This window comes from Fructobacillus apis (assembly GCF_023893635.1).
In the GTDB taxonomy this organism is placed as follows: Bacteria; Bacillota; Bacilli; order Lactobacillales; family Lactobacillaceae; genus Fructobacillus; species Fructobacillus apis.
Genome location: NZ_JAMWYK010000003.1, coordinates 57,672 through 143,492, shown reverse-complemented (window position 1 = coordinate 143,492; position 85,821 = coordinate 57,672). Strand labels below are relative to the sequence as shown.

General features: G+C 49.3%; 86 protein-coding genes and 1 other annotated feature (1 of these 87 cut by a window edge). Of the genes, 78 read left to right on the top strand and 8 right to left on the bottom strand.

What is annotated here, in order from left to right:
- Positions 1-205 precede the first annotated feature (205 nt).
- The 26 genes from NFX39_RS04190 to trxB all read left to right on the top strand — a co-directional run bounded on the left by NFX39_RS04190 (position 206) and on the right by trxB (position 22,733).
- Positions 206-904, top strand: coding sequence for an adaptor protein MecA (locus NFX39_RS04190; protein ID WP_252443309.1), 699 nt, complete (start codon positions 206-208; stop codon positions 902-904).
- Between the two features lie 62 nt (positions 905-966).
- Entirely contained in the window at positions 967-1,368 is a 402-nt protein-coding gene (locus NFX39_RS04185) for a rhodanese-like domain-containing protein (protein ID WP_252443307.1), read from the top strand.
- A gap of 323 nt (positions 1,369-1,691) precedes the next feature.
- Positions 1,692-2,594, top strand: a complete 903-nt coding sequence (gene miaA, locus NFX39_RS04180) for a tRNA (adenosine(37)-N6)-dimethylallyltransferase MiaA (protein ID WP_252443305.1) — start codon at positions 1,692-1,694, stop codon at positions 2,592-2,594.
- A gap of 12 nt (positions 2,595-2,606) precedes the next feature.
- Positions 2,607-2,780: a hypothetical protein gene (locus NFX39_RS04175; RefSeq protein WP_252443303.1), complete on the top strand. Its 174-nt coding sequence runs from the start codon at positions 2,607-2,609 to the stop codon at positions 2,778-2,780.
- Positions 2,781-2,879: 99 nt separating this feature from the next.
- Positions 2,880-3,887: a rod shape-determining protein gene (locus tag NFX39_RS04170; protein WP_252443301.1), complete on the top strand. Its 1,008-nt coding sequence runs from the start codon at positions 2,880-2,882 to the stop codon at positions 3,885-3,887.
- A gap of 68 nt (positions 3,888-3,955) precedes the next feature.
- Complete coding sequence (gene mreC, locus NFX39_RS04165) at positions 3,956-4,810, top strand: rod shape-determining protein MreC (RefSeq protein WP_252443299.1); 855 nt, start codon at positions 3,956-3,958, stop codon at positions 4,808-4,810.
- Positions 4,811-5,338, top strand: coding sequence for a rod shape-determining protein MreD (locus tag NFX39_RS04160; protein WP_252443297.1), 528 nt, complete (start codon positions 4,811-4,813; stop codon positions 5,336-5,338).
- A gap of 40 nt (positions 5,339-5,378) precedes the next feature.
- Positions 5,379-5,604 (top strand) — a binding site (T-box leader).
- Positions 5,605-5,653: 49 nt separating this feature from the next.
- Positions 5,654-6,295 (top strand): amino acid ABC transporter permease, encoded by a 642-nt coding sequence (locus NFX39_RS04155; protein ID WP_252443295.1) that lies wholly within the window; start codon positions 5,654-5,656, stop codon positions 6,293-6,295.
- Between the two features lie 3 nt (positions 6,296-6,298).
- Positions 6,299-6,940, top strand: coding sequence for an amino acid ABC transporter ATP-binding protein (locus NFX39_RS04150; RefSeq protein WP_252443293.1), 642 nt, complete (start codon positions 6,299-6,301; stop codon positions 6,938-6,940).
- On the top strand, positions 6,937-7,797 hold the full coding sequence (locus NFX39_RS04145; protein ID WP_252443291.1) for an amino acid ABC transporter substrate-binding protein: 861 nt from the start codon (positions 6,937-6,939) through the stop codon (positions 7,795-7,797). Before NFX39_RS04150 ends, NFX39_RS04145 begins: the two co-directional genes overlap by 4 nt.
- Before the next feature lie 64 nt (positions 7,798-7,861).
- Positions 7,862-9,124 carry a M16 family metallopeptidase gene (locus tag NFX39_RS04140; RefSeq protein ID WP_252443289.1) on the top strand — a complete coding sequence of 421 codons (1,263 nt, stop codon included), beginning with the start codon at positions 7,862-7,864 and terminating at the stop codon, positions 9,122-9,124.
- Entirely contained in the window at positions 9,114-10,376 is a 1,263-nt protein-coding gene (yfmH, locus tag NFX39_RS04135) for an EF-P 5-aminopentanol modification-associated protein YfmH (protein WP_252443287.1), read from the top strand. The genes NFX39_RS04140 and yfmH overlap by 11 nt, the downstream gene beginning before the upstream one ends.
- A gap of 4 nt (positions 10,377-10,380) precedes the next feature.
- A complete protein-coding gene (locus NFX39_RS04130; protein ID WP_252443285.1) occupies positions 10,381-11,232 on the top strand; it encodes a helix-turn-helix domain-containing protein in 852 nt (283 codons plus the stop codon).
- A gap of 10 nt (positions 11,233-11,242) precedes the next feature.
- Positions 11,243-11,818 carry a CDP-diacylglycerol--glycerol-3-phosphate 3-phosphatidyltransferase gene (gene pgsA / locus NFX39_RS04125; RefSeq protein ID WP_252443283.1) on the top strand — a complete coding sequence of 192 codons (576 nt, stop codon included), beginning with the start codon at positions 11,243-11,245 and terminating at the stop codon, positions 11,816-11,818.
- A gap of 125 nt (positions 11,819-11,943) precedes the next feature.
- Positions 11,944-13,059, top strand: a complete 1,116-nt coding sequence (gene recA / locus NFX39_RS04120; RefSeq protein ID WP_252443281.1) for a recombinase RecA — start codon at positions 11,944-11,946, stop codon at positions 13,057-13,059.
- Between the two features lie 182 nt (positions 13,060-13,241).
- Positions 13,242-14,132 (top strand): phosphate ABC transporter substrate-binding protein PstS family protein, encoded by an 891-nt coding sequence (locus NFX39_RS04115; RefSeq protein WP_252443279.1) that lies wholly within the window; start codon positions 13,242-13,244, stop codon positions 14,130-14,132.
- A gap of 7 nt (positions 14,133-14,139) precedes the next feature.
- Positions 14,140-15,063 carry a phosphate ABC transporter permease subunit PstC gene (gene pstC / locus NFX39_RS04110; protein ID WP_252443277.1) on the top strand — a complete coding sequence of 308 codons (924 nt, stop codon included), beginning with the start codon at positions 14,140-14,142 and terminating at the stop codon, positions 15,061-15,063.
- Positions 15,063-15,950, top strand: a complete 888-nt coding sequence (gene pstA / locus NFX39_RS04105) for a phosphate ABC transporter permease PstA (RefSeq protein WP_252443275.1) — start codon at positions 15,063-15,065, stop codon at positions 15,948-15,950. The genes pstC and pstA overlap by 1 nt, the downstream gene beginning before the upstream one ends.
- A 7-nt stretch (positions 15,951-15,957) precedes the next feature.
- Positions 15,958-16,800 (top strand): phosphate ABC transporter ATP-binding protein PstB, encoded by an 843-nt coding sequence (gene pstB, locus NFX39_RS04100; RefSeq protein ID WP_252443273.1) that lies wholly within the window; start codon positions 15,958-15,960, stop codon positions 16,798-16,800.
- Positions 16,797-17,561 carry a phosphate ABC transporter ATP-binding protein PstB gene (gene pstB, locus NFX39_RS04095; RefSeq protein WP_252443271.1) on the top strand — a complete coding sequence of 255 codons (765 nt, stop codon included), beginning with the start codon at positions 16,797-16,799 and terminating at the stop codon, positions 17,559-17,561. The genes pstB (NFX39_RS04100) and pstB (NFX39_RS04095) overlap by 4 nt, the downstream gene beginning before the upstream one ends.
- A gap of 69 nt (positions 17,562-17,630) precedes the next feature.
- A complete protein-coding gene (phoU, locus tag NFX39_RS04090) occupies positions 17,631-18,305 on the top strand; it encodes a phosphate signaling complex protein PhoU (RefSeq protein ID WP_252443269.1) in 675 nt (224 codons plus the stop codon).
- 106 nt (positions 18,306-18,411) lie between these two features.
- Entirely contained in the window at positions 18,412-18,768 is a 357-nt protein-coding gene (locus NFX39_RS04085; protein WP_252443267.1) for a phage holin family protein, read from the top strand.
- A 1-nt stretch (position 18,769) separates the two neighbouring features.
- A complete protein-coding gene (gene hprK / locus NFX39_RS04080) occupies positions 18,770-19,735 on the top strand; it encodes an HPr(Ser) kinase/phosphatase (RefSeq protein WP_252443265.1) in 966 nt (321 codons plus the stop codon).
- On the top strand, positions 19,728-20,738 hold the full coding sequence (locus NFX39_RS04075) for an NAD(P)H-dependent glycerol-3-phosphate dehydrogenase (protein ID WP_252443264.1): 1,011 nt from the start codon (positions 19,728-19,730) through the stop codon (positions 20,736-20,738). The genes hprK and NFX39_RS04075 overlap by 8 nt, the downstream gene beginning before the upstream one ends.
- Before the next feature lie 69 nt (positions 20,739-20,807).
- Positions 20,808-21,683: a UTP--glucose-1-phosphate uridylyltransferase GalU gene (galU, locus tag NFX39_RS04070; RefSeq protein ID WP_252443262.1), complete on the top strand. Its 876-nt coding sequence runs from the start codon at positions 20,808-20,810 to the stop codon at positions 21,681-21,683.
- A gap of 108 nt (positions 21,684-21,791) precedes the next feature.
- Positions 21,792-22,733 carry a thioredoxin-disulfide reductase gene (trxB, locus tag NFX39_RS04065; protein ID WP_252443260.1) on the top strand — a complete coding sequence of 314 codons (942 nt, stop codon included), beginning with the start codon at positions 21,792-21,794 and terminating at the stop codon, positions 22,731-22,733.
- 85 nt (positions 22,734-22,818) lie between these two features.
- Here the strand turns inward: trxB and NFX39_RS04060 are convergent, their stop codons facing one another.
- From NFX39_RS04060 to NFX39_RS04050, 3 genes are read right to left on the bottom strand one after another with little or no spacing between them, the layout of a single operon-like run.
- On the bottom strand, positions 22,819-23,205 hold the full coding sequence (locus tag NFX39_RS04060; protein WP_252443259.1) for a VOC family protein: 387 nt from the start codon (positions 23,203-23,205) through the stop codon (positions 22,819-22,821).
- Positions 23,206-23,240: 35 nt separating this feature from the next.
- Positions 23,241-23,954 (bottom strand): DUF6198 family protein, encoded by a 714-nt coding sequence (locus NFX39_RS04055; protein WP_252443257.1) that lies wholly within the window; start codon positions 23,952-23,954, stop codon positions 23,241-23,243.
- A 5-nt stretch (positions 23,955-23,959) separates the two neighbouring features.
- Entirely contained in the window at positions 23,960-24,976 is a 1,017-nt protein-coding gene (locus NFX39_RS04050; protein WP_252443255.1) for a zinc-dependent alcohol dehydrogenase family protein, read from the bottom strand.
- A 445-nt stretch (positions 24,977-25,421) separates the two neighbouring features.
- Between NFX39_RS04050 and NFX39_RS04045 the strand changes: the two genes are divergently transcribed.
- The 6 genes from NFX39_RS04045 to NFX39_RS04020 all read left to right on the top strand — a co-directional run bounded on the left by NFX39_RS04045 (position 25,422) and on the right by NFX39_RS04020 (position 32,004).
- Positions 25,422-26,096 (top strand): DedA family protein, encoded by a 675-nt coding sequence (locus NFX39_RS04045; RefSeq protein WP_252443253.1) that lies wholly within the window; start codon positions 25,422-25,424, stop codon positions 26,094-26,096.
- Position 26,097: 1 nt separating this feature from the next.
- Complete coding sequence (locus tag NFX39_RS04040) at positions 26,098-27,801, top strand: phospho-sugar mutase (RefSeq protein WP_252443251.1); 1,704 nt, start codon at positions 26,098-26,100, stop codon at positions 27,799-27,801.
- 171 nt (positions 27,802-27,972) lie between these two features.
- A complete protein-coding gene (gene rplS, locus NFX39_RS04035) occupies positions 27,973-28,332 on the top strand; it encodes a 50S ribosomal protein L19 (protein ID WP_252443249.1) in 360 nt (119 codons plus the stop codon).
- Positions 28,333-28,418: 86 nt separating this feature from the next.
- Positions 28,419-29,510, top strand: a complete 1,092-nt coding sequence (gene dinB, locus NFX39_RS04030) for a DNA polymerase IV (RefSeq protein WP_252443247.1) — start codon at positions 28,419-28,421, stop codon at positions 29,508-29,510.
- 68 nt (positions 29,511-29,578) lie between these two features.
- Positions 29,579-30,544, top strand: coding sequence for a DHH family phosphoesterase (locus NFX39_RS04025; protein ID WP_252443245.1), 966 nt, complete (start codon positions 29,579-29,581; stop codon positions 30,542-30,544).
- Positions 30,545-30,636: 92 nt separating this feature from the next.
- A complete protein-coding gene (locus tag NFX39_RS04020) occupies positions 30,637-32,004 on the top strand; it encodes a DEAD/DEAH box helicase (protein ID WP_252443243.1) in 1,368 nt (455 codons plus the stop codon).
- A gap of 122 nt (positions 32,005-32,126) precedes the next feature.
- Here the strand turns inward: NFX39_RS04020 and NFX39_RS04015 are convergent, their stop codons facing one another.
- Positions 32,127-32,999: a YslB family protein gene (locus NFX39_RS04015; protein WP_252443241.1), complete on the bottom strand. Its 873-nt coding sequence runs from the start codon at positions 32,997-32,999 to the stop codon at positions 32,127-32,129.
- A 96-nt stretch (positions 33,000-33,095) separates the two neighbouring features.
- On the opposite strand from NFX39_RS04015, the gene murI reads away from it, so the two are divergent.
- The 7 genes from murI (at position 33,096) to NFX39_RS03980 (ending at position 38,617) form a co-directional block, all read left to right on the top strand.
- Positions 33,096-33,926, top strand: coding sequence for a glutamate racemase (gene murI / locus NFX39_RS04010; RefSeq protein WP_252443239.1), 831 nt, complete (start codon positions 33,096-33,098; stop codon positions 33,924-33,926).
- A gap of 30 nt (positions 33,927-33,956) precedes the next feature.
- Positions 33,957-34,559, top strand: coding sequence for an XTP/dITP diphosphatase (locus NFX39_RS04005; protein ID WP_252443237.1), 603 nt, complete (start codon positions 33,957-33,959; stop codon positions 34,557-34,559).
- A gap of 100 nt (positions 34,560-34,659) precedes the next feature.
- On the top strand, positions 34,660-35,715 hold the full coding sequence (ruvB, locus tag NFX39_RS04000) for a Holliday junction branch migration DNA helicase RuvB (protein WP_252443235.1): 1,056 nt from the start codon (positions 34,660-34,662) through the stop codon (positions 35,713-35,715).
- Positions 35,716-35,932: 217 nt separating this feature from the next.
- Entirely contained in the window at positions 35,933-36,991 is a 1,059-nt protein-coding gene (queA, locus tag NFX39_RS03995) for a tRNA preQ1(34) S-adenosylmethionine ribosyltransferase-isomerase QueA (protein WP_252443233.1), read from the top strand.
- Positions 36,992-37,086: 95 nt separating this feature from the next.
- A complete protein-coding gene (tsaE, locus tag NFX39_RS03990; protein WP_252443231.1) occupies positions 37,087-37,545 on the top strand; it encodes a tRNA (adenosine(37)-N6)-threonylcarbamoyltransferase complex ATPase subunit type 1 TsaE in 459 nt (152 codons plus the stop codon).
- A complete protein-coding gene (locus tag NFX39_RS03985) occupies positions 37,542-38,087 on the top strand; it encodes a GNAT family N-acetyltransferase (RefSeq protein ID WP_252443229.1) in 546 nt (181 codons plus the stop codon). The genes tsaE and NFX39_RS03985 overlap by 4 nt, the downstream gene beginning before the upstream one ends.
- Positions 38,084-38,617, top strand: coding sequence for a 3'-5' exonuclease (locus tag NFX39_RS03980; RefSeq protein WP_252443227.1), 534 nt, complete (start codon positions 38,084-38,086; stop codon positions 38,615-38,617). Before NFX39_RS03985 ends, NFX39_RS03980 begins: the two co-directional genes overlap by 4 nt.
- Before the next feature lie 84 nt (positions 38,618-38,701).
- On the opposite strand, the gene NFX39_RS03975 is transcribed toward NFX39_RS03980, so the two are convergent.
- Both NFX39_RS03975 and NFX39_RS03970 read right to left on the bottom strand, forming a co-directional pair.
- Positions 38,702-39,520, bottom strand: a complete 819-nt coding sequence (locus tag NFX39_RS03975; RefSeq protein ID WP_252443225.1) for an exodeoxyribonuclease III — start codon at positions 39,518-39,520, stop codon at positions 38,702-38,704.
- 34 nt (positions 39,521-39,554) lie between these two features.
- Positions 39,555-40,391 (bottom strand): NAD(P)H-hydrate dehydratase, encoded by an 837-nt coding sequence (locus NFX39_RS03970; RefSeq protein ID WP_252443223.1) that lies wholly within the window; start codon positions 40,389-40,391, stop codon positions 39,555-39,557.
- A 191-nt stretch (positions 40,392-40,582) separates the two neighbouring features.
- Here NFX39_RS03970 and pepV point away from each other — a divergent pair, with 191 nt between their 5' ends.
- The gene (gene pepV, locus NFX39_RS03965) at positions 40,583-41,998 is read left to right on the top strand and encodes a dipeptidase PepV (RefSeq protein WP_252443221.1); all 1,416 of its coding nucleotides are present in this window, start codon (positions 40,583-40,585) and stop codon (positions 41,996-41,998) included.
- A 67-nt stretch (positions 41,999-42,065) separates the two neighbouring features.
- On the opposite strand, the gene NFX39_RS03960 is transcribed toward pepV, so the two are convergent.
- Positions 42,066-42,488 (bottom strand): GtrA family protein, encoded by a 423-nt coding sequence (locus NFX39_RS03960; RefSeq protein ID WP_252443219.1) that lies wholly within the window; start codon positions 42,486-42,488, stop codon positions 42,066-42,068.
- Between the two features lie 179 nt (positions 42,489-42,667).
- Between NFX39_RS03960 and tig the strand changes: the two genes are divergently transcribed.
- From tig to NFX39_RS03850, 22 genes are all read left to right on the top strand, one after another.
- A complete protein-coding gene (gene tig, locus NFX39_RS03955) occupies positions 42,668-43,960 on the top strand; it encodes a trigger factor (RefSeq protein ID WP_252443217.1) in 1,293 nt (430 codons plus the stop codon).
- Between the two features lie 120 nt (positions 43,961-44,080).
- A complete protein-coding gene (gene clpX, locus NFX39_RS03950; RefSeq protein ID WP_252443215.1) occupies positions 44,081-45,331 on the top strand; it encodes an ATP-dependent Clp protease ATP-binding subunit ClpX in 1,251 nt (416 codons plus the stop codon).
- A gap of 2 nt (positions 45,332-45,333) precedes the next feature.
- Positions 45,334-45,927, top strand: a complete 594-nt coding sequence (gene yihA, locus NFX39_RS03945; RefSeq protein WP_252443213.1) for a ribosome biogenesis GTP-binding protein YihA/YsxC — start codon at positions 45,334-45,336, stop codon at positions 45,925-45,927.
- 83 nt (positions 45,928-46,010) lie between these two features.
- Entirely contained in the window at positions 46,011-46,538 is a 528-nt protein-coding gene (gene msrA / locus NFX39_RS03940; RefSeq protein ID WP_252443211.1) for a peptide-methionine (S)-S-oxide reductase MsrA, read from the top strand.
- The gene (gene msrB / locus NFX39_RS03935; protein ID WP_252443209.1) at positions 46,535-46,972 is read left to right on the top strand and encodes a peptide-methionine (R)-S-oxide reductase MsrB; all 438 of its coding nucleotides are present in this window, start codon (positions 46,535-46,537) and stop codon (positions 46,970-46,972) included. The genes msrA and msrB overlap by 4 nt, the downstream gene beginning before the upstream one ends.
- Positions 46,973-47,289: 317 nt before the next feature.
- The gene (locus tag NFX39_RS03930; RefSeq protein WP_252443207.1) at positions 47,290-47,772 is read left to right on the top strand and encodes a hypothetical protein; all 483 of its coding nucleotides are present in this window, start codon (positions 47,290-47,292) and stop codon (positions 47,770-47,772) included.
- A complete protein-coding gene (locus tag NFX39_RS03925) occupies positions 47,765-48,472 on the top strand; it encodes a DUF4097 family beta strand repeat-containing protein (protein WP_252443205.1) in 708 nt (235 codons plus the stop codon). The genes NFX39_RS03930 and NFX39_RS03925 overlap by 8 nt, the downstream gene beginning before the upstream one ends.
- 177 nt (positions 48,473-48,649) lie before the next feature.
- Positions 48,650-49,765, top strand: a complete 1,116-nt coding sequence (locus NFX39_RS03920) for an AAA family ATPase (protein ID WP_252443203.1) — start codon at positions 48,650-48,652, stop codon at positions 49,763-49,765.
- A 57-nt stretch (positions 49,766-49,822) separates the two neighbouring features.
- A complete protein-coding gene (priA, locus tag NFX39_RS03915) occupies positions 49,823-52,246 on the top strand; it encodes a primosomal protein N' (protein ID WP_252443201.1) in 2,424 nt (807 codons plus the stop codon).
- 215 nt (positions 52,247-52,461) lie between these two features.
- A complete protein-coding gene (fmt, locus tag NFX39_RS03910) occupies positions 52,462-53,433 on the top strand; it encodes a methionyl-tRNA formyltransferase (RefSeq protein WP_252443199.1) in 972 nt (323 codons plus the stop codon).
- On the top strand, positions 53,426-54,772 hold the full coding sequence (gene rsmB, locus NFX39_RS03905) for a 16S rRNA (cytosine(967)-C(5))-methyltransferase RsmB (RefSeq protein WP_252443197.1): 1,347 nt from the start codon (positions 53,426-53,428) through the stop codon (positions 54,770-54,772). The genes fmt and rsmB overlap by 8 nt, the downstream gene beginning before the upstream one ends.
- A gap of 5 nt (positions 54,773-54,777) precedes the next feature.
- Positions 54,778-55,674: a PP2C family protein-serine/threonine phosphatase gene (locus NFX39_RS03900; RefSeq protein WP_252443195.1), complete on the top strand. Its 897-nt coding sequence runs from the start codon at positions 54,778-54,780 to the stop codon at positions 55,672-55,674.
- A complete protein-coding gene (gene pknB, locus NFX39_RS03895) occupies positions 55,674-57,470 on the top strand; it encodes a Stk1 family PASTA domain-containing Ser/Thr kinase (RefSeq protein WP_252443193.1) in 1,797 nt (598 codons plus the stop codon). The genes NFX39_RS03900 and pknB overlap by 1 nt, the downstream gene beginning before the upstream one ends.
- Positions 57,471-57,825: 355 nt before the next feature.
- The gene (locus tag NFX39_RS03890; RefSeq protein ID WP_252443191.1) at positions 57,826-62,853 is read left to right on the top strand and encodes a glycoside hydrolase family 70 protein; all 5,028 of its coding nucleotides are present in this window, start codon (positions 57,826-57,828) and stop codon (positions 62,851-62,853) included.
- A 207-nt stretch (positions 62,854-63,060) separates the two neighbouring features.
- A complete protein-coding gene (locus NFX39_RS03885) occupies positions 63,061-64,071 on the top strand; it encodes a mucin-binding protein (protein WP_252443189.1) in 1,011 nt (336 codons plus the stop codon).
- A 735-nt stretch (positions 64,072-64,806) separates the two neighbouring features.
- Entirely contained in the window at positions 64,807-65,724 is a 918-nt protein-coding gene (gene rsgA, locus NFX39_RS03880) for a ribosome small subunit-dependent GTPase A (protein ID WP_252443187.1), read from the top strand.
- A 36-nt stretch (positions 65,725-65,760) separates the two neighbouring features.
- Positions 65,761-66,417, top strand: a complete 657-nt coding sequence (gene rpe, locus NFX39_RS03875; RefSeq protein WP_252443185.1) for a ribulose-phosphate 3-epimerase — start codon at positions 65,761-65,763, stop codon at positions 66,415-66,417.
- Between the two features lie 50 nt (positions 66,418-66,467).
- Positions 66,468-67,112, top strand: a complete 645-nt coding sequence (locus tag NFX39_RS03870; protein ID WP_252443183.1) for a thiamine diphosphokinase — start codon at positions 66,468-66,470, stop codon at positions 67,110-67,112.
- A gap of 9 nt (positions 67,113-67,121) precedes the next feature.
- On the top strand, positions 67,122-67,439 hold the full coding sequence (trxA, locus tag NFX39_RS03865; RefSeq protein ID WP_252443181.1) for a thioredoxin: 318 nt from the start codon (positions 67,122-67,124) through the stop codon (positions 67,437-67,439).
- A 91-nt stretch (positions 67,440-67,530) separates the two neighbouring features.
- Positions 67,531-67,731, top strand: a complete 201-nt coding sequence (gene rpmB, locus NFX39_RS03860) for a 50S ribosomal protein L28 (RefSeq protein ID WP_213808711.1) — start codon at positions 67,531-67,533, stop codon at positions 67,729-67,731.
- Positions 67,732-67,877: 146 nt separating this feature from the next.
- Complete coding sequence (locus NFX39_RS03855; protein WP_252443179.1) at positions 67,878-68,237, top strand: Asp23/Gls24 family envelope stress response protein; 360 nt, start codon at positions 67,878-67,880, stop codon at positions 68,235-68,237.
- A gap of 2 nt (positions 68,238-68,239) precedes the next feature.
- Positions 68,240-69,943, top strand: a complete 1,704-nt coding sequence (locus tag NFX39_RS03850; RefSeq protein WP_252443177.1) for a DAK2 domain-containing protein — start codon at positions 68,240-68,242, stop codon at positions 69,941-69,943.
- 105 nt (positions 69,944-70,048) lie between these two features.
- On the opposite strand, the gene NFX39_RS03845 is transcribed toward NFX39_RS03850, so the two are convergent.
- Positions 70,049-70,282, bottom strand: coding sequence for a DUF4044 domain-containing protein (locus NFX39_RS03845; protein ID WP_252443175.1), 234 nt, complete (start codon positions 70,280-70,282; stop codon positions 70,049-70,051).
- Between the two features lie 98 nt (positions 70,283-70,380).
- On the opposite strand from NFX39_RS03845, the gene NFX39_RS03840 reads away from it, so the two are divergent.
- The 16 genes from NFX39_RS03840 to ileS form a co-directional block, all read left to right on the top strand.
- A complete protein-coding gene (locus NFX39_RS03840; protein ID WP_252443173.1) occupies positions 70,381-70,725 on the top strand; it encodes a hypothetical protein in 345 nt (114 codons plus the stop codon).
- Between the two features lie 166 nt (positions 70,726-70,891).
- Complete coding sequence (gene mraZ / locus NFX39_RS03835; RefSeq protein WP_252443171.1) at positions 70,892-71,323, top strand: division/cell wall cluster transcriptional repressor MraZ; 432 nt, start codon at positions 70,892-70,894, stop codon at positions 71,321-71,323.
- 51 nt (positions 71,324-71,374) lie between these two features.
- Positions 71,375-72,322, top strand: a complete 948-nt coding sequence (gene rsmH / locus NFX39_RS03830) for a 16S rRNA (cytosine(1402)-N(4))-methyltransferase RsmH (RefSeq protein ID WP_252443169.1) — start codon at positions 71,375-71,377, stop codon at positions 72,320-72,322.
- A gap of 79 nt (positions 72,323-72,401) precedes the next feature.
- Positions 72,402-72,770 (top strand): cell division protein FtsL, encoded by a 369-nt coding sequence (locus NFX39_RS03825; protein WP_252443167.1) that lies wholly within the window; start codon positions 72,402-72,404, stop codon positions 72,768-72,770.
- Between the two features lies 1 nt (position 72,771).
- On the top strand, positions 72,772-74,913 hold the full coding sequence (locus NFX39_RS03820; protein WP_252443165.1) for a penicillin-binding protein: 2,142 nt from the start codon (positions 72,772-72,774) through the stop codon (positions 74,911-74,913).
- Between the two features lie 3 nt (positions 74,914-74,916).
- Positions 74,917-75,870 carry a phospho-N-acetylmuramoyl-pentapeptide-transferase gene (mraY, locus tag NFX39_RS03815; protein ID WP_252443163.1) on the top strand — a complete coding sequence of 318 codons (954 nt, stop codon included), beginning with the start codon at positions 74,917-74,919 and terminating at the stop codon, positions 75,868-75,870.
- A gap of 174 nt (positions 75,871-76,044) precedes the next feature.
- Positions 76,045-77,406, top strand: coding sequence for a UDP-N-acetylmuramoyl-L-alanine--D-glutamate ligase (murD, locus tag NFX39_RS03810; RefSeq protein ID WP_252443161.1), 1,362 nt, complete (start codon positions 76,045-76,047; stop codon positions 77,404-77,406).
- A gap of 3 nt (positions 77,407-77,409) precedes the next feature.
- Positions 77,410-78,507, top strand: coding sequence for an undecaprenyldiphospho-muramoylpentapeptide beta-N-acetylglucosaminyltransferase (gene murG / locus NFX39_RS03805; RefSeq protein WP_252443159.1), 1,098 nt, complete (start codon positions 77,410-77,412; stop codon positions 78,505-78,507).
- 10 nt (positions 78,508-78,517) lie between these two features.
- The gene (locus tag NFX39_RS03800; protein ID WP_252443157.1) at positions 78,518-79,222 is read left to right on the top strand and encodes a cell division protein FtsQ/DivIB; all 705 of its coding nucleotides are present in this window, start codon (positions 78,518-78,520) and stop codon (positions 79,220-79,222) included.
- Positions 79,223-79,332: 110 nt separating this feature from the next.
- A complete protein-coding gene (ftsA, locus tag NFX39_RS03795; protein WP_252443155.1) occupies positions 79,333-80,679 on the top strand; it encodes a cell division protein FtsA in 1,347 nt (448 codons plus the stop codon).
- A 21-nt stretch (positions 80,680-80,700) separates the two neighbouring features.
- A complete protein-coding gene (gene ftsZ / locus NFX39_RS03790) occupies positions 80,701-81,978 on the top strand; it encodes a cell division protein FtsZ (RefSeq protein ID WP_252443153.1) in 1,278 nt (425 codons plus the stop codon).
- Positions 81,979-81,992: 14 nt separating this feature from the next.
- Positions 81,993-82,433: a cell division protein SepF gene (locus NFX39_RS03785; protein WP_252443151.1), complete on the top strand. Its 441-nt coding sequence runs from the start codon at positions 81,993-81,995 to the stop codon at positions 82,431-82,433.
- A 14-nt stretch (positions 82,434-82,447) separates the two neighbouring features.
- Positions 82,448-82,690 (top strand): YggT family protein, encoded by a 243-nt coding sequence (locus tag NFX39_RS03780; RefSeq protein WP_252443149.1) that lies wholly within the window; start codon positions 82,448-82,450, stop codon positions 82,688-82,690.
- 3 nt (positions 82,691-82,693) lie between these two features.
- Positions 82,694-83,488, top strand: coding sequence for a YlmH family RNA-binding protein (locus tag NFX39_RS03775; RefSeq protein WP_252443147.1), 795 nt, complete (start codon positions 82,694-82,696; stop codon positions 83,486-83,488).
- A gap of 30 nt (positions 83,489-83,518) precedes the next feature.
- Positions 83,519-84,229, top strand: coding sequence for a DivIVA domain-containing protein (locus tag NFX39_RS03770; protein WP_252443145.1), 711 nt, complete (start codon positions 83,519-83,521; stop codon positions 84,227-84,229).
- A gap of 259 nt (positions 84,230-84,488) precedes the next feature.
- Positions 84,489-85,821: the 5' end (the start) of an isoleucine--tRNA ligase gene (ileS, locus tag NFX39_RS03765; protein ID WP_252443143.1), read on the top strand. 1,466 nt of this gene lie beyond the right edge of the window; the window shows 1,333 of its 2,799 coding nt (coding positions 1-1,333); its start codon is at positions 84,489-84,491; its stop codon lies beyond the right edge, outside the window.

The following is an 85,821-nucleotide window of genomic DNA, read 5'->3' as shown; positions in this document are numbered from 1 at the left end:
CGAACACAGAAGTTAAGCTCTTTAGCGCCAAAAGTAGTTGCCGGAACGCTGGCTGCGAGGATAGGACGACGCGATGCTAAAGCCTTTAAAACAACGGTTGTACCAATGGTACGCTGTTGTTTTTTTTATTATTAACGTTTAAAATATAGTCAATAACAAGTTTTTAAATGTCTGAGAACCTGTCGGTGAAATTGAGGTGATTCATATGGAAATGGAACGAATTAACGATAACACCATCCGGGTAATGGTCGAAAATGAGGATCTTAAGGATCGCGGAACGTCTGTCCGTGACCTTCTTTCAGACCGGAATAAAATTGAATCTTTCTTCTACAATATCCTGTCAGAATTAGACACTGACGACGATTTTGTAGACAATGACAAGGTTTCCTTCCAGGTTTTGCCAAATCAAAACGGGTTGGAATTATTCATCTCACGATTAGATGAAGAAGGGGCATTGGGTGATTTGCTCGCCTCCCTTTCCGAACGTGACGAAGAACAACCCCAGCCGGATAATGGTATTCCAGCAATGGACGACTTGTCACTGGAACAAAAGACTGCCTTGCAGGGTTCCGATGGCGTCGAAGTTGAACATGACAAGCCGGTTAACGGCCGCATCGATACCATCGTCTTGGATAGCTTTGACGATCTGCTCGCCTTGGTCGCTCTGTTGGAAGACTTCAGCGGTCACTCAGCTGCCTACCGTTACAACGGTGCCTACTACTTGACCCTGGATTCACGCTACCTCGACATGACGGCGGCGGATCGCAACGCTTTGTATGCTACGCTCATCGAATACGGTCGCTTTGCTAAGCAGACGGTGACCTTCCTAGGAGAACACGGCGACGTACTCTTCGAAGAAGGGGCCGTTCAGTCATTGAACAAAATCTTTTCCGCAGCCGAATAAGTCATGAAGGAATGAAGTAATTCCGGTATAATGGCTGTATCATCTTTAATTGGAGTTACTTTATGCAAATCTTTAGCTTTATTTCCTTAATCTTATTCTTTATCTTGGTCTTCTACGTTGGGTCTGCTGCGAGCGCTAACTTACTTGCTCGTCGTCGCGGAACGGTCTTGAAGGCGGAAGCTTTCATCGACAAGCACAATGAAGAAAACGGTCAATTGATTGACGTTCGTGAAAAGGAACCCTTCAAGCGTTCACACTTAAAGGGTGCTCGCAACATGCCTGCCTTGACTTTTAGCCAAGGAAAGTCTGGATTGCGTAAGGACATGCCAATCTTTGTTTACGGTGACACGCTTTCTGCAGCGGCTGGTGTTGCCAAGCGTCTTCGCAAAGAAGGGGCACAAAAGAACATGCTTTTCTTGATGGCCGGTGGTTTCCGTGCTTTCCAAGCAAAGCAAAAGCGTTAATTTGGCGCAAAAAAAAGAATCGCCAGAAGCGATTCTTTTTATTTGACTTCAATTATTAGAAACGTGATTGGTGAGCCGCCTTTGAGCGACGAACAGCAGTCTTAGAAACCTCTTCGTATTCCGCGTCTGCCTTTTCTTGAGGGGCCACAACCGCCTTCTTATAACCGAAATGCGGATACCGCGGCCGTGATTACTGATCCGACGATTCCTGCTGCTAAACCTGCTTTAAATCCTTTAGCCATCATCTTCTCCTTTTGTTAATTTACGTCTATTATCGTTGATTTTCGCCGGTTTGTAAACGGCAATCAGCAGAAAAGAGTATTATGCCGAAAATTCCAATCGTTGTCATCGCTGGTCCAACCGCCTCTGGTAAGTCGGACTTGGCCATGGCACTCGCCGAACAATTCAACGGGGAACTCGTCTCCGCCGATTCGCTCCAGGTCTATAAAAACCTGGACATTGGGACCGCAAAGGCAACTGCTGAAGAAAGAAAGCGGGTGCCACAGCATCTCTTGGATTTGGTTGACGAAGATGCCAGTTTCACGGTGGCAGACTTTATAAAAGAAGCCGATAAGGCCATTCTGGACATTTCGTCGCGTGGTAAGCTACCAATCGTCGTTGGTGGAACCGGCTTTTACGTGAAGGCCCTCCTCGGCCAGCAAGCCCTTGAATACGGAGAGTCAAACGAGGAAGAGGTCAAGAAGGACAGTGCCCTGCCGTTGGCCGACCTCGTGGCAAAGCTGAAGGGGTTAGCAAACGAGGACTTTGTTTCTTCCGTTGACTTAAACAACAAGACCCGCGTGGTACGGGCCATTCAAAAGGCGAAGATGACCCCTCAAAAGTCGGCGGCGAGCCGCCCCGACTACGATCCTTTGGTGTTGGCGCTCGATTGGCCAAGAGAGGTCTTGTACGACCGAATTAACCGCCGCGTCGACATCATGATGGATGCCGGACTCGAAAACGAGGCCCGCGTTTTGTTTGAACTTGGTGGATCAAACGTGCAGGCCGGGCGGGGCATCGGCTATAAGGAGTTCTACCCATACTTTGAGTCGGACGTGACTTTGAAAGAAGTCGTCGAAGCCATCCAGCAGGACTCAAGACGGTATGCCAAAAGACAATTAACGTATTGGCGTCATCAAATTGTTGGTTTACAATGGATTGACGGGCAAGATGCAAAAGCAATCGCCGAAGAAAAAGTGCGTGCTTTTTTGAACGCGCGTGACTGATGGGAGATTAAAATGGATTATTCACAAGCATTACTCGATTTGCGTGATGGAAAAATTGACGAAATCGACGTGACACCTGAAACCTTTACAGACTTTCAAAAAGCCTGGTCCGAGTTTCCTTATCAGAACACGGTTACGGGCATCGCGCACCGTGCTGGACGAGTGACTTACGTTCGTTCAAAATAGGGTGTTGCTAGCATATATTTGTGCTACAATATTAGCAAGTAAACTAAAATATTAAAATATGGTCAGTCATGGACTGACCCCTAATTGAGAGGCAAGACTGTGGCATTATCATTTGGACAACATAACGTTGGTATCGACTTGGGTACGTCAAACACGTACGTATACGTTGAAGGTAAGGGAATCGTATTGCGCGAACCTTCAGTGGTCGCAAAGAACACGGAATCTGGTGAAATCATCGCCGTTGGATCAGAAGCACGCGAAATGCTTGGCCGTACGCCAGCATCAATCTCTGCTATCCGTCCAATGCGTGACGGTGTGATCGCCGATTACGACACGACCGTTGCCATGATTTCATACTACTTGAAGAAGGCTTTGGGTGGTCGCGTTGGAAAGCCATTCGTAACGCTTGGTGTTCCTGCTAAGATTACGGCCGTTGAACGTCGTGCCGTTATCGACGCTGCCCGCGTTGCTGGTGCACGTGACGCCTACGTATTGGAAGAACCATTCGCCGCAGCCATCGGTGCAGGTTTGCCAGTTATGGAACCAACCGGTTCAACGGTTGTGGACTTTGGTGGTGGAACGACTGACGTTGCCACGATTTCCCTTGGTGGAATCGTGTCATCACGTTCAACGCGCTTTGCCGGCGACAAGTTAAACGAAGCCATCATCTCTTACGTTCGAAACAACAACAACTTGGCCATTGGTGAAACGACGGCGGAACGTTTGAAGATTGAAGTTGGAACGGTTTCTTTGCAAGATGCAAAGGGCATGCCAGCTTCAACGGCTCGTGGTCGTGACTTGTTGACTGGCTTGCCAAAGACCATCGAAGTGCCAGCCATCGACGTGGCACAAGCCATCCAAGACCCTGTGAACGAAATCGTGAACGCCATTCGCGAAACGTTGGAATCAACGCAACCTGAAATTGCGGCCGACGTTATCGACCACGGAATGGTCTTGACTGGTGGTGGCGCGCAACTCCGTGGTTTGCCAGAAATGATTGAAACGGTAACGAAGGTTTCTGTCATCGTTGCTGAAGAACCAATGGACGCCGTTGTAAAGGGTGTCGGAGAATCATTGAAGTCATTGGACATCTTGCGCCGTAACTAAACTTTGTCTGATAAAGCGTAGCGCTTGCGCTACGCTTTTCTTTGTCAAAGAGCAAAAGGAAGTATTGTATGCGTAAAATCTTTTCATCCAGGACCTTGGTCTTGTTAATGGTTGGTATCTTGGTCGTCGTTGGTTTGATTGCCGGATCCAACTGGTGGGCTAAGAAAACAAACAATCCACCATTCTTCCAACGAGTGGTGAATGATTTATCCGGTGGAATGTCAAAGGTCATCTCCGTGCCATCGAACGCCGTTGGTCATCGTGCCAACTCTTTGGCCAACTTGTTGAACACCTTCTCTGAAAACAAAGCATTGAAGGCAAAGCTCGACGGTTACGCCCAAAACAAGGTGCGCTTGCAAACGGTTCAAGAAGAAAACGAAGCCTTGAAAAAGCAACTGAAGCTGAAGAAGACGTTGACGGACTACGAAACCATTCCAGCCGTCACGATTTCTCGCTCACCAACGACGTGGAACTCACAGCTTGTCATCGACAAGGGGGCGCGTTCTGGTTTGAAGAAGGGGATGCCCGTCATGGGTGAATCCGGTGTTATTGGAATCATTTCCGAGGTGAACACGGTGAACGCGAAGGTTGCCTTGATTTCGGATACGAGTGAAGATTCCAACCGCTTTGCCATTACGGTTCGGTCTGGTTCCGGCGACGTTCATGGAATCGTCACGGACTACGACGCTGACAAGAAGATGTTGGTCATGGGATCCGTACCAAACTCCGCAAACTTGAACAAGGATGACACCGTTGTCACTTCTGGTTTGGGTGGTAAGATTCCATCCGGCTTGTTAGTTGGTAAGATTGCAGACGTGACGTCTGATTCATACGGTCTTTCAAAGAAGATTTACATTCAACCAAGCTCAGACTTGTCCAAGATTGCAACCGTCTTGGTCGCAAAGAGCAGTTTGGAGTCTTAAATGTCTAGTTGGCAATTTTTTCGATTAAACATCATTTTCCCACTCATCATGGTTTTGTTGTTCTTGTTGGACGGCAACCTGACCGCATCTCTTGGAAACTTCCTGATGCGCGGATCCCTTCACGCCGTGCCAATGTTGACACTGATCTGGTTCTTTTACGCCATTCAATTCGGCGTGATGGACAAGATGCCATTTTACGCGTACGTGGTAACCATTGGTGTCTTGTACGACATTTTTTACACGGGAATTCTTGGAACCTACACGGTGGCTTTCTTAGCTGGGACGTTCGTGATGGAACGCCTCCAACCATACTTTGACAGCCGAATGATGTCGGGCCTCTTGCTCTTTTTGATTGGGATGCTCGTCTACCTGGCAGCAACCTACTTCGCTGGAAAAATCATTGGTGTGGCCCATGTTTCCCACCTGGCTTTTTTCATCTTCTTGTTATTGCCAACTTCGGTCTTTAACTTGATTTTGGCAGCCCTCTTCTATTATCCGAGCTGGTCCTTGCTGCAACGCTTGGGATAAGCTTGCACTTTTTGGGATTGCCCGTTATAATTAAGCATGATTTAAATCGTTGACTAGGCAAGTAGCAAGCGGGTTCTTTTCAGGAAGCTCACGGTTATTGGAAGTGAGTAAGAACCGCTGGTGAACCACCCCTAGGAGTGCGTTGGTGAACCTTTAGTAGCCATCGTCGGTTGTGCCCGTTACGCACGAACGTTATGAACGTTATGAGGCCTATTTAGTGATAGATGGGCAACTAAGAGGTGGGACCGCGTCTTTTCGCCCTCTAAGCAATCTTGCTTGGGGGGCTTTTTCTATGGAATTTATTTTGGAGTAATTATGGCAAATCTAATGAGCTTTCTACCCGGCATCCTCGCCGGATTAAAGATGACTTTGGGCGTCTTTTTCATTACGATAATCGGATCAATCCCATTGGGAATTTTGGCTTCCCTTGGAATGAAGTCACCATACTTCACCATCCGTTGGTTGGTGAACGGCTACATCTGGATCATGCGTGGAACGCCACTCTTGCTCCAGTTGATTTTCATCTACTATGGTTTAGCAACCATTGGTTTGCCATTCTCACGTTTTGAAGCAGCCGCCTTTGCTTTCATCATCAACTACGCCGCCTACCTCGCGGAAATCTTCCGTGGTGGTTTGCAAGCTGTGCCAAAGGGACAGTTCGATGCCGCCAAGGTGCTTGGCTTGTCAAAGACTCAGACCTTCTTCAAGGTTGTGTTGCCACAGGTAATCAAGATTGTCGTGCCTTCCTTTGGTAACGAAGTCGTGAACCTGGTCAAGGATACGTCTTTGATTTACGTGATTGGATTGGGCGACATCTTGCGCGCCGGTTCCATTGCGGCCAGCCGTGACGTGACCTTGATTCCCTACCTGTTGGTGGGTGTCATCTACCTGTTGATGACGGCCATTGTGACGCTGATCTTGCGCTCATCTGAAAAGCGCTTGAACGTTTGGAGGTAACAGATGATTAAAATTGAAAACTTATCCAAAAGTTACGGCGAAAAAGTCATCTTTAAAGACTTGTCAATGAACCTCGAAAACGGTGAGATTTTGGCGGTCTTGGGTCCTTCTGGTATCGGAAAGACCACCTTTATCAAGACCTTAACTGGTTTGGAAGAAGCACAGTCCGGAACCGTCGACATTGATGGTGAAGAATTTCAGGTCGGGGATAACGACTTGACGGCGAAGATTGGTTTGATTTTCCAGGACTTCAACCTCTTCCCACACCTCACGGTGAAGAAGAACATTACGTTGGCCCCCGTTTTGACAAAGACCTTGTCTGAAAAAGAAGCCGCAAAGCGCGCCGACTCTTTACTTGAAAAGCTTGGTTTGACGGAACAAGGAGACTTGTATCCCTACCAACTTTCTGGTGGGCAAAAGCAACGTGTCGGCATCGCCCGTGCCTTGGCGATGAACCCGCAGGTGATTGCCTACGACGAACCAACATCTGGTTTGGATGAAAAGGCAACTAAGCAGGTGGCCGACGTGATGCTTTCCTTAAAAGAGGAGGGCGTTGCCCAGCTTGTTGTGACCCACGACTTGCCTTTTGCAAAGGAAGTAGCGGATCAGACCTTTGATTTTGAAAAAGAGGTAAAGCGCTCGTGATTTCAAAGAAGAGAAAAATCATCGTGAATACTCTGGTGGCTTTCTTCTTTTTCGTCGGGCTCATCTGGGCGGCCGTTGTCGTTTCAAAACCGGGCGACCAGTCGGCTCGTCCTGACCAATGGGATCGGATTCAATCTGAAAAGACGATCACCATCGGGTTGGACGATACCTTTGTGCCAATGGGCTTCCGCGATAAGCAGGGAAAGTTGATTGGATTTGATATCGATTTGGCTGAAAAAGTTTTTGCCAACCTTGGCATTAAGGTCAAGTGGCAAACCATCGATTGGACCATGAAGGAAACCGAGTTGAACACCGGAAACATCGATTTGCTTTGGAACGGGTACACCAAGACTCCGGAACGCGCGAAGCAGGTGGCCTTTTCAAAGGATTACCACCAGGCTAAGTTGACGCTTGTGGTGAATAAGACGTCGGGCATTCGTCGCTTCTCGGATATGACTGGAAAGTCTCTTGGAATTCAAACGGGTTCCTCTGCGGAAACCGATTTGAACGCCCACCCCGATGTGCTGAAGAAGTACCTTGCTGGCCGTGAGGCCGTCGGATACGACAGCTTCGACAAGGCCTTTACGGACTTGAATGCTAAGCGTATCGACGGGATTCTCGTTGACGAGGATTACGCTCGCTACTACATCGAACATCAGGCGAATCCAGACGACTACGCGTTGCTTTCTGGTGACTTCCAACCGTCAGAAGACGTTGTTGGAATGCGTAAGAGCGACCATGGCTTGCAAAAGGCCATTAACCGCGAACTGGACCGACTCCAAAAAGACGGCTTTATTAACGCTCTTGAAGAGCGCTGGTTTGGGCCTCGTCCAGCGATGAAAAAAGAAATGAATTAGAAACAGCCGTCATTGTGCTCCCAATCTGATGATTGGGCCAAGGCGGCTTTTTTAGGAGAAAAACATGGCAGAAACTTGGCAAGAAAACGATTGGCTTCTTTCCCTACAACAAAGCCAGAAAGAAAATACGAATACGGTCATGGTCGCCTTTTCTCGTCCTGCATACAAGAAGCAGACGACGGAGCGTGCGCTGCTTTCATACCTACTGGCGGTCTGTTCTAAGCGCTACACCAATCAGCAGGAAGTGTCGCAGAAGCTGATGGATCTCTATGGGGCAACTTACGCTGTCAAAGTCTTGTCCTACGGGGACCAAAACCTACTCCTATTCTCTTTGACCTTTGTTCGAGAAGACGTTGTTGCAGAAGAAGGACTCACACAAGAAGCCCTGACGTTTTTAAAGGACATGGTCTTTGGGTTTGATGAAAAACTTCTTTCATCCGAGCCTAACCTGGTCGAAGCCGAACGTCAGAACTTGAAACAGGCCATCCTGTCTCGACACGACGACAAAGTACAACTCGCCTTGGATGAAGCCCGTCAGTTGGTCTTCTCAGATGAGAGCCTTCAGGAAAGTATTCTCGGTGATGCAGCAACCCTCGATGTGCTGTCCTTATCTGATTTGAAGTTGGCCTACGAGGACATGCTCTCAAATGACACCCGCTTGTTTGCTTGTTCCGGAACCCTCGCTAAAAAGGACGTGGAAGAAAGTATGGCTACTTGGCCAAAAGCTGCGAAGGATGCCTCTGTTGAATATGCGGGCAAGGGCGAATTGGCACCGAATGGGAATAAGTCCATTGAAAAAGAGGGGCTCGGTCAGGCCGCTTTGGTGATGAACTACCGATTGGCCTTTGAACAAGTAGAACTTGGTTCCTTGGTTGTTGCCAACGCACTCTTTGGTGGCACGGCAGCCAGCCGCCTTTTCCGCGTAGTCCGTGAAAGAGAAAGCCTTGTGTACAACATTTCCTCCCGCTTGCAAGCCGACTTGAACTTAATGACGGTCGTTGCCGAATGTCCGAAAGACAAGGTAAACCGAGTGAAGAAAATGGTTAACCGGGAATTGGCCGACCTTGCGGATGGCAACATTGTCGAAGACGAATTGAAGCGGGCCAAGCAGACTGTTTTGAACGATCGATTGATTCGAATGGATTCACCGACCTTCGTCAACCTCGAAGCGCTCTTAAAGATGATTCAAAAAGACCCCATCCAAAACGAGGAGTTGATGAAGCAGATTGAGGAAGCCTCTTGTGCATCTGTTTCGAAATTAGCTCGTCAAATTACTGAACAGAGCACGCTTATTTTGTCTGGGAAGGAGGTCGAAGATGACTCTTAAAGAAGAACGTTTAACCTTTACTACAAACGATGGCCTCACGGTTAATTTAATCCAAAAGCCGGGTTACAAACAAAGTATCGGTGCCATCACGGCACGCTTTGGTTCACTGACGAATACCTTTGTGGATGAAACGGGTAAAACCGTTTCCGTCCCTGCCGGAACCGCCCACTTCTTGGAACACAAGCTCTTTGATAAGGAAGATGGGGATGCCTTAGTTGGTTTCTTGGACCGTGGTGCGGATGCCAATGCCTTTACGTCCAACACGGCGACTTGCTACTACTTCACGGCAACGAGCCAGTTAGAAGAGAATCTGGACCATCTGATGACCTTCGTAGAAGAACCTTACTTCACCCAGGAGAAGGTCGACCGAGAAAAGGGCATCATTGAAGAAGAGATTTCTTCCTACGCCGACGATCCGTTCTGGATGCTCTACCAAGGAATCCTAAAGGCAGCCTATCCTGATTCGGCCATCGGTGAAGACATCGCCGGTAGCAAGGAAAGCATCGCCACCATTACCCCTGAATTGCTGTATTCGGTATACGAACGGTTCTACCAACCAAAGAACTTGGTGTTAACGGTTGTTGGTGATTTTGATCAAGAGAACCTACGCCGTTTTATTGAACAAAAACAGCAGACCTTCAACAAGAAGGCGTTGCCACTTGAACAGCACAATTTCAGCCGGCCGATTGAACCCATCGCAGTGCAAGAAACAAAACACTACCCAATCAGTCAACCAAAATTGGCCATGCTGGCCGGCCTGCCACTTGCTTCCCATCCACTTTCTGGAGAAGAACGCGTGAAGGAACGCCTCATGGCCGAATTCGCCTTCGACCTCGTCTTCGGCGAACAGACGGCTTGGTATCAAGAACAGTATCAAAAGGGTGTGCTAGGGGATGACTTCGACTATGAGATTGAGAGTAGCGGACCTTACTTTTTCGTGACGTTCTTTTCCGCTGGTGAAAATGTGAACCAGCAGATTGAAATCATTCAAAAGCGTTTCGGGGATGCAAAGGCCGTTCTGAAACGGGCCGAAGGCGACTTTACCCGCTTGAAAAAAGCCCTAATCGGAGAAAATATCAGTGCGATGGACCGGCTCTCAAAGCTCGCTTTAGACGAGGATTTAGCCTTGTACGGTCTAAGTTACTTTGATAAAATGAGACTAATAACACAGTTTAGATTCTGTGATATCGAAGAATACAGTCAGCAGGCCTTATTTGATGGTTTGCTCACGCGTTTTATGATAAAGAAGTAGAAATATGGTTGAAAAATTAACAAGTGAAGTTCGGGAACAATTAAAAGAAGCTCGCGAAAAAAAGGGGTACACCTTTGAAGAACTCGGTGAGATGACTAAGATTCAACCGAAGTTCTTGCAAGCCATCGAAGAAGACGATTCCGATGTGTTGCCAAGTCCCTTTTATACACGGGCCTTTGCCAAGAAGTTTGCCCAGGCAGTGGACTTGAACCCTGACGACTTATTTGAAGAAGTGGACTTCGATCCATACGTCGCTTCCGATTTGACTTACGCACACCGTGACGAAGACGGTATCGTCCGTGCCGGTGTGAACTCAACGGAAACGTTTAAGTCACGCTTCCGCGGCCTCATCCCAAAGATTTGGTTGGCCATCATCTTGGTGGCCGTTTTGGCCGTCGTTTGGTTTGTAATTACGCGCATCTCTGGTGCTAACAACAACTCATCGGACGACACGGTTCACGTTGCTTCTTCATCCGTTCCACAATCTTCATCCATTTCATCTTCATCTTCTGCAAACAACTTGAAGTTGGAGAATCCACAAACGGATAACAACGCCAAGAAGACGACTTACAATGTTGCCAACTCATTGACGCAGGGTCACAAGTTGGTCATCAAGGGTCAAGACAACGGCTCAACTTTGAAGGTAACGGATAACAACAACAAGGTCTTGTTCGAAAAGAACATTGCTAAGGATGCGGAAGAAAGCGTTGAATTGCCTGCTAACACTGCCAACGTGACGGTGCTTGCCGGTAACATCACGCACGTCAACATGACGTTGAACAACCAGCACGTTGATGTACCAAACTTGCCAGCAAACACGACCACTTGGTCTGTTCTCTTTAACTTCAACAAGTAAGGAAGAAAAAATGAATTTACCAAATAAATTAACGATCTTTCGGATTATCTTGATTCCCGTCTTCATGATTTTGCTTTCATGGCCGGGAGAAGAAGCGGCAGTCTTCATGCCACTTCCTGAATGGAATTGGGTGTTGGCGGCCTTGGTCTTTGCCATCGCCTGCATCACCGATTTCTTGGACGGTCAGATTGCCCGTCGCCAAAAGTTGGTTACGAACTTCGGTAAGTTTTTCGACCCATTGGCCGACAAGCTCTTGGTCATGACCGCCTTGATTTACCTCACGGCCTTCTTGCAAGTACCGGCCTGGGTAACGACGGTTATCGTTATTCGTGAACTCGCGGTTACTGGATTGCGTACGTTGATCGTTGAAAACAACGGAACGGTATTAGCAGCCGCTTGGCCAGGTAAGATTAAGACATTCACGCAAATGTTTGCCATTCTCTTCTTGTACTTGAAGGATTGGCCATTCTCACTCATGAACTTCCCATTGGGTGAAATTCTTTTGTACGTTGCCGTGATCTTTACGGTTTACTCAGGAATTGATTACTTCTGGCAAAACCGCTCGGTTTTTGCTGACGGATTATAAGCGCATTAGGCGCTTTTTTCGTTTCATTAGGTGGGCGAAAAAGAAATGCGAACAAATGTTCGAAAAACCCTTGCTTTTTCAAAAACATATCCGTACACTATGAATAGACGAGAAGGAGTTTTCAAATGGTAGCAAAGAAAACGAGTGACTCAAAGAAGGACGGGCGTCAAGCCGCGTTGAACGAAGCGCTCAAAAAAATTGAAAAGAACTTTGGTAAGGGATCCATCATGACGTTGGGTGACAACCAAACGACACAGATTGCCACTTCACCATCTGGTTCTGTAAAGTTGGACGTTGCCTTGGGTGTCGGTGGATATCCTAAGGGCCGTATCGTGGAAGTTTATGGACCAGAATCATCTGGTAAGACGACCATTGCCTTGCACGCGGTTGCTGAAATCCAAAAGAACGGTGGAACGGCCGCTTACATCGATGCCGAAAACGCATTGGACGTGAAGTATGCTGAAGCCCTTGGTGTTAAGAAGGACGAATTGCTTTTGTCACAGCCTGACACTGGTGAACAAGGATTGGAAATTGCCGATGCCTTGGTTCAATCCGGTGCCGTTGACATGATTGTTGTCGATTCCGTTGCCGCCTTGGTTCCACGTGTTGAAATCGAAGGTGAAATGGGCGATGCCCACGTTGGGTTGCAGGCGCGTTTGATGTCTCAAGCCTTGCGTAAGTTGGCGGGGACGTTGAACCGTACTGGAACGATTGCCATCTTCATCAACCAGATTCGTGAAAAGGTTGGGGTGATGTTTGGTAACCCTGAAACCACGCCTGGTGGACGTGCGTTGAAGTTCTACTCAACGGTTCGTTTGGAAGTCCGTCGTTCAACACAAATCAAAGACGGTTCCGATGTCACTGGTAACTTGACGAAGGTAAAGGTCGTGAAGAACAAGGTCGCTCCACCATTTAAGGTGGCCGAAGTCGACATCATGTATGGAAAGGGGATTTCTCAAACTGGAGAAATTCTTGACTTGGCCGTCGAGCAGGACATCGTGGATAAGGCTGGTTCCTGGTACGCCTACGAAGGTGAACGAATCGGTCAGGGACGTGAAAAGGCCAAGGAGTACTTGGATGATCCTGAACACGCCGCGATGCGTGAAGAGTTGTACCGCCTGGTTCGTAATGCTTACGGCATTGGGGACGAAGCGGCAACCGAAGCTGGTCCTGATGAATCAGATCAAGCCGAAGCAGCCACAAAGGCTGATGATGGTTTAACTGACGAACCAATCATTTAAAAATTTATCAATTTCATAACTGAATAAATTCAATAAAAGACGTCTTGGACGTCTTTTTTTGTTATAATGGCCTTGTCCTTAACGTGTTAAATTGTTTGTCCTTTAAGATAATTCAATTGGTGTTTAGGACATTTTTTCTGTTGTTAGTACATCTTTTGCACTCAGTGGGGAGAAAAACGCTCATGCAAAGATCGCATCGCGGGTCCATTATTACGACCCTTGTCGTCGTTTTGTTGGCAGCTCTTTTGGTATATGCATACCAAACAAGAGACAGCGGACATAACAGTGCACCGATCACAGCGGTCGGCTCAACTGCACTCCAACCCTTGGTCGAAGCAGCTGGTGAAGATTTTCAAAAGCAAAATCCTGGTACTTCTGTCACGGTTCAAGGTGGTGGGTCCGGTACTGGGCTGTCACAAATTTCTCAGGGAGCTGTTTCTCTTGGGAATTCTGATTTATACGCCGAAGAAAAGAAGGGGATCGAAGCCAAAAATTTGGTTGATCACCGAGTAGCTGTTGTCGGCATCGTGCCAATAATGAACCAAAGCACTGGCGTTACAAACTTGACGCTTGAACAGTTGACTGACATTTTCACTGGAAAAGTCAAAAACTGGAAGGAAGTCGGCGGAAAGGACCAGGCCATTGTCTTGGTTAACCGTGCGGCGGGATCAGGTACACGAGCAGCCTTTGAAAAGTGGGGAATGAACAACGCCCAATCAAAGGAAGCCCAGGAACAGGATTCTTCTGGAATGGTTAAGTCCATCGTGAAGACCACACCAGGTGCTATCTCATACGTTGCCTTTGCCTACAAGTCAAACGACGTAACGATGGCCACGGTGAACGGCGTTGAACCTACCAATGAAAACGTTGAAAACGGTTCTTATCCAATCTGGTCATACGAACACATCTATACGAATGGAAAGGGAACGGCGCAAGTTCAAAAGTTCTTGGACTACATGGGGTCTGATTCCTTCCAAAAGAAGTATGTCGAACGACTCGGCTATATTTCTGTGAATAAGATGAAAATTGACCGTGACCTAAACGGAAACGTGACGCAGTTGCAAAAGGGATAGTTCAATAATGGATTTAATCACTGAAAAAATTAAAAAAACGTCCTTATCAACCAAGCAGGATCGATTCGGAAAGGCCATCTCCATCTTAGCCTTGCTCTTTATCGCTTCCATCGTCGTGTTGATTTTTGGATTCGTCATCACGCGCGGATTCGCGACGTTTACAACAAACAAAGTTAACTTTTTTGATTTCTTGTTCGGTCAGAACTGGAACCCAAGTGTCGTCGATAAAAAGACTGGCATGCCTGGGGTTGGTGCTGCACCGTTAATTATTGGTTCTCTTGCAGTGACTTTCTTAGCTGCCTTGATTGCCACGCCTTTCGCCATTGGTACGGCGGTCTTCATGACCGAAGTAGCCAAGAAGAAGGGGGCTAAAATTATGCAACCAGTCATTGAATTGCTGGTTGGAATTCCTTCCGTTGTTTACGGAGTGATTGGTTTGACGGTTGTCGTGCCATTCGTTCGTAGTATCTTTGGAGGGACCGGGCTGGGTATCTTGTCCGGAACCATCGTGCTTTGTGTCATGATTCTACCAACGATTACGTCGATGACGGTCGATACGTTGAAGGCAGTGCCCCGTCACTACCGTGAATCAGCCTTAGCCATCGGGGCAACGCGCTGGCAGATGATATACAAGGTCATCTTGCGCGCTGCGACACCGGGTATCTTGACGGCCATCGTCTTTGGAATGGCCCGCGCCTTCGGTGAAGCCCTGGCCGTTCAAATGGTCATTGGTAACGCCGCCAACATGCCCGACTCTCTCGTGTCACCATCCGCTACGTTGACTTCTGTGTTGACGATGGGAATTGGAAACACGGTCATGGGCTCACTTCAAAACAACGTCCTCTGGTCATTGGCCATGATTTTGTTGTTGATGTCCCTTGTCTTTAACATTTTGATCCGCTGGATCGGACGTAAAGGAGAGTTGAAGTAATGAACGCAAAGACTGCTGATAAAGTCGCAACGGGTGTTATTTACGCCATTGCCGGCTCCGTCGCCCTCGTGTTGTTTGCCATGCTCGCCTTCATCTTGGTGCGTGGTTTACCACACCTTTCATGGCACTTTTTAACGAGCGCTGCTCGTTCCTTTGAAGCAGGTGGGGGAATTGGAATTCAATTGTTCAATTCCTTTTACCTGTTGATCTTAGCGATGGCCATTTCTTTTCCCATCGCTTTGGGTGCTGCCATTTACTTAAATGAATACGCAAAGAAGAACAGCCTCTGGGTATCGATCGTTCGGACGTCAATCGAAGTGATGTCATCACTTCCTTCCGTTGTTGTTGGACTCTTTGGTTTCTTGATTTTCGTTGTGAAGTTCAAGCTCGGTTTCTCCATTTTGTCTGGAGCCATTGCCTTGACCATCTTCAACTTACCAATTTTGACGCGCTCAATCGAAACATCATTGAGCCAGATTCCAAACCTGCAACGTGAAGCCGGTGCGGCCTTAGGTTTGTCACGTTTTGAAACCGTGATCCACATCATCTTGCCAGCATCCGTTCCATCCATCGTGACCGGAGTGGTGATTTCTGCAGGACGTGTCTTCGGTGAAGCCGCCGCCTTGATTTACACGGCTGGTCAATCAGCACCCACGTTGGACTTTACCGACTGGAACCCATTTAACATGGCATCGCCATTGTCACCGTTCCGACCTGCTGAAACACTGGCTGTTCACATCTGGAAGATTAATTCCGAAGGAATTATGCCGGATATTTCTGCCGTTTCTGCCGGAGCGTCTGCCGTATTGATTATTGTTGTCTTACTTTTCAACTTCTTAGCACGGCGACTCGGTCAACTTTTGTACAAGAAGTTAACGAAAGCGTGAGGTTAACATGACGAAAAAAGGTCAAGATTTAAAGCCGGTTTCGGAGTTTATCCCCGATAAAGCACCGGAACGTTTCATCTACCAGATGAACGAAGAAAAGCACGAAGTCGCTTTGAAGACCGAAGGTCTCCAAGTGCGCTACGGTGATAAGCTGGCGTTGTCCGAAGGAGATCTTTCCTTTGAACGCTATAAGATTACGTCATTGATTGGGGCTTCTGGTTCTGGTAAGTCAACCTTCCTTCGGTCACTGAACCGAATGAACGACGATGTTGCCGACGTTTCTGGAAAGATTATTTACCGTGACTTGGACATCAACTCCAAGGACATCGACGTGTACGAAATGCGCCGCCACATCGGAATGGTCTTCCAACGTCCAAACCCCTTTGCGAAATCCATCTATGACAACATCACCTTCCCGTTGACGCGTCGTGGTAAGTACACGAAGGAAAAGCTCGATGAAATCGTTGAAACGACGCTGAAGCAAGCCGCCCTTTGGGACCAGGTCAAAGACGAATTGAACAAGTCAGCCCTGGCCCTGTCTGGTGGACAAGCACAGCGTTTGGTGATTGCGCGTGCGTTGGCGTTGAAGCCAGACATTCTCTTGTTGGATGAGCCTTCATCAGCATTGGATCCGATTTCTTCAGCACAGTTTGAAGATACACTCCTCGAATTGAAGAAGCACTACACGATCATTATCGTGACGCACAACATGCAACAAGCAGCTCGTATTTCGGATTACACGGCTTTCTTCCACCAAGGAAAAGTCATTGAATACGATTTGACTCGTAAAATCTTTACTCGCCCAAAGGTCAAGTTGACCAACGATTATATCTCAGGTAATTTTGGATGACAGAAGAAAAAAGCATCTTAAGAACACGAAACGTGAAGCTCTGGTACGGCCAGAAAGAAGCCTTGCACGGCATCGATTTGGACTTCCCCGAAAAGGGAATCACGGCGTTGATTGGCCCTTCTGGGTCAGGTAAGTCAACCTACCTCCGTGCCTTGAACCGCATGCACGATTTGGAAGATAACATTACGGTAACCGGTTCCTTTGATTTCATGGGACAAGATATCTATGCGCCAACCACCGACACGGTGGAACTGCGTAAGAAGATTGGAATGGTGTTTCAACAACCGAATCCCTTCCCGTTCTCCATCTATGACAACGTGGCCTTCGGGTTGCGCTTGGCTGGTGTGAAGGACAAGGACGTCTTGGACAAGGCCGTCGAAGACTCATTGAAGGCCGCTTCCATCTGGGAAGAAGTAAAAGATAATCTGAACAAGTCTGCCCTCGGACTTTCTGGTGGTCAGCAACAACGAGTTTCAATCGCCCGTGTGTTGGCAACAAAGCCCGACCTCTTGCTCTTGGATGAACCAACGTCTGCTTTGGACCCGGTTTCAGCGCACAACATCGAAGAAACGTTGTTGGAATTGCGTGACCAGTACGCCATGATCATCGTGACGCACTCGCTTTCACAGGCCTCCCGAATTTCTGACCAAACCGCCTTCTTCTTGAACGGTAACATGGTCGAAAAGGGTGATACACGAAAGATTTTCATCGATCCAGAGAAGAAAGAAACGGCCGATTACATCTCGGGCCGCTTTGGATAAGGATCGTTTTTAGGGAGATTATGCCAGGAAGCTTGATTTGCGTTATCCTGGATAAGAAAGGACAAAACTATGCGTCGTTTATTTGATGAAGAATTAGCAGATTTGGATACGAACTTTACGGAAATGGGTGAGCAGGTTGCCAAGACGATTCAAGCAGCCGTTCAATCCTTTATTAAGCACGACCGTGAAGGTGCCCACAGCATCATTGATCACGATTACAAGATCAACGAACGCGAAGCGGCCTTGGAAAAGAAGACATTCGAAATGATTGCCCTTTACCAGCCGGTCACGACGGACTTGCGTGAAATCGTCACGATTTTGAAGGCCGTTTCCGTTTTGGAACGAATGGGGGATCAAGCGCGTAACATCGCAACGTCAACGATTCGTGTGAAGGGAACCAAGCACATCCACGCCATTGAAGAACAACTCGGTGAGATGGGTGAATTGGTTGCCACAATGGTTTCTGAGGTCATGTCTTACTACGTGAAGAATGATGCCTTGGGAGCCGAAGCAATCGCTGCGAAGAACCACCAGCTTTCCAATGCCGCTGCCAAAGTCCGTACCGACTCGGTTGACGGGATGAAGGAAGATTCAGAGTTGGTCGATTCAGCAGCCGATTATCTCGTGATTGCCGGTTACATCAAGCGAATTGGTGACTACACGACGGACATTGCCGAATGGATTGTTTATAAGCGAACGGGTAAGATTATCGAATTGAACCCAGGTTATAACTACTTTATCTAAAAAGCTGTATAAAACAAGCGGAAGCCCTTTGATTAGGCCTTCCGCTTGTTTTTGATTTGTCAGAAGTTTGCTATAATAAAGAAAGTAAAAATATTAAGGAGGGCCTATGCGTTTTTTAATGCAAGCTGCCATTAACATGGCTGTTTTCTTGGCCTGTGCTTTACTTTTTCCAACGGGGTTTTACCTGGACAACATGTTGGTGGCGGCGGTTGCTGCCATCATCTTAGCCCTGCTTAACGGATTGATTAAGCCTGTGTTACTCATTTTGTCCTTACCACTTTTAGTGATTTCGTTGGGAAGCTTCTCGCTCATTATTAACGCAGCGATGCTGGAAATGACAGCGCTCTTCGTTCCTGGATTTGGCTTTGCGTCCTTCTGGTGGTCCTTTGTGGTCGCTTTGATCCTGACGCTGGCCAACCTGGTCTTCATGGACCAGAAGAATATCCATATTAGGAGGCAATAATATGGCACAAAAAACTGTTACTGTTAAAGAATTGGTCGACCACACTCGATTGACGATTGTCTCGGGTCACGACTACTTAGACCGGCCCATCACGACGGCGGACATTTCCCGTCCTGGTTTGGAAATGACCGGTTACTTTACTTACTACGCGCCGGAACGTGTGCAGTTGCTCGGAATCACGGAAACGTCTTTTTCTGACCGCATGTCACACGACGAACTGTTGATGGTCTACCGCAAGATGGCGGACCAGAAAACGCCGGCTTTCGTTGTTTCAACGGACCTGCCAATCGCAGACGAATTGAAGCAAGCGGCCGAAGAGGCGCACATTCCAATCTTGACGACGCGTCTGACTTCTTCACAGATTTTGTCCAACATGACCTACTACCTGGGTGGTGAGTTAGCACCACGTCAGTCTGTTCACGGCGTCTTGATTGACGTCCACGGACTGGGTGTCTTGATTACGGGAGACGCTGGTATCGGTAAGACGGAATCCGCTCTGGAATTAATCCAGCAGGGGAAGGCTCGCTTGGTTGCCGACGACCGCGTCGACATTCACCAAGAAGACGAACAACGTTTGATTGGACAGCCATCTTCTGTTTTGCAAAACTTGATGGAAGTCCGTGGTGTCGGAATCATCGACGTCCAACAGGTTTATGGTGCCGTTTCCGTTCGTTCCCACGCTTCTATCCGCTTGAACATTCACCTGTCAAACGGCAAGATTGGGGAGCAAAACTTTGACCGCCTCGGAAATGAAAACGAGACGCTCGACATCCTTGGTGTGAAAATCAAGAAGATGGTCGTGCCGGTTACATCCGGTCGAAACACCGCTTCTGTGATTGATGCCGCCGCCGTTAAGTTCCGTACCCAAAACATGGGTTACGACGCCTTGACGACCCTGCAACAACGCATGGACGAAGAAATTAAGAAGAATCAACAGACTGACGAAGAGGACAAAAAACATGACTAAAGTCGCCGTTTTGGGTGCCGGTTCCTGGGGAACGGCTTTAGCCAATACCATGGCAAAGAATGGAAACCAGGTTGTACTCTGGTCCCACAAAGAAGAACAAGCCGCTGAGATTAACAATCAGCATACAAACGACAAGTACTTGCCAAAGGCGAAGTTGGAAGAAAACTTGCAGGCGACGTCTGAGATGGCTGAAGCGCTTGACGGTGCGGCCATCGCCTTGGTGGTTGTGCCAACAAAGGCCATCCGCGAAGTTGGGACGAAGTTAGCCGAGGTCTTGAAGACTTCCGGCCAACAAGTTGTCTTGGCACACGCCACGAAGGGCTTGGAACAAAAGACACACCTACGCATCTCACAGATGTTAGAAGAAGTGGTTCCAGCCGAATGCTACACGGGCTTGGCGGTTATCTCAGGTCCTTCCCACGCCGAAGACGTCATCAAGTCTGACTTGACGGCCATCTCAATCGGTTCAACCGATGAAAAGGCGGCAGAAGCGTTGCAGGAAGCCTTGGCAAACGAAAGCTTCCGTCCATACACGAACGCCGATCTAATCGGTTCCGAACTCGGTGGGGCCTTGAAGAACATCATCGCTATCGGTTCCGGGATGTTGATTGGAAAGGGGTATGGTGCAAACGCACAAGCAGCACTTCTCACTCGTGGCTTAGTCGAAATCCGCGCCGTTGGAAAAGCACTGGGTGCAAACGCTGAGACGTTCTTAGGGTTGGCCGGAATCGGCGATTTGATTGTGACGGGAATGTCGCCAAATTCACGTAACTACCGTGCCGGCCGTTCACTCGGCCAGGGCAAGCCGTTGTCACAGGTCGAAGAAGAGATGGGCATGGTCATCGAAGGTGTCAACACCGTGAAGGCCGTCAATGACCTTCAGGGCAGCCTGAACCTTGACTTACCAATCACTTCTGCTTTGTACCGCGTCATCTACGAAGGCGAATCAATCAACGCCGCCATCAAGGATTTGATGACTCGTCCATTGAAGGCTGAAGATTAGTGAAGACTTTGTTATAATAAACAAGAATGATTTTGGTACAGATTTGTACCTTGAAGAAAGTAGGATAGAATGAAACCTGTACGTAAAGCTGTTATCCCAGCCGCTGGGTTGGGAACGCGTTTCTTGCCAGCCACGAAGGCATTGGCCAAGGAAATGTTGCCAATTGTGGATACGCCAACGATCGAATACATCGTGCGTGAAGCAATTGATTCTGGAATCGAAGACATCGTGATTGTTGACGGTAAGTCAAAGCGTTCAATCGAAGACCACTTTGATTCAAATCCTGAATTGGAAAACAACTTGCGCGAAAAGAACAAGTTGGAATTGTTGAACCTCGTGGAAGAAACGACGGACATCAACATGTACTTCATCCGTCAATCTCACCCTAAGGGATTGGGAGACGCCATCTTGACTGCCAAGAGCTTCATCGGCGACGAACCATTCGTTGTGTTGCTTGGTGACGACTTGATGCAAGACGAAGTGCCATTGACGAAGCAATTGATCAACCGTTACAACGAAACGGGTGAATCAACTTTGGCCGTTATGGAAGTACCACACGAACAAGTTTCTGAATACGGTGTTATCGACCCAGCCGCTAAGGTAAAGGACGATGGCCTCTACCGTGTGAAGTCATTCGTTGAAAAGCCAGCGCCTGAAGATGCTCCTTCAGACTTGGCCATCATCGGACGTTACTTGCTCACGCCTGAAATCTTCGAAGAACTTGAAAACACAAAGCCTGGTAAGGGTGGCGAAATCCAATTGACGGATGCCATCGATACCTTGAACGACCGTCAACACGTTTACGCCCACAACTTCAAGGGCCGTCGTTACGACATCGGTTCAAAGATTGGTTTCTTGCAAACCAACATCGAATTCGGATTGAAGCACCCTCAAACAAAGGATGAACTCCGAGCATACATCAAGGAAATGGCTGCAAAGCTCTAATCCTTTTAAAAAGAGAGAGGTATATACCTCTCTCTTTTTTTATTCGACAACGGTTTGGAATAAGGTTAAAATAGACTATACCAAATTCATTTACAGGGAGGTATTGTCATGTCAGAGACAAAGCAATACGATGTAATCATTATCGGGGCCGGGCCAGCTGGTATGACCGCTGCCACCTACGCCTCACGTGCCGAATTGAAGACAATCATGATTGACCAGGGGATTTACGGTGGTCAGATGAACAACACCGCAGACGTTGAAAACTATCCAGGTTACAACAACATCAAGGGACCGGACTTGGCTGAAAAGATGTATGCCTCCTCAACCCAGTTCGGTGCTGAGTATACCTTTGGTGAAGTTTCTTCCGTTGAAGTCTTGGACAACAACGAAAAGATGGTGCACACGGACATGGGTGACTACCAAGCACCAGCCGTGATTGTGGCCACTGGTTCCGAACACGTACACCTTGGGGTCGATGGCGAAGAAGACTACCAGGGAAAGGGCGTTTCCTACTGTGCCGTCTGTGACGCCGCCTTCTTCAAGGGTGAAGGCGTTGCCGTTGTCGGTGGTGGTGATTCCGCCGTCGAAGAAGGGCTCTACCTCGCTGATGTTGTCGACCACGTCACGATTTTTGTTCGTGGTGACCGCTTGAAGGCGCAACCAATCTTGCAACAACGCGCCATGAAGAAGGATAATATCGAATTCGTCTTCAACACGGAAGTGACAAGCATCAACGGAAACGGCGAAGAAGTCCAGTCAGTTAACTTGCACAACAACAAGACTGGTGCGGACTCAACCTTTGAAGCCGCTGGTGTCTTCATCTACATCGGGTTGAAGCCAAACACCGAAAAGTTTGCGGATTTGAACATCACCAACGAACACGGTTGGGTGATTGCCGATGAAACGATGCAAACGAAGGTTCCTGGAATCTTTGCGGCTGGGGATGTCCTTGTTAAGGAACTTCGTCAGATCACCACAGCAATCGGTGACGGTGGCCAGGCGGGTCAATCGGCATACAATTATGTCTCAGCCTTAAAAGCTGGTCAATAAGCCTCCTATGGCTTTTAAAAGCATATCTGATTAAAACAAAAAGCCCCGGTTCATCTTTCGATGAACCGAGGCTTTTTTTGTTGTCTTACTTTTGAACCTTTTCACAGAATTCCAAAGTCATACCGTCCGGCGTGCGAACGTTGAAGAACTTGATACCGTGATCCCAGAAAGGCAAGTGTTGCACTTCCTTGTCCATCACATCCAAGCCCATCTTCTTTGCTTCTTCAAAGGCTTTGTCAGCATCTGACGTGTTCATTGACACGTGGTTGATGGCACCAGGCTTTTCCGTTCCTTCGTCTGAGAGCCACGTTTCAATGATCAAGTGACCGTATTGCATGAACTTGACAGGTCCAGCAGCAAAATCACCAATCTTCTTGAAACCAATGCTTTCCCAGAACTTTTCAGCTCGGTCCAAGTCCTTGGTTGGAACACCAACGTGTTGAATATCGTCAAAGTAATCAGTTAATGCCATGTGCATCACTCCTTTTTATACTGACAGGGTGGAGTCTATTCGACTTCGATTCCCTGGTGCTTCAGGTTCTTGAAGATTCGCGTATCCGCCCATCCAGTGATGTTTCCCTGGAAGAGGAAGGCGAAGATTGTACCCAAACCGTAGTTTGAGAAATCAGGAACCGCAATTAATGCTACCACACCGATGATTGTAGGTGGGATGTAAGATACCCACATCGCCAATCCGGCACGACCGTTAAAGTACTTGAAACGCAAGATTTGCATCAAGTCGTCGGCAGGGTGGAGCACAACGTTTGTGCGTTGGTAGATGGAAATCGCCGTGGCGATCATGGCCACACCCAAGAAGTTCAAGAGAACGTATGAGATGACCATTGGCCAACCATGTGCTTCTGGCATCCATTGGTTGAAGGCGTTTGAGAAGATACCAATCAAGAATGAGAATGGCATGATGAAGGCGATGTTTCCGAAGAAACGAAGCCAATCAATCTTGTGCTCCAAAATCATGTTCATGATGGCAATCAAGACACCAACAGCGAAGAAGACGATGGACAAACCAACAGAGGTGTTTCCCATGAAGGAGATGTTCCAACCGTTTTCAGCGGCAGTCCAGTAAGCAGAACCCAAGAATGCTGGGTGAATCTTTTGACTCGTAGCAATCGTCAAAACGTTTCCCATGGCGTTAATCACCAAAGAAAAGGCGAAGTAGGAAAGGGTGGTACCCCATCCTAACGTACGGGTACTGTTTTTCATATTAATTAGGCCTCTTCACCACCGACCTTAACAACGGCCTTTGAGACAACGCCCAACTTACCGTTAACAAAGTCGTCAACTTGTGACAATTCGAGTTCGTGTGACATCAATGGCTTGATGTTCAACTTACCAGATGAAAGCAATGCCAATGAGTCTTCGAATGCGTGAGGGTTAATGAATGAACCTTGGATCGTCAATTCCTTTTGGAAGACTTCGTAAGTGTTCATTTCGAAGCGGGCGTCAGGTCCACCAACACCGAACATCAACACTTGACCACCACGGGCAGCTGATTCGATGGCTGATTCTTGCGTTTGTGGCATACCAACGGCTTCGATAACGATGTCGTATTCTGATGAAGGGATCTTGTCACCGTTCATCGTGTTAAACGTGTTTTGTACGTTGAAGAGTTCCTTGTTCATCTTCAACTTTTCGTCAACGATTCCGGCCAAGTCAACTTGGTGGATACCGTAGGCTTGCAAGATTTGGACGAACAATTCACCCATGAATCCGTCACCGATAACCAAAGCCTTTTGGTATGGTGATGGCTTCAACAACTTCATACCGTGGATGGCACATGAAATTGGTTCAACGATGGCAGCTGACTTCAAGTCAACGTTGTCAGGGATTGGGTAAACAACTTCGGCTGGGGCAGTGAAGTATTCTTCGAATCCACCGTCACGCGTAACACCAACGGCTGAAAGGTTTTCACAGAGTTCTGGACGGTTCGTGTGGCAGAACTTGCATTGCCCACAGTAGATGTTAGGGTCGATTGACACGCGGTCACCAACCTTCAAGTTGGTAACGGCTGAACCAACTTCCTTAACAACACCTGAGTTTTCGTGTCCCAAAACGATTGGTGGAACAGCATCGGCTGAACCTGGTTCACCAGCGTACAAAGCGTGGTCAGTTCCACAGACACCGGCGTAGGCCGTGTGGATCAACACTTCGTTAGGCTTTACTTCTGGCTTGTCAATGTTCTTGACTTCCAATTGCTTCTTTCCAGTTAATACAAGAGCTTCCATGTATTTGTCCTCCAAATATCCTTGTTCTTTATTACACAATATATATTAAACAATGCACAAAGTAATGTCAACACGTTTTTATAAAGTTACACAAATGTAATAATAAAGGCTTTTATACTTCTTTTTTCATATATAATATCTGCACAAACAATATGAAAAAGCCTTCTTTTATGTCATTTTTTGAAAAAGTCAGGCCCGATTCGGATAATTTTTAGCGATTCTAGAGTAAATAGAATAAAATGGAAGAGGATGTTTTTTAGGAATGTCTTAATAGTGGAAGAAAAGCACAAATAATGGCTGAATTTACCCCGGCTTTAGCGTATGATGGACTTAAGTAAATGGTTCTGACTGCTTTCAATCGATGGGAGCGGGCCCGGTCGGGCCCGACTTTGGTAGAAAGCACAGCACCTTACTCGTTATTATGATGTTTCGGGAGAATATGCTTATGGTCGATTCCTTTGCAGCAGTGACAACATGGATGACCCACATCGGGTCAACGTCCGCGAACTTTTCGATAGTTGAACTGTCGATTCTGTTCCTACTGATTTTGATTGAGACCGGTGGTATCATCACGGGATTCATTCCGGGGGATGCCCTGGTCATGACCGCTGCGGGACTCGCTGGGCGCCACCACGAACCAATGGAGTTCGTGGCCCTGGTCATTTTATTCGCCCTTGCTTCGGCCATCGGGGATTCCATCAACTACTGGTTTGGTGCCTGGATCATCAAGCAGGTCGACAAGATTCCCTGGGTTAAAAAGCACTTAAATGAAGAAATGACGCAAAAGATTACGGATAACCTGAATCCAAAGCGTTGGCAACTCTTCATTATTATTGGTCGTTTCGTTCCCTTCATTCGAACGATTGTGCCACTTTCTGCCCACCGCTTGCACTTACCCTTTAAAACTTACTTCCACATGTCCGTGATTGCTTCATCCATCTGGTCGCTTTCCATGGTCACCATCGGTTACTTCTTCGGCCACCTTGAGCTGCCAAAGGAACTGATGGTTGCCTTGGTTGTGATCGCTGTGATTATTGCCATCTTGACGTTGCGCTCCAAGCGTTTCCGTGCGATCATCGTGGACCTCATTACTAAGCCAAGCCAAGAAAAAGGAGAATAGCATGACTTATCAAGAAACCATGAAGGAATGGCAAGAAGCAACGTTGCCAGCCGATTTGGAAAATGAATTGAAGACAATGTCTAATGAAGAAGCCGAAGAAGCCTTCTACCAGGACATGGCCTTTGGAACGGCAGGAATGCGTGGTCACATGGGTGTTGGAACCAACCACATCAACGTGATCACGGTTGCTAAGGTGACCGAAGCCTTGGCTCAATACATCGATGCTGCTGGACAAGCTGCCAAGGACCGCGGGGTTGTCATCGCCTTTGACTCCCGTCACCACTCAGAAGAATTCGCAAAGGAAGCTTCTCAAGTCTTGTCTGCCCACGGCATCAAGGTTTACCGCTTCAGCTCATTGCGCCCAACGCCTGAATTGTCGTTCGGTGTTCGCCACTTGAAGGCCTTTGCCGGAATCATGATTACGGCTTCTCACAACCCAAAGCAAGACAACGGTTACAAGGTCTACGGTGAAGATGGGGGACAGATGATTCCTGAAGCCGTGCAGGCCGTCATCGACGCGCGTGCCGCCATTAAGGATCCGTTCCACATCGAAAAGGATGCAGCCGAAAAGACGGTCGAAGTTATCGACGCCCTCGTCGACGACCCATACCTGGCCGAAGTCAAGACGATTTCCGTTGATAAGGACCTCATTGCAAAGGAAGGTTCAGCACTCAAGTTCGTCTACTCACCACTTCACGGAACGGGGCAGTACATTGGGGAAAAGGCCTTGCAACAAGCTGGCTTTTCCAACTACACCATCGTAAAGGAACAGGCCGAACTGGACGGGGACTTCCCAACGGTGAAAAAGCCTAACCCAGAAGACCCAGCCGCCTTGTCATTGGCCATCGAGTACGCCAAGAAGGAAGAAGCGGACTTGGTTGTCGCCACCGATCCCGACGCCGACCGCATGGGTGCGGCCGTTCGCTTGGCCGACGGTTCATACCAAGTTTTGTCTGGTAACCAAATCGCCGCTTTGATGGTCAACTACTTGCTTACGGCAAAGAAGAAGACCGGCGAATTGCCAGACAACGGTGCCATCGTCACGTCTATCGTTTCATCTCGATTTGCGGCTGAAATCGCCAAGTCATTTGGTGTTTCAACCTTCGATGTCTTGACTGGATTCAAGTACATCGCCGCCATGATTGATCGCTTCGAAGAAAAGAAGGATTACCAATACCTCTTCGGGTTCGAAGAGTCATTCGGTTACTTGATCAAGCCATTCGCCCACGACAAGGACGCCATTCAAGCCCTCGTCTTGTTCGCCGAAATGGCCGCCTTCTACAAGGAAAAGGGCTTGTCATTTGCTGACGGCTTGAATTCCTTGTGCGAAGAATTCGGTTACTTTGAAGAAAAGACCATCGCCTACGAATTCCCTGGCGTGAACGGTGCCCAGGAAATGGCCGACGTCATGGCAAAGTTCCGCGGACAAAAGTTGGAAGAAGTGGCTGGTCATTTGGTTTTGGCAACCCAAGACTTCGCCAACCGCACACAGTACGACCGTGACGGTGCCGAAAAAGAAATGCCACAACCAAAGGCCAACGTCTTGAAATACTGGTTGGCCGACGGTTCATGGATTGCCTTGCGCCCATCTGGTACGGAACCAAAGTTGAAGCTCTACTTGGGTGTCGTTGCTGACTCCCAAGCTTCAGCCGACGAAAAGCTTGCTTCCTATGAAAAGGAAATGGCTGCCAAGGTCCAAGGATAAATTGCTATAATGAAAAGAGCGACGGAAGGTTGCTCTTTTTATATTTTTGCAATATTGCAACTCTCTTCCTCCTTTGCTATACTAGTAAGAGGCAATAAGCCATATTAACGGTAATCCGCTGTGCGAAAGCCGATTCGGCAAGTGTAAGATTAGCGATTAGGAGAATGACACATGCGTCAAAACATTTTGTTAGAAAAAGTAACGTCTTCCCAATTGCGGAACGATGTTCCTGAATTCCGCGCTGGTGACACGGTTCGTGTCCACGCCAAGATTGTCGAAGGAACTCGCGAACGTGTGCAGCTCTTTGAAGGAGTTGTTATCAAGCGTAAGGGTGCTGGTATCCAAGCAACTTACACTGTTCGTAAGATTTCTTCTGGTGTTGGTGTTGAACGTACGTTCCCACTTCACTCACCACGTGTTGAAAAGATCGAAGTTACTCGCTACGGTGCTGTTCGCCGTGCAAAGCTTTACTACTTGCGTAACTTGCAAGGTAAGGCAGCTCGTATTAAGGAACGTCGTCACGACGCCTAAGTACGTGTTCAAGTCTCCACTGTTCGGTGGAGACTTTTTCTTTTGAAAAAATTTTTAAAGCTAATTTTTAGAAAGGGGGAAGTGACATGGCGGAATTTTTACAGGCCAAGGATAACCGAAAAATCATTCACGTCGACATCGACGCCTTTTACGCGCAGGTCGAAATGCGTGATGATCCACGGTTGAAAAAGCTTCCCTTGGCCATCGGCCGTGATCCCGATAAGCACCTCGGGCACGGGGTGGTGGCGACCGCCAACTACGTAGCCCGCAAAGCCGGGGTGCACTCCGCCATGGGTTCGATTGAAGCCAAGCGGGCCTGTCCCAACCTGGTCTTCGTGGCCCCGGACTTCGACAAGTACCGGGCCATCTCCGCTCAGATTCACGCCATCTTCCACGAGTTCACGGAGATGATTGAGCCCGTCGCTTTGGACGAGGCCTACCTCGACGTTTCTTCCAACAAGATGTCGGCGCCCACGCTGGCCGCTAAACTCCGGAAACGCATCTGGGAGGAGACACACCTGACCTGCTCGGTCGGGGTGTCTTACAACAAGGTGCTCGCCAAGCTCGGCTCCGAACACCATAAGCCAAACGGCGTGACGGTAATTCCGCACAACCTGGCTCAGGACTTCGTTTGGGAACTGCCCATCAAGGACTTCCGCGGGGTTGGGGCGAAGACGCTCGAAAAGTTTGAAAAGCTCGGGATTAAGGACGGCCGAGACCTTTACGCGATGTCCCAGGATGACCTTCGGGTGTACTTTGGCTCGTTCGGGGATGTCTTGTACTGGCAGGCGCGGGCAACGCACTTCGGGCCGGTCAAGGACCGTTCCATCCGCCAGTCAGTTGGTAAGGAGAACACCTTTGAATTCGCGCTTCACGACCGTCAAGTAGTCGAGGCGGCGTTCAAGGAGCTCGCGTCAAAGGTCGTCGCCAACATGGAGAAACGGAAGCTCTTAGGTCGCACGCTGACCGTGAAGATTCGCGACGACGATTTTCACACCAGCACGAAGGGGATTACGCAAAGCGTTCCCTTCGAACTGGACCCCGCCTTCATGGTTCGGCAGGCCATGCTCATTTTCGACGAGGCCTACCCCGACGACATGGCCATCCGCCTCCTCGGGTTGACCTTCTCCAACATCGAAGAACAAAAGTACCAAGCCGTCTCCCTCTTCGAGCAATAGATTGCTCTTTTGTTGCACCGGATTCCCCGGTATAATAGACAGTAGACGAATAGAACAGGAAACAAACCATGGCTCAAATTCAAGCAGACATTTTGGCGCAGATTAAGCGCTACGACACCATCATCATCCACCGGCACCAACGCCCTGATCCAGATGCTTACGGTTCCCAACTCGGGCTGCAAGCCATTTTGAAGGCGTCCTTCCCTGAAAAGAAGATTTACGCGGCCGGTAAGTCCATTCCCGGTTTGGAATGGATTGGGGATGGCAAGCCCATCGCCGATGAAGTGCCGGATTCTGCCTACAAGAAGGCCCTGGTGATTGTGGTCGACACGGCCAACGACCCCCGCATTGACGACCAGCGTTGGCGCGACGGGATGGAAATCGTGAAGATTGACCACCATCCAAACGTCGAACCATACGGTGATTGGCAGTGGGTCGAAGACGAAGCCGCCGCAACGTCCGTTTTGATCTACCAGTTCTTTGAAATGTTAAAGGACGATGGTTTGGTCATGACGGCTGAAGCCGCCCGTTACCTCTACATCGGAATCATCGGTGACACCGGTCGTTTCATGTACTCCTTGAACCAGGACGTCTTCGACGTGGCCGGCAAGCTCGTATCCTACGGCTTCGACTACCAGAAGATGTACACGCAGATGACGACCTTACCAGAACCAGCCGTCAAGCTCTCTGGTTGGGTGATGCAAAACATCACGGTCTTGGATTCCGGCTTTGCCTACGTGGTCTTGGACCGCGACTTGCTGGATTCCTTCCACCTGGGTGACGCTGGGACTTCCTACACCGTTTCAATCCCATCTCGGATTGACCGCGTGAAGGCATGGGCCATCTTCGAAGAACAGGACAACGGCGACTACCGCGTCCGTCTTCGTTCCCGTTCCATCGTCATCAACACCATCGCACAGGACTTCGATGGAGGGGGACACCCCCTTGCATCCGGTGCCTGGGCTTACGGTAAGGGACAAATCCAAGAGGTCATCGACCGCGTGGATTCCGCTTTACAAAACGAGAATAAATAAGTTGCTGCTGCGGTTTTCAAAGTCCAAAACGGCCAGGACGGTCGGGTTTGACTTTGGTACGAACACCAGCAGGATTAGAAAGTTGAGACACTATGTCAGAACAAAGCCAGCAATTTGGTGAATTTAATTTAAAGCCAGAAGTGCTTTCTGCCTTGAAGAAGATTGGATTTGACCATCCAACACCGATCCAGGCGAAGTTGATTCCAACCATCCTCCGCGGTGGCGACGTGGTCGGCCAGTCCCAAACGGGATCCGGTAAGACGCACACCTTCTTGGTGCCCGCCTTCGACCACTTGGAAGCCGACAAGCAACAAACCCAAGTCGTGATCACCACGCCTTCCCGTGAATTGGCCGCGCAGATCGCTAAGGCTGCCCGTCAGTTCGCCGAAGCCATGGGACTCGTCAAGGTTTCCATCTCCGAATACGTTGGTGGAACCGACAAGGCCCGCCAGATGCGTCAGTTGGAAAAGCACCAACCACAAGTGGTTGTCGGAACGCCAGGTCGTTTGAACGACTTGGTGAAGACCGGTGCCTTGGTCGTCAATCAGGTCAAGACGCTTGTCGTCGACGAAGCCGACATGACGCTCGACATGGGCTTCTTACCCGACGTCGACTTCTTGGCTGCCGCCATGCCAAAGGACCTTCAGACGCTCGTCTTCTCAGCCACGATGCCTGAGAAGTTGAAGCCATTCTTGAAGAAGTACATGGACAACCCAACCTTCCAGACGATTCCAACGTCTGCGACAATTGCCGACACCATCGACAACTGGTTGATTGCCACGAAGTCCAAGGACAAGGAAGAAGTAATCGACCGACTCTTGAACGTCTTCAACCCTTACTTGGCCTTGATTTTTGCCAACACGAAGGAACGCGTTAAGGAGCTTTCGAACCACCTTCGAAGCGAAGGCTACAAGATCGCCGAAATCCACGGCGACATTCCGCCACGTGAACGTCGTCGTGTGATGAAGGGCATCATGAACCTCGATTACCAATACGTCGTCGCCACTGATTTGGCTGCTCGTGGTATCGACATCGAGGGTGTTTCCCACGTCATCAACGACGGGGTGCCCGGCGAACTCGAATTCTTCGTTCACCGTGTTGGACGTACCGGTCGTAACGGCATGTCCGGAACTGCCGTAACCCTTTACGGCCCAGACGAAGAAAAGAAGATTGAAGAGCTTGAACACCTTGGGATCGAATTCCAGAACAAGCAAATCAAGAAGGGCGAAATCGTTGACGTAAAGGACCGCAAAGCCCGTTACCAACGTCAGGCAACGACCCACAAGCTCGAACCAGAAATGGTCGGGATGGTGAAGAAGAAGAAGAAAAAGGTTAAGCCTGGTTACAAGCGCCAGATTAAAAACACCTTGCAGCGCAAGCGCCAGATGGATCGACGCATTGAAGCGCGTCAGGACCGTCGAAACACGCGTCGTAAGAACAAGCAAGAGGGTTCGAACTAAGGCTCTGAAAGGAGCGCCTGGTTGTTGAGCCAATAAAAAAAGCAGACCGAAAGGTCTGCTTTTTTTGTTTGGGTTGGATAGTGGGAAGAAAAAAGCAGGCCGATCGGCCTGCTTTTTCTTTTTTAGCGGTCCACCGTTGAGTTGGAATCGCGGTTTGCTTTGTTTTTGAAATCAAAGGCCAACAAAGAGTTGGTGATGGATTGTTCAACGGAGATGGCGTCATCTTCATCTTGAACCGGTGCGTCTTCTGGGGCATCCGCGAAAGCTGATGCTCCGGAAGCGGCCGGTGATTGCGCCTGCTTGGAAGCTTCCGTTGGGGCTGTTGGATGTACCGTGGCGGATGCTGCTTGAGAGGTCGATGCCTCGGGCGCTTTGTTGTAAGCGTCAGCGTTTTCTGCGGAGGCAGGGGCCGGAGCAGGCGTTGAAGCAGGGGCCTGTGACGAAGCCGCCTGTTCAGGTGCCACGCCGTTTGCCGCCGTCTCCACCTGGCGTCCGTGCATCTCGTCGAAGAAGTAGTCACGCAAGGCCACCTGGTCTGCCGGCGACAGGGACTGCACCTTGTGGTCGCCGTCAATCATCACCGTAATCGTCACTTCGTGCTTTCTTGTCGACAGCTCAAAGTATGATTCCGACACGGCCTCGTTTTGCAACTCCACCTGCTGTGCCAAGAATCCAGCTTCCAGCGAGAAGTCCGCCTGCGGGTTGATGGCCAAGCGGTCGTGCACGACCGGTCCTGACAGCACCCAACGCTGTTCGGACTGACCCTGGTATGAAATATCTAAGTCTCCGAAAGCAGCCTGCTTGAAGAAATCCGTTAGGTTTTCAATCGTTTCTTGTGGGAACTGCCGAGCGAGATCCTTCCCCGCCCAATACGTGATGTTCGCATAGTCATCGGTCAAGAGGTTCTTCATGAGCCCATCCCGCAACAAAAGAGACGCAAAGGCGTTTTCTGTCCGGTTTGATCCGATGGTTGATTGTGATTGCGCTTTTGACATATAATGGCATTCCTTTCTTGGCTATATTATAACAAAGTTCAGCAGTTTAGACCGTCTTCTCTTGCAATTTTTAGCAGTTGAACGATAATGATAGGTATGGATAAAGTAAATCACGCAATTGGATTAATGGACTCAGGAATCGGTGGTCTCACCGTCCTAAAGGCGGCCAAGGCGCTGCTCCCCGATGAGTCAATGGTTTTTGTCGGCGACAACGCTCGCAACCCTTACGGCCCCAAGTCGCCCGAAGAGGTCATCGACTACAGTCGGCAAATTGCGCACTTTTTGGTGAAGGAGCACGACATCAAAGTGCTCGCCATCGCCTGCAACACGGCCACGGCCTGTGCCTTGCCCGTCTTACAAGACGAGCTCGACATCCCGGTCATCGGGGTGATCGACTCCGGCGCCAAGGCCGCGGTTTCCGCTTCCAAGAGTGGCCGCATCGGTTTGATTGCGACCGAAGGGACCGTAAAGTCCGACAAGTACCAAGAAGACATTCACGCTTTGGACAAAGACGCCGTGGTCACCGCCCAGGCGGAGCCGGACTTCGTCCAGTACGTCGAGAAGAACACCTACCACGATGCCGAAACGAAGAAGGCGGTCGAAGAGCACCTGGCCTCCTTCAAGGATGCGCAGATTGACACGCTCATTCTCGGCTGCACACACTTTCCGTTGTTGACAGAGGCGATTGCCAACGGTGTGGGTGACGACGTGACGCTGGTTGACGCCGGTGCTGCCACCGCATCAGATTTGGCCGACTACCTGAAGGCGGAAGGCTTGTTGCGGAAAAAGGGGGATGGCAAGCCGAGTTATCAACTCTATACCACCGGCCCGGTTGTGACTTTTGAAGCCATTGCCAACGACTGGCTGGGTGACGGAGACTGGCAGTACAAGCACCTGCCCCTCGAAAGTTTGACGAACATGGATTAAAGGACCAAATCGGTCAGAAAAGGAGCCTGAATGACTGCATTCATTATCGCCAGTAAAAACGCCCACAAGGTGGACGAAATCGAGGCCAGCCTGAAAGCGGCGGGCATCGACCTGGACGTGAAGTCCTTAAACGACCTGGACAAGGTGCCAGACATCGTCGAAGACGGAACGACCTTTGAAGAAAACGCCGAAAAGAAGGCGACGGCCATCGCAAAGGCCTATCCCGATGCCTTGGTTTTGGCCGACGACTCCGGTCTAACCATTCCGGCCTTGAACGGCGAACCCGGCGTTTACTCCGCCCGCTATGCTGGTGACCACGACGATGCCGCCAACAACCGCAAGGTCTTGGATAAGCTTTCTACAAAAGTCGGATTCGACCGCGCCGCCTTCTTCACCACGGTCATGGTCCTTGTCGGGCCCGACCGCGAAAAGTTGGTCGTGGAAGGCCAAGTACCTGGTCAAATCATGGAGAGCTGGGACGGCGAGGAAAGCTTCGGCTACGATCCGATTTTCTTCTACGAGCCGGCCGGCAAGACTTTTGCAGCGATGACGTTGGAAGAAAAGAATGCAGTCTCTCACCGTGGGCGTGCATTGGAGAAATTGATCAACAAACTGCCCGATTGGTTGGCATGACGTTTGTAAGCCCGTCTCGAAAGAGGCGGGCGTTTTTTTATACAAAAGAGTACTCATTGCCCCGTCCAAAATCCCTCAAAAGTACGCTATAATAAACCTAATGACTGAAGAAAGCCCACAATTCAACTCCTGGTTCGAAGGCCAAAACGACACCGACGCCCTCCTCAAGGACGCCTCCGCCCACCAAGACGAGCAATCCTCCGAGCTCTCCCTTCGCCCCAAAAAACTCTCCGAGTACATCGGGCAGACCGCCCTAAAAGAAGAGCTCTCCGTCTACCTTCAAGCCGCCAAAATGCGCGAAGAAGCCCTCGATCACGTCCTCTTATTCGGACCTCCCGGCCTCGGTAAAACCACGCTGGCCATGATCATCGCCTCCGAGCTCGGCGTCAATCTGAAGACCGCCTCCGGTCCCGCCATCGAAAAGGGCGGCGACCTCGTCGCGTTATTAAACGGTTTAGAGCCTGGTGACGTCTTATTTATCGACGAAATTCACCGCCTTCCCATGAACATCGAGGAAATGCTCTACTCCGCGATGGAAGACTACTACATCGACATCATGGTCGGCCAGGGTCCCACGGCCCGCGCCGTTCACTTCCCACTGCCACCGTTCACACTGGTCGGTGCCACCACCCGTCCCGGCATGCTCTCCAAGCCATTGCGCGACCGTTTCGGTATCATCAACTCTTTGGCCTACTACGAGCCAGAAGACCTGGCCGAAATCGTCACGCGTACGGCTTCCATCTTCGAAGCGCCGATTACAAAAGAAGGGGCCTTGGCCGTTGCGCTTCGCTCCCGCGGAACACCCCGAATTGCCAACCGCTTGCTGAAGCGTGTTCGCGACTTCGCCCAGGTTTCCGGAAAAGACCGCATCGAGCCCGATTTGGTCACCATGGCGCTGGACAAGCTCCGCGTCGATTCCAAGGGGCTGGACGACACTGATCACAAGTTGCTCAACTTCATGATCGACTACTACAAGGGTGGTCCGGTTGGTCTTGGAACAATCGCGGCGAATATCGGTGAGGAGCAAGACACCATTGAATCGATGGTCGAACCTTACCTCTTGCAGCTCGGTTTCTTGAAGCGCACCCCTCGTGGTCGCGTTGTCACCGAAGCGGCTTATAATCACCTCGGCGTACCGTACGACCGAGAAGATTAAGTATTAGAAAATGACGCAACTTTTTGCGTTAAAACCTGTCATCTTGGTAGCGCTGCTTTGGCGCTGCCAATTTGTGTTTAAAAGACGTTTTTTCGTGATTGATGATGGCGCGTTTAAGACGCTCACGCCGAGACGGATGATTTCATCTTTTGCACGCTTTTACGGTGACGGGATTTTGAATTAAGAAGACTTTTTTGTTTAAGAAAAGGAGGCTTTCATGGCCGACGCACCACAGTATCAACTAAGCGACTTTGACTACGATTTGCCCGAAGAGCTCATCGCCCAGACGCCCTTGAAGGACCGTTCGTCCTCCAAACTGCTCGTTTTGGATGCAGAGAACGGGGAATACGAAGACAAGCACTTCTACGATGTTTTGGATTACCTGAATCCCGGGGATGCCTTGGTGATGAACAACTCCCGTGTTCTTCCGGCGCGTTTGCACGGCATGCGCCCAACCGGTGGGCACGCCGAAGTCTTGCTGCTACGCCAGGACCACGACGATGTCTGGGAAGTGCTGGTCAAGCCGGCCAAGAAGTCACCGGTCGGCTCTAAGGTGGTGTTCGGGGATGATCTGAACAACCCTGTCATGACCGGAACCATCGTCAAGGAACTCGAGCACGGTGGTCGCTACATCGAATTCCACTACGACGGCATTTTCATGGAACGTTTGGAAGAACTTGGCGAGATGCCGCTTCCGCCTTACATCAAGGAAAAGCTGGACGACCAAGAACGCTACCAGACCGTTTACTCAAAGGTCGACGGTTCCGCCGCAGCGCCAACCGCAGGTTTGCACTGGACGCCGGAACTGCTTCAAGCTGTCGAGGACAAGGGCGTGTCCCTGGTGGAATTGACTTTGCACGTGGGACTAGGGACCTTCCGTCCCGTCGAAGAAGACAACATCGAGGACCACGAAATGCACTCGGAGTTCTACCAGCTGTCCGAAGAGGCGGCTGCTGAGTTGAACCGCGTCCGGGCTCGCGGCGGTCGCATCGTCGCCACCGGAACGACGTCCATTCGAACGTTGGAAACGATTGGAACGAAGTTTGACGGTGAGCTGAAGGCCGATTCCGGCTGGACCGACATCTTCATCAAGCCGGGCTACGACTGGCAGGTCGTCGACGCCTTCATCACGAACTTCCACTTGCCAAAGTCGACTTTGGTGATGCTCGTCGCCGCCTTTACCGGCCGTGAGCACATCTTAAACGCGTACAAGCACGCGGTTGATTCCAAGTACCGCTTCTTCTCCTTCGGGGACGCGATGTACGTGCATAAATAAGAAGTGAAAAAAGCGGGCTTTAGAGCCTGCTTTTTGTTTGTCTTGAAGGGGAGTGGGGCGGTTGTTTGAGCACCGACCGTGTTATAATAAGGACTATGAAAAAGTACGAGACAACCGATCCAAAACAAACGCAAGCGCTGGCGAAAAAGATTGCTGACTTGGCTTCGGCCGGCCTGGTCATCACGCTAAACGGTGACCTCGGTGCTGGCAAGACGACCTTTACGAAGGGCTTCGCTGAAGCACTCGGCATCGAAGACCGCGTGAAGAGTCCAACCTTCAACATCTTGAACACCTACGAGTCTGGTCGCATTCCGCTCTACCACTTTGACGCCTACCGGCTGGAAGAGGCTGGCGCCGAAGACCAGGGCTTCGAAGACTACCTTGGGACCGACGGCGTAACCTTGATTGAATGGCCGCAGTTCATGAAGGACCTGCTGCCAAACGACCGCCTGGTCATGACCTTTGAACGAACAAGTGAGGGTGACAATGACCGCGTGATTTCCGTCACCGGTCTTGGTCGCTTCGAAGCACTCGAAGGGGAGTTGCCAGAATGAACGAAGAGTTTAACGACGAAGTCACGCTGTCCTATAGCCTCCGCTCGCTTGATTTGAGTCAGGCCAACCAGGCGCAAAACCTGCTTTCGGTTTTGCACCGCGAGTCCGACACGTTTATGCTCGCTGACGAGTTGGCCCGCCAGACCACGACATCCGTAGACGTTGATGAACTGGACGCTGAGCTGGAAGAAATGCCACAGAAGACCTGGTTAGTTTGGGCCGAAGCCCAGGCAGACGACGAGGGAAAGCCCTTGACCTATCCCGTTGGGATTGGGTCGATTTCAGCCGGTGAGGTTGGAATTGCCATCTTGGCCGACTACCAAAACCAGGGACTCGGTCGCCTCACCATTCAAGCGATGGTGGACTGGGCGACGGAGGCCGGCTACGACCGACTCTGGCTGGACGTGGACGTGACGAATGGTCCCGCCCGCCATCTGTATGACGAGCTTGGCTTTGACGTTCAAGCAGGACAAGAACAGCAAGTGAAACTACCAACCGGCCGCACGGCCACCTTGGAACGAAGGGAGAAAGCCTTAGTATGAATTTTGTTGCCATCGATTTTGAAACGGCTTCGGCCAAGCGCCACTCCGCCGTTTCACTCGCCTTGGTTGTTGTTCGAAACGACCAAATCGTCGACCAGTTCTACACCTTGTTGAGGCCGGACACGGCCTTTTCAAACCGGAATTCACAGATTCACGGCATTTATGAAGAAGACGTAGTGAACGCGCCAACCTTTAAGGACATCTGGCCAACGATTGCGCCCTTTTTCCAAGAAGAAAAAATGGTGATCGCCCACAACGCGACCTTCGACGTTTCCGTCCTGAAGGCCTGCCTGGACTACTACGCCTTGCCCGATGCGCACTTTCAGGTCTTGGACACGCTGAAGACTTCCCGCAAGTTGATGCCCGACTTAGTGAACCACAAGTTGAACACGGTCTCCGATGCTTTGGATATCTCATTAGAAAACCACCACAACGCCTTGGCCGATGCCATTGCCTGTGCCGAGATTTTGATCCGCCAAGGGCAGCTCTTCGGACTGGAACCCTTGAAGCAAGCGGTGCGTTATAAGTAAAGAGAAGACGTCCTGTTGTTGGCATGTCGTTGTAAAAAAAGAGCCTCGCGTTTGAAGCGAGGCTCTTTTTGTTTTTATATAAAATTACAGCTCAATGTCTAATTCCAGCGGCGCGTGATCCTGGCGCGCTCCCGTATCAATCACCTTAATGTCTTGAACTTTATCCGCGATATTGTTTGATACCAAATAGTAGTCAATCCGCCATCCCGAGTTATTAATCTTCGACGTCTTCGAACGCTGCGCCCACCATGAGTAAATCTCCGGTTCGTCCGGGTGCAAAGCACGCAACGTATCCGTGTAACCCGCGTTCAACAAGGTCGTGAAGTGTTCGCGCTCCTCGTCCGTAAACCCGGCCGAGTGGTGGTTTTGAGCCGGGTGCTTCAAATCGATTTCCTCGTGGGCCACGTTAAAGTCACCCGAGAAAATCACCGGTTTCTTCTCGTTCAAGCCGTTAATGTAGTTCCGGTAGGCGTCGTCCCACAACTGGCGGGCATCCAAGCGGGCCAGTTCACCACCCGCGTTTGGTGTGTATACAGTTGAGACGAAAAAGTCTTCAAATTCTGCCGTGACAATTCGACCTTCCTGGTCCATCTCACCGGGCGCACCAATTTCTGGCGTCTCCACGTTGATTGGCTCATCCTTTGTAATCAACATCGTTCCCGCGTATGACTTACGCGCCGATGACGAGTTCGTGTAGATGTGGTAACCCGGGAAGAGCTCTTCCAAAGCCGTTTTCTGCTTCTTCGTCAACCCGTCGACCTTCAGCTTCGTTTCCTGAATGGCCAGCACGTCCGGCTTCTTTTCCGCGATGCCCTCGAGGACGCCCCAAGTCATTTCCCCACGGGGAGACTTGTGTTCCACGGCGGCGTTAATGGAGTCAATGTTCCAAGAAATCAGTTTCATGTAATTATCCTTTATTCTTCCTTTTGTCTGACTTTTATGATGAATGATCAGCCAGCTTTTTCATAAAAGCGGGGATGCGTTTTGCAATCTCACTTGGCAAAGTCACGTAGGCCTGCTGACTCAGTTCTTCGGCGATGGCCGAATGCGCGTAGACAGCAGCTAAGACAGCTGAACCGTGCGGTTTGAATTGAGCGGTGAAGCCGGCAATCATCCCGGCCAACGTGTCGCCCATGCCCCCAGTTGCCTGGTAGGGCCCACCGACGGTCAGTTCAAAACAATCATGATTCCAGTATACCTGGGTGGCTTCTGATTTCAACACCAAAATGGCGGAAGATGATAGACGTTCTAAGGCCTTTTGATTCTTTTCTTGGTCGCGTTGTTCGGCAATTTCAACGCCGGACAAACGCTGCCATTCCATCTGGTGAGGGGTGAGGACGGTTGGTACGGCTGGCAAAGTCCAACCCGACCCAGAAAACATTGTTAACGCGGACCCATCCAGTATCAGTAGCTGGTCAGGCGATGTCGCTTCAATCGTTTCTTTTAGAATGTGCTGCGCTTCGGCGGCTGTTCCTAAACCGGAACCAACGAGAATTACTTCCGCCTTCGCTACCTGTTCGGCTAGTTGCTCCCGGTAGTTTGTGACCATCACTTCAGGCAAGCGGGCGTGTAAAGGCGCCTTGTTGTCCGGGTGTGTGGCCACCGTGACGAGTCCAGCACCGGAGTAAACGGCCGCCTGTGCGTTCATAATGACGGCGCCACCCATGTTTTCATTGCCACCGATAATCAGCACGCGACCAAAGCGTCCTTTATAGGTGTTTTTGTCTCGTTTTACAACGACAGATTCTGCGATATTTTTCGTGATTTTGCTCATTAAAAAATTCGTCCTCCTGACAAGTATTTTACGCCTAAGTTGTGTATAATAAAAACAAAGATTAAAGAATTATGATAAAAACAAAGCTGAACCGACCACCGTTTTGATCTGGATGGAACGCTTCGAGACGATTCATTCGGGCATGGTCGGGTCTGACTTTGACAGGGAGCATTTGAAAGCGAGGTTTATCGATGATCAATTGGCAAGCAAAGGCAAAGGAAGAAGAACAGGCCTATTTGAAGGATTTGGCGGACTTCTTGGCCATCGCCTCCGTTCGAGACGACAGCAAGGCCACCAAGGACGCGCCACTCGGACCTGGACCGAAGGAAGCCTTGGACCATATTTTGTCCTTGGCCGATCGCGATGGCTTTGAAACGAAGAACATCGACAACGTCGTCGGCTACATCGAAATCGGTCCCAAGGACAGCGACGAATACGTGGCCCTCTTGGCCCACGTCGACGTCATGCCCGCCGGTGAAGGCTGGGCAACCGATCCCTTTACGGCCGTGATTGAAGACGGCAAGGTCATCGCCCGCGGTGCCTCCGACGACAAGGGGCCTGGTTTGGCGGCCTACTACGCCTTCAAGATGATTCGCGATTTGGACCTGCCATTGAAGCGCCGCGTCCGTTTGATTTTCGGTACAGACGAAGAAAACGACTGGACGGGGATGACTCGCTACTTCGAAGTTGAACCAGCACCGGCATACGGTTTCTCACCCGACGCCGAATACCCCATCATCAACGGTGAAAAGGGAAACGTGCAGGTTGACCTGCGCTCGGCCGGAAAGAACGGTGAAGCGGCTCAGTTGATCAGCTTTGATTCCGGCATCCGGACGAACATGGTGCCCGGTGTCGCCCGTGCGATCGTAGCCGGCGTGGACGCCGACAAGGTGCAAGAGGACTTCAACGCCTACTTGGAAAACCACGCGCAGGTGCATGGTTCAGCTATGGTCGACGGCGACCAACTTTCCTTCGAATTGATTGGAAAGCAAGTGCACGGTTCACTGCCTGAAACGGGTGAAAACGCTGGTACTTACTTGGCCCACTTCCTTGAACAGTATGAATTCGGTGGGGATGCCGCCGGTTTCTTGGCCTACCTCGGCACGTGGTCACACGATGACCCAACTGGTCAACAGCTCGGTGTTGCCTTCGAAGACGACGTGATGGGACCTTTGTCCATGAACGTCGGAATCATGACCTTTAAGGACGGTGAGGGTAGCCACATCAACTTTAACTTCCGTTATCCAAAGGGCATCAGTCCAGAATTTATCCTGGAAAAGTTGGATTCGGCCATGCCCGCTTGGGACTACGAAACAAGTATTGGTCGCCACGCCCAGGTGCCACACTACGTCGCACCGGAAGACCCAGTGGTATCAACGTTACTCCACATTTACCACGACCAAACCGGATTGCCCGCTCACGACCAAGTCATCGGTGGTGGAACTTACGGCCGCTTGATGGAACGTGGGGTTGCCTTCGGGGCTTTGTTCCCAGACTCTCCTGAGACCATGCACCAGGTCAACGAATTCGCCCTGGTGGACGACCTCGTTCGTTCCATGGGTATCTACGGTCAAGCCATCGTCGAATTGGCAAACTTGAAGGATTAAAAAGAAAAAGCGCTTGGCTGAGCCAGGCGCTTTTTTTCGCTTTAAATTTATCGCTTTAAAAAGAGATTTATTCGTTTTCTTTGTCTTTATTCTTATTTTCCTTGAACACGTAAATCTTTGCCAAGTAGTAGTTTGGAATCAACAGGATGGCGTTACGGGCGATGTTGACGTAGAAGTCGTCAAAGTGGAGGAGTTGCACCCCAATCCACATCAGGACCAAGCCCAACCAGAAAGTGAGACCTCGAGAAAGGTAGTATTCGATGATTTCTGGTACAAGACGCCAACCCGAAACCTTTGATTCAAAGACCCACTGACGGTTCGTTACGTAGGCGAAGAGGACGGCGACCGCCCAGGCTAAAGTGTAAGAAATGGAGTAGTTGGTGATGCCTGAAAAGAATCCATAGGAATACATGTTAACCAAAAAGGTTCCGAATCCCAGAACAAGATAGCGGATGATTTTGTTGTATTTGTTTAGAAATTCTTTTAGCATAAGCCGTCTCTCTCCAATGACAGTTTACAAGTATGATAACAGAAAAAATAAAGCAGGGATTAAATTCTTCCCACGATAGAAGAAAAAGCATCGAATTCGTAAATTTAAGGGCCTGAAACCTTGTGATAATCGGCGAATTGGTCTAAAATTAATAAGTACTAAATATTGGAGGATTTCATATGTCTAAATGGACAGCAGCTGCGGATGCAAACCGCGGTACTTTAGAATTTTCAATCGCACAAGCCGATGTACAAAACGGTTTGAAGGCCGCCTTTGAAAAGAACAAGAACAAGATCGCCGTTCCTGGTTTCCGTAAGGGTAAGGTGCCAATGTCATTGTTCTTGCAAAAGTTCGGTGAAGAAGCCTTGTACCAAGACGTGATGGACATTGTTTTGCCAGCCGCTTACCAAGCTGCTGTTGCAGACGCTGGTATCACGGTCGTTGGACAACCTGACATCGCCCCTGTTTCAATGGAAAAGGGCGCTGACTGGGAAATGAAGGCTGAAGTTGCCGTTGCCCCAGAAATCAAGTTGGGTGACTACACTGGTCTTACTGTTGAAAAGCAAGACGCATCAGTTTCTGACGAAGACGTAGACGCTGAAATCAAGCGCATGCAAGAAAACCAAGCTGAATTGGTCTTGCAAGAAGAAGGAACCAAGGCAGAAAACGGCGACACGGTCGTTATTGACTTTGACGGTTCAATTGATGGTGATCACTTCGAAGGTGGTCAATCAAAGGACTACTCACTTGAACTTGGTTCAGGTTCATTCATCCCTGGCTTCGAAGACCAATTGGTTGGTCACGTAGCCGGTGACGACGTTGACGTTAAGGTAACGTTCCCAGAAGAATACCAAGCGAAGGATTTGGCTGGTAAGGAAGCGTTGTTCGAAGTTAAGCTTCACGAAGTAAAGCGCAAGTCATTGCCTGAATTGGACGATGAATTCGCCAAGGATGTTGACGAAGACGTTGATACGCTTGCTGAATTGAAGGACAAGACGAAGAAGAAGTTGCAAGACGCACGCGAAAGCGCTGCTAAGGATGCCTTCGAAGACGCAGCCGTTGAAGCTGCTGTTAAGAACGCCGAAGTTGTTGGTGGCGACCTTCCACAAGAAATGATCGACGAAGACGTTAACCGTCAAATGCAACAATACCTCGGTCAATTGCAACAACAAGGTATCTCACCACAAATGTTCTTCCAAATCTCAGGTCAAACTGAAGATTCATTGAAGGCACAATTTGCTGAAGGTGCTGACGTTCGCGTGAAGACGAACTTGGTCTTGGAAGCAATCGTTAAGGCTGAAAAGTTCGAACCAACGGATGAAGAAGTTGCTGCTGAAGTGAAGGATTTGGCTTCACAGTACAACATCTCTGAAGAACAAGTTAAGCAATCATTGTCAGATGCTTTGTTGAAGCACGACATCGCCATGAAGGCAGCGGTTGAAAAGATCGTTTCTTCTGCTAAGGCAAAGTAAACGAGATTAAAAGCCCCTTGCGGGCTTTTTTTCTTAGCTTGACTTTGAACCAAAAAAGACGATGATTAGAACATAGTGTTTCTCTTTATCGCCTTCGTAAATGACTAGAAAGGATGGCATATGGCAAACGAAGAACAAGGACCCATGGTCCACTGCTCCTTCTGTGGCAAGAGCGCCGATGAGGTTAAGAAATTAGTTGCCGGGCCAGATGGTCTCTTTATCTGTAACGAGTGTACGGATTTAGCCGAGCAAATCATTAAAGAAGAAATGGCCGTTGAAGCAAGCGAAGAACAACTCGACTTGCCAACGCCAAAGCAAATTGTCGAATCACTTGGTGACTATGTCATCGGTCAAGACGATGCCAAGAAGACCTTGGCCGTTGCCGTTTACAACCACTACAAGCGTGTCAACGAAAACGCCTTGAAGACAACGGACGTTGAATTGCAAAAGTCCAACATTGCCTTGCTTGGACCAACCGGTTCCGGTAAGACTTACTTGGCACAATCACTTGCTAAAATCTTGCAGGTGCCCTTTGCTATCGCCGATGCCACGACCTTGACGGAAGCGGGATACGTTGGTGAAGACGTTGAAAACATCCTCTTGAAGTTGTTGCAGGCCGCAAACTTTGACGTTGAATCCGCTCAACGCGGAATCATCTATGTCGACGAAATCGACAAGATCGCCAAAAAGTCTGAAAACGTCTCCATCACTCGTGATGTTTCTGGTGAAGGTGTTCAACAGGCCCTCTTGAAGATGCTCGAAGGAACCACGGCTTCCGTTCCACCTCAGGGTGGACGTAAGCACCCGAACCAGGAAATGATTCAAGTCGACACGACCAACATCCTCTTCATCGTGGGTGGAGCCTTCGCCGGCTTGGATACGTTGATTAAGGAACGCTTGGGTAAGCGTGTCATCGGATTTGGTTCTGCTACTTCTGACAACGCGAAGGCCTTGGAAAAGGACAACGTGCTGCAAAACGTTGAACCGGAAGATTTGACGAAATTCGGTTTGATTCCGGAATTCATCGGTCGTTTGCCAATCATCACCGTCTTGGATGAACTGACGGTTGATGATTTGACGCACATCCTGACCAAGCCAAAGAATGCTTTGGTTAAGCAGTACAAGGCCTTGCTTGGTTTGGACAACGTTGATTTGGAATTCCAGCCAGCGGCTTTGAAGGCCATGGCTGACCTCGCTATCTCCCGTGGAACGGGGGCGCGTGGTTTGCGTTCCATCATCGAAAACGTGATGAAGGATATCATGTACGAAATCCCATCACACGATGATATCGAAAAGGTTGTCATCACAAAGGCCGCGGTGGAATCCGGTAAGGAGCCAAAGCTGGTCATGAAGAAGGAAGAAAAGGACTAATTATGGACGTGCACAATGTCGAAATGGTCATGTCGGCCGTTTCACCAAGCCAATATCCTGAGGATGGCCGTCCAGAGTTCGCTTTGGTTGGTCGTTCAAACGTCGGAAAGTCATCGTTGACGAACACGTTGATTAATCGTAAGAACTTCGCGCGTACTTCCGGACAGCCCGGTAAGACGCAAACCTTGAACTTCTACGCCGTTGAAGACACCTTGTACTTCGTCGACGTTCCTGGTTATGGGTACGCCAAGGTTTCCAAGAAGAAGCGTGAAGAATTCGGTCAGATGATCGAAACCTACATCACGTCGCGTAAACAATTGCGCGGTGTCATCTCGCTGGTTGATGCTCGTCACAAGCCGAGTGAAGAAGACATCATGATGTACCAATGGTTGGACTACTACAACATCCCGGTTTTGTTGGTCGCCACTAAGTCCGATAAGATTGCCTGTGGAAAACTAAACCAGTCAGAGTCAGTTATCAAAAAGGCGGTTGAATTCAATCCTGAAAATTCTGATTTCTGTTTCTTCTCATCCGTTAACAAGTCTGGTAAAGACACGGTTTGGGACTGGATTGAGAGCAAGATGACCGAGTACTAATTCTTGGTTTTACTCAAAAATCACAACTATACCATTGACGAAAAAGACCTCCTGTGTACAATAGTACATAGGAGGTTTTTTACATGGCAATGGATACAGCAATATTTGCAGGTGGCTGCTTTTGGTGCATGGTTGAGCCCTTTGACTCCTTACCGGGAATCGAAAAGGTGCGCTCGGGATACACCGGGGGTCACGTGGAAAACCCAACTTACGAAGAAGTTTGTTCCCATACCACTGGGCACACGGAAGCGGTGAAAATCTGGTTTGACCCAGAAAAGTTTTCTTACCGCGACCTCGTGGATTTGTACTGGCAAGTGGCTGACCCAACGGATGCAACCGGACAGTTTGCGGACCGCGGGGATACTTACCGGCCAGTCATCTTCGTCAACTCGGATGAACAGCGGAAGATCGCCGAAGAATCCAAGAAGGATTTGGAAGCATCTAGTCGTTTTGACAAGCCGATTGTCACAAGCATCGAAGATGCCAAGCCATTCTACGATGCCGAAGAATACCACCAAGACTTCTACAAGAAGGATCCCTTCCGCGAAGCCATGATGATGGTGCCACGCAAGCGTTACCAAGCACAGTACTGGGGGGGACAAGTAATATGACTGAATTTAACAAAGACGATTTGAAGCAACGTTTAACAAAAGAACAGTATGAAGTGACACAAAACGCCGGAACGGAACGTGCCTTCACGGGTAAGTACGACCAGTGGTGGGAAGATGGTATTTTCGTGGACGTTGTGTCCGGCGAACCACTCTTCTCCTCAACGGATAAGTACGATTCTGGTTGTGGATGGCCAGCCTTCACCAAGGGAATTGACGACGTTGATTTGAAGGAAGAGACGGATCACTCCTTTGGTATGACACGGACGGAAGTTCGTTCAAAGGACGCTGATTCTCACTTGGGTCACGTCTTCCCAGACGGCCCACAGGACAAGGGGGGCTTGCGCTACTGCATTAACTCAGCTGCGCTCCGCTTCGTTCCAAAGGCTGACCTCGAAAAGGAAGGTTACGGAAAGTACCTGAAGCTCTTTCAATAAGCAGTAAGCACATACAGTAAGCTTTAAATAAGCACGTACAAAAGCGTTACGCTGCACGTACAGAATAAAAACAATGATAGCTCGTGAAGCCGTTTCGCCACGGATGTCATTCAAATGGAAAGGTCGGGCCTGGTTGGGCCCGACTTTTTTATTATGGGGAAAGGCAGCGCCTGGTTGGGCCCGACTTTTTTATTATGGGGAAAAGACAGCACCACTTTAAACTGACTATGTTATATTGGAAAGTGAGATAACCCAAATGAAAGAGCGCGCTGCTAAAACGCATGGCGGCCGTCGATTGGCTCTTTGGGAGAGATGTGATGAGCGATAACGAAACAAAACATACGCCGGTGCAAGAACCGGTAAATAAAACCGAAGAGAAGGACGAAGGTCGTCCTTTGACTGCAAAGCAAGGAACGTTGGCCAGCGGGTATCAAGCCTTTAGGGCCTACCTGCACGCCCACATGCTGTTGATGCAGTGCCTGATTTTCGTCACGGCCGTCGTATGGCTGCCGGTCGTCTTCGTGCTTTACTGCGTGATGTTCGGCTTGTCTGCTTTGTGCTGGGTCATTGAGTTGTCTTTCATCTTTTGTGCGACCTTTGCCGGCATTGCGGGTTTTGCTGTCATGGCGCAGGCCTTCTGGGGTGGACTCTTTTACATTGGGGCCGCTTTGATTTCCGTGGGACTGGCCGTTCTGTTTTTGCCGGTCATCGTCTTTTCAACGACCAAAGCCGTTGAGGGATGTAAGTGGAGGACAGAACGCTGGGTGAAGTACGTCAAAAAGGAGGCCTTGCATGACTAAGAAGATGTGGATTGGCCTGACGTTAATCGCCCTTGGGCTGGCTGTGGCCGCTACCGCCTATTTCCAGGAGGGGATTCCTGGACGCGTGTACTGGAACAATGGTGCCGTTTACCTGTCTGATAAGGAAGACAAAGCTCAGGCAGATGTCACGCCAGATTCGGTAATGTCCTATAAGGAAGAGGTGAAGCGCCTGCAGGTTTCGTCAAAGGGCGCAGACATCGTGATTCGAAAGGGAGACCGCTTCTCCGTTGTTGTGGACCGTCCAGAAAAGCCTTACATCACGGTTTCGGCGATGGACGGCCTGGTGAAGGTGACGGGTGATGAGCACTCGGATTGGTCGCTTGGTGTTGGAAATACCACGTCCCACCGAATCATCATCGAGGTGCCGAGTGACGTGACCTTGAATCAGCTGGACCTGGTGAACGCGAGCGGTGACCTGACCGTGAAGAACGTGAAGGCAAACGAGATGCTGCTGCAAAATAGTGCAGGGAATATCAACGTGAGCGACTGTAAGGTGGAACAATCCGGATTCGTGGTTTCCCGTTCTGGAGACATTACCTTTAAGAAAACGGCTTTGCCTAAGGTCAAAGCCTTTAGCCGTTTCGGTGATTTAAGTATCAGCTCTGATTACCAAAATGTTGCGGCCAAGGATGCGACGTTTAGCGCCTCTAGCTCGAACGGTGATATCACGCTGAAATAGATTCGTTAAAAAGCAGCGAAGTCGAAAGACTGGCTGCTTTTTTGGTGGGGTGAAACTTGGACGTGACGAAAGGGGGGGATCATGAAGGTTGCCCGCCTTCCTGTCAAATTGGAATCTTTGCTATAATGGGGGTAATTCATTTCAAGCCGTCTTTTGAGGGCGGCGCGGTAGGAGAACATGGTTAAAGCAAACTTAGTCAAAGAAAATCTGACGGGCGACAACATCGGGGTCTTTTTCGGAACCCTTGCCCCCATGCACATTGGACACCAGGCCGAAATCTACAAGGCCGCTGCCCTAAACGACGGCGTCGTGGTCATCACCTCCGGGTACACGGGTGACCGGGGTGACCAGATTGGCTTGCCCGTTGAAAAGCGTTTCCGTTACTTAAGAGAAGCGTTCAACGACGAAGAAAACATCAAGGTTGATTACATCAACGAAGACGACATTCCGCAGATGCCAAACGGCTGGCAGGAATGGACGGACCGTTTGACGTCAACCATTAAGCGTAACATCACGAATCCCGATGCGAAGATTACGCTCTACACGGGGGAACCCGACTACAAGGAGATGCTTGAAAAGCTTCTCCCAAACGATGGTCACTGGGGCGTTTCTTTGATGGATCGGACCATTTTGAAGGTGTCCGCCACGGCCGTTCGAAACGACCCGTTGGGCAACTGGGATTACATCAACCGTGTCTTCCGTCGCCACTTCGCGAAGAAGATTCTGGTTGTTGGAGCACCACAATCCGGCAAGTCCACGTTGACGCGTCGACTCGCCCGGACGTCAAACTCACCGTTCTCCGTTGAGTTCTCAAGAACTTACCAGGAAAAATCCAACGTCTTCGATTCCGAATTATTGATTAAAGACTACATGCGGATTATTCAGGGACAGTACGATGCCAACTCAGCCGAAATCAATTCACCGGCGAACAACGGTTTGACCTTCTTTGACACCGACGCCATGGTGACGATGGCCGAGACCAAGTCTTGGTTACAACAAGACGACGCCAAAAAGTTGAAGGCTTTGTTCGACAACACGATTCGTGAAGAACAGCTAGACTTGATTCTGGTCATTCCAGCTGAGGTGGCCGTTTCAAACGGTATGGACGAAGAAGATTCCAAGCTGTTCGAAAAGCACCTCTGGCAAGTCATGGAGGAGTATGGCTTCTCCGATAAGGCCGTTGCTCTGGACCGCAAGGGGGAAGCTGACGACCCAACCGGCTACTACGCCCGCTACCTGCAGGCCTTAGAAATCATTGAAGAAAAAGTTGGGGTCAACCTAACGAAGGTATAGGCAAAAGAGCTTGCGCAAGAGCAAGCTCTTTTAGACTTTGAAGCGAAAGGAGCAACCATGGACAAGCGCTACGCTCAAGTGGTGGTCGACGTGCCAACCAAGCAAACCAACCGACCATACACCTACGAGATTCCGGCCGAATTAAAAGACGACGTGCAGGCGGGGATGCGTGTTCTGGTTGCTTTCGGTCACCGTTCCGTTCTGGGTTACGTTGTCCGAGTCGACGTCGACCGTCCGGCCGACATCGAAGCGGATCAGATGAAAGACATCCTCACGGTGTTGGATAGCAAGCCCGTACTCTCGGCTGAACTACTGGAGCTTGCATCCGAGATGGCGCAAAAGAACTTCTCCTTCTGGGTGGCCTTCCTCGCCCTGATGCTGCCGGCCGCCTTGAAGGCGTCCTACCGGAAGAAGCTCACGGCAAAACCAACGCTTTCAGACGAAGACCGCGTAACCTATCTGGAAGGACAGCAGGAACGCCTCGTCAAAACGAAGGACTTCTCTGCCAAAGAGTGGCGTGCCGTCTTGAAGCTCCGCCAAGAGGGGAAACTCCTGGTTGAAAACCAAATTGAGGACAAGGTCCGCGTTAAAACGGAACTGGCCTACAAGGTGCCTGCAGATGAAGCCGTGCTTGCAGAGGCGGCGGAGAAGCTTGGCAAGGGGGCCAAGGTCCAACAGACCATCCTGGCCTTTGCCAAAGAACACCTTAGTCAGACTTTTTCAAAGCGCGACTGGGTGGCACAAGTTGATGTCTCCGCCGCTGCCTTGAACACGGCGGTTGAAAAGGGCATTCTTGAAAAGACCGCGGTGGAGGTTAAGCGTCGACCGGACGTTGCCGGGGATGGCAGCATCGACACGGTCAAGGTCTTAAACGACGAACAGCAGGCCGCCTACGAAAGCATCACGGCCGCAATTGAGGATAACCAGGATAAGACCTTCTTGCTCGAGGGAATCACGGGTTCCGGTAAGACGGAGGTCTACCTCCAAGCGGCACAAAGTGCCATTAACCAGGGTAAGCAGGTGCTTTTCTTGGTGCCTGAAATCGCCCTGACACCCCAGATGCAAAAGCGGGTCGAAGACCGCTTCGGCGACAAGACGGCACTTTTGCACTCCGGCCTTTCCGCCGGTGAACGCTACGACGAGTGGCGCCGGATTAAAGAGGGAAAGGTGCAAGTAGTGATCGGCGCTCGTTCGGCCGTCTTTGCACCGCTCAAGAACCTGGGCCTCATCATCGTCGACGAGGAGCACGAAAGCTCCTATAGCCAAAGCGAAAACCCACACTACTCCGCCAAAGAAGTGGCCCTCTGGCGTTCCCGTTACCACCAGGCACCCGTCGTGCTTGGTTCGGCAACACCGTCGTTGGAGAGTCGGGCCCGCGCACAGAAGGGCGTCTATGACTTGCTCACCCTCAGCAAACGTGCCAATCCAACGGCCAAGCTACCAGAGGTCGACATCGTCGATATGCGGATTGCCATCCAGGACCGGGGCGACACGAACTTCTCTACGGAGATGCTCGATAAGCTGAAGGCCCATCTGAAAAGGGGCGAGCAGGCCGTGTTGATGCTGAACCGCCGTGGTTTTTCTTCCTTTGTGATGTGCCGGGACTGTGGCTTTGTGCCACGTGATCCGAACTGTAACCTCGCGATGACGCTCCACATGGACACGCGGACGCTGAAGTGTCACTACTGTGACTACCAGACGGCCATTCCTCGGATTTGTCCTTCCTGCGGTTCCAACCGGATTCGCTATTACGGAACAGGGACCGAAAAGGTAGAAGAGGAGCTGAAGGAGTTGCTGCCAGACTATCCGGTCATCCGTTTGGACCAGGACACGACCCGCAAGAAGGGGGCAATGGCCAAGGCGCTCCGGGCCTTTGGCAAAAAGGAAGCTCAGATTCTGCTTGGAACCCAGATGGTTGCCAAGGGGCTGGACTTCCCAGACGTGACGCTGGTCGGTGTGTTGAACGCCGACACGGGCCTCGGCCTGCCGGACTTCCGCGCGTCGGAAAAGACCTTCCAACTGTTGACCCAGGTGGCTGGTCGTGCCGGCCGTGCGGCCCAGCAGGGTGAAGTCGTCATCCAGACCTTCAACCCCGACCACTACGCGCTGACCTTCGCCAAGCACCACGACTACGAAGGCTTCTACCGCCAGGAGATGAGCATTCGCCACGCGGCGGAGTTCCCACCCTACTATTACGCCATCCAGATTCAGTGTGCCCACCCCGATGAAAACGCGGTGGCCCTGCAGACGGCAAAGATTGCGGCCTGGTTGCGTAAGCAGCTGCCGGAAGACGTGCTGGTACTCGGACCGTCGCCAAAAGCGATTGCCAAGCTGAAGGGGAAGTACTACTTCCAGATGCTGTTAAAGATGAAAAACGAAAACGAGGCGGACGCGGTACTCACTGACTTGGTGCAACGTTCGCAAAATGCGGAGAAGGATCTTCAGTTAGAAGTTCGCCGAAATCCCGTGTCGTTTATGTAAAACAAGATGAAAAAAGCCCGCTCAAGAGAGTGGGCTTTTTTGGTGGAAGGAGGAAGAGGGGGTGGTGACTTTAACAGCTATTTAATCCAAGTCGTCCAAACTAGTTTTATAGATTAGAACCAATCCTCAGAAAAGCCCCACCTAAGCGCGTTTGCTTAGAATTTGTTATAATAATATTAAATGACGTTTTTAAAAGAAGTGAGGAATCAAGCAACATGGTCGAATCGATTGTCTTTATGGGAACCCCACAGTACGCCGTGCCTACGCTAAAGGCTCTGGCAGCAGATGACCGCTACGAAGTTCTAGCCGTTGTCACCCAGCCCGACCGTCCATTCGGTCGTAAGCGCCAGCTGAAGGCCAGCCCGGTCAAGGAAGCGGCGCTCGAATTAAACCTGCCGGTTTTGCAGCCGGAAAAGATTTCCGGATCAGAAGAGATGCAACAAATCATCGACCTGGCACCGGACTTCTTGGTGACGGCCGCCTACGGACAGTTCTTGCCAGACAAGCTCTTGCAAGGTGCCAAGGTCGCTGCGGTGAACGCCCACGCCTCACTCTTGCCGAAGTACCGCGGTGGGGCGCCGGTCCACTACGCCATCATGAACGGTGATCAAAAGACCGGTATCTCCTTGATGTACATGGTCAAGAAGATGGATGCCGGTGACGTGGTCGACACGGTGGAAGTGCCCATCACAGCAGACGACAACGTCGGCACGATGTTTACGAAGTTGGGGGATGCGGCCGTGAAGCTCGTGACCGAAAACCTGCCAGCCATCGCTTCCGGAACGGCCAAGAACACGCCACAGGATCCAGAAGAGGTGACGTTCTCACCAAATATTTCCCGTGAGCAGCAACAGCTGGACTTCGCAAACGAAACGGCCCAGCAGTTGGACTGGCACATTCGTGGTCTCTACCCAACACACCCGGCCCACGCCAAGGCAAACGGCCAAGCGATTAAGTTCGTGAAGGTGAGTCCGCTCGACGAAAAGACGGATGCAGCGCCAGGAACGATCACCTTGAAGGATAAGAAGCACCTTCACGTGGCAGCGGCCAACGGCACGCAAATCGCCATCGAAAAGTTGCAACCGGCCGGGAAGGGCGTAATGGACATCGCGGCCTTCCTGAACGGTGCGGGTCAAAACCTCAAAACTGGCGATTCATGGATTGAATTAGGAGAAGCCAATGGCTAAGAAAATCACGCACTCCGATAACCCCCGGGTCCTGGCGGTGCTCACACTGGCCAAGGTCAAGGGCGGTGCGTACTCAAACTTGCAATTGAATCAAATCATTAAAAACAACCCCTTGAAGGAGAACGACAAGGGCTTGTTGACGACCTTGGTATACGGGACGATTCAGTACCGTTTGCTATTGGAATTCTGGTTGGAACCTTTCATCAAGGGGAAGAAGATTGACCCCTGGGTGAAAGAATTGCTGTTGACCTTCTTGTTCCAGTGGCAGAAGCTGGACCGGATTCCAAAGCACGCGCTCTTCAACGAGACGATTGAGGTCGCCAAGATTTTGGGCCACTCCGGAACGGCAAAGTTCGTGACGGCCATCTTGCACAACATGGACCGCAAGGGGCTGAAGGACGTGAGCCAGATTTCCGACAAGACGGACCGCATGGCGACGGAGTATTCCTTGCCCAAGTGGTTGGTGAAAGAGTTGACGGCGCAAGTAGGGGCTAAAAAAACGGCCAATATCTTGGCCTCACTGAACCATGCCCCCGAGCAAAGCGCTCGAATCAATACGGCCAAAGCCACCCGTGCCCAAGTGACTGCGTCACTTGAAAAGGAAGGCTACAGCGTGAAGGACGGTTCCGTCTCGCAGGACGCACTCGTCATCTCCGGTGGCCACGTGGCTTCCTCATCCGCCTACAAGGACGGTCTCTTGACCGTCCAGGACGAATCCGCCATGTTGCCGGTGGAAGCCCTGCAACTCGATGACGACGTGAAGTCGGTCTTGGACGCTGCCGCCGCGCCAGGCGGAAAGACGGGCCAAATCGCGCAGTACCTTTCAGACGGCGCCACGGTCACGGCCCTGGACATTCACGACCACAAGGTCAAGTTGATTGCCCAAAACGTTGCCCGTCTTGGTGTGGCCGATAAGGTCAACGCCATGGCGCTGGACGCACGCAAGGTGCCCGAACATTTCGAAGAAGGCTTCGACCGTATCTTGGTCGACGCACCATGTTCAGGACTCGGCCTCTTGCGTCGGAAGCCTGAAATTCGCTACGAAAAGACGTTGGAAGACGTCCAACACTTGGCCAAGCTTCAGGAAGACATCCTGACGGCCGGCGCCAAGAAGCTGAACAAGGGTGGCAAGTTGGTTTACTCCACTTGTACCATTCTTGATCAGGAAAACGATGGGGTGGTGGAAGCCTTTTTGAAGGCAAACCCCGACTTCGTGCAGGAAAAGACTGAAACGAAGAAAGGCTTGAAGGATGAACGTGATTCCTTAGCCTTGAAAATTTACCCGGATGATTATCAAACTGATGGCTTTTACATCGCCACCTTTCGGAGAAAGGACTAACAGTTATGGCAATTGCCTACCAAAGTGACAAAGGACCAAAACGAGCAGAAAACCAAGACGCGGTCGGCGCTTTTTACAACAAAGCGGGCGAACCGCTTGTTTTGGTGGCTGATGGCGTGGCTTCTCAGGCCGGTTCCAAGCGAGCGTCCGAGCTCGTGGTTTCGACCCTGGGACACGCTTGGGAACAGGCTTCTTTTGAAGACGAACAGACCGTAAAGGGCTGGCTCGTTCACCAAGCTGACCTTGCTAATCAAGCCATCTTACTGGCTGGTCAAAAAGACCCTGAAGTTGATCGCATGGCGACAACCCTGGTGCTTGCGGTCTGCCTAAATGGCAAGTTACTGGTGGCAAACGCCGGGGACTCGAGGGCCTACCTGCTCCACAAGGGCAAGGCCCGACTCTTGACCTTCGACCACACGCTTCGAAACGAACTGGAGCGCAAGTCCGGTCAGGTCTACGAAGAATCGTTACCCGATGCCAATTCACTGACCCGTTACCTGGGCGTGAATAAGACCGTCGACCTCGAATGGACAACGCTGGTACCCGAAAAAGACGACTGGCTCTATTTGACGTCGGATGGGTTGTCAAAGGTTCTTTCGGTCGATGAGCAGGTCAACCTGATTCAGCCGGGCGTGAGTCGTCCTGGAAACCAGCCAACGCTGGGATCCGTTCTGGACCTTTCCGACCGCTTGGCCGTATTGGCGAAGGCCGCATTGGCAAGACGTGTGCCGGATAACATCACGGCTCTTTTGATGACGGACTTAACCAATCCGAAACAAAAGGTCATCGGTGCAAACGAACAAGAAGTGAAGTCACGACTTGACTGGGTTGGCCAAGAAGAACAGATTGAAAAAGAAGAAGTAAGAAACAAAGAAGTAGACCAGCAAGGGAGATTTGACTGATGGAAAAAGGCACAATGATTGATAGTCGCTACGAAATCGTCCGCCAAATCGGTGGCGGTGGTATGGCGACGGTATACCAGGCCTTTGATACGTACTTGAAGCGCGACGTCACGTTGAAGATGATTCGCTTTGACATTAAGGACCAACCGGATGCCTTGGAGCGTTTCCAAAAGGAAGCCAAGGCCGCCACGACCCTTTCAAACGAACACATCGTGCAACTGTACGATGCCGGTGAAGAAGACGGTACGCCATACCTCGTGATGGAATACGTCGACGGAACCGATTTGAAGAACTACATCAAAGAACACTTCCCAATCCCTTACCAGGAAGTGGTCGACATCATGGACCAGGTCTTGGACGCCGTTACGGCGGCCCACAAGGCCGGCATCATTCACCGCGACTTGAAGCCCCAAAACATCTTGATTGATCAAGATGGTCAGGTTAAGATCACGGACTTCGGTATCGCGCTTGCCCAAAACAAGTTCGGCGCGGCAAATGGTAAGGAACCGGTCATCGGCTCCATCCACTACCTCGCACCCGAAGTGACGCGGGGGCAGGTGGCTTCTGAGAAGTCTGACATCTACGCCCTCGGTGTGATTTTGTACCAGTTGCTCACGGGACAGGTTCCTTACCAAGGCGATTCTGCCGACCGTGTGGCCTACCAGCACGCCGAAGTGCCAATGCCTTACGTGAAGGACTTCGATCCGGACGTGCCACAGCCACTCGAAAACGTCATCTTGCGTGCGACGGCAAAGGATGCCACGGACCGTTACTTCTCGACGGAAGCCATGGAAGATGATTTGAAGACGTCCTTGTCAAAGCGTCGTTCAGCAGAAGGTCGTTTCGTTCCGGAAACGTCCGATGAGACGAAACTCATCACGCCGGACTGGACGAACCACCCATACGTCGAAGACGAACCGGAAGAAAAGCCGGAAACGCCACAAGACGACGTGAAGTCCCGTATCATGGAATACGGTAAGAAGGGCTACACGGTCAAGGAAATCGCCGAAGAGGTCGACCGTACACCAAAGTACGTGCGCCAGGTTCTCGACGAAAACGGCATCAAGTACAAGACGAAGACGAAGTGGTTTGTCTTTGCCTTCATCGTTTTGTTGCTGGCAGGAGGACTCGGTGCCTTTGGCTACGGCCAGTCCAACTACGTGAAGGTGCCGGACGTGGCGAACATGTCCGAATCCGGAGCTAAGGATAAGTTGGAGAGCGCTGGTTTGGACGTGCAAACCACGACGACAACGTCTAAGACGGTGTCAAAGGGTGATGTTGTCAAAGTCAAGCCCGGCTCAGGCCAGGTTGTGAAGAAGGGGTCTTCCGTCAAGTTAGTCCTTTCTTCTGGTAATGAGACGGTACGCTTGTCTGATTACACCGGACTTTCTTATTCTGAAGCCGCGGGCCAGCTGAACAAGCTGGGCATCACGGTTAAGAAGAAGAAGGAAAACAACTCCGCGCCAAAGGACCAGGTTATCGAACAGTCCAAGGACGCTGGAGCGGAAATTGACCCTTCTGAAGAAGAAGTGACCTTGACGGTCTCAGACGGACCAAAGACGGTGAATTTGCCTGATCTGACTGGTAAGTCCCAACAGGACGTTATGAACTGGGCCAACAGTAACCAGGTTAGCTTGGCATTCACCATAAAGGATTCATCAAAGCCTTATGGAACGGTGCTTTCACAGTCACCTTCACAAACGGACAAGTTTAGCATTGACCAGACGTTGCAGCTCACGATTTCATCTGGAAATTCAAGCGCATCGGATAGTTCTTCAAGTAAGAACAATAATTAAGTAAGAAATAAAAGCAGCTCGAGTATTCTACTCGGGCTGCTTTTTTTATTGAGCGACAATAGAGATAAATAGCCGCTAATAAATGAAACCTCAATGGTTAAGAAAGTTTTTTCTAGATGATTGATGAAACATTAACAAAGCAATTTGTAACATTTATCACTATATAAAATAGAATTAGTATAAATAAAATATCTAAAGTTATTAATGTATCAGTATTTTAAGGTCTATATAGTTTAATGTTTCAAAAATATTAAAAACAACAAATTATTACATATTATAATATTCATTTAATCTTTTGATAAACTGGCTTTGTATTGTGCTAAAAGTAGCAATCGAACAATTGGGGAGATATTTAATGCGAAAGAAAATGTATAAAGTCGGTAAATTTTGGGTTGCGGCAACCATCGGATTTTTGGTTGTATCAGAATCTCAAACTGTTACGGCTCAAGCTGACTCAAAGGAAGCGGTAAATTTTCAAAGTTCCGGTTCGGCTCCTGAAATTAAACCACAAAATGATGAATTGATTGGTGGAGTTGATGGTAACTATTTCATGCTGCCCAATGGGGATCAGCAATTCATTTTGAAAAAAGATAAGTTACCAGTTAAAGAACTTCATAAGATTGATGGTAATCTTCAGTTTTTTGATCTTGAATCTGGAGTTCAACAGAAGGGAACTTGGCAAACAATAAATGGTGATAAGTACTACTTTGCTGAGGGTTCTGGAAACGCTGTAATTGGTACTGTCGTCATTGATGGTAAAGTGTATGGTTTTGACCATTCATACCACATCGTTAAGAATGACTTTGTTATTAACGATGATTTGAGTACTTACTACTTTGATAAAAATGGAAATACCGTCACTGGGCTTCAAACCATTAATGGTAAACAATACTTCTTCAAAGAGTCTGGAGAAATGTTGAAGGGAGGAACGACCGCGAAAACAATCGATGGTACGGATTACTACTTTGACGCTGAAGATGGTCACGCTACCATTGCTAATAAAAAGACATTCAACGAAGGTTTAACGAATCAGGATTCTGATTTCACTGATCACAATCAAATCGCTGATACAAACAACAAGTCGATTGATAACTTCGAAGGATTCATTACGCCTGATTCATGGTACCGTCCAAAAGACGTTTTGAAGAATGGTGAAACGTGGGAAAAGTCTTCTGAGGTTGACCGTCGTCCATTATTGATGGTCTGGTGGCCTGATCAAGAAACGGAAACAAATTATGTTCGATTTATGAGCGAACACGGCCTTTTGGAGGAAGCGCAATTAAATGCGCAATCCCTCAATCAAAACCGATTGAACGAGTTGACGCGCCTTATCCAAACTAATATCGAAAAAAAGATTGCAAGCGACAACTCAGTTGAGTGGTTGCGTGCCTTGATGGTTGAATTCCGGGGCAAGCAACCAAATTGGAATGCTGAAAGCGAAAAGGCAAACCGGAAGGATGGCCTTCAAGGTGGAACACTTGCATTTCAAAACAGCAATAAGACACCGAATGCCAATTCACTTTATCGTCTGCTTAATCGTTCGCCACTGAATCAAGATGGTAAGCAGGGTGATGAAGTAGGTGGATTTGAATTTTTGCTGGCTAACGACGTTGACAACTCGAATCCGGCTGTTCAAGCTGAACAGTTGAATTGGATGTACTTCCTTTTGAACTTTGGATCAAAGACTGCGCAAGACGGCAATGCTAATTTTGATGGAATACGCGTGGATGCTGTGGATAATGTTGATGCCGACCTCTTGCAGATTGCGGCTGAATACTTTAAGGCAGCATACAAGACTCACCAAAATGAACAAAATGCTAATAGTCACATTTCAATTCTGGAGGACTGGAGTTTTGATGACGCAAAGTACGTCTTTGATAAGGGTGCTGACCAGTTAACGATGGACTTTAAGCAACAAGTTCAAAGTGTGTTCTCTCTTTCAGCTAAACCAAATGTTCGTGCAAGCTTGAGTCGCTTTTTAGAGTGGTTTAACGTTAACCGGTCTGTCAACGATACTGAAAATAACGCTATCCCAAACTATTCCTTTGTCCGTGCGCACGATAGTCATGTTCAGGAAATCATTGCACAAATTATTCAAGAGCTGCACCCAGAAGCTGACGGTTTGCGTCCCAATATGCAACAAATTGAAGAGGCATTTGAGATTTATAACGTTGACCAGTCTTCAACCAACAAGAAATACACAATGTACAACATCCCAGCTGCCTATGCAATGTTGTTGACGAACAAGGATACTGTTCCTCGTGTTTACTATGGTGATTTGTACATGGATGACGGACAGTACATGTCGCAAAAGTCACCATACTACGATGCCATTGTTGCGCTTTTGCGTGACCGTGTGAAGTTTGTTGCCGGTGGTCAAACACTGAACACAGGTACTGATAACAATGGTCAAAAGACGCACAATTCTGACATCATGACTAGCGTTCGTTTTGGTAAGGGCTTGATGAACGTGACTGATACAGATGGTCATGTGCATACTGACGGTGCTGGTGTTATAATCTCGAACAACCCTGATTTGCAGTTGGAAAACGGCGAAAAGGTCGTCCTACACATGGGAGCCGCTCATCGCAACCAAAAGTTCCGTGCCTCACTTCTTTCAACGAAGGATGGTTTGAAGGTTTTTACTTCAGATGACGGAGCACCTGTTTTGATGACGGATGACAACGGTGATTTAATCTTTGATAGCTCATGGATTTACGGCTGCTCTGATTCTCAAGTGTCAGGTTATTTGGCGGTCTGGGTTCCTATTGGGGCTGCTGAAAAACAGGATGCACGAACAGCATCCTCAGCTGATAAGACGTTTGACGATGGTAAGACGTTCCACTCAAACGCAGCCTTGGACTCACAATTAATCTACGAAGGATTCTCAAACTTCCAGGCTATGCCAACAAATGAGAGTGAGTTTGCCAACGTTAAAATTAAGGAAAACGTTGAATTTTTCAAGGAATTAGGAGTGACTTCATTCCAATTCGCACCACAATATCGTTCGACGAGTGAAGGGTCATTCTTGGATTCGATTATTCAAAATGGTTATTCCTTTAATGATCGATATGACCTTGGATTTGCTAAGAAGGATGGGACGAAGAACCCAACGAAGTATGGTACAGACGAACAGCTACGCGATGCAATTCGCGCAGTACACCAAAACGGGATGCAAGCCATTGCAGATTTCGTTCCGGATCAACTTTATGACTTACCTAATAAGGAACTAGTTGAGGTTAACCGTACTGACTCATTCGGACATCAGAAAAAGGATTCTGAAATTAAGAATCTACTTTATATTTTGAATACAAAGGGGAGCGGAGAAGACTACCAAGCGAAATTTGGTGGGGCTTATCTGGATGAATTGCAACAGAAGTACCCTGAACTGTTCAAGATGATTCAAATATCAACTGGTAAGGCAATCGATCCAAGTGAGAAAATAAAAGAATGGTCAGCTAAGTACTTGAACGGTACGAACATTGCTGGACAAGGTGCCCACCACGTTTTGAAGGACTGGGCGCAAAATCAGTACTTTACGATTGGCGCTGATGGAACGTTCTTGCCAAAGGCATTGACTGGTGAAGGTTCAAATACTGGATTTGTTCGTGAAAACGATGATATTGCTTATTACTCATTAAGTAGATATCGTGCTCAAAATTCCTTTATCGAAGTGAATGGTTACTGGTTCTACTTTGACGCCAGTGGGCACATGGTAACGGGGGAACAAACCATCGATGGTTCTCTTTACTTGTTCTTGCCAAACGGTGTTGAATTACGGAACCACGCCTGGGTTGACCAAAACAATCAGCTTCGCTACAGTGGCGTTTTGGGTGACTCTCGTGTCTTGAGCAATGTCTTGTCGGGAAACAATGGCGAAGGAACGTTCTTCTCTGGTAAGGATGGTGGACAGTACTTCAAGCTTAAGGCCACAAATGAATTGGCCAAGGGAATGTACATCATTGACGGAAACGTGCAGTTCTTTGACTTTGCTAATGGGGCACAAGCAAAGGGTATTTGGAAGAGTTATAACGGTGACGTTTACTACTTCCAAGAAGGTTCCGGAAACGCAGTTAGTGGTCTTGAAACCATTGATGGTATCACTTATTCATTTAGCACTGACGGTAAGTTGCTTGGACGAGTAGCTGATGCTAAGAACCCGGTAGTTCAACCAACTGCTGATGGTTCTGAAAAGATTCCGTTCATGCCTGAATCCAGTCACTATCAAGGTTATGACAACGCGAAGTTTAAGTATGAAGCTGGTAAATCTGCTAACACAGGATTATTCCAGGATAAAAAAGGGAATCTTCGTTACTTTGATTCAATCACTGGATTCCAAGCGAAGGGTCAAATCGTTAATGTGAATGGTCATTCATACTGCTTTGATCAAGATTCTGGTCTTGGTGAGATGATCAAGGATGTTTCGGGTGGCCACTTCGTTAAGCGTGATCAAGCCGGTTCAAATGGTCGAACTGAAGAATTGACATTTTATTTTGATTTAAAGGGAGAACTTGTCAAAGGATTAGTTATTGTTGATGGGCAAATTCGTTACTTTGATTCAGAAACTGGTGTTCAATATAAAGGTAAGACAGCTAAGATAGCGGGAGCGACTTACTACTTTGGCCGTGAAAACGGAAGTTTGATGGATGAAAGTAAGGACTTGATACAACCAGTCGAGCCAGTAAATCCTGATAAACCAGTGAAGCCTGATAAGCCAGGCGATGATGGACACCACGACACACCCGACCAACCAGGAATCCCTGATAAGCCAAGCGATGGTGGGCATGATGATGAACACCACAACACACCTGACCAACCAGTAAATCCTGATAAGCCAGGCGATGATGGACACCACAATACGCCTGACCAACCAGTTCAACCGGTTACACCAGAACAACCTGGAACTCCTGGGCAGCAGGTACAACCGCAGAATACTTCAAACAACGTTGTTGTCGAAAATCAACAACGCACGCCAATTGTTCAATCTCCATCAGTTAATGAGAATTCTTCTGTGATGCCTGAACAAGTGGGCGCACAGAACGACAACAAAGATTCAAACTTAGCTGAAAAGGCTACGGCTGAACCAAAGTTGTCTCGTGTTGAAAGAAACCATAAGGGGAAATCTTCTGATGATGAAGGGTTCTTCCAGAAGGCAGAACGTTCAATCGGCGGAACCATTAGTGATGCAGGTAAGAGCATTGGACATGCTCTTAGCAATGCTGGTGAAGCTGTAGGACACGCATTCGCAGATGCTGGTCATGCTATTGGCGAAGCAGCGCATGCTGTCGCTAATGCCGTTTCAGATGTAACTGATGCAGTAGTTGAAACTACGCAGCATGTATGGCACAGTGTTACTAATTTCTTTAAGGATTGGTTCATGTAATTTGAACAGCTTTTAATAGAAGTAAACTGCATAGTAAAAAGCAGCTCGAGTATTCTACTCGGGCTGCTTTTTTGTGTTGATATTCCATATCGATATCAATTTTTGAAAGGCTTTTTGTTATTTTAAAGTTACAGCTTTGAAATTTTTTAGGACTATGCTGGAAGTGAACAATTTAATGCACATTGCATGGAAAGGATAAGAGACAAAATGCCTCATATTCAATTGAAAAAACAAACCATTCGTTTGGCAGCAATCCTTGCTGCCTTCTCATTTACTGATCTCGCGGTTGCATCGGGCCTGGTCGGTTCGGACTTTGTCAAAGGTAATAGCATTCGTGCGGACGTTGTGATGCCGACGTCCACGGACACGGATAAGTACAAGGTGCGTACGATCCGTTTCATCGACGAGGACATCAAAAGTTGGCCTCAAATTCAGCCTAATCAGGCGCAGTTTGTCCATTTTCACAATGATGGAACGGCTGACAAACCGAACTGGCGCCGCGTTTCGACAGAATGGGAAACGCCTGTTAACTTCCCGGATGACAAGAAGTACGAGTTCGATCCGAAGCAGTCGGAAGACATTAAGGAGCGAATGCCTTCCACGATTAAGGATTTGCGTTACTACAACCACTTGAATTTTGTATACAAGCACCGGAAAACCGAGGGCATCACGGCGTCGATGGTAGCTGACAATCAGAAGTCCGAATTGGAACGCCGGGCGGTGCGTACGATTCAGTTGCTGGATGGCAAGAAGGTGGTGGCAAGCAAGACTCAGACGGCCACGATTGCCCGGAGTGCAACGAAGGATGAAGTGACGGGGGAATTGTCTGACTTCACGCCTTGGAAGGTTGAGGGTGCAGGCTGGCACGCTGATAGCTATAAGGAAGATGGCTACCAGACGGTCTACGTTCCCGCCAAGAATGCGCTTCTGTCGATGAACGGGCGCACGGAACAGGTAGCGCTTGAAAAGGAAGTAGCTGTTCCTGAAGACGAACTCGAACTGGCTTCTGAGGAGGCTGTGGACACTGCAGATGAAGTGGTGGCACCAACACCTGAGGTGGCCGAAGAGGAACTGGCTGAAACAGCCGCCGAGGAGATTCTTCACATCGGACACCGTCAGCCTGATACGGGACGGAAGGCTGCCTTTAACGTTACGCTGTTAGTGAGTGGTCTGGCCATGGTTGTCGCCGGATTTGGCTTCCTGTTCTTCCGAAGGTAGGATGTTATGCTGATGTGGAATGATCGCTTTTCTTTTTGGGGAGAGGGGGTATAATTGAAGATGAAAAGAGGAGTTGGCGGTAACCAACTCCTCAGGCGTTGCCGCTAACGCGTGCCTCGCCTTTGGTTATTTAGTTAAAAAGAACCGTCAGCTGGGGTAAGCTAATCGCGGTTCTTTTTCTTTTGACTGAGTATTCTGAAATGGAATTCCTTTTTTGAGAGGGTTGGTTTATAATGGGGAATGAAAAGAGGAGTTGGCTGGAACCAACTCCTCAGGCGTTGCCGCTAACGCGGTGCTCGCCTTTAGTTCTTAATGTTTCAAAGAACCGCAAGCTGGGCTAAGCTAATCGCGGTTCTTTTTCTTTTTGTCTTTGTATCGCTCGATTTGCTCTTGGCAAAACCGCACCAAGAAACAAATGAACTCGATCGTACTTTCAACGAATTCAAAAAGGTTATCCATTGCTGAATGACGCCCTCCTTTCTTCAAGGATTGTTTACTAATGTGTCTTTCAACATATGAAACCTCCTTCCTTCAAAAGGCGGGCACCGCGTTTTGCTTCAACGCTGGCTAAATTATAACCGCTTCAATTTCCTTTTACTAGCTGATATTCCCAGTTTGAATGGCTTTTCGCGATGTTATATAAAATGAATCAAAAGGTCCAGTAACGTTGATTAATTACTGGATATTTCTTTTTTTCTAAGGCGGTGCAATTCGTTATCATGCTATAATAAGGGCATGAAAACAGGACGGATTATAAGGTCATTGGCCGGATATTATGATTTAGAACTGCCAGACGGCAGCATCGAGCGGACGCGTGCGCGAGGACAGTTCCGCAAGAGTAAGCAAAAGCCGCTCGTGGGTGACTGGGCCGATTTCGAGTCCGAAAACGGCGAAGGGCTCATTTGGAAGCTCCACGATCGTCAAAACGACCTGGTGCGCCCACCAATCGCAAACGTCGACTTAGCGATTGTGGTGACCTCAGTCATCGAACCTGCTTTCTCTCAAAACTTGCTGGACCGCCAGCTCGTTGCACTGGAAGCGGCCGATGTCACACCCGTCTTGTACTTTTCAAAGCTTGACTTGTTAGACGCTGACAAGCAACAGGCTTTTAAAGAACAAGTTTCCTTGTACGAAAAGATTGGCTACGTGGTCATCTTTTCGACTGATGATTTGAAAGCGGCCTTTAAGCCCGTTTTGAAGGACAAGGTGGTCGTGGCCATGGGTCAGACCGGTGCCGGAAAATCAACTTTGTTAAACCAGTTGGCGCCCGAACTTCAGTTAGCGGTTGGCGAGGTGTCCCAGGCGTTGTCACGTGGAAAGCACACGACGCGTCAGGTCTCGTTAATTCGCGTTCCGGAGTACGAAACGCTAATTGCCGATACGCCTGGTTTTTCGTCCTATGAAGTCTTTGACTTTCCCATCGAAGAACTTGGAAACTACTTCCCGGAAATTCGTGAAGTGGCACCAGGGTGTCGCTTTCGGACTTGTTCGCACATCAATGAGCCGGGTTGCGCGGTCAAAGAGGCCGTGGAGCTTGGCAGCATTAGCCCCGAGCGCTATAATAGTTACGAGCTATTCTATCAGATTATTAAGGGAAAACGTCCGGTCTACCAGAAGAACTCCACAAAGTGGAAAATTGACCGTTTGAACTAAGGTTTTACCCTTTGGATTAGAAGAAAGAGGAATCACATGGCAGGAATTATCGCCCCATCCATTTTGAGTGCAGACGTGACCAAGTTAGGTGACGACGTTAAGTTAGTTGAAGCAGCCGGTGCAAAGTACTTGCACATCGATTTGATGGACGGATCATTCGTTCCATCAATGGCTTACGGTCCAGCTTGGGTTAAGCAACTCCGTCCAATGACGGACTTGTTCTTGGATGTTCACTTGATGGCCGTTCACCCAGAAAAGCACGTGGAAGAATTGGCTGAAGCCGGTGCTGACTTGATTGGTGTGCACGTTGAAGCAACACCACACATTCACCGCGTTTTGCAAATGATTAAGAAGGCTGGCGTGAAAGCTGAAGTTGTCATCAACCCAGGTACGCCTGTTTCTGCCATCGTTCCTGTTTTGTCAATGGTTGACCAAGTGTTGGTCATGACGGTTAACCCTGGTTTCGGAGGCCAAGCCTTCTTGCCAGAAATGACGGAAAAGATTAAGGAATTGTCCGCTTACAAGCAAGAACACGGTTTGGACTTCGATATCGAAGTTGACGGTGGAATCAACGATAAGACGGCGCCGATGACGGCCGCTGCCGGTGCCAACGTATTCGTTGCTGGTTCATATGTCTACGACAAGAAGGACCCTGCGGCTAAGGTACAAAAGCTTTTGGATTTGACTAAGTAAGATTAGCCGAGCGTTTTCGCTCGGCCTTTTTTATAGGGAGAGATTTGATTATGGGAAAGCGTATCAATATTCTTGCTGGTGGGCCAAAGGAAAAGTGGCCCGCAGATCTGTTTGAGCAAAACGGTGACTGGATTGGTGCTGATCGCGGTGCTTACCGCTTGTTGAAGGCGGGGTTTCCAATGGTGGCGGCCGTTGGCGATTTTGATTCCTTGAATGATGAAGAAAAAGAAGAGCTTCACGGCTATCTAAACGACGACCAGATTAAGGTCTACCCACCGAAGAAGGACTATACGGACACGCAGATTGCACTCCTTGCTGCCTTTGAACATGGGGCAGAAGACATCGTCTTATACGGGGCGACCGGTGGACGTCTGGATCACGAATTGTCCAACCTGACGATTCCCACACAAGACGAATTCAAGCACTTAGCAGGGCACTTGTCCATTGTCGATAATCAAAACACCATCACCTATCTGGACGTTGACCACCAGGTAGTTAATAAGCAACCCGGTTACAAATACTTAGGCTTCATGCCATTAGGTATAGTTGATAATTTTAAAATCATTGACGCGCTATATCCTTTGACACTAGAGAAGAACAGCGGTACAATGTATTCATCGAATGAATTTGTTGGCGAATTGGTACACACGTCTTTTGACTGTGGTATCGTCCTCGTCACGCAGAGTAATGGATAGGAGGATTGTATGGCGTTAACAGCACTACAAGATGCAAACTTCGAAGAAAAGACTAAGAGCGGTGTTTCAATCACCGACTTCTGGGCAGAATGGTGTGGTCCATGCAAGATGCAAACACCTGTCTTGGAAGCGTTAGCCGAAGATGATTCATTGAAGAACATCAACTTCTACAAGGTTGATGTGGAAGAAAACAAGCAAGTTCCAGCTGATTTTGGAATCCGCGCGATCCCAACTTTGGTGGTTATGAAAGACGGTCAAGCCGTTGAACGTTTGACTGGATTCCACAATAAAGAACAATTAAGCAAAATTTTGCAGAAATACGCCTAATATCTTGCCAAAGTTCAAACCCTCTGGTAAAATATTGTATTGTTGATAAGAAGAGCAGGCACGTGTTGCGGCTCGGATAGGAGGGTCAGACATGGCAAAAGATGCAATTAATGGTGCACGCACCCGCTTTGGTAACCAACGTTCCCACGCCTTGAACTCAAGTCGTCGTAGCTGGAAGCCAAACTTGCAAAAGGTAACGGTTAAGATTAACGGTTCCGCACCTAAGAAAGTTTACTTAACGGCACGTTCATTGAAGGCTGGATTGAAGAACGGCTCAATCGAACGCGTTTAAAAACCACTCCACTGGGTGGTTTTTTTATTTTTCAGGGACTTTGAAAAAAACTTCGCTAACTTGGGACTTTTTTAGAGCCGTGTTAAAATAGAGATAAGTTTTTAGAAAGGAAAGTGAAGCGTGTTGATAGCTTCACAAGCAATAGAATGGCAATTAAGATTCGAACAAAAAACGGTGATGTCACGGTTGAAAACGATGTCATTGCTTCCGTTGTTGGTGGGGCAACCATCGCCAACCCTGGTGTGGTTGGAATGGCTTCGCGCTCCGCTTTGAAAGACGGGGTTGCCCAGATTTTGAATCGCGAAAACTACGGCCGTGGTGTCGTGGTTTCCGAAAAAGCAGCAGGACTTGCAATCGACGTCTACATCGTTGTTCAACATGGAATGAAGTTGGCTGATATTTCAGCTTCCGTTCAAAGCCGTGTAAAGTACTACTTGAATGCTTACTTGGGCCTTTCTGTCCCTGAAGTGAACGTCATTGTTCAAGGCATTTCTACCGAGGATTAAAAATGACTGCAGAAAATAATAATACGATCACGCCGCTCTTATACGGCAAGATGGTGAACGCTGGTGCAGCCAAATTGACTGCCAACGCGGAAAACATTAACAAGTTAAACGTCTTCCCCGTTCCTGACGGGGATACTGGAACGAACATGGCCTTGACCATGGCTTCCGGTGCTGAATACGAACGCGAATCACAAGAAGAAAGCGTTGGATTGCTCTCAAAGGCCACGTCAAAGGGGCTCTTGATGGGGGCCCGCGGTAACTCTGGGGTTATTTTGTCACAGATTTTCCGTGGAATGTCTAACTCGATGGCCGAAAAGGCTGAATTGTCCGTTCGCGACATGGCTGATGCGTTGATGGAAGCTGCTAAGGTGGCTTACAAGTCTGTCATGAAGCCAACCGAAGGAACCATTCTGACGGTGATTCGCGAAGCCGCTGCTGAAGCTGACCGCTCAGCATCAGCCGGTGATGACATGGAAACAATGATGGCAAACGTCAAGAAGGCCGCGCAAGTTGCCTTGGACAAGACGCCTGAGATGTTACCTGTTTTGAAAGAAGTTGGCGTTGTCGACTCTGGAGGACAGGGATTGGTCATGGTTTTGTCCGCCTTTTCCGACGTTGTTTCCGGAACGTACAATGAAGACGACTTGCAAGCGCCTGACAACGCCGAATTGGACCAAATGGTTTCCAAGTTGCACGCCGGTGCGCAAGCGGATGATTCCCTTAACCCAGAAGACATCAAATATGGTTACTGTACTGAAATCATGGTTGATTTGGGAACGGGAACAACCTGGGACGAAAAGTTTGATTACCAAAAGTTCTACGACTACATCGCCGAACGTGGTGACTCTCTCTTGGTTATTAACGACGAAGACGTCGTGAAGGTCCACGTCCACACGGAAGACCCTGGTTCCATTATCCACCGGGGGACTGAATTCGGTTCATTGCGTAAGGTGAAGGTCGACAACATGCGCGACCAACAACAAGCCGTAATCGATAAGCAAGAAGAAGAAAAGAAGGCCGAAGTTTTGGGCGAAGCTCAAAAGGATGTGCCTGAAGTGGCTGTCTTTGCGGTTGCATCCGGTGACGGAATCGCTGAACTCTTCTCATCACTTGGTGTATACAAGGTGATCACTGGAGGGCAAACGATGAACCCATCAACGAAGGACTTCGTTGATGCCCTCCATGAATCCGGTGCGAAGAAGGCGGTTATCCTGCCAAACAACTCCAACATTTTCTTGGCCGCTGACCAAGCAAAGGAAGTGGCCGAAGTGCCAGTTGCCGTTGTCAAGTCACGTTCAATCCAACAGGGATTGACGGCCATGCTTGGATACAACCCAGAAGCTTCATTGGAAGATAACGACGAAGCGATGACGGCTGAACTAGCAACCGTTGTTTCTGGTGCCGTTACCCAAGCCGTTCGTGAAACGACGTTGAAGGGGCACGACATCAAGAAGGGCGACTGGCTTGGTATGAAGGACGGTGAAATCGTCGCTGTCGGCAAGCAGTTGGTCGAAACGGCCGAAGCCTTGCTTAAGATGATGTGCGATGACGATTCCGAAATCGTGACAATCATCAAGGGAAAGGACGCTAAGAAGAAGGATGCTGAAGCTTTGGAAGAAGCTGTTGAAGGCATCGACGAAGATTTGGAAGTCGAAGTCCACGAAGGTGGCCAAGACCTCTACCCATTCTTGTTGGCGGTTGAATAATTTTGATAAAAAAAAGACGAGCCGATTGGCTCGTCTTTTTTTTGTTTGTTTTTTGATGAATAAAAAAGTCAAAAGCGAGGGCTTTCGACTCTGGTTTTCTTTTGATTAAGCGATGGCTGAGATTGCGGCGTAGATGACGGAACCAGCCATCACGATCACCATGAAGATGGACATTCCCAAAGTCCACTTTTGGTACTTGGTCTTCTTCTTCTTTTCAAACTTAGGCATGGGCTTCTTGTCCAATTGACGGTTTACTTCGTCTTCCAAGATTTGGTCGACATTGGCGTTCGTATTGGTTTGGGCGCTTTGTTGTGCCTCTTTAATCTGCTTCTTTTTCATCATCGCTCTCCTAGTTGTTCTAGAGCCATTTTATCACAGGAATTCCTTAAATTGAAATTTCAAAGCGGTCTTGGTAGAGTTATTACGAGGTGACAAACATGGTTTGGTATTTTTGGGCAGCCATCTGGCTTGCCGTACTGTTATTTATAATGATCTGGCGTTTTTTGTACCGCGCCTTTCCGGCGCTATCGTTCATGGACCTGGCCACGCTGCCAACGTGGTTTTTCTTGAACGAAATTGAAGGAGCGGCTTTTTACCGTTCCGACGTGCTACTCTTGATCGCAGTGCTTTTGGTTTGGGGTGGAATCTGGTCATTTTTGACGTTGGATCGAAATGGCTTGAAAATTACCGACTTTATCCACCGTTTTTGGCGAATAAGTGGGCTGATTACCATCGGTTTTACCGCATTCACCATTCTTTTGGCACTTTTCTTCTCAAAATAGGTAAAAATTGGAAAAATTCACCACCAGGGCTAAATGCTGATAAATCAGCGTTTAGCCCTTTTTCTTTAACAATTTTTAAAAAAATGTGGATAAAAAGTGGTGGAAAGTGGGGGATTGTGGTAAGTTATTAGTAAGTAATCCACAGAAAGGAGGAGTGGGCCAAATTATGTTCATGGGAGAGTCATCACACAACCTCGACCCAAAGGGCCGGCTCACAATTCCTGCGAAATTCCGCAATCAACTTGGGGAAACCTTCGTGATTGCGAAGTGGATGGAACATTCCTTGCGTGCGATGCCAATCGACGTTTGGAATAAGCTCGAAGAGCACTTAAATAACTTACCGATCGGGAAGAAAGACGCCCGGGCTTTTAAGCGTTTCGTTATGGCTGGCTCCATGCAAGCCGAGTTCGATAAGCAAGGCCGTGTGATTATTGCCTCCAATTTGAAGGAACACGCTCAGTTGGAGAAGGAAGTTGTCGTCACTGGTGTCGGCGACTCCTTTGAAATCTGGTCAGCTGAAAACTGGCAGGCTTACACGGAAGAAACTGCGGAGAACTTTGACGACATCGCAGAAGGCTTGGTCGATTTTGACTTTTAACGTCGCCTAGGCATCCGGTTGATAATGAAAAAGCAGAAAGGGGGAATCAAAATGACATTTGAACACGTGACGGTCCTCCAAAAAGAAGCCGTTGACTTACTAAACGTAAAAGAAGATGGTATCTACGTTGACGCCACCCTTGGTGGTGGTGGTCACACGGGCGTCATTTTGTCTCGTTTGACCACTGGAACGCTTTATTCATTCGACCAGGACGAAACGGCCATTTCCTATAACAAGGAACAGTACAAGGACGAAATCGCTGCCGGCAAGTTGGTCTTGATTTTCAACAACTTCCGTACGTTGAAGGAGAGCCTCGCCGCACAGGGTGTCGACCATGTCGACGGTGTCTTGTACGACCTCGGTGTCTCATCCGTTCAATTCGACCAAGGGGATCGCGGTTTTTCATATAACCACGCCGCTCCCTTGGACATGCGGATGGACCGCCGCCAGGAATTGACTGCCAAGACCATCGTGAACGACTGGCCTTTCAATGACCTCGTGCGCGTCTTGACCCGCTACGGTGAAGATCGCTTCGGTAAGGCCATCGCTCGTAAGATTGAACAGCACCGTGAGGTGGCACCAATCGAAACGACCTTCGATCTTGTCGAAGTGATTAAGGAAGCCATTCCGGCACCTGCAAGACGCAAGGGCGGTCACCCAGCCAAGCGTTCCTTCCAAGCATTGCGCGTCGCGGTTAACGACGAGCTCGGTGCATTGGAAGATTCGCTCGGTCAGGCTTTGGGACTTTTGGATGAAGGTGGTCGTATTTCGGCCATTTCCTTCCAGTCCCAAGAAGATCGCTTGATCAAGCAGATGTTTAAGGAAAAGACTGCTGAGCCCGAACTTCCTCGGGGATTGCCGGTGATGCCTGATGAAATGGCACCCGACTACAAGCTCTTAACTCGAAAGGCCATTAAGCCTTCCGAGGAAGAACAAGAAGAAAACCATCGTTCTTCTTCCGCGCAACTTCGCGGGATTGAGCGAATCCGTCTCTCATAAATTCGACGTTTTCAATTAAGCAGCACCGCCCCAACGAGTGGGGCACATCAGATTCAGAAATTAAGTAAAGGAGAGAATCATGGCACAAAACGCGTACCGCTACCAGAACTCGGCGACCGCTTTACCAAAGCAACCCGCCAGAAGAAAAGTTAAAGTTAAGAAACGCTATGAACCGGCGGTCTGGACAAAGCAAGAACGGTCCTTGGTCGTGGTGATGGCGGTCACGGTTCTCTTCATGATGGTCGCCACTGTTTGGACAACGGTTTCCATGCAGCGAGTCGACGCTCGTAACCAAGCAGTCAGCCAAAAGATTGGCAAGGTAAAGGAAGAAAACGATTCCTACCGTGGTGATATTCAGGCAAAGATTAACAAAGACAACTTGGAAAAAGTGGCGAAGTCGTCCAACATGGAACAAAGTACGACGAACGTTCGCAACGTAAATCAATAAAATGAAACAAACTAAAAGACGACAACTCAGTAAGAAAATCACTGGTAATGCGAAGAAGTTTGGTCTCCTCCTAGGCCTTTTTTCCACGGTTATTATCATGGTTATGGGTGGTCGTCTTTTTCAAATTGCCGGCGTAAAAACGGTTAACGCCCATGACCTGTCGGCTGCCACGCGTCTGACTTTTATGCAGAAGTCGACGGTGCCCGCAACCCGTGGTCAAATCCTTTCTTCAACCGGCTCTGTTCTAGCCGATAACTCAACGGTGTATGACATGTACGCCGTTTTGGACAAGAAGCAAAAGATTAAGGGAAAGCCCGATTACGTAACTGATCCGAAGAAAACGGCAGAAGCGTTAGCGCCAATCTTAGACGCTGACCAAGACGACCTCTACAAGCAACTGTCATCCGACCGGATGCAAGTGGAGCTTGGAACCAAGGCCAAAAACCTCTCGGTTGACCAGTACAACAAAATCAAGGAACTGAAACTAACGGGGATTAAGTTCACGGCGCAACCCGCCCGCTACTATCCAAACAACCGGATGGCCTCCCACTTGATTGGGTTGACCAATTCCATCGCCAACAACGTTGGTCAAAAGACGCTAAACGGTGTCCTTGGGATTGAAGCCTTCAAGAACACGGCCCTCCGCGGAAAGGATGGTCTGACGACCAGTCTTGGTTCCGAGGTGGAAGACGCCAAGAAGAACCAGGTAAAGAATGGGGCTAACCTGACGCTGACAATCGATGACAAGTTGCAGGCGACTCTCGAAAACCGGATGGACGTCTTGTTCGCCGGTACGGAAGCAAAGTCTGCGGCGGCCTACGTCATGGAAGCAAAGACCGGAAAGATTGTGGCCGCCACGCAGCGACCAAACTTCGATCCGAACACGCAGGATGGTTTGTCCGACGCCTGGGAAAACCAGTTGAACCAAGCGGCCTTCGAGCCGGGTTCAACCATGAAGACCTTCACCTTGGCCTCCGCCATTCAAGAAAAGAAGTGGCACCCGGACAACACTTACAAGTCCGGAACGCTTGACATTAACGGCCAAAAGGTTGTCGATTCCTTCGGCCAAAACGAAGGGGTTTTGACTTACCGCCAGGCCTTCGAACGCTCCTCTAACGTTGGTTTCGCCAAGACGGAACAGGCGCTTGGTGCAAAGACTTGGAAGTCTTACCTCGAGAAGTTCCACTTCTTGAAGAAGACGGGGATTGAACTGCCAAACGAGCAGTCCGGCTCCATGTCATTCGACCAGCCAATTGACCAGGCCAACACGTCTTATGGTCAGGCCATTCGTGTGACGCCGGCCCAGTTGCTGCAAGGATACTCCGCCTTTGCCAACAAGGGACAAATGATTAAGCCTTACCTCGTTTCAAAGGTTTCCGACCCAACGACGGGTAAGACAATCTCCACGACAAAGACGGAGAAGGTTGGAAAGCCTGTCTCCGAAGCGACTGCCAGTGAAGTGCTGAAGAGTATGGAAGGTGTCGTAAACGCGGACGATGGAACAGCCAAGGCCTACTCCATGGAAGATGTTGGCTACCAGGTTGCAGCGAAGACCGGAACGGCTCAGATTGCCGAGAAGGGAAAGTACCTGGAAGGTTTGAATAACGCCATTCACTCCGTGATGGCCATGGTGCCGGGTGATAACCCACGCTACATCATGTACATCGCGGTTCGCCAACCAAAGAAGTGGCCGGATGCCAACATTCAGATTTCTTTGAACAAGGTCTTCCGTCCCGTGATGCTTCAAGCATTGAACGACCAGGACGCGCCGGTGAAGTCACAGACCAAGACCGTGCAACTCCCAGACGTCCGCGGCAAGTCCATTGAAGACGCGGAAAAAGCCATGACGGATGCCGGCATGCGTGTTTCCACAATCGGTTCTTCTGGTAAGGTTTCCGCCCAGTCCTTGAAGGGTGGTCAGACGGTCGTGAAGGGACAGCTCGTGCTGCTTACGGCAAAGGGCACGGTGAAGGTGCCTGATTTCACCGGTTGGACAAAGAACGAAGTCCTCGGTTGGGTTTACCTAACGGGTGTTAAAATGGAATTATCCGGCTCCGGCTACGCTGAAAAGCAGTCGGTCAAGGGTGGTTCGCAAACCATCGGACACAAGAAGATGTCGGTCACATTTAAAGAGAAGGAATAAAGCATGTTGTTATTAGAATTTTTACTCGGGATGGTTTTGACCGTCGTCGTGATGCCAACGGTCATTAAAAAATTAAAGCAAAGTAAGGAACAGGCTGTGATTCGTGTCCTTGGACCTGATCACCAAAAAAAGGCGGGAACGCCTTCCATCGGTGGGGCGGTCTTCGGACTCGTGACCATCTTGGTTGTTTTGCTTTTGCCAAGCACGTACAAGTCCAGCCACGAATTCATGGTGACTTTGGCCTTGCTCGTTGGCTTTGGTTCCTACGGTGTCATCGGTGCGATCGATGACATTTTGAAGCTGGTGAACCACGCAGACGACGGCTTTGCTTTCAAGCCTAAGTTGTTGGCTCAAACAATCTCAGCCGTTGTGGTGATGGTCTTGCTCTTCTTGACAAACATCCCAATGGGCATTGACGTGCCATTCTTTGGTTACCTCCACTTGGGTTGGTTCTTCATCGTCTTCCTCTGGTTCTGGTTTGTTGGTTGGTCCAACGCCACGAACTTGACGGATGGGTTGGACGGTTTGTTAACGGGGCTTGCCTTGATTGCCTACGGTGCCTACACCATCTTGGCCATGCGTTCAGGCGACACAGCCATCGTGGTCTTCAACTTCGTGTTGTTTGGCTCACTCGTTGGCTTCCTCTGCTTCAACAAGCCGAAGGCCAAGATTTTCATGGGTGACACGGGATCACTTGCACTGGGTGCTGGACTTGCCGTTGAATCCATTCAATTACACGCAGTGTTCTCACTCTTGCTCATTGGTTTGATCTTCGTGATTGAAACCTTGTCTGTGATTATCCAGACGATTTCATACCACTATTTCAAGAAGCGTGTCTTCCCAATGGCACCAATTCACCACTCTTTTGAAAAGTTTGGTTGGACCGAGTGGCAAATCGACATCGCCTTCTGGACGGTTGGTTTGATTACCGCCGTATTGGCTTTAATGCTCTTTTAAAAAGTTATTCGATTGTAAATTTCTTGTTACCTGTTGGTGGCAAAGAAAGGTTACATTTTTAAGGTGGGGAACACCGAGAGGTGAGGACGCTTTAGCGCGTGCTGACGTAAAAGGTGGCCTCACTGAAAAAAGGTGGGCGACCACCGTACATAGATAAAAATAAGGGGAATGTTCATGACGGATTTGGATTTTAAAGATAAAAAAGTCTTGGTTCTTGGATGGGCGAAGTCTGGAAAGGCCGCAACGAAGCGACTGTTAGAATTGGGTGCGCACGTGACGGTTGCCAACCGTGATGCGATTGAAGAAGACGCTGAAGTTTTGGACTTCAAACAAGCTGGCGTGAACTTTATCGATAACGACAAGGGCGATGCGCTCGACGCCGACACCGACGTGTTGGTTAAGAACCCCGGGATTGCCTACACGCACCCCATCATCGAAAAGGCCATGTCACTCGGGCTTCCCGTTTTGACGGAAGTGGCCGTTGCCCTTTCCACCTTTGAAGGACGTTTGATCATCGTTACTGGTTCAAACGGAAAGACCACGACGACCACCTTGCTCGGTCACATGCTCCAACACGATGACAAGCAGGGCCGCGTCGTGATTGCTGGAAACATCGGAACACCGGTTTGTCAGGTTGTCTCGGATATGACCGCAAAAGACACGCTCGTCCTCGAGCTGTCTTCCTTCCAGTTGGTTGGTATTCCAAAAATCGCCGCTGACATTGCTGTCATTACCAACGTCTTTGCTAACCATTTGGACTTCCACCAAAACCGTGACAACTATCTGGCTGCAAAGGAACGTGTGGCTCTCGGTCAAAAGGCCGGCCAGACCTTGATCTTGAACGGTAACGGACCAGACACGCCGGCCATTGCAAAGCTGTCGGATGGGTCGGTTTTGACTTTTTCACCCGAAGACCAAAAGGCATACGCCCACGAAGACGAAGATGGTAACATCGTGTTGAACGGCGACGTGCTCATGCCCTTTGACGACGTGAAGTTGGTCGGACGACCAAACTTGGAAAACGTCTTGGCTGCCACTGCCGCCGCAACCGTTGCCGGCTGTGCTCCTGAAGCCATGAAGGCCGTCTTGACGACCTTCGCCGGAGTGAAGCACCGCCTTGAATTCTTGTTCAAAGAAGACGGCGTGATTTACTACAACGACTCGAAGGCGACGGACATCGAAGCGACGCAAGCCGCCTTGTCCGCGTTCAAGCAACCAACGATTTTGCTTGCCGGTGGATTGGACCGTGGGGATGATTTGAACCGTTTGGTTCCGGACTTGAAAAACGTCATCCAGGTCATTGCCTTCGGGGAAACGACCGACAAGGTTGTGGCGATGGCAAAGGAAGCTGGCGTGCCCGTTCAAACGGTGAAGAACTGTGAAGAGGCCGCACCAATCGCTGTTAACATGGCCAAGCCAGGACAAGTGGTCTTGCTCTCACCAGCTGCCGCTTCCTGGGACCAGTACCCCAACTTTGAAATTCGCGGTGACAAGTACGTCGCTGCTTTGAAAAAAGCTTTAGGAAAGAAGGATTAAATCATGAAGGTTATCTTATCTGGTGGTGGAACGGGTGGACACATCTACCCAGCGTTGGCCTTGGCCGACGTCATTAAAGAAAAGGAACCGGAAACCGAATTCTTGTACATCGGTTCCTTCCGTGGTGTTGAAAAGAACATCGTGCCAAAGACGGGGATGCCGTTCAAGCAACTCGCTGTTCAAGGTTTCTCACGCTCACTTTCAACGACCAACTTCAAGACCGTTTGGTTGTTCTTGAAGGCCGTGAAGGAAGCCAAGAAGATGATTGCCGACTTCCAACCCGACGTTGTGGTTGGTACCGGTGGTTACGTTTCTGGAGCCGTTTTGTACGCCGCCCAAAAGATGGGCATTCCAACGGTTATCCACGAACAAAACTCCGTTGCTGGAATTACGAACAAGTTCCTCGCTAAGGGCGCCACGAAGATTGGTATCGCCTTTGAAAACGCGCGTTCCTTCTTCCCCGAAGACAAGGTTGAAATGATTGGAAACCCACGTGCCCAAGAAGTGGCCAAGATGTCTTCTGACTTCTCATGGACGACCTACGGTTTGTCCGATGACAAGAAGACCTTGCTCATCTTTGGTGGTTCGCAAGGAGCCCCAGCCATCAACTTGGCAACGCTCGAAGCCATTCCGGCATTTAATGACCGCGACTACCAAGTCGTGCTTGTCGCTGGACCAAAGCGCATCGATAACTTCATGAAGTTGTTGGACGAACAGGGTAAGTCACTCGGCGACCACATCAAGGTGTTGCCATACATCGACAACATGCCAGCCGTGATGCAAAAAGCATCCGTTCTGGTATCCCGCGCAGGGGCCACGTCAATCGCCGAACTGACTGCCCTTGGTTTGCCAGCTATCTTGGTGCCATCTCCTTTCGTTACGGGTGATCACCAAACGAAGAACGCCCAGTCATTGGTTCAAGCCGGTGCCGCACTTTCCATCAAGGAACCCGATTTGGATGGGGCGTCCTTAGTAAAGGCCGCTGATGCCTTGCTTTTGTCAGACGAACAAGCAGCCGTCATGGAAGGGCAATCAAAGAAGGTTGGAATCCAAGACGCCGGTGACCGTTTCTACAACTTGTTGAAGTCCGTCATCAAATGAGGAGTAACACGTGCAAGAAGAGTACAGCACAATGGAAGAAAGAAGTCCGTTGACCAGCGCCTGGTGGGCCCTGGCTTTTTTTGCTGTGCTCGCCTTGCTGCTTTTTATCTGGCAACCCTGGGGAAAGATCCAACACATTAACGTTGACTCCGGTAACATCCCGACCGAAACCATCGAAGAACAGATGGGAATCAAAACGGGGTCTTATCGATACCAAGCCTTCCTTCAGGGACGGTTTTTGGCCAACCGAGTGAAACATCAAAACGGGAAGGTTTCCCGCGTTTCTACCCAGTTGTCAGGTGACACCTTAACCGTGACGGTGGCCGAAAAAATCAACGCCGGATTCATCCGGGAAAAAGATCGCTGGTACCAGCTCGATTCTAACGGAAACCGTCAGCCGGTTAACGAACCGGACGGACGAGGCCCTGTTTATTCCGGTTTCAAATCAAGGAATCAAGTTCAAAAGGTGGCGAAGGCCATTTCTTCCTTGGACCAAATGATTCGCCAAGACATCGGGGAAGTGAAATTTGCGCCGGATGAGAACAACGACGAGAAAATTATTTTGGTCATGAACGACGGCAACACAGTTTATGCAAGCCAGAAAACCATGGCCAATAAGATGAAGTATTACGCCGGAATTGCTCAGGCCATGGACAAGCCCGGAGTCGTTGATTTGCAGATTGGTTCCTATTCATATGCGTATGGAAACAAATAGCGTATTTTTTAGAATTAATTCCATTGGAATCCTACCGGACAGGCTTTCAATATGTTAAGATTATCTTTAGGTTTAGTTTCAAAAATTTTATTTTTAAAGGGGACAAGTGCATGACCCAAAAAGGCGTGATAGTTGGATTAGATATCGGCACAACCATGGTCAAAGTGGTTGTGGCACAAAATAACGATGGCCGATTCAACGTCATTGCAACGGGCTCTGCCGCAGGAGCTGGTTTAAAGCGTGGCGTGATTGTTGATATCAACCAGACCGCAGCTGCCATTTCGGAGGCTGTTTCAAAGGCATCCGCAAAGGCGAACCTTCCAATCAACGAAGTCGTTGTTGGATTACCAGCCAACCAGGTGAACATTCAAAAAATCTCTGGTTTGGTTTCCATTGAAAATCAAAACAAACAAATCACTGGTCAAGACGTGATCAACGTAACGAACCAGGCTTTGAACTCCCTTTCACTGGCGGATCAAACGCCGGTTGAGTTCCTGCCTTCCCAGTTCATCGTTGACGGCTTCGACGGCATTAAGGACCCAACCGATATGATTGGTGTTCGCCTCGAAGTTCAAGGATTGGCTTATCTCGCCCCTAACAAGGTGGTTTCTGGAATTAAGACGGCCGTTAAAAAGGCAGGCTTGACTATCCAGTCAATGAACTTGGCACCAATGGCTTTGGCACCGGCCTTCTTATCCGATGCCGAGCAAGACTTCGGTGCCATCTTAATTGACCTTGCTGGTGGCCAATCGACTGCTTCTGTCATCCACGACCACAAGGTCAAGTACATGACGGTCGACTACGAAGGTGGCGGGAACGTGACCAAGGATATTTCCACGGTCTTGGGTATCGCCAACCAGGAAGCTGAAGCGGTCAAGATTAAGTACGGTTCAGCCGATTCAGCCCAGGCGTCAGAAGAACAAATCTTCTACGTTGACGCCGTTGGCCTTTCTGAAAAGAAGCCGGTTGACGAAAAGTACTTGGCTTCCATCATGGAAGCACGTTACGATCAAATCTTTGATCGACTAGACCAACAGCTGAAAGAAATCGGTGCTGATGATTTGCCAGGTGGCTACATCATTACCGGTGGAAACTCTGCTGTTCCTGGACTTTTGGCAAAGGCGCAAGAGCACTTTGGCCAAAACGTTCACATTGCCCGGCCAAACCAAATTGGTTTGCGCCACCCATCTTTTGCACGGGCCTTGGCCTTTGCTTCCTACGAGGCTTTCCAATCTGATTTGCAAAAGACGGTGAAGGCCGTTTTGATGGGGCAATTAAAAGAATTTAAGCAAGAACAAGCACAAACGTATCACCAACCTGAAAAGGGTGAGAACCTGATTGAAACGGAAGTTGATGACGGTGCTTACATTGATGAAGAAGAACCTCGCGAGGGGCTCTTTAAGAAGATGAAAACTTCTTTGACCTCATTATTTGCAGAAACAAACGACGAAGACTAACCATTCCAAAGGAGTATGTTCATGGACTTTACAATCGACGAAACGCAGGCATCAACCGGCGCGGTAATTAAGGTCATCGGTGTTGGTGGTGGTGGATCAAACGCTATTAACCACATGATTGAAGATGACATCCAAGGAGTGGACTTCATCGTGGCAAACACGGATGTTCAAGCCCTTGATAAGTCAGCAGCCAAGCAAAAGATTCAAATCGGACCAAAGTTGACTGGTGGACTCGGAGCGGGTTCAAACCCAGAACGAGGAGCCAAGGCTGCCGAAGAATCAACTGAAGAAATCGAAGGCGCTTTGAAGGGTGCCGACATGGTCATCATCACGGCCGGAATGGGTGGTGGAACTGGAAACGGTGCCGCTCCTGTTGTTGCCAAGATTGCCAAGGACATGGGTGCCTTGACGGTGGCCGTTGTAACCCGCCCATTTGCATGGGAAGGTCCAAAGCGTTCAAAGTACGCAACGGAAGGGTTGCAAGCCTTGTCTGAACAAGTGGACTCATTGGTTGTCATTACCAATGAACGCTTGAAGGACCAAATTGACTTGAAGTTGCCAATTATCGAAGCCTTCCGCGTTGTTGACGACGTGGTGGCCCAAGGTGTTCGTGGTATTTCAGAATTGATTACCAACCCAGGATTCATCAACTTGGACTTCGCTGACGTGAAGACGGTGATGGAAGATGCTGGTCCAGCCCTCATGGGTGTTGGAACGGCCACTGGAGAATCACGTGCCGTTGATGCTACGCGTTCCGCTATCTCTTCACCATTGCTTGAAGTTGATATGACGGGTGCTTCAGAAGTGCTTTTGAACGTAACGGGTGGCGCAGACCTCTCCGTGTTCGAAGCACAGTCTGCTGCTGATGTGATTAACCAAGAAGCTGGTCGTGACGTGAACGTTGTCTTCGGAACTTCCGTTGACATGGACATGAACGACGCCATCCGTGTGACGGTTATCGCCACTGGATTGCAAGACGGCAAGAAGCAAGGCCCACGTCGCCAAGCTGCCGAAAAGGTTGAACAAGCAACGCCAAAGACGGAAGGTGCCAACTCACAAGCTGGCCTCTTCTCACGTACGGAAGGCGAAGCAGCACCAGCCGCTGGTTCTTCAAAGAACGACCCATTCGCTGACTGGGACATCACGACAAAGGAAGAACCAAAGCAAGAACAGCCCGAAGAACAATTCGACGGCGTTCAAAAGCAAGCCTTTGATCCCGTTGAACCAATGAACCAAAACATTGATTTGGACTTGTCAACGGAAGATGACGATCAGCCACCTTTCTTTAAGAAGCGCTAAGAAGGAGTTTTCTCATGGCATTCGATAAGATTAAGACCCTCTTTTCAGGGGACGATGATTACTACGAAGAAGAAGAATACGAAGACGTGCAAGATGAACCAGCCCCAAAGGCTGCTTCAAAGCCTCACCAAATGACGGCTGTGAAGAAGCAAAAGGCTGAAGCTGCTCGCCCACAAACGACGGCTACTTCACGCATTGCCTTATTCGAACCAAAGGTATACGCGGACTCACGTGCCATTGCTTCTCAAGTGATTGAAGGTGATGCGGTTATCGTGAACTTCTCCCAATTGGAAGAAGACCCAGCTCGTCGTATCCTTGACTACATTGGTGGTGCAGTTTACGCCGTGAACGGATCCATGGAACGCATCGGTGAAAAGATTTTCTTGCTCACGCCAGATGCATACGAAGTGGCCGGTTCAATGAGCGAAAACTTGGACAACCAAACGCGCTACTAAAGGATAGATAACCCATGCTCATTACAATTTTACTTTACGTGATTGAGTTCTACTCATACGCACTGTTGGCATTCGTTTTGATGTCTTGGGTACCAAGATTGTATAACACGTGGTTTGGACGCGAATTAGGAAAGTTGATTCGACCATACTTGAATCTCTTTTCTTTCATCAAACCACTTGGTCTCTTTGACTTCCGCCCCTTGGCGGCCTTTTTGGTATTAGAGCTCATTTCGATGGGCCTCATGCAGTTGGCCTAAACCATGGTGGAACTATCAAAAGTCGGTCAACACTTTGACCAAAGTGAACAACCCTTTGTTGCAAAAGCACTCGACTGGATAGAGAAGGCGAGCCAAGAATACACGCTTTGCCTAACGCCGTTTTTGAACCCGAGAGAAGCACACATCGTGTCGCTTCTCGTGGGTGACCGAACGGATATCAAAATAGAGGCAGAAGGCTGCTTTGACCGCGCTGAGAAAAAGCGTTTGGTGATTGCGCCCGCCTTCATGGAAATCGGCAAAGACGATTTCGAGATGGTCCTTTTGCAGGTGACCTTCGCGAAAAAGTTCGTCACGCTAAGACATAAGGACCTCTTGGGCGCACTCTTGTCGGCCGGTTTGGAGCGTAGCGTTTTCGGTGACATCGTCACCGATGAAAACAAAGGGCTTGCCCAAGTCGCCATCGATAAAAGGCAAGTGCCCTACGTTTTGTCTCAAATCGATGCCATCGGCAAAGTCACCGCCGACTGGACCGAAGTTTCGTTCAACGACGCTTTAATCAAAGAAGTGGAAGGAAAAGAAGAATTTCTCCTCCTTTCCTCGCTTCGATTAGACACCGTTGTCGCCACCGCCTTTAATCTTTCCAGGCAAGAGGCAAAGGACTTGGTCTTGAGCGGTTTTGTCGCCGTCAACTGGGCCACATCGAATCAATTAGACCGAATTATTCGGAGCAAAGATGTGATTTCTGTCCGGAAAAAAGGACGAATTAGCCTTCAAAGCTTGGCAGGACACAGTAAAAGGGATAAAATAAAGGCAGTTTTTCAAATCATTCACCGTTGAGTAGAATGAAAGAGAAAGGAAGACAAATACATGGCATTAACACCTGATGAAATTTTGAACCACGAATTCACTCGCAAGGGTTCCCGTGCGTACGTTGCTCGCGAAGTTGATTCATTCTTGGATGAAGTGAACAACGATTACCGTTCACTCATTGCCGATTTCGAACAATTGCAAAAGCAATCACGTCAGCAACAAGAACGCATCAATGAATTGGAAGGCCAAAAGGACCAAGTGAACGAATCAATCATGTTCGCCCAATCCGCTGCTTCACGTCTCCGTTCTGAAACGGAAGAAGAAGTGAAGGCGCAATTGGAAAAGGCAAATCAAGAAGCCAAGGACATCGTCGACGAAGCCCGCAACAAGGCTGAATCCGAATCAAAGCGCCTGGCTCAAGAAAACGTTGACTTGATTGATGAACAAAACCGCTTGCGCGAAAAGGTTGTTTCATTCAAGGAATCATTCATCGAATTGATCGACCAACAAAAGGCCCTCTTGTCAGAAGATAAGTTGGCTGAAGCGGTCGAAGCCTTGCCTGCCTCAGAATTGTCACAAGGTGTCTTGGACGAAGCCCCTGCAGATGACAAGGACGGTGAAAAGACGTCTTTGCCCACGGACTTGGATTCCGTCCCCGACTTTGCAAAGGGCCCAATCCAAAAGAAGGACAACCAAGAAGACGCTGAATCAGCTGAAAAGCCAGAAGACCCAACGGTTGTTGTCTTCCCTGACTCAGAAAAGAAATAAGTAATTCATCAAAAGACAAGTCAACACTTGAACATTGAAAGCGAGCCACGTCCGGTGAAAGGTGGTCAATCCATTCAAGTTGCGATATCACTTTTGAAAAACATCGACTGAATCCAGTAGGTTGGTGCGGTTTGACCCGTTATCGTCTCTTCGAGCACTGATTTTTTTCAGTGGAAGAATAGGTGGTACCACGTTCATTCGTCCTGTTTACCCTTTTGGGTAAGCAGGACTTTTTTGTTAAGTAGACTAGGAGTAGAAGATGAAGTACAAAGACACCCTTAATTTAGGAAAAACTGATTTTCCAATGCGTGGCTCTTTGCCAAAAACGGAACCAGTTCGTGAAGCGGCTTGGTTTGAAGAAGACCTTTACGGCCAACGTTTGGCTCAAAACGAACAAAAGCCACACTTTAACTTGCACGATGGCCCTCCATATGCCAACGGAAACATTCACCTTGGTCACGCCTTGAACAAGATTACCAAGGATATCATCGTTCGTTTCAAGAACATGAATGGTTTCTACGCCCCATACGTTCCAGGTTGGGATACGCACGGCTTGCCAATTGAACAACAACTGACAAAGGCTGGACACGACCGCAAGGCCATGCCAAAGGCCGAATGGCGTAACTTGGCCAAGGACTTCGCCTTGGAACAAGTCGCTAAGCAAAAGAAGGACTTCAAGCGCCTCGGTGTCTTAGCTGATTGGGACCACCCATACATCACCTTGCAACCGGAATTCGAAGCCGCTCAATTGCGCGTCTTCGGTGACATGGCCAAGAAGGGCTACATCTTCAAGGGTGCCAAGCCTGTTTACTGGTCATGGTCATCTGAATCTGCTTTGGCCGAAGCCGAAATCGAATACCACGACTTGAAGTCAACGTCACTCTTCTACGCCAACCAAGTGAAGGATGGTAAGGGTGTCTTGGACAACGACACTTATCTTGTTGTTTGGACGACGACGCCGTTTACGGTGACCGCTTCACGTGGTGTGACGGTCGGTGCGGATTTCGACTACGCTGTCGTAAAGCCTGCTGGTTCCGAAAAGAAGTACGTCGTTGCCAAGGAATTGCTCGAAAGCATCGCGCCTAAGTTCGGTTGGGACGACTACGAAATCGTCGCTGAACACAAGGGTTCTGAACTCGAAATGATCACGGCCTACCACCCATGGGACGAAGACGCCCAGGAATTGGTCATGGTCGGGGACCACGTCACGCTTGAATCTGGAACTGGTTTGGTCCACACGGCCCCTGGTTTTGGAGAAGACGATTACAACGTCTCAAAGGAATACGGCCTCGAAATCGCCGTTACGGTTGATGAGAAGGGAATGATGACGAAGTCTGCCGGTCCTGACTTTGAAGGCCGCTTCTACGACGACGTTGTCGGAACGGTCATCACGAAGTTGCAAGATGCCGGTCTCTTCCTTGCCAAGGAAAAGATCACGCACTCCTATCCATTTGACTGGCGTACGAAGAAGCCAATCATCTGGCGTGCCGTACCACAATGGTTCGCATCAATCGACAACTTCCGCCAAGACATCTTGGACCAATTGGACCAAGTGAACTTCTACCCAGGTTGGGGTCAGAAGCGTTTGGGTA

Bases quoted from the DNA above. Each gene is read 5' to 3' on its own strand.
- NFX39_RS03785 (WP_252443151.1), top strand. From the start codon at position 81,993: ATGGCATTCGATAAGATTAAGACCCTCTTTTCAGGGGACGATGATTAC.
- NFX39_RS04075 (WP_252443264.1), top strand. From the start codon at position 19,728: ATGACTAAAGTCGCCGTTTTGGGTGCCGGTTCCTGGGGAACGGCTTTA.
- NFX39_RS03960 (WP_252443219.1), bottom strand. From the start codon at position 42,488: ATGCTAAAAGAATTTCTAAACAAATACAACAAAATCATCCGCTATCTT.
- NFX39_RS04175 (WP_252443303.1), top strand. From the start codon at position 2,607: ATGGATTATTCACAAGCATTACTCGATTTGCGTGATGGAAAAATTGAC.
- yihA (WP_252443213.1), top strand. From the start codon at position 45,334: ATGGACGTGCACAATGTCGAAATGGTCATGTCGGCCGTTTCACCAAGC.
- NFX39_RS04140 (WP_252443289.1), top strand. From the start codon at position 7,862: ATGGCAGAAACTTGGCAAGAAAACGATTGGCTTCTTTCCCTACAACAA.
- NFX39_RS04025 (WP_252443245.1), top strand. From the start codon at position 29,579: ATGGCTCAAATTCAAGCAGACATTTTGGCGCAGATTAAGCGCTACGAC.
- NFX39_RS04185 (WP_252443307.1), top strand. From the start codon at position 967: ATGCAAATCTTTAGCTTTATTTCCTTAATCTTATTCTTTATCTTGGTC.
- NFX39_RS04020 (WP_252443243.1), top strand. From the start codon at position 30,637: ATGTCAGAACAAAGCCAGCAATTTGGTGAATTTAATTTAAAGCCAGAA.
- NFX39_RS04130 (WP_252443285.1), top strand. From the start codon at position 10,381: ATGGTTGAAAAATTAACAAGTGAAGTTCGGGAACAATTAAAAGAAGCT.
- NFX39_RS04060 (WP_252443259.1), bottom strand. From the start codon at position 23,205: ATGGCATTAACTGATTACTTTGACGATATTCAACACGTTGGTGTTCCA.
- NFX39_RS04015 (WP_252443241.1), bottom strand. From the start codon at position 32,999: ATGTCAAAAGCGCAATCACAATCAACCATCGGATCAAACCGGACAGAA.
- NFX39_RS03890 (WP_252443191.1), top strand. From the start codon at position 57,826: ATGCGAAAGAAAATGTATAAAGTCGGTAAATTTTGGGTTGCGGCAACC.
- mraZ (WP_252443171.1), top strand. From the start codon at position 70,892: ATGTTCATGGGAGAGTCATCACACAACCTCGACCCAAAGGGCCGGCTC.
- NFX39_RS03920 (WP_252443203.1), top strand. From the start codon at position 48,650: ATGGTTAAAGCAAACTTAGTCAAAGAAAATCTGACGGGCGACAACATC.
- rsgA (WP_252443187.1), top strand. From the start codon at position 64,807: ATGAAAACAGGACGGATTATAAGGTCATTGGCCGGATATTATGATTTA.
- recA (WP_252443281.1), top strand. From the start codon at position 11,944: ATGGTAGCAAAGAAAACGAGTGACTCAAAGAAGGACGGGCGTCAAGCC.
- NFX39_RS03985 (WP_252443229.1), top strand. From the start codon at position 37,542: ATGAACGAAGAGTTTAACGACGAAGTCACGCTGTCCTATAGCCTCCGC.
- NFX39_RS03870 (WP_252443183.1), top strand. From the start codon at position 66,468: ATGGGAAAGCGTATCAATATTCTTGCTGGTGGGCCAAAGGAAAAGTGG.
- tig (WP_252443217.1), top strand. From the start codon at position 42,668: ATGTCTAAATGGACAGCAGCTGCGGATGCAAACCGCGGTACTTTAGAA.
- ftsA (WP_252443155.1), top strand. From the start codon at position 79,333: ATGACCCAAAAAGGCGTGATAGTTGGATTAGATATCGGCACAACCATG.
- NFX39_RS04160 (WP_252443297.1), top strand. From the start codon at position 4,811: ATGTCTAGTTGGCAATTTTTTCGATTAAACATCATTTTCCCACTCATC.
- galU (WP_252443262.1), top strand. From the start codon at position 20,808: ATGAAACCTGTACGTAAAGCTGTTATCCCAGCCGCTGGGTTGGGAACG.
- NFX39_RS03980 (WP_252443227.1), top strand. From the start codon at position 38,084: ATGAATTTTGTTGCCATCGATTTTGAAACGGCTTCGGCCAAGCGCCAC.
- NFX39_RS04040 (WP_252443251.1), top strand. From the start codon at position 26,098: ATGACTTATCAAGAAACCATGAAGGAATGGCAAGAAGCAACGTTGCCA.
- NFX39_RS03770 (WP_252443145.1), top strand. From the start codon at position 83,519: ATGGCATTAACACCTGATGAAATTTTGAACCACGAATTCACTCGCAAG.
- fmt (WP_252443199.1), top strand. From the start codon at position 52,462: ATGGTCGAATCGATTGTCTTTATGGGAACCCCACAGTACGCCGTGCCT.
- pstB (WP_252443273.1), top strand. From the start codon at position 15,958: ATGACGAAAAAAGGTCAAGATTTAAAGCCGGTTTCGGAGTTTATCCCC.
- pknB (WP_252443193.1), top strand. From the start codon at position 55,674: ATGGAAAAAGGCACAATGATTGATAGTCGCTACGAAATCGTCCGCCAA.
- rpe (WP_252443185.1), top strand. From the start codon at position 65,761: ATGGCAGGAATTATCGCCCCATCCATTTTGAGTGCAGACGTGACCAAG.
- pgsA (WP_252443283.1), top strand. From the start codon at position 11,243: ATGAATTTACCAAATAAATTAACGATCTTTCGGATTATCTTGATTCCC.
- tsaE (WP_252443231.1), top strand. From the start codon at position 37,087: ATGAAAAAGTACGAGACAACCGATCCAAAACAAACGCAAGCGCTGGCG.
- mraY (WP_252443163.1), top strand. From the start codon at position 74,917: ATGTTGTTATTAGAATTTTTACTCGGGATGGTTTTGACCGTCGTCGTG.
- NFX39_RS03970 (WP_252443223.1), bottom strand. From the start codon at position 40,391: ATGAGCAAAATCACGAAAAATATCGCAGAATCTGTCGTTGTAAAACGA.
- rsmH (WP_252443169.1), top strand. From the start codon at position 71,375: ATGACATTTGAACACGTGACGGTCCTCCAAAAAGAAGCCGTTGACTTA.
- rsmB (WP_252443197.1), top strand. From the start codon at position 53,426: ATGGCTAAGAAAATCACGCACTCCGATAACCCCCGGGTCCTGGCGGTG.
- NFX39_RS03825 (WP_252443167.1), top strand. From the start codon at position 72,402: ATGGCACAAAACGCGTACCGCTACCAGAACTCGGCGACCGCTTTACCA.
- murI (WP_252443239.1), top strand. From the start codon at position 33,096: ATGGATAAAGTAAATCACGCAATTGGATTAATGGACTCAGGAATCGGT.
- NFX39_RS03855 (WP_252443179.1), top strand. From the start codon at position 67,878: ATGGCAATTAAGATTCGAACAAAAAACGGTGATGTCACGGTTGAAAAC.
- NFX39_RS04155 (WP_252443295.1), top strand. From the start codon at position 5,654: ATGGCAAATCTAATGAGCTTTCTACCCGGCATCCTCGCCGGATTAAAG.
- rpmB (WP_213808711.1), top strand. From the start codon at position 67,531: ATGGCAAAAGATGCAATTAATGGTGCACGCACCCGCTTTGGTAACCAA.
- pstB (WP_252443271.1), top strand. From the start codon at position 16,797: ATGACAGAAGAAAAAAGCATCTTAAGAACACGAAACGTGAAGCTCTGG.
- NFX39_RS03930 (WP_252443207.1), top strand. From the start codon at position 47,290: ATGAGCGATAACGAAACAAAACATACGCCGGTGCAAGAACCGGTAAAT.
- ftsZ (WP_252443153.1), top strand. From the start codon at position 80,701: ATGGACTTTACAATCGACGAAACGCAGGCATCAACCGGCGCGGTAATT.
- NFX39_RS03845 (WP_252443175.1), bottom strand. From the start codon at position 70,282: ATGAAAAAGAAGCAGATTAAAGAGGCACAACAAAGCGCCCAAACCAAT.
- murG (WP_252443159.1), top strand. From the start codon at position 77,410: ATGAAGGTTATCTTATCTGGTGGTGGAACGGGTGGACACATCTACCCA.
- NFX39_RS03925 (WP_252443205.1), top strand. From the start codon at position 47,765: ATGACTAAGAAGATGTGGATTGGCCTGACGTTAATCGCCCTTGGGCTG.
- NFX39_RS04085 (WP_252443267.1), top strand. From the start codon at position 18,412: ATGCGTTTTTTAATGCAAGCTGCCATTAACATGGCTGTTTTCTTGGCC.
- NFX39_RS03780 (WP_252443149.1), top strand. From the start codon at position 82,448: ATGCTCATTACAATTTTACTTTACGTGATTGAGTTCTACTCATACGCA.
- NFX39_RS03975 (WP_252443225.1), bottom strand. From the start codon at position 39,520: ATGAAACTGATTTCTTGGAACATTGACTCCATTAACGCCGCCGTGGAA.
- NFX39_RS03775 (WP_252443147.1), top strand. From the start codon at position 82,694: ATGGTGGAACTATCAAAAGTCGGTCAACACTTTGACCAAAGTGAACAA.
- pstC (WP_252443277.1), top strand. From the start codon at position 14,140: ATGGATTTAATCACTGAAAAAATTAAAAAAACGTCCTTATCAACCAAG.
- pstA (WP_252443275.1), top strand. From the start codon at position 15,063: ATGAACGCAAAGACTGCTGATAAAGTCGCAACGGGTGTTATTTACGCC.
- NFX39_RS03820 (WP_252443165.1), top strand. From the start codon at position 72,772: ATGAAACAAACTAAAAGACGACAACTCAGTAAGAAAATCACTGGTAAT.
- hprK (WP_252443265.1), top strand. From the start codon at position 18,770: ATGGCACAAAAAACTGTTACTGTTAAAGAATTGGTCGACCACACTCGA.
- NFX39_RS04190 (WP_252443309.1), top strand. From the start codon at position 206: ATGGAAATGGAACGAATTAACGATAACACCATCCGGGTAATGGTCGAA.
- NFX39_RS04005 (WP_252443237.1), top strand. From the start codon at position 33,957: ATGACTGCATTCATTATCGCCAGTAAAAACGCCCACAAGGTGGACGAA.
- msrB (WP_252443209.1), top strand. From the start codon at position 46,535: ATGACTGAATTTAACAAAGACGATTTGAAGCAACGTTTAACAAAAGAA.
- mreC (WP_252443299.1), top strand. From the start codon at position 3,956: ATGCGTAAAATCTTTTCATCCAGGACCTTGGTCTTGTTAATGGTTGGT.
- NFX39_RS03900 (WP_252443195.1), top strand. From the start codon at position 54,778: ATGGCAATTGCCTACCAAAGTGACAAAGGACCAAAACGAGCAGAAAAC.
- trxB (WP_252443260.1), top strand. From the start codon at position 21,792: ATGTCAGAGACAAAGCAATACGATGTAATCATTATCGGGGCCGGGCCA.
- dinB (WP_252443247.1), top strand. From the start codon at position 28,419: ATGGCGGAATTTTTACAGGCCAAGGATAACCGAAAAATCATTCACGTC.
- trxA (WP_252443181.1), top strand. From the start codon at position 67,122: ATGGCGTTAACAGCACTACAAGATGCAAACTTCGAAGAAAAGACTAAG.
- NFX39_RS04150 (WP_252443293.1), top strand. From the start codon at position 6,299: ATGATTAAAATTGAAAACTTATCCAAAAGTTACGGCGAAAAAGTCATC.
- NFX39_RS04045 (WP_252443253.1), top strand. From the start codon at position 25,422: ATGGTCGATTCCTTTGCAGCAGTGACAACATGGATGACCCACATCGGG.
- NFX39_RS04055 (WP_252443257.1), bottom strand. From the start codon at position 23,954: ATGAAAAACAGTACCCGTACGTTAGGATGGGGTACCACCCTTTCCTAC.
- rplS (WP_252443249.1), top strand. From the start codon at position 27,973: ATGCGTCAAAACATTTTGTTAGAAAAAGTAACGTCTTCCCAATTGCGG.
- murD (WP_252443161.1), top strand. From the start codon at position 76,045: ATGACGGATTTGGATTTTAAAGATAAAAAAGTCTTGGTTCTTGGATGG.
- pepV (WP_252443221.1), top strand. From the start codon at position 40,583: ATGATCAATTGGCAAGCAAAGGCAAAGGAAGAAGAACAGGCCTATTTG.
- clpX (WP_252443215.1), top strand. From the start codon at position 44,081: ATGGCAAACGAAGAACAAGGACCCATGGTCCACTGCTCCTTCTGTGGC.
- yfmH (WP_252443287.1), top strand. From the start codon at position 9,114: ATGACTCTTAAAGAAGAACGTTTAACCTTTACTACAAACGATGGCCTC.
- priA (WP_252443201.1), top strand. From the start codon at position 49,823: ATGGACAAGCGCTACGCTCAAGTGGTGGTCGACGTGCCAACCAAGCAA.
- NFX39_RS03885 (WP_252443189.1), top strand. From the start codon at position 63,061: ATGCCTCATATTCAATTGAAAAAACAAACCATTCGTTTGGCAGCAATC.
- NFX39_RS03850 (WP_252443177.1), top strand. From the start codon at position 68,240: ATGACTGCAGAAAATAATAATACGATCACGCCGCTCTTATACGGCAAG.
- NFX39_RS03840 (WP_252443173.1), top strand. From the start codon at position 70,381: ATGGTTTGGTATTTTTGGGCAGCCATCTGGCTTGCCGTACTGTTATTT.
- NFX39_RS04050 (WP_252443255.1), bottom strand. From the start codon at position 24,976: ATGGAAGCTCTTGTATTAACTGGAAAGAAGCAATTGGAAGTCAAGAAC.
- NFX39_RS04115 (WP_252443279.1), top strand. From the start codon at position 13,242: ATGCAAAGATCGCATCGCGGGTCCATTATTACGACCCTTGTCGTCGTT.
- ruvB (WP_252443235.1), top strand. From the start codon at position 34,660: ATGACTGAAGAAAGCCCACAATTCAACTCCTGGTTCGAAGGCCAAAAC.
- msrA (WP_252443211.1), top strand. From the start codon at position 46,011: ATGGCAATGGATACAGCAATATTTGCAGGTGGCTGCTTTTGGTGCATG.
- queA (WP_252443233.1), top strand. From the start codon at position 35,933: ATGGCCGACGCACCACAGTATCAACTAAGCGACTTTGACTACGATTTG.
- miaA (WP_252443305.1), top strand. From the start codon at position 1,692: ATGCCGAAAATTCCAATCGTTGTCATCGCTGGTCCAACCGCCTCTGGT.
- phoU (WP_252443269.1), top strand. From the start codon at position 17,631: ATGCGTCGTTTATTTGATGAAGAATTAGCAGATTTGGATACGAACTTT.